At 47.7% G+C, this 115,343-nt stretch carries 108 protein-coding genes (1 of these 108 only partly in view); 54 read left to right on the plus strand and 54 right to left on the minus strand.

From position 1 onward, the window contains the following. The first annotated feature begins 360 nt into the window (after nucleotides 1–360). Complete coding sequence (locus CWB99_RS14785) at nucleotides 361–1,992, plus strand: winged helix-turn-helix domain-containing protein (RefSeq protein ID WP_138549681.1); 1,632 nt, start codon at nucleotides 361–363, stop codon at nucleotides 1,990–1,992. Nucleotides 1,993–2,016: 24 nt separating this feature from the next. Here CWB99_RS14785 and CWB99_RS14790 read toward each other — a convergent pair whose 3' ends face one another. The 3 genes from CWB99_RS14790 to CWB99_RS14800 form a co-directional block, all read right to left on the minus strand. Further along, nucleotides 2,017–2,934: a glycoside hydrolase family 16 protein gene (locus CWB99_RS14790; protein ID WP_138549682.1), complete on the minus strand. Its 918-nt coding sequence runs from the start codon at nucleotides 2,932–2,934 to the stop codon at nucleotides 2,017–2,019. Between the two features lie 186 nt (nucleotides 2,935–3,120). Continuing rightward, nucleotides 3,121–4,209 (minus strand): efflux RND transporter periplasmic adaptor subunit, encoded by a 1,089-nt coding sequence (locus tag CWB99_RS14795; RefSeq protein WP_138549683.1) that lies wholly within the window; start codon nucleotides 4,207–4,209, stop codon nucleotides 3,121–3,123. A 9-nt stretch (nucleotides 4,210–4,218) separates the two neighbouring features. Beyond that, a complete protein-coding gene (locus tag CWB99_RS14800) occupies nucleotides 4,219–7,338 on the minus strand; it encodes an efflux RND transporter permease subunit (RefSeq protein WP_138549684.1) in 3,120 nt (1,039 codons plus the stop codon). 443 nt (nucleotides 7,339–7,781) lie between these two features. Here CWB99_RS14800 and CWB99_RS14805 point away from each other — a divergent pair, with 443 nt between their 5' ends. Further along, entirely contained in the window at nucleotides 7,782–8,240 is a 459-nt protein-coding gene (locus CWB99_RS14805; RefSeq protein ID WP_138549685.1) for a hypothetical protein, read from the plus strand. A 45-nt stretch (nucleotides 8,241–8,285) separates the two neighbouring features. Here CWB99_RS14805 and CWB99_RS14810 read toward each other — a convergent pair whose 3' ends face one another. From CWB99_RS14810 to dinG, 7 genes are all read right to left on the minus strand, one after another. Further along, entirely contained in the window at nucleotides 8,286–9,086 is an 801-nt protein-coding gene (locus tag CWB99_RS14810) for an NPP1 family protein (protein WP_138549686.1), read from the minus strand. A gap of 91 nt (nucleotides 9,087–9,177) precedes the next feature. Next, nucleotides 9,178–9,339 (minus strand): YbaM family protein, encoded by a 162-nt coding sequence (locus CWB99_RS14815; protein WP_082353107.1) that lies wholly within the window; start codon nucleotides 9,337–9,339, stop codon nucleotides 9,178–9,180. After that, a complete protein-coding gene (locus CWB99_RS14820; RefSeq protein ID WP_138549687.1) occupies nucleotides 9,336–9,608 on the minus strand; it encodes a late competence development ComFB family protein in 273 nt (90 codons plus the stop codon). The genes CWB99_RS14815 and CWB99_RS14820 overlap by 4 nt, the downstream gene beginning before the upstream one ends. Before the next feature lie 107 nt (nucleotides 9,609–9,715). Continuing rightward, nucleotides 9,716–10,639, minus strand: coding sequence for a histone deacetylase family protein (locus CWB99_RS14825; RefSeq protein ID WP_138549688.1), 924 nt, complete (start codon nucleotides 10,637–10,639; stop codon nucleotides 9,716–9,718). A 20-nt stretch (nucleotides 10,640–10,659) separates the two neighbouring features. After that, entirely contained in the window at nucleotides 10,660–11,259 is a 600-nt protein-coding gene (locus CWB99_RS14830; protein ID WP_138549689.1) for a primosomal replication protein, read from the minus strand. Then, on the minus strand, nucleotides 11,256–12,035 hold the full coding sequence (locus CWB99_RS14835) for a TSUP family transporter (protein WP_138549690.1): 780 nt from the start codon (nucleotides 12,033–12,035) through the stop codon (nucleotides 11,256–11,258). The genes CWB99_RS14830 and CWB99_RS14835 overlap by 4 nt, the downstream gene beginning before the upstream one ends. 3 nt (nucleotides 12,036–12,038) lie before the next feature. Beyond that, nucleotides 12,039–14,108: an ATP-dependent DNA helicase DinG gene (gene dinG / locus CWB99_RS14840; RefSeq protein ID WP_138549691.1), complete on the minus strand. Its 2,070-nt coding sequence runs from the start codon at nucleotides 14,106–14,108 to the stop codon at nucleotides 12,039–12,041. A 67-nt stretch (nucleotides 14,109–14,175) separates the two neighbouring features. Here dinG and CWB99_RS14845 point away from each other — a divergent pair, with 67 nt between their 5' ends. The 4 genes from CWB99_RS14845 (at nucleotide 14,176) to CWB99_RS14860 (ending at nucleotide 24,451) form a co-directional block, all read left to right on the plus strand. Continuing rightward, the gene (locus CWB99_RS14845; protein ID WP_138549692.1) at nucleotides 14,176–16,518 is read left to right on the plus strand and encodes a DNA polymerase II; all 2,343 of its coding nucleotides are present in this window, start codon (nucleotides 14,176–14,178) and stop codon (nucleotides 16,516–16,518) included. Between the two features lie 519 nt (nucleotides 16,519–17,037). Then, entirely contained in the window at nucleotides 17,038–19,686 is a 2,649-nt protein-coding gene (locus tag CWB99_RS14850) for a TonB-dependent receptor plug domain-containing protein (RefSeq protein ID WP_138549693.1), read from the plus strand. A gap of 1,040 nt (nucleotides 19,687–20,726) precedes the next feature. Continuing rightward, nucleotides 20,727–23,651, plus strand: a complete 2,925-nt coding sequence (locus tag CWB99_RS14855; protein WP_171045356.1) for a TonB-dependent receptor domain-containing protein — start codon at nucleotides 20,727–20,729, stop codon at nucleotides 23,649–23,651. 551 nt (nucleotides 23,652–24,202) lie between these two features. After that, a complete protein-coding gene (locus tag CWB99_RS14860) occupies nucleotides 24,203–24,451 on the plus strand; it encodes a hypothetical protein (protein ID WP_138549695.1) in 249 nt (82 codons plus the stop codon). Nucleotides 24,452–24,798: 347 nt separating this feature from the next. Here CWB99_RS14860 and CWB99_RS14865 read toward each other — a convergent pair whose 3' ends face one another. Beyond that, the gene (locus CWB99_RS14865) at nucleotides 24,799–27,129 is read right to left on the minus strand and encodes a helicase-related protein (RefSeq protein ID WP_138549696.1); all 2,331 of its coding nucleotides are present in this window, start codon (nucleotides 27,127–27,129) and stop codon (nucleotides 24,799–24,801) included. 114 nt (nucleotides 27,130–27,243) lie between these two features. Between CWB99_RS14865 and CWB99_RS14870 the strand changes: the two genes are divergently transcribed. Next, entirely contained in the window at nucleotides 27,244–28,071 is an 828-nt protein-coding gene (locus tag CWB99_RS14870; protein WP_138549697.1) for a M90 family metallopeptidase, read from the plus strand. A 103-nt stretch (nucleotides 28,072–28,174) separates the two neighbouring features. Here CWB99_RS14870 and CWB99_RS14875 read toward each other — a convergent pair whose 3' ends face one another. The 6 genes from CWB99_RS14875 to CWB99_RS14900 form a co-directional block, all read right to left on the minus strand. Next, nucleotides 28,175–30,007, minus strand: coding sequence for a DEAD/DEAH box helicase (locus CWB99_RS14875; protein ID WP_138549698.1), 1,833 nt, complete (start codon nucleotides 30,005–30,007; stop codon nucleotides 28,175–28,177). 224 nt (nucleotides 30,008–30,231) lie between these two features. Further along, complete coding sequence (locus tag CWB99_RS14880; RefSeq protein WP_130243864.1) at nucleotides 30,232–30,495, minus strand: GrxA family glutaredoxin; 264 nt, start codon at nucleotides 30,493–30,495, stop codon at nucleotides 30,232–30,234. 102 nt (nucleotides 30,496–30,597) lie between these two features. Beyond that, entirely contained in the window at nucleotides 30,598–30,876 is a 279-nt protein-coding gene (locus CWB99_RS14885) for a peptidylprolyl isomerase (RefSeq protein WP_138549699.1), read from the minus strand. A gap of 98 nt (nucleotides 30,877–30,974) precedes the next feature. Continuing rightward, nucleotides 30,975–33,044 carry a TonB-dependent receptor plug domain-containing protein gene (locus CWB99_RS14890; RefSeq protein ID WP_138549700.1) on the minus strand — a complete coding sequence of 690 codons (2,070 nt, stop codon included), beginning with the start codon at nucleotides 33,042–33,044 and terminating at the stop codon, nucleotides 30,975–30,977. Between the two features lie 135 nt (nucleotides 33,045–33,179). Then, nucleotides 33,180–33,665, minus strand: coding sequence for a TlpA family protein disulfide reductase (locus CWB99_RS14895; RefSeq protein WP_138549701.1), 486 nt, complete (start codon nucleotides 33,663–33,665; stop codon nucleotides 33,180–33,182). Between the two features lie 62 nt (nucleotides 33,666–33,727). Continuing rightward, nucleotides 33,728–35,449, minus strand: a complete 1,722-nt coding sequence (locus tag CWB99_RS14900; protein WP_138549702.1) for a GNAT family N-acyltransferase — start codon at nucleotides 35,447–35,449, stop codon at nucleotides 33,728–33,730. A gap of 164 nt (nucleotides 35,450–35,613) precedes the next feature. Between CWB99_RS14900 and CWB99_RS14905 the strand changes: the two genes are divergently transcribed. Together CWB99_RS14905 and CWB99_RS24085 are read left to right on the plus strand one after the other, a co-directional pair. Beyond that, nucleotides 35,614–36,534, plus strand: a complete 921-nt coding sequence (locus tag CWB99_RS14905) for a 2-hydroxyacid dehydrogenase (RefSeq protein WP_138549703.1) — start codon at nucleotides 35,614–35,616, stop codon at nucleotides 36,532–36,534. A 213-nt stretch (nucleotides 36,535–36,747) separates the two neighbouring features. Next, the gene (locus CWB99_RS24085; protein WP_171045357.1) at nucleotides 36,748–36,903 is read left to right on the plus strand and encodes a hypothetical protein; all 156 of its coding nucleotides are present in this window, start codon (nucleotides 36,748–36,750) and stop codon (nucleotides 36,901–36,903) included. 22 nt (nucleotides 36,904–36,925) lie between these two features. Here CWB99_RS24085 and smrA read toward each other — a convergent pair whose 3' ends face one another. The 3 genes from smrA to CWB99_RS14920 form a co-directional block, all read right to left on the minus strand. Beyond that, complete coding sequence (gene smrA, locus CWB99_RS14910; RefSeq protein ID WP_138549704.1) at nucleotides 36,926–37,507, minus strand: DNA endonuclease SmrA; 582 nt, start codon at nucleotides 37,505–37,507, stop codon at nucleotides 36,926–36,928. Nucleotides 37,508–37,639: 132 nt separating this feature from the next. Beyond that, a complete protein-coding gene (locus CWB99_RS14915) occupies nucleotides 37,640–37,879 on the minus strand; it encodes a hypothetical protein (RefSeq protein WP_054014125.1) in 240 nt (79 codons plus the stop codon). Between the two features lie 102 nt (nucleotides 37,880–37,981). Continuing rightward, entirely contained in the window at nucleotides 37,982–38,440 is a 459-nt protein-coding gene (locus tag CWB99_RS14920) for a hypothetical protein (RefSeq protein WP_138549705.1), read from the minus strand. 89 nt (nucleotides 38,441–38,529) lie between these two features. On the opposite strand from CWB99_RS14920, the gene CWB99_RS14925 reads away from it, so the two are divergent. Then, nucleotides 38,530–38,913, plus strand: a complete 384-nt coding sequence (locus CWB99_RS14925) for a response regulator (RefSeq protein WP_138549706.1) — start codon at nucleotides 38,530–38,532, stop codon at nucleotides 38,911–38,913. A 166-nt stretch (nucleotides 38,914–39,079) separates the two neighbouring features. Here CWB99_RS14925 and rpsT read toward each other — a convergent pair whose 3' ends face one another. Then, nucleotides 39,080–39,340, minus strand: a complete 261-nt coding sequence (gene rpsT / locus CWB99_RS14930; RefSeq protein WP_054014123.1) for a 30S ribosomal protein S20 — start codon at nucleotides 39,338–39,340, stop codon at nucleotides 39,080–39,082. 456 nt (nucleotides 39,341–39,796) lie between these two features. Between rpsT and murJ the strand changes: the two genes are divergently transcribed. The 13 genes from murJ to CWB99_RS14995 all read left to right on the plus strand — a co-directional run bounded on the left by murJ (nucleotide 39,797) and on the right by CWB99_RS14995 (nucleotide 54,491). Continuing rightward, complete coding sequence (gene murJ / locus CWB99_RS14935) at nucleotides 39,797–41,383, plus strand: murein biosynthesis integral membrane protein MurJ (RefSeq protein ID WP_283235350.1); 1,587 nt, start codon at nucleotides 39,797–39,799, stop codon at nucleotides 41,381–41,383. Between the two features lie 76 nt (nucleotides 41,384–41,459). Beyond that, the gene (ribF, locus tag CWB99_RS14940) at nucleotides 41,460–42,380 is read left to right on the plus strand and encodes a bifunctional riboflavin kinase/FAD synthetase (protein ID WP_138549707.1); all 921 of its coding nucleotides are present in this window, start codon (nucleotides 41,460–41,462) and stop codon (nucleotides 42,378–42,380) included. Between the two features lie 31 nt (nucleotides 42,381–42,411). Further along, nucleotides 42,412–45,240 (plus strand): isoleucine--tRNA ligase, encoded by a 2,829-nt coding sequence (ileS, locus tag CWB99_RS14945; RefSeq protein ID WP_138549708.1) that lies wholly within the window; start codon nucleotides 42,412–42,414, stop codon nucleotides 45,238–45,240. A 13-nt stretch (nucleotides 45,241–45,253) separates the two neighbouring features. Then, nucleotides 45,254–45,760, plus strand: coding sequence for a signal peptidase II (gene lspA / locus CWB99_RS14950; RefSeq protein WP_138549709.1), 507 nt, complete (start codon nucleotides 45,254–45,256; stop codon nucleotides 45,758–45,760). Then, nucleotides 45,757–46,197, plus strand: a complete 441-nt coding sequence (gene fkpB / locus CWB99_RS14955) for an FKBP-type peptidyl-prolyl cis-trans isomerase (RefSeq protein WP_138549710.1) — start codon at nucleotides 45,757–45,759, stop codon at nucleotides 46,195–46,197. Before lspA ends, fkpB begins: the two co-directional genes overlap by 4 nt. Then, nucleotides 46,197–47,126: a 4-hydroxy-3-methylbut-2-enyl diphosphate reductase gene (gene ispH, locus CWB99_RS14960; RefSeq protein WP_138544458.1), complete on the plus strand. Its 930-nt coding sequence runs from the start codon at nucleotides 46,197–46,199 to the stop codon at nucleotides 47,124–47,126. The genes fkpB and ispH overlap by 1 nt, the downstream gene beginning before the upstream one ends. Before the next feature lie 12 nt (nucleotides 47,127–47,138). After that, nucleotides 47,139–48,182: a sensor histidine kinase gene (locus CWB99_RS14965; protein ID WP_138549711.1), complete on the plus strand. Its 1,044-nt coding sequence runs from the start codon at nucleotides 47,139–47,141 to the stop codon at nucleotides 48,180–48,182. Next, nucleotides 48,160–48,834: a LytR/AlgR family response regulator transcription factor gene (locus CWB99_RS14970; protein ID WP_138549712.1), complete on the plus strand. Its 675-nt coding sequence runs from the start codon at nucleotides 48,160–48,162 to the stop codon at nucleotides 48,832–48,834. Before CWB99_RS14965 ends, CWB99_RS14970 begins: the two co-directional genes overlap by 23 nt. A gap of 95 nt (nucleotides 48,835–48,929) precedes the next feature. After that, a complete protein-coding gene (gene pilV, locus CWB99_RS14975; protein ID WP_138549713.1) occupies nucleotides 48,930–49,496 on the plus strand; it encodes a type IV pilus modification protein PilV in 567 nt (188 codons plus the stop codon). A 1-nt stretch (nucleotide 49,497) separates the two neighbouring features. Beyond that, the gene (locus CWB99_RS14980; RefSeq protein WP_138549714.1) at nucleotides 49,498–50,475 is read left to right on the plus strand and encodes a PilW family protein; all 978 of its coding nucleotides are present in this window, start codon (nucleotides 49,498–49,500) and stop codon (nucleotides 50,473–50,475) included. Beyond that, nucleotides 50,469–50,963 (plus strand): pilus assembly protein PilX, encoded by a 495-nt coding sequence (locus CWB99_RS14985; protein WP_138549715.1) that lies wholly within the window; start codon nucleotides 50,469–50,471, stop codon nucleotides 50,961–50,963. Before CWB99_RS14980 ends, CWB99_RS14985 begins: the two co-directional genes overlap by 7 nt. Continuing rightward, nucleotides 50,960–54,082, plus strand: coding sequence for a pilus assembly protein (locus CWB99_RS14990; protein WP_349304468.1), 3,123 nt, complete (start codon nucleotides 50,960–50,962; stop codon nucleotides 54,080–54,082). The genes CWB99_RS14985 and CWB99_RS14990 overlap by 4 nt, the downstream gene beginning before the upstream one ends. Further along, the gene (locus CWB99_RS14995; RefSeq protein WP_138549824.1) at nucleotides 54,069–54,491 is read left to right on the plus strand and encodes a type IV pilin protein; all 423 of its coding nucleotides are present in this window, start codon (nucleotides 54,069–54,071) and stop codon (nucleotides 54,489–54,491) included. The genes CWB99_RS14990 and CWB99_RS14995 overlap by 14 nt, the downstream gene beginning before the upstream one ends. Nucleotides 54,492–54,727: 236 nt before the next feature. On the opposite strand, the gene CWB99_RS15000 is transcribed toward CWB99_RS14995, so the two are convergent. Beyond that, complete coding sequence (locus tag CWB99_RS15000) at nucleotides 54,728–55,243, minus strand: GspH/FimT family pseudopilin (protein WP_171045358.1); 516 nt, start codon at nucleotides 55,241–55,243, stop codon at nucleotides 54,728–54,730. A 170-nt stretch (nucleotides 55,244–55,413) separates the two neighbouring features. Beyond that, nucleotides 55,414–55,956, minus strand: a complete 543-nt coding sequence (locus CWB99_RS15005; protein ID WP_138549717.1) for a GspH/FimT family pseudopilin — start codon at nucleotides 55,954–55,956, stop codon at nucleotides 55,414–55,416. A 135-nt stretch (nucleotides 55,957–56,091) separates the two neighbouring features. Here CWB99_RS15005 and glnB point away from each other — a divergent pair, with 135 nt between their 5' ends. After that, on the plus strand, nucleotides 56,092–56,430 hold the full coding sequence (gene glnB / locus CWB99_RS15010; RefSeq protein ID WP_010382451.1) for a nitrogen regulatory protein P-II: 339 nt from the start codon (nucleotides 56,092–56,094) through the stop codon (nucleotides 56,428–56,430). 125 nt (nucleotides 56,431–56,555) lie between these two features. On the opposite strand, the gene CWB99_RS15015 is transcribed toward glnB, so the two are convergent. Further along, nucleotides 56,556–57,317, minus strand: a complete 762-nt coding sequence (locus CWB99_RS15015) for an outer membrane protein assembly factor BamD (RefSeq protein ID WP_138549718.1) — start codon at nucleotides 57,315–57,317, stop codon at nucleotides 56,556–56,558. A gap of 121 nt (nucleotides 57,318–57,438) precedes the next feature. Between CWB99_RS15015 and rluD the strand changes: the two genes are divergently transcribed. The 6 genes from rluD to CWB99_RS15045 all read left to right on the plus strand — a co-directional run bounded on the left by rluD (nucleotide 57,439) and on the right by CWB99_RS15045 (nucleotide 65,236). Then, complete coding sequence (gene rluD, locus CWB99_RS15020; protein ID WP_138549719.1) at nucleotides 57,439–58,416, plus strand: 23S rRNA pseudouridine(1911/1915/1917) synthase RluD; 978 nt, start codon at nucleotides 57,439–57,441, stop codon at nucleotides 58,414–58,416. 1 nt (nucleotide 58,417) lies between these two features. Next, nucleotides 58,418–59,143, plus strand: a complete 726-nt coding sequence (gene pgeF / locus CWB99_RS15025; protein ID WP_138549720.1) for a peptidoglycan editing factor PgeF — start codon at nucleotides 58,418–58,420, stop codon at nucleotides 59,141–59,143. 90 nt (nucleotides 59,144–59,233) lie between these two features. Further along, nucleotides 59,234–61,807 (plus strand): ATP-dependent chaperone ClpB, encoded by a 2,574-nt coding sequence (clpB, locus tag CWB99_RS15030; protein WP_138549721.1) that lies wholly within the window; start codon nucleotides 59,234–59,236, stop codon nucleotides 61,805–61,807. 118 nt (nucleotides 61,808–61,925) lie between these two features. Next, nucleotides 61,926–62,861 (plus strand): NADP-dependent oxidoreductase, encoded by a 936-nt coding sequence (locus tag CWB99_RS15035; protein ID WP_138549722.1) that lies wholly within the window; start codon nucleotides 61,926–61,928, stop codon nucleotides 62,859–62,861. A 71-nt stretch (nucleotides 62,862–62,932) separates the two neighbouring features. Beyond that, nucleotides 62,933–64,510, plus strand: a complete 1,578-nt coding sequence (gene gshA, locus CWB99_RS15040) for a glutamate--cysteine ligase (protein ID WP_138549723.1) — start codon at nucleotides 62,933–62,935, stop codon at nucleotides 64,508–64,510. Nucleotides 64,511–64,627: 117 nt separating this feature from the next. After that, entirely contained in the window at nucleotides 64,628–65,236 is a 609-nt protein-coding gene (locus CWB99_RS15045; RefSeq protein ID WP_054014102.1) for a hypothetical protein, read from the plus strand. A 121-nt stretch (nucleotides 65,237–65,357) separates the two neighbouring features. On the opposite strand, the gene CWB99_RS15050 is transcribed toward CWB99_RS15045, so the two are convergent. From CWB99_RS15050 to CWB99_RS15065, 4 genes are all read right to left on the minus strand, one after another. Further along, nucleotides 65,358–65,606: a hypothetical protein gene (locus tag CWB99_RS15050; protein ID WP_138549724.1), complete on the minus strand. Its 249-nt coding sequence runs from the start codon at nucleotides 65,604–65,606 to the stop codon at nucleotides 65,358–65,360. 19 nt (nucleotides 65,607–65,625) lie between these two features. Then, nucleotides 65,626–65,874, minus strand: a complete 249-nt coding sequence (locus CWB99_RS15055; RefSeq protein WP_138549725.1) for a hypothetical protein — start codon at nucleotides 65,872–65,874, stop codon at nucleotides 65,626–65,628. A 156-nt stretch (nucleotides 65,875–66,030) separates the two neighbouring features. Next, entirely contained in the window at nucleotides 66,031–67,314 is a 1,284-nt protein-coding gene (locus CWB99_RS15060) for an HlyC/CorC family transporter (protein WP_138549726.1), read from the minus strand. A 93-nt stretch (nucleotides 67,315–67,407) separates the two neighbouring features. After that, the gene (locus CWB99_RS15065) at nucleotides 67,408–68,214 is read right to left on the minus strand and encodes a cytochrome C assembly family protein (RefSeq protein ID WP_138549727.1); all 807 of its coding nucleotides are present in this window, start codon (nucleotides 68,212–68,214) and stop codon (nucleotides 67,408–67,410) included. A gap of 162 nt (nucleotides 68,215–68,376) precedes the next feature. On the opposite strand from CWB99_RS15065, the gene ffh reads away from it, so the two are divergent. Continuing rightward, on the plus strand, nucleotides 68,377–69,756 hold the full coding sequence (gene ffh, locus CWB99_RS15070; protein WP_046006663.1) for a signal recognition particle protein: 1,380 nt from the start codon (nucleotides 68,377–68,379) through the stop codon (nucleotides 69,754–69,756). Nucleotides 69,757–69,820: 64 nt separating this feature from the next. Here the strand turns inward: ffh and CWB99_RS15075 are convergent, their stop codons facing one another. Genes CWB99_RS15075 through CWB99_RS15090 form a run of 4 tightly spaced genes read right to left on the minus strand, consistent with a single transcriptional unit; the run spans nucleotide 69,821 to nucleotide 73,205 of the window. Further along, the gene (locus tag CWB99_RS15075) at nucleotides 69,821–70,561 is read right to left on the minus strand and encodes a HugZ family protein (protein WP_138549728.1); all 741 of its coding nucleotides are present in this window, start codon (nucleotides 70,559–70,561) and stop codon (nucleotides 69,821–69,823) included. Next, nucleotides 70,554–71,351 carry a heme ABC transporter ATP-binding protein gene (locus CWB99_RS15080; RefSeq protein ID WP_138549729.1) on the minus strand — a complete coding sequence of 266 codons (798 nt, stop codon included), beginning with the start codon at nucleotides 71,349–71,351 and terminating at the stop codon, nucleotides 70,554–70,556. Before CWB99_RS15080 ends, CWB99_RS15075 begins: the two co-directional genes overlap by 8 nt. After that, nucleotides 71,344–72,390: a FecCD family ABC transporter permease gene (locus CWB99_RS15085; protein ID WP_138549730.1), complete on the minus strand. Its 1,047-nt coding sequence runs from the start codon at nucleotides 72,388–72,390 to the stop codon at nucleotides 71,344–71,346. Before CWB99_RS15085 ends, CWB99_RS15080 begins: the two co-directional genes overlap by 8 nt. Beyond that, nucleotides 72,387–73,205: a heme/hemin ABC transporter substrate-binding protein gene (locus CWB99_RS15090; RefSeq protein ID WP_138549731.1), complete on the minus strand. Its 819-nt coding sequence runs from the start codon at nucleotides 73,203–73,205 to the stop codon at nucleotides 72,387–72,389. Before CWB99_RS15090 ends, CWB99_RS15085 begins: the two co-directional genes overlap by 4 nt. Nucleotides 73,206–73,445: 240 nt before the next feature. Between CWB99_RS15090 and CWB99_RS15095 the strand changes: the two genes are divergently transcribed. The 6 genes from CWB99_RS15095 to tyrA all read left to right on the plus strand — a co-directional run bounded on the left by CWB99_RS15095 (nucleotide 73,446) and on the right by tyrA (nucleotide 79,171). Further along, nucleotides 73,446–75,536, plus strand: a complete 2,091-nt coding sequence (locus CWB99_RS15095; RefSeq protein WP_171045359.1) for a TonB-dependent hemoglobin/transferrin/lactoferrin family receptor — start codon at nucleotides 73,446–73,448, stop codon at nucleotides 75,534–75,536. 276 nt (nucleotides 75,537–75,812) lie between these two features. Then, entirely contained in the window at nucleotides 75,813–76,061 is a 249-nt protein-coding gene (rpsP, locus tag CWB99_RS15100; protein WP_010382415.1) for a 30S ribosomal protein S16, read from the plus strand. 17 nt (nucleotides 76,062–76,078) lie between these two features. Beyond that, entirely contained in the window at nucleotides 76,079–76,612 is a 534-nt protein-coding gene (rimM, locus tag CWB99_RS15105) for a ribosome maturation factor RimM (protein ID WP_138549733.1), read from the plus strand. After that, on the plus strand, nucleotides 76,612–77,376 hold the full coding sequence (gene trmD, locus CWB99_RS15110; protein WP_054014093.1) for a tRNA (guanosine(37)-N1)-methyltransferase TrmD: 765 nt from the start codon (nucleotides 76,612–76,614) through the stop codon (nucleotides 77,374–77,376). Before rimM ends, trmD begins: the two co-directional genes overlap by 1 nt. A 33-nt stretch (nucleotides 77,377–77,409) precedes the next feature. Next, the gene (gene rplS / locus CWB99_RS15115) at nucleotides 77,410–77,769 is read left to right on the plus strand and encodes a 50S ribosomal protein L19 (RefSeq protein WP_054014092.1); all 360 of its coding nucleotides are present in this window, start codon (nucleotides 77,410–77,412) and stop codon (nucleotides 77,767–77,769) included. Nucleotides 77,770–78,037: 268 nt separating this feature from the next. After that, nucleotides 78,038–79,171 carry a bifunctional chorismate mutase/prephenate dehydrogenase gene (gene tyrA / locus CWB99_RS15120; RefSeq protein ID WP_138549734.1) on the plus strand — a complete coding sequence of 378 codons (1,134 nt, stop codon included), beginning with the start codon at nucleotides 78,038–78,040 and terminating at the stop codon, nucleotides 79,169–79,171. A gap of 41 nt (nucleotides 79,172–79,212) precedes the next feature. Here tyrA and CWB99_RS15125 read toward each other — a convergent pair whose 3' ends face one another. Further along, on the minus strand, nucleotides 79,213–80,367 hold the full coding sequence (locus tag CWB99_RS15125) for a chorismate mutase (protein WP_138549735.1): 1,155 nt from the start codon (nucleotides 80,365–80,367) through the stop codon (nucleotides 79,213–79,215). A 315-nt stretch (nucleotides 80,368–80,682) separates the two neighbouring features. Between CWB99_RS15125 and CWB99_RS15130 the strand changes: the two genes are divergently transcribed. Further along, the gene (locus tag CWB99_RS15130) at nucleotides 80,683–83,676 is read left to right on the plus strand and encodes a bifunctional diguanylate cyclase/phosphodiesterase (RefSeq protein ID WP_138549736.1); all 2,994 of its coding nucleotides are present in this window, start codon (nucleotides 80,683–80,685) and stop codon (nucleotides 83,674–83,676) included. Between the two features lie 47 nt (nucleotides 83,677–83,723). Here CWB99_RS15130 and CWB99_RS15135 read toward each other — a convergent pair whose 3' ends face one another. Then, nucleotides 83,724–84,053 (minus strand): stress response translation initiation inhibitor YciH, encoded by a 330-nt coding sequence (locus CWB99_RS15135; RefSeq protein ID WP_138549737.1) that lies wholly within the window; start codon nucleotides 84,051–84,053, stop codon nucleotides 83,724–83,726. 145 nt (nucleotides 84,054–84,198) lie between these two features. On the opposite strand from CWB99_RS15135, the gene CWB99_RS15140 reads away from it, so the two are divergent. From CWB99_RS15140 to CWB99_RS15155, 4 genes are all read left to right on the plus strand, one after another. Then, entirely contained in the window at nucleotides 84,199–84,504 is a 306-nt protein-coding gene (locus CWB99_RS15140) for an STAS domain-containing protein (protein ID WP_054014087.1), read from the plus strand. Nucleotides 84,505–84,522: 18 nt separating this feature from the next. Then, nucleotides 84,523–86,169 (plus strand): fused response regulator/phosphatase, encoded by a 1,647-nt coding sequence (locus tag CWB99_RS15145; protein ID WP_138549738.1) that lies wholly within the window; start codon nucleotides 84,523–84,525, stop codon nucleotides 86,167–86,169. Between the two features lie 114 nt (nucleotides 86,170–86,283). After that, the gene (locus CWB99_RS15150) at nucleotides 86,284–86,943 is read left to right on the plus strand and encodes a GAF domain-containing protein (protein WP_138549739.1); all 660 of its coding nucleotides are present in this window, start codon (nucleotides 86,284–86,286) and stop codon (nucleotides 86,941–86,943) included. 105 nt (nucleotides 86,944–87,048) lie between these two features. Beyond that, on the plus strand, nucleotides 87,049–88,242 hold the full coding sequence (locus CWB99_RS15155) for an amino acid aminotransferase (RefSeq protein WP_054014084.1): 1,194 nt from the start codon (nucleotides 87,049–87,051) through the stop codon (nucleotides 88,240–88,242). A 75-nt stretch (nucleotides 88,243–88,317) separates the two neighbouring features. On the opposite strand, the gene CWB99_RS15160 is transcribed toward CWB99_RS15155, so the two are convergent. Beyond that, the gene (locus CWB99_RS15160) at nucleotides 88,318–88,629 is read right to left on the minus strand and encodes a YebG family protein (RefSeq protein WP_138549740.1); all 312 of its coding nucleotides are present in this window, start codon (nucleotides 88,627–88,629) and stop codon (nucleotides 88,318–88,320) included. Between the two features lie 384 nt (nucleotides 88,630–89,013). Here CWB99_RS15160 and CWB99_RS15165 point away from each other — a divergent pair, with 384 nt between their 5' ends. Beyond that, a complete protein-coding gene (locus CWB99_RS15165) occupies nucleotides 89,014–89,307 on the plus strand; it encodes a ComEA family DNA-binding protein (protein WP_138549741.1) in 294 nt (97 codons plus the stop codon). A gap of 7 nt (nucleotides 89,308–89,314) precedes the next feature. On the opposite strand, the gene CWB99_RS15170 is transcribed toward CWB99_RS15165, so the two are convergent. Next, nucleotides 89,315–90,277 carry a hypothetical protein gene (locus CWB99_RS15170; RefSeq protein WP_138549742.1) on the minus strand — a complete coding sequence of 321 codons (963 nt, stop codon included), beginning with the start codon at nucleotides 90,275–90,277 and terminating at the stop codon, nucleotides 89,315–89,317. 9 nt (nucleotides 90,278–90,286) lie between these two features. Continuing rightward, entirely contained in the window at nucleotides 90,287–92,632 is a 2,346-nt protein-coding gene (locus tag CWB99_RS15175) for a TonB-dependent receptor (protein ID WP_138549743.1), read from the minus strand. Between the two features lie 281 nt (nucleotides 92,633–92,913). Here CWB99_RS15175 and CWB99_RS24090 point away from each other — a divergent pair, with 281 nt between their 5' ends. Next, entirely contained in the window at nucleotides 92,914–93,072 is a 159-nt protein-coding gene (locus tag CWB99_RS24090) for a hypothetical protein (RefSeq protein WP_171045360.1), read from the plus strand. A gap of 46 nt (nucleotides 93,073–93,118) precedes the next feature. On the opposite strand, the gene CWB99_RS15180 is transcribed toward CWB99_RS24090, so the two are convergent. Further along, entirely contained in the window at nucleotides 93,119–93,421 is a 303-nt protein-coding gene (locus CWB99_RS15180; RefSeq protein WP_138549744.1) for a hypothetical protein, read from the minus strand. A gap of 7 nt (nucleotides 93,422–93,428) precedes the next feature. Beyond that, a complete protein-coding gene (dsbB, locus tag CWB99_RS15185; protein WP_138549745.1) occupies nucleotides 93,429–93,941 on the minus strand; it encodes a disulfide bond formation protein DsbB in 513 nt (170 codons plus the stop codon). Nucleotides 93,942–94,112: 171 nt separating this feature from the next. Between dsbB and CWB99_RS15190 the strand changes: the two genes are divergently transcribed. After that, a complete protein-coding gene (locus CWB99_RS15190; protein WP_138549746.1) occupies nucleotides 94,113–94,526 on the plus strand; it encodes a nucleotide triphosphate diphosphatase NUDT15 in 414 nt (137 codons plus the stop codon). Between the two features lie 140 nt (nucleotides 94,527–94,666). Next, complete coding sequence (locus CWB99_RS24415; protein WP_171047608.1) at nucleotides 94,667–94,837, plus strand: hypothetical protein; 171 nt, start codon at nucleotides 94,667–94,669, stop codon at nucleotides 94,835–94,837. Between the two features lie 90 nt (nucleotides 94,838–94,927). Here the strand turns inward: CWB99_RS24415 and CWB99_RS15195 are convergent, their stop codons facing one another. Continuing rightward, nucleotides 94,928–95,332, minus strand: a complete 405-nt coding sequence (locus CWB99_RS15195) for a helix-turn-helix domain-containing protein (RefSeq protein WP_138549747.1) — start codon at nucleotides 95,330–95,332, stop codon at nucleotides 94,928–94,930. A 101-nt stretch (nucleotides 95,333–95,433) separates the two neighbouring features. On the opposite strand from CWB99_RS15195, the gene CWB99_RS15200 reads away from it, so the two are divergent. Then, nucleotides 95,434–96,042 carry an SAM-dependent methyltransferase gene (locus CWB99_RS15200; RefSeq protein WP_212748524.1) on the plus strand — a complete coding sequence of 203 codons (609 nt, stop codon included), beginning with the start codon at nucleotides 95,434–95,436 and terminating at the stop codon, nucleotides 96,040–96,042. Nucleotides 96,043–96,107: 65 nt separating this feature from the next. Here the strand turns inward: CWB99_RS15200 and CWB99_RS15205 are convergent, their stop codons facing one another. Further along, entirely contained in the window at nucleotides 96,108–97,868 is a 1,761-nt protein-coding gene (locus CWB99_RS15205) for a S41 family peptidase (protein ID WP_138549748.1), read from the minus strand. A gap of 303 nt (nucleotides 97,869–98,171) precedes the next feature. Between CWB99_RS15205 and fadR the strand changes: the two genes are divergently transcribed. Both fadR and CWB99_RS15215 read left to right on the plus strand, forming a co-directional pair. Then, nucleotides 98,172–98,885, plus strand: a complete 714-nt coding sequence (gene fadR / locus CWB99_RS15210) for a fatty acid metabolism transcriptional regulator FadR (RefSeq protein ID WP_138544417.1) — start codon at nucleotides 98,172–98,174, stop codon at nucleotides 98,883–98,885. Between the two features lie 310 nt (nucleotides 98,886–99,195). Then, nucleotides 99,196–99,801 (plus strand): peroxiredoxin C, encoded by a 606-nt coding sequence (locus CWB99_RS15215; protein WP_010382361.1) that lies wholly within the window; start codon nucleotides 99,196–99,198, stop codon nucleotides 99,799–99,801. Nucleotides 99,802–100,155: 354 nt separating this feature from the next. On the opposite strand, the gene CWB99_RS15220 is transcribed toward CWB99_RS15215, so the two are convergent. The 3 genes from CWB99_RS15220 to smrB form a co-directional block, all read right to left on the minus strand. After that, nucleotides 100,156–100,467, minus strand: a complete 312-nt coding sequence (locus CWB99_RS15220) for a hypothetical protein (RefSeq protein ID WP_138549749.1) — start codon at nucleotides 100,465–100,467, stop codon at nucleotides 100,156–100,158. A gap of 191 nt (nucleotides 100,468–100,658) precedes the next feature. Then, complete coding sequence (locus CWB99_RS15225) at nucleotides 100,659–101,459, minus strand: response regulator (RefSeq protein ID WP_054014072.1); 801 nt, start codon at nucleotides 101,457–101,459, stop codon at nucleotides 100,659–100,661. A 254-nt stretch (nucleotides 101,460–101,713) separates the two neighbouring features. Beyond that, entirely contained in the window at nucleotides 101,714–102,268 is a 555-nt protein-coding gene (gene smrB / locus CWB99_RS15230) for an endonuclease SmrB (protein ID WP_138549750.1), read from the minus strand. Nucleotides 102,269–102,353: 85 nt separating this feature from the next. Between smrB and prmB the strand changes: the two genes are divergently transcribed. Then, nucleotides 102,354–103,289 (plus strand): 50S ribosomal protein L3 N(5)-glutamine methyltransferase, encoded by a 936-nt coding sequence (gene prmB, locus CWB99_RS15235; protein WP_138549751.1) that lies wholly within the window; start codon nucleotides 102,354–102,356, stop codon nucleotides 103,287–103,289. A 56-nt stretch (nucleotides 103,290–103,345) separates the two neighbouring features. Next, nucleotides 103,346–104,446: a chorismate synthase gene (gene aroC, locus CWB99_RS15240; protein ID WP_138549752.1), complete on the plus strand. Its 1,101-nt coding sequence runs from the start codon at nucleotides 103,346–103,348 to the stop codon at nucleotides 104,444–104,446. A 47-nt stretch (nucleotides 104,447–104,493) separates the two neighbouring features. On the opposite strand, the gene CWB99_RS15245 is transcribed toward aroC, so the two are convergent. The 8 genes from CWB99_RS15245 to CWB99_RS15280 form a co-directional block, all read right to left on the minus strand. Continuing rightward, nucleotides 104,494–105,105 (minus strand): superoxide dismutase, encoded by a 612-nt coding sequence (locus CWB99_RS15245; RefSeq protein ID WP_138549753.1) that lies wholly within the window; start codon nucleotides 105,103–105,105, stop codon nucleotides 104,494–104,496. A 16-nt stretch (nucleotides 105,106–105,121) separates the two neighbouring features. Continuing rightward, the gene (locus tag CWB99_RS15250) at nucleotides 105,122–105,625 is read right to left on the minus strand and encodes a hypothetical protein (protein ID WP_138549754.1); all 504 of its coding nucleotides are present in this window, start codon (nucleotides 105,623–105,625) and stop codon (nucleotides 105,122–105,124) included. A 238-nt stretch (nucleotides 105,626–105,863) separates the two neighbouring features. Continuing rightward, complete coding sequence (gene yghU / locus CWB99_RS15255) at nucleotides 105,864–106,718, minus strand: glutathione-dependent disulfide-bond oxidoreductase (protein ID WP_138549755.1); 855 nt, start codon at nucleotides 106,716–106,718, stop codon at nucleotides 105,864–105,866. 140 nt (nucleotides 106,719–106,858) lie between these two features. Then, on the minus strand, nucleotides 106,859–109,423 hold the full coding sequence (locus CWB99_RS15260) for an Ig-like domain-containing protein (RefSeq protein ID WP_249331938.1): 2,565 nt from the start codon (nucleotides 109,421–109,423) through the stop codon (nucleotides 106,859–106,861). A gap of 73 nt (nucleotides 109,424–109,496) precedes the next feature. Further along, nucleotides 109,497–110,336 carry a mechanosensitive ion channel family protein gene (locus tag CWB99_RS15265; protein WP_138549756.1) on the minus strand — a complete coding sequence of 280 codons (840 nt, stop codon included), beginning with the start codon at nucleotides 110,334–110,336 and terminating at the stop codon, nucleotides 109,497–109,499. A gap of 73 nt (nucleotides 110,337–110,409) precedes the next feature. Then, complete coding sequence (locus CWB99_RS15270; RefSeq protein ID WP_138549757.1) at nucleotides 110,410–111,102, minus strand: LrgB family protein; 693 nt, start codon at nucleotides 111,100–111,102, stop codon at nucleotides 110,410–110,412. Beyond that, entirely contained in the window at nucleotides 111,095–111,451 is a 357-nt protein-coding gene (locus tag CWB99_RS15275) for a CidA/LrgA family protein (protein WP_138549758.1), read from the minus strand. The genes CWB99_RS15270 and CWB99_RS15275 overlap by 8 nt, the downstream gene beginning before the upstream one ends. Before the next feature lie 70 nt (nucleotides 111,452–111,521). Beyond that, nucleotides 111,522–112,316, minus strand: coding sequence for a crotonase/enoyl-CoA hydratase family protein (locus tag CWB99_RS15280; RefSeq protein WP_138549759.1), 795 nt, complete (start codon nucleotides 112,314–112,316; stop codon nucleotides 111,522–111,524). A gap of 226 nt (nucleotides 112,317–112,542) precedes the next feature. Here CWB99_RS15280 and CWB99_RS15285 point away from each other — a divergent pair, with 226 nt between their 5' ends. From CWB99_RS15285 to CWB99_RS15295, 3 genes are read left to right on the plus strand one after another with little or no spacing between them, the layout of a single operon-like run. Beyond that, the gene (locus tag CWB99_RS15285; RefSeq protein ID WP_138549760.1) at nucleotides 112,543–112,860 is read left to right on the plus strand and encodes a DUF440 family protein; all 318 of its coding nucleotides are present in this window, start codon (nucleotides 112,543–112,545) and stop codon (nucleotides 112,858–112,860) included. Between the two features lie 14 nt (nucleotides 112,861–112,874). Then, nucleotides 112,875–113,702 (plus strand): DUF481 domain-containing protein, encoded by an 828-nt coding sequence (locus tag CWB99_RS15290; protein ID WP_349304469.1) that lies wholly within the window; start codon nucleotides 112,875–112,877, stop codon nucleotides 113,700–113,702. A gap of 13 nt (nucleotides 113,703–113,715) precedes the next feature. Then, nucleotides 113,716–114,156 (plus strand): hypothetical protein, encoded by a 441-nt coding sequence (locus CWB99_RS15295; RefSeq protein ID WP_138549762.1) that lies wholly within the window; start codon nucleotides 113,716–113,718, stop codon nucleotides 114,154–114,156. 95 nt (nucleotides 114,157–114,251) lie between these two features. Here CWB99_RS15295 and CWB99_RS15300 read toward each other — a convergent pair whose 3' ends face one another. After that, entirely contained in the window at nucleotides 114,252–114,737 is a 486-nt protein-coding gene (locus CWB99_RS15300; protein WP_138549763.1) for an FKBP-type peptidyl-prolyl cis-trans isomerase, read from the minus strand. An 11-nt stretch (nucleotides 114,738–114,748) separates the two neighbouring features. Further along, nucleotides 114,749–115,343, minus strand: the 3' portion of a protein-coding gene (locus tag CWB99_RS15305) for a YgfZ/GcvT domain-containing protein (protein WP_138549764.1). The gene runs 323 nt beyond the window's last position; 595 of the gene's 918 nt are visible here — the last part of the coding sequence; its start codon lies beyond the right edge, outside the window — the gene reads right to left on this strand; the stop codon is at nucleotides 114,749–114,751.

Genomic DNA, 115,343 nt, shown 5'->3' on the forward strand with positions numbered 1-115,343 from the left:
CAATCTGTACGACGACTTCTGTTCAATTGTGCGGACTTGTTTTATTTGCCTTTCACTGAGTAGGGGTGAAAGCATGAGGCGGGCGAAAAATATTCCAGCCTTATTACAATGCAGACACCAAAAAGACACAACCCATATCAAATGTAGCACAAGAGTTAATTTTTATGCGGTTTGTATTCAATAAATCACATTAAATACGCTATATCATTGAATCATTAGAGGTTAAATTTATTCTTTAACCTCGTCTTCTGTCGTAAGTCTGTTTTTCAGGGACTTGAGCCAGGCGAGGAAATATTGCACACTCATGGCGGGAGCACCGGCCTGCACGGTGTGTGTACAGTGAATCTGAGAGATGGATCTATGCGTTATCTGCTCAACAATGTCGAGGTAGACCTGGTGAAAGGCACTGCCACGACCCTAGACGGGCCACAAGATATCAGAGCCAAGACGCTGGCGGTCTTGCAGGTACTGATCCAATATTCCGGTGAGGTTGTGACCAAGACACTGCTGCTGGATACGGTGTGGCGAGGTGTTGTTGTTCAGGAGCAGGTACTGGTGCAGTCTGTTCGCGAGCTGCGGGAGATCCTCGGGGCAGACGCCATTAAAACACATCCACGTATTGGTTATCAGCTGACCTTACAACCTGTGCCGATAAGTATTTCAAAACAAGCTCAAAAATACTCTGTCACGGGGTTATTGAGTGTCTTGGTATTGACGATGGCCGGGGTACTGCTGAGTCAATGGCGGGAAGCGGATTTATCACCTGAACGTTACCCTACCGTGGCATTTTTGCCCGTCGATAACGCGATACTTGACGATGTTCATGTTGCGGTCCCCCTCACAGGGCTGACATACCTGAGTGAGCATACCCGGCAAGAGTCTGCGTTGCCTGTTGTTACAGCGGAGCATGTACTGACCACTATATCTCATAGTCCCTGGTATTCTGACGATACGGTACAGATCAGACTATCGCGGCGACAAGACGTTCTGCAACTACTGGAACGACTGGGCGCTGATTTACTGGTCGAAACACGCCTGAGTGGCTTTCCGCAAGACATGCAATTGCAATATACCTTGCATTTCATGCACAGTGAAGAGCAGGGAGTGGTGTTTGCTGCCAGCCCGGAGCTTGCTTATCAGACCCTGATAACACGATTGACGGCTCGTTATGGTGAACACACACAGACACTACATACGCAGCGAAATCTGGATTTTAGCAATGAGGCATTCGCCAGAGGGGTGCAGTTATATCTGTCGCGCAACTACCAGGAGGCGATTGCTTTGTTGCGCTCTGCGCTCAATCATACTGATGACCCTTTAACCGTCAGGCGTTACCTTGCAGCAAGTCTGGCAAATCAGGGAGACGTTTCGGCGGCTCTGGCGTTGTTACGGCAAAATATCGTTGAAAAAGGCACCGATCCAGTCACACGCCGTGAACGTATGCGAGCCAATCTGATGACCGGTTATTTGTTGGTAAACTGGCCACAGGCAGACGAGCGTGCCCAAGAGCTTGAACGTGCGCAGCAATACATTGCAACCGCTCACGAGCAGGCCACGGATATTGCAGACCAGTTGTTTATCGCGTATGCACTTGAAGAGCTCGGTAAGATCAAGCGTATTCAGGGCCGATATAGCGAGGCGTCTCGCTTGCTGCATTCGGCGTTAGGCTACCATCAGCGTTTCGATGCTATCTATGGTCAGACTAATGCACTCATAGAGTTAGCTCGAATTGCAACTGAGCAGGGAGAACAGAAAGAGGCTGCACGGCTGTTTGAACAGGCGCATCAGGTGGCAAAGGCGAGTAATGCCATCCCCAATCAAATCTGGATTTGGCTGGCCCAGGCTGATCTGCTACGTCAGTCACAGCAGGTTGAGCAGGCGCATCGGCTGGCATCACGTGCCAGAGCATTGGCACGTGATGCCGATGACCCTGTGTTGATCGAGCGGGTTGAAGCCTGGTTTGCCCGGGCGCCTATATACACAGTTAATTGATAGCTTATGCCTCAGATAACGTGCTCACAGGCTGCAATAGTTTTCATACTCAGACGGGGCTACGGTGTCTTTTTGTGTGATATTCTGGCTTCGTAATTGTTGAACCTGTTTGCTGACTTCATTGACCGCAACAATGCTGTCTTTAACAAAATAGACCCAGTCAACATCTTGATAGTACTGACGCATCTCGCTGGAGTTAATGATTTTATTCGGGTCAAACCACTGATTAAAGTTAATCGACATTGCGACTTCCGGATAAACATCGCTACCATGTTCAGCATACAACTTACCGTTGATATAGTATTTTAAGGTCTCATTACCCACTTGCAGAACCAGCGTATTCCACCCCTCCAGTGGAGATATGTCGTAATCGTATGCATTCACTTTGGTCCAGGGCGTAAGCTGAAAGGTTTCCCAGGAGGTAGCAAACAGGGCGTGTCTGTCGGTACCCCAGCCACCATTGGGCAAGTATTCAAAGTCCATTTCACTGTAGTTTTTATCCATAGGTGCGGCCAAAGGACTGATAGCATAAAAAGTCTGGATCACACCATCTCCATCGGGCCCGTACTGTGGCTTGTCAGTAAAATACACCCGGGCAGCATAGGTGCCTTCCAGATATTTCCGCTGGTGGCACACTTGTACATGACGGGTATTTGCTGCGCTACCATCCGTTTTAGATGTTAAGCGCATGACCCGATTGTCTGGGTTGTGTGGGTCGACATGAAAGCTCACACCTTCGTGCCACCAGATGGCGTTTTTGATCCCCGGGTGGCCGATGTCAGAGCGAAGCTGCCAGCCATGCTTTTGTGCCTCAGCAAAGCGTGTATAACTGAAGTCATCAAACATGATCTGGGTAGGTTGCGCGCCCAGCGGTTGACTGGTACAGGCGATTAACATACTGGCACCTAAGGTGGCCATAGAAAAAAAGACAGGGTTTTTCATCGCGTATTCCTTATTGTTATTGGACAGGAACAGCGTTGACTGCAGGGAGAAAATAAACCAGTTAAAAATGCTTAAATTGACCGATCTGGCTTATTAAAAAATATTAAATTGTTGATTTTAATGAATTGATTATAAAAAATGAGCCTTAGCTCTTCCTTAAGCAGGCTCATTGGGCTAGTAAGCTTTTTAATTTTGCACGTCGACTTCCTGGCCATTGGTCAATCGCTCAGCGCCGCGTACCGCGACTCTATCTCCTGCCAGCAACTGGTGGTCGGGTTTAGGTGCAATAGCCACCAGTTTGCCCTGACCTTTACCAACCGTCACAGGCACCTGAGTGGCGGTGTTATTGTCTTCAATTTTGACTACATGAACTCCCTGCTTACGCAGGATCAGGGCATCGCGATTTACCAATAATGCTTGCTCACTGGCGGCGAGTGGTACTTTGACATCGACAAGTTGTCCGACGGCCCAGTGGTGCTTGTTAGCTGGGATATGTTGTTGCTCTAGCATGGCACGCACTTCAAAGGTCTGGGAACGAGGGTCGGTTGCTGGGATCACGGCACTGATACGCGCAGATGTGGTCTGCGGGGCATCCAGGTTGCCTGCGCTGACGGGAAGCGTCTGCCCAACACTCAGATAACGGAGGTACTTGACCGGCACATAAAGGCGGGCTTCGAGCTGATGTATATCCACCAGATTAAGTAATTCATCAGCCCGGCTCACATCGCGACCTGCACGGTGGTAGCGTTTGCTAACCGTCCCTGCAAACGGGGCTTTAACAGTGGCTCGGTCGAGTTTGTCTTCTATCACTCTGAGCTCAACCTGTGCCAGTGCAATGTCAGAGCGCACCAGGTCGTGTGCATTTTGAACCTTGTCCACCTGACTGGCCGCCGCACTACTGGTTTTGGCCAGTTCTTTGAGGCGTGCCAGTTCCTGTTGCTGAAAGCGCAAATTGATTCGAGCACGCTGGAGCATTTCTTGCTGGCGCGCTTTTTCAAGTTCCAGAGGCAGCGTATCTATGCGCACGAGTACATCGCCCTCAGCAACTTCAAGGCCAGGCTCGGCAACATAGTGCAATCTGCCTGTTACCCCTGCGGTGATCACCATATCGCGTTTGCCATGTAAGGTACCATTTACCGCCAGTTCACTGGTGAGTTGACCCTGAGAGACAGGTTCCACAGCGACGGGTTGTGCTGCATCAGCCGGCTGGCTGAAGGTTGCTGCACTGGCGACAATAAGGGTGACCAGTGCGCACTTAAATTGATTTGCAAACATAAGGGTCTCCTATTGATTCGCGACCAGATTTAACTGAGGTTTAGTATTGTTATTAGCTTTAGGGGTTGGCTTTTTATCACTGCCAAGCTGCAGCAGACTGGGCATGAGCACCAATGTAAACAAGGCACTGATCGCCATGCCGCCGACGATAACGGTCGCCAGACCACGATAGATTTCAGATCCCACGCCAGGCATCAGCATCAGCGGCAGCATGCCAAAGAGGCTGGTCAGCGTACTCAAATAAACTGGACGCGCACGCATCAACACTGCCTGTTCAACGGCGTCGCGACGGTCCATTCCCTGAGCCTGAGCATGACGCGTCTGGTCGACAAGCAAAATGGCATTATTAACGACCAGGCCCAGCAAGATGATAAAGCCTATCATGGTCAGTAGATCTAACGACTGAAAGGTAAACAGGTTCAGGACATAGAGCGCCAGCACACCACCGGCAATGGCCAATGGCATAACCAGCAATACCAAAGCACTGTCGCGGACCGATTTAAATAATGCCGTCATCAGTAAGAACAAGATAAACAGTGCGAGGAAGAAGTTGAGAGTCATTTCCTCGATAGCACTATTCATTTTCTGAGCATTGCCGCCAAGAATGACGCCAGCTGTTTCGGGCAGCTGACCTTTGATCTTGGGCATTACCTGCTCAGCGAGAATTGCCTGCGCCTGTTGCAGGCTCATTTCGGCAGGCGGGGTCACTATGATGCTAACTGTACGACGGCCATTGATCCTTTGTAACTGACTGGGTCCGACTGTGCGCGTTACCTCTGCAAGCTCTCCTAAAGTCTGGATCCCGGCATCTGGTGTGAATAAAGGTAATGCTTTGAGCTCTTCAGGTGTCTGCCAGGCTTGTGCACGCAGAATCACGTTCATCCGCTCGTTGCCGTTAAAATATTCGTTAATAAACAGGCCTCCGGTAAAGGCCTGAACAGCCTGTGAGACATCCTGACGGGTCAGCCCTGCTTGGGTAATTCGCCGGTCGTTGGGCTGCAACCTGAGTTCGGGCTCCGCCATATCCAGACGTGGCTGTGGGCGGGCTGTGGCCTCAGGCATGGCAGTTTGCACTGCCTGCAGTGCCACCTCAGCGCCAGCAATTAGGTCGTCCATATTCGGCCCGGTAAGCTCGATATTGATGTCGCGACCGTCACCGCCATTGGCAATGTTGATCATCGACCCGCGGAAAAAGAACACCTGAGTATCAGGCAGGTCGACAAAAATCTCTTCTCTGGCAACCTGCATAAGTTCTTCAACGCGTTGTGGATCGGCTGAGTAAATAAAGCCACCAGCGTTCGCACCAAAAATATAAAAATTGAAGTCCTTAATGCTCGGTTGCTTTTCGCCGTGATAATAGGGCATCAGGCGTGCACGGACTCGTTTGAGTAATTCATCCTCCATATAGGCCATGTTCCCACCTGGCGGCGTGATCAGGTTGAAGAAGAAGCCGTCGGTAGGCGCGCGAGGCATGAAATCGGTTTTTGGTAACATAGTGAGGGTTACCAATGCAGATCCACCCAGCAGCGCGCAGATCCAGCCCAGTTGTTTGATCTTGCTGTTAGTCAGGCGCATGATCAGGGTTGTCAGCTTGTGCCAGTAATGTTTATACGGGTCGGCTTGTGTTTTGCTATCCGGCAGGAAACGATTAGCAACCGGGATAATGGTTAAGGCACAGATCATGGAAGCGACAACCGCTATGGAGAGCGTCAGAGCCAGATCAGAAAACAATTGTCCCTCAATGCCTGCCATAAAGAGAATGGGCAGGAAGATAGCAACACTGGTCGCAGTAGAGGCAAACAAGGCGCCAGCTACTTGCCCCGCACCACGTAACGCCGCTTTGTAATCGTCAAACCCATTGGATTTTAATCGGGTAATGTTTTCCTGCACTATGATTGCGGCATCTAATACCAGGCCAACGGCGAATGCCAGGCCGGCCAGTGAAATTACGTTAAGACTGCGATCGAAGGCGCTCAGTGCCAAAAACGCGACCATCAGAGAGACGGGGATAGTCGCAGCAATAATCAGCGTGGTTTTTATGCCCCTGAAGAATAACCACAAAATGGCCAGCGACAGCAGTACGCCGAGTCCGAGGTTACTTTTGACCAGTAGTAATGCATTGCGGATATGGACGGACGCATCGTAGCTCAGTTCAATCGAAATGCCTGCTTCTGGCAGTGGTCCAGCATTTAAGTCATTGATGGCCTGGTTGATGCCGTCGAGCAGCGCAACCGTATTCGCCCCGTTTGCTCTGGACACAGTAATGTAATAGGCCGGTTTGCCATTTCGGCCGCTCATTGCTCGTCGATCTGAGTAGGTTTCGGCAACCGTAGCGACATCGCCCAGGTAGATTGGTCTCTCCTGGGAATAGCCAATGCGCATTTGTAGCATATCTTGCAGGTCATATTGGCCGGTAAAACGCACGGTATACTGGCGTCGGCCAACGTCCGCAAGACCTCCTGAGGTATCTCTGGAGCTGGCAAGCGTTTGTCTGATCTGCCCCAGCGAAATACCTAATGCGGCGGCTTTATGAGGGTCAAAGGTTATCCGTAATTCTTTTGGTCTCTCACTGGCCAAATTGACTCGGGCCACGCCGGGAATACTGGCCAGACGAGGTTCAATCAGCTCCTCTATGGTTTTTTGAAACTGAGCCATGTCCAGATCTAAGTCATTTCCCTCAACGTTAAGTGGGGTTACCAGCAAGGAGGCGGCATTGGGGCCGGCTGGACCACCATTGCCGCCTGCACTGACAACTGGGTCAATGGCATCCAGCGGTAGCGGAGGCGCCTGGTTCAGGTTGGTCAGGACATCCAGCATGGCTTGCTGCATATCGGTTCCGACGGCAAAAGTTAACGAAATAAAGCCATTGCCTCGATTTATGGTGGTGTTAACTTCCAGCGCGCCTGGGGTATTTTTAACTGCGTTTTCGAGTGGTTCAATGATCACCGACTCTATCTCTTCGGGTGCCGCTTCCCGCCAGCCAGAAAATATGGTTATTTGTGGTTGTTCTATATCTGGTGTCAGCTGGATTGGTAACTTAAAAATACTGAGAATGCCAAACAGTATTATCAGCACCAGGATCACCACGACAGCAGCAGGGTTTTTCAATGAATTGCGTGTCAGGTTCATAACAACGTCCAAGTGTTGAGCTTCACTGTGCAGTTTAATGAAATGACAAAAAACTGCTAGCGGCAGGTAAGTCTGTGTTTTTGAAAATCACGACAAATAGCAACATATTAGCGGTGATTTACCATGCTGTAATACCTTGTAACGATTTTGCAGAGTCAGACACAGTTAGAATGCCTAATTGAAGTCACTGTCTGGCTGTTTTTAGGCATCAAGCTGATCATTGACCGTGATTTGATTACCGAGCTAGCTGTAAACCGGGCTCAAGGTGTATGGGTCATTCTTTTCTCAATTTACATCAAAAAATGTCATGAAAAAATTCATTAATTGACTACTTTTTGACAACAATTTCCGGTAAGCTGCGCGCGCATTCTGGAGGATGCCCGCATTTGCCATGCAGGGTTTCGATCTAACCGAGATAAATTGAGCTTAGAAGGAGAGTTGAGATGTTTGTTGCGTTGAAGTGGGATCATCAGATTGGTGCCCATTTTGTTTCCTGGATTGTGGTTGAATGTTCGGCCGTAAGAGAAAAGTTTGGTCTGCCGCAGGCCTTACCTCCACGACGTGATGTCGCCTATTTTGTTGATCCAGCCACTGCTGAGGAAGACGCAAAAGCCTTTGCTGATTATAAAAATGGTATTGCCAGCATTGAGAGTTGTGCAGATTATGCCCCTTATTTGTCTGATCACCATGGGTTTTGCCACTATAGCTGGGACCATACTTATCTGGAAGAGCTGGTGAAGCACGCCGTGTTGTATTGGGAAGATGGTCAACATCAGCGGCCTGAGCCGGTGCGCGACGATGTCGCTTATTTCGCCTGCCCGAGAGACTCCGAATCGGATAGCCGATTTTTTGCTCAGTATAAGTTGTACACATCCACTGAGGCATTCTCGAAGTCTGCTTAAGGTTGAGCTGAGTAGGCCCGCACTATAGCGGGCTCACAGGAAGGGTTACTGAGCCGCTAACACGTCTGCAGTAGTGAAAGTGGGGTAACCCGCTGGCTTGAAGCGATTGAGATTAGTCAAAAAGCGACTGTCTTTTACTGGTAAGGTCGCGGAGCCATAATCATATTGATTTAGCTTGTCGCGCAACCCTTGATTATCTATGCCATCTCCGGACATTTCGTACCAGCTGATAATTGCAGGTGTGACAAAGCGATTATATCCATTTTCTGCCGCTTCATTCGATTTTGCAAAACGAAATGCGTGGGTGAGAATACCGTCTTTGTGGTAGACAATTTTCAGGTGACCATTTTCAAAAGGTAATTCATTAGCTGGTTTGGTATACAAATCACCATGGGCACTGTAACTGCCATGAGTGACCTGGCCGTCCTTGGTCCATACTGCGGCATATTCCCAGTCATGACGATGTCCACCTCCAAAATAAGGGAACACCTGATCCTTTTTGAAATACATTGCATAAAAGTGGCCACAGTAACGGCCCTGTCCTGTTTCTGCGCAGGCATAACGGTGCACGGTATTCGAGGTAGCTAAAAACTGGCTGTCTCTGCAACTGCCACCTAAACTACCCGACGTTTTAAGCCCTGCATTTTGTTGCCCGCTCCGGCTGATCCCAGCGCTCGGCAGGCAGCCATCTCCGTCAAAGTCGAATACGGGCTCTGTACCATTGATCACATACCCACCAGGCACAGCTTGATCGAGTGCAGCAAAATCATTAGCCAAAGCACCACCGCTTAGCAGGGTGGTGGCGACGAATGAGAAGGTAATAGCACGTGGATGATTTGTTGTCATAATTGTTCCTTACATCATAGGGGGTTGTCATTGTGAGGCGACAATATGACATAGGGGTAAATGATATGTGAAGTTTTTTGTTCTTTTAAAGTTAACTTACTTCCGTATCCAGTTTTTTTGTGAAATCGGCCTGAACTATCTCAAGTGCCGCCAGCACTTGCTCTGCGGGTACTTCGTTTTGCTCGAGTAACATGATCAGGTCTACGGCGAGCTTGATGTGTTCAGGTGCGCTTTCGAGTGTTTTTTGGGTCATGGTTGAAATTGTTTCTTTTTCGCAATTTGTGCCAGTGCGTAATCCACGGCTTCTTTGACTTTGGCTTCCATCTCAGTTCTTTCGTCGGTGGGCAGGTAAAACTCCATGTCTACGTCATAACGAATGTAACGAGCTGGCAAACGGTTTAATGCGGTACAACACAGGTCTGCCATAACATCTTCGTCGTATCTATGGTCAAGACCCCGTTCTTCAATGTTTTCGAGCACAATTTTCTCGTAATAATTGTGCAAATCATCATGAAGTTTCATTGTGGTGCTCCATTTTGAAGTTATTGTAATTGTACAACATAAACCACCTCAGTGGTTAATGCTACCAGCAATTTAAAACCAGCAAAGTGTCACTTTATGTGGATTGATTACTGTGGCCTGGGTGTATTAAAGCGCTCGGGCCAGACATGCTGCAGAGCGACAAAGAGTTGTTGGTGTACTTCTACCAGTCGACTGATATTACGCTGATAACCACCCCCAAGTGCGGCCATCAGGGGAATTTGATGCTGCTTTGCATGGTGCAACACTTGAATATCCCGTGCCAGCACGCCTTCCAAACTAATGTCTAAATGTCCGAGCTCGTCACGGTGATAAATGTCCGCGCCTGCGTTGTACAGTATGATGTCGGGCTGATGAAGACGAGTACACAGATTCAGGGCGTCATCTAGTGTCGCGAGGTAAGTGTCATCTGAACAGCCTGTGGGTAAGGCAAAGTCGTAGTCGGACGTTTGCTTCAACTTGGGAAAGTTTTGCTCACAATGGAGTGAGCAGGTGATTATCTGCGTGTCTGATTTTAGGATCTCAGCACTACCATCACCCTGGTGTACGTCACAGTCCAGTAGTAATACTGTGTCGGCCTGTCCGTTTTTGATAAGGGTTCTGGCGGCAATGGCGAGATCGTTGAAAATGCAAAAGCCAGCAGCTCTGTCGCTGAAGGCATGATGATAGCCACCACTGAGGTTGGCTGCAAAGCCGTTATTCAGCGCAAGTTCCGTGGCTTCGAGTGTCGAACCGATGGAGCGCAGTGTTCGTTCGACCAATTGCGGCGACCAGGGAAAACCCATGCGTTTAATAGCTCCAGCCGATAAAGTACCATCGAGAAACTGTGCAACATAATGCGCATCATGACACACAGTGAGTTGCTCAGGTGTGGCAATACGTTGTGATTGCGTGAGCCATTGTGCACACGATGAATGTGTTAGCTGCTGATAAAGCAGACGATATTTATTAATCGGAAACCTGTGCCTTGGTGGTAAAGAGAGGTCACTATAGCAGGGGTGATAAAACAACATAAAGGAGGCTATTCTCCACGTCAGAAGCGGGTTTGCTTTTCTTTTTGCTGGATTTTGTCCTCGGTTGCACTGATGGCTTTGCGGCAGCGCCCGAGCCGACCATGTAGCGCGAGGATTTCTTTATTAAGCTGACTGGCCTGCTCTGGCGTCGCTTTTATCAGTTGATCCTGGCGCAGCGAGATCATTTCTTGCAGGCGCCTTTCAAACTCATGGTTTTGGGACAATTCCTGATAAAGTTCATGGGAAGGCTGCATGATCTTTTTGACGGCCTGACGATAAACCTTTGCCTTTTTGTGGGGCTGAAAACGGTTTTCTTTCGCCCACACTGGGGTTGATTTCAGCACTTTAATGATGGCTTCAATCTGTTCACCGATGTGTTCTACGGCATATTGCAGCGCATGACGTTGTGACTGCGGAGGTAAATGTGCCAGCGCCTCTTTGACTTCATCTACATAGTCGCTGAGTTTGAGACTTTTACTACGAAACACATGACTGTCAAACAGGCTGGGTTGTGACTGAATATAGCGGTTTTTATCAAACCATTTTGCGTTATCAAACTGCTGGGCGTGATGTTGCAACTCTTCAACGCGCTGCCTGAGTTTATCCAGTGGCTGACTCATACCATATAGGCCTCAAAAATAAGTTTTGCTGTCAGGATAATCACCACAGTATTAAACAGGGGTTTGATCAGCCGACTACCAAACTTTATCGCTGAATGCGCCCCAAGCCAAGCTCCCAGCATCAAAAACGCGCCCATAGCCAGGCCCAGCAGATAATTTACATGACCCAGTGCAACGAAAGTGATCAGGGAAATAAAGTTCGAAACAAAATTCATCGAGCGTGCAAGACCGCAATTAAGCAGCAGGCTCATCTTATAAAGCATATCATTGGATGCGGTCCAGAAAGTACCGGTCCCTGGGCCTGCGAGGCCATCGAAAAATCCCAGAGCCAGGCCTTGCAGCCACTGTTTGACCTTGAGTGCAGCGTTTTTTTTGGGCAAGTCTATGGAATCACTGTGGCTCATTCTGCCAAACAGGCTATACAGAGCAACCAGCAAAATAATGACAGGAATAAGCTTATTCAGAAACTCAATACTGAGTGAGTCGACCAATAAAGTGCCCAGTGCCGCTCCTATGGCGGTGGCAAGCACGGAAGCTGCCCAAAACCTCGGGTTAAAGAGGTTTTTTTTGTAATAAGTAAAACTGGCTGTTAAAGAACCAAAGCTGGCTGCAAGCTTATTGGTGCCCAGTGCCATGTGTGGAGGCAGGCCCGCAGTGAGCAGGGCGGGTACAGTGAGCATACCACCTCCACCGGCGATCGCATCAATGAATCCTGCGGCAAGTGCAACTGTACATAACAACGCCAAGGTGGCTGGGTCTAAAGCAAATTCGAGCATGGATCAGTCTATTTGTTTCGCAAAGGGTGGCAGCGTGTCCAGCATCGCCTTGCCATATCGTTTGGTGACCAGGCGTCTGTCGAGTATGGTGATGCGGCCAGAATCCGTTTCTTTGCGCAGCAGTCTACCACAGCTTTGGACTAATTTCTTCGCAGCATCTGGCACCGTAATCGATAAAAATGGATTTCCTCCTTTAGACTGAATGAATTCAGCCTGTGCCTCTTCAACTGGTGACGTAGGAACCGCAAAGGGGATCTTAGTGATCACCAGGTTTTCCAGGTACTTGCCTGGCAAGTCTAACCCCTCAGACAAACTCTGTGTACCAAATAAGATACTACCGGCGCCCAAATCAATGGCGGCGCGGTGACGCTTAAGTAACTCTTCTCGGGACAGTTCGCCCTGCACCAGGATCTGCCAGTTTTGTTTGCGCAGTTTGGCAACCACGTGGTCCATTTGCCAGTAGGAGGCAAACAGCACCAGGTTGGCCTTTTTCTTGTCCAGATAGTCGGGCAACGCGTTTGCCAGGTAGTCACTGAATGCCTTGTCTGTAGGTTCCGTTTTGGTTTGTGGAATATGCAGCTTGGCTTGCTTGGCATAATCAAAAGGAGAGTCGGCTTTGATATATTTGACACCCGGTTCGTTGCTGAGTCCGCTTTCTCGCGCAAAGTGGTCGAAGTTGCCCATGGCACTTAGCGTGGCTGAACATAACACGGCACCGGCACATTCGCGCCAAAGGTTATCTTTTAGATAAAACCCCACTTCAATGGGACAGTCACACAATAGGTAGTCATGATGGTGCTTGTAGTCCAGACGTTTTATCCAGCGTGCATGCGGCGTGCCTTCCCCTTTTGTGGCGTAACTGAACCATAATTTATTGAGCTGCTCGAGGCGATTAATATACTGACCGCTTTCTGCCAGTATGGGGTCGGCAATAAAGCCCTGGACGTCACCATCGTTGACATCCAGGGTCAACGCATCATGCATTTTGCTCAGTGCACGCAGCGCATCCTGAGTGGCATCGGCGATGTCTTTGGCGCGCTCTTTAAGCTGTTCCGGCACTTCACCGTGCAAAAAACGATGGGTATCATCCTCGTTGTAGTTATAGTCAGATTGATCCAGCATGTCTCTGACCTGTCGGAGTACTTTGCCCGCATCATTGGCTGCGTCATTGAGCTTGAAATTTTGCCCGATGGCTTTTTGTGACACCACAACATTGGCCATTTTACCGCTGAACTTGAGTAGTTTGTCCAGCCACTCTATCGTGCCTTTGATCGTTGCTGCTGCGGATGAGAAGTCCCGGGTAATGTGTGGCAAATGGTGGGCCTCGTCGATAACGTAAAAGGTCTCTTCCGGGTCACTTAAAATGGTGCCGCCACCGAGTTCCAGATCGGCAAGTAAAAGGGCATGGTTGATCACCAGTACATCCATTTGTGCGATTTTCTGCCTGGCCAGGTGAAAAGGACATAAGTTGTGAGATTTCAGCTGTCGTTGGCAAGCATGTTTATCGCAGGCGATGAGGTTCCAGACTTTGTCTGGGATGGTATCGGCCCAACTGTCTCTGTCACCTTGCCAGCGCTTATCCTGATAGGCTTTTGCTAGTTCCTGTAAGCAGCGCTGCTCCATTGCCGACAAAGGTGAGCTGGTTGTCGGCATCAAAGACATTTGCGTTTCTTCACCGCTCACTGCAGCCATTAGCTTTTGCACACAGATATAACGCTGGCGACCTTTCACGAGATCAAATTTAAAATCGAGGCCAGAGTGCTCTTTAAAAAAGGGCAGTTCTTTATTGAGTAATTGTTCCTGTAGCGCAACGGTGGCAGTTGAGATGATCAGTTTTTTCTTTTTTGCCAGCGCCATGGGCAGAGCACCCAGGCAGTATGCCAGCGACTTACCCGTACCGGTCCCTGCCTCAATCACACAGATACGTTGAGATTTGTGATAGTCACCACCGAGTGTTTTGGCGATTTCTGCAACCAGATAGTTTTGTCCGGCACGAGGGCGGAAGCCTTCGAGTTGTTCGGCAATGTTAGTGTGCGCCTGACGTATGGTTTTTTTTAGAGAATCTGACAGCATGTAGGATCGCTTAAGCAAAAAAGTATGGATATAATTACAGGTATTCTATTCTAGGCGGGGATCCCCTTTGGCACAAGCGGTATATCAGGGCTTTATCCTTTCACGGCAACAGATCCATCTAAACAACAGATTGCACCTATGTTACTGGTTGAAATCTGCGCAAGGCTTGCTAAAAGTGATTACTGAGTCGCAGCAGGCGGTCTTGTTTATCCGTACTGCAGATGCTGAAAAAGCCCGTTCCCGTTTGGCCGGAGTCACCTCAGGTGTTGAATTTAAGCCGCTAACGCTCAAACACCTTGACCAGTCACCGGTTACCGGTTTGTACTGCTCTACTTTGAGTGATTTCTATCACTGTAAAGAGAGTCTGACTGATCACGTTACTCTCTATGAGGCGGATATTCGTCATGCCGACAGGTACCTGATGGAGCGGTTTATTCGCGGAGGAGCCTGGATATCCGGTCATGCTGTAAAAAAAGCAGGATACACAGAAATCCGACAAACACGGCTAAAACCATCGCCGCAATTTGTCCCTAAGTTGTCTATGTTGTCGCTGGACATCGAGTGTAGTGGGGAAGGTGTGTTGTTCTCTGTTGGGCTGGTCACGGAGTCACAACGACTTGTAATTATGATAGGCGAGCCGGAAGCCGCCGAAGTCAATGTGCGCTGGGTAGCCGATGAATTGTCATTATTACAGGCTCTGGTTGAGGAAGTTAACCGCATGGATCCGGATGTGATCATCGGTTGGAACGTGATTGAGTTTGACTGTGCGGTATTAAATGAAAGAGCAGAAGCGTTGGGTGTTTCGCTGAGTATTGGGCGAGATGGTACCCCCATGCAAGTGTCGAAAGGGAACTTTACCCGGGTACTCATAGCGGGTCGGGTCGTACTGGATGGTATAGATACCATGAAAAATGCCACCTACCATTTTGAAACCTTTAAGCTGGCTTATGTCGCTCAGCAAGTGCTGGGGACAAGTAAATTAATTGAACAGGACGACAGGCTCGACGCGATCATACGCCTGTTTCATAAAGATAAGCCAGCACTGGCGAGTTATAACTTGCAGGACTGTGTGCTGGTCTGGGATATATTTACTAAGCTGTCTTTGCTGGAATTTGCTATCGCCCGGACACAATTAACGGGCTTGGAGCTGGAGCGTATGGGTGGATCAGTGGCTGCATTCACCAATTTATATCTGCCCTTGTTGCACCGTAGTGGCTATATTGCGCCTAATCTGGGCGAGCATGGCCTGACATTTGACAGCCCTGGGGGCTATGTGATGGATTCGAGGCCCGGGTTGTATCAAAATGTACTGGTACTCGATTTCAAAAGCCTCTATCCCTCCATTATACGCACCTTTCATATCGACCCTATGGGTTTGATAGAAGGACTCAAGTCGCCTCAGGATGCTATCCCCGGTTTTAATAAGGGGGCTTTTTCCCGTACTCGACACCATCTACCTAAGCTAGTCGCGCAGCTGGCGCAGGCACGGCAGGAGGCTAAAGACCGGGGTGAGAAAATGCTGCAGCAGGCCATCAAGATTATTATGAATAGCCTGTATGGTGTTCTGGGGTCACGGGGCTGCCGGTTTTATGATCCCCGATTGTCCAGTTCTATTACCCTGCGTGGGCACGAGATTATGCAAACTACACGGGGCTGGATTGAAGAGATGGGATATGAGGTCATTTATGGTGATACGGATTCCACCTTTGTATGCGTGCCTGACTCTTTGTCTGCCGCTCAATGTCAGCAACTAGGTAAAAGTCTGATGAGGGAAATCAATCTGCGCTGGGCTAAACACATTGAGTGTCATTTCAATTTGCCAAATTATCTGGAAATTGAGTTTGAAACACATTATAGCCCCTTCTTTATGCCTACTATCCGGGGTCAGGAAACAGGGTCTAAAAAACGCTATGTTGGTCAAATCCAAACAGAACAGGGCAGTGAGCTGGTGTTTAAAGGACTGGAAACGGTGCGCAGTGACTGGACTGAAATTGCGAAAGAGTACCAACAGGCGGTCATCAGAGCCCTGTTTGATGGCCTGGATGTGGTTTCAGTGACGGAGCAGTATATTGCCTTGATCAACAGTGGCCAGGCAGATAACAAGCTCATCTATAAGAAACGTCTGGGTAAGCCTCTTAATGCCTACGTTAAGAATATTCCGCCACATGTCAGGGCGGCAAAAGAGGCACATAGTCAGGGTATCAACAGGGCACTCTCAAAAGGAAGCCAGGTTGCTTACTATATTAGTAGGTCTGGCCCTAAACTGGTAAGCGGAGCGTTAGTCAATCCGGATTACAGTCATTATATAGAAAAACAGATCTTGCCTATTTATCAAATGCTACCGGATATCGATCTGGAGGCCATCACGTTACATGGCCAGCGGACGCTGGATCTGTCCTCAGATTTGTAATTGCGTGCAAGCGGTTCTTTAGCCGCTTGTAAGCAAATCTTTTTTTCAGTCTATTTGCCACTCACCGTTAGAATCCCACCATCGGTAAAGCTTTATTTGAATGTAAATACATACTAACTTTTTTGAAAATGGATTGTTTGGTTGAATTTTTTTTGCATAAAAAAACAGCGAACAGACTGAATTTTAAAATATTTTTATTAACCAAAATGCGACTTGCATTTATTTCCTGATATTGCTCCTTGCATTTTTTGTGAACAACCCTTTTGTGAATTCAATTAAAAAATGCATTTATTTTGAAGTGAGTGGTAATTAACTTTAAAGGGCTGTTAAATCCTTGGGTTTTGATTGTGTTTTTGGTGTGCCTGTCTGTTAAGTCGTGGTGGTTTGACGCTTAACACAGGTCGCGATTAGTATCCGTCGCGAAAATTCAGAGCCTGCTGAAATTAGACTCAGCAAGCTCGTTATAAATACCAACAATACTCATGCTTACCGCCACGAGTAAGCCCAGGGAGAAAACACATGTTGAACACTAAAGTAACTAAGGCCGTGCGTTTAGCACTGGCATTTGGTGCTGCGTCTACGGCTGTGATTGCACAGTCAGCCACTGCACAAGACGGTGTCGAAAAAGTAGAACGCATTGAAATCACAGGCTCGCGTATCAAGCGTGTCGACATGGAAGGTGCAAGCCCGGTTGAAGTTATCTCTACCGCTGAATTCGAAGGTCAGGGCCGAGTCTCTGTTGCCGAAGCACTGCAAAGCGTGACTTCTAACAGCTTTGGTTCTGTTATCCCAAGTTCTGGTAGCAGCGGTCAGTCACAGTCAACAGTAAGCCTGCTGGGTGCCGGTGCAGGTCGTACATTAGTGCTGATCGACGGTAAGCGTATGGGTAGCTCTCCTTCACTAAACGGCGGCGGTGCTAACCTAAGCTCAATCCCAATGGCGGCGGTAGAGCGCATTGAAATTCTTAAAGATGGCGCTTCTGCAATCTATGGCTCTGATGCGATTGCCGGCGTTATCAACGTTATCCTGAAAAAAGATTTCGAAGGTGTGTCTTTCGATATCCAGGTTGGCCGTCCTGAAGCTGAAGGCGCAGACACTAAGCAAATGTCAATGGCATTTGGCGTAAGCTCTGACAAAGGTAATATAACTTTTGTATACGATCACCAGCAGCGTAACCCAATTTTTGACCGTGACCGTAGCTACACGGCAGCGTCTATGGAAGACAAAAATGGTGATGGCCTGATCTCCATTTATGATGAGACAGTGGGAATTAGCTATTCTGGTGCCACTATTAAAGGCCCTAATGGCATGCTTGCATCACCTAAGTGTGATGAGCTGACTAAAAATGTCGATGGGTTTGTCGGTGTACTTGACCAAGGTAGCGCATTAGGTGGTGTTGGCGGCGGCCAGGTTTGTGGTTATGCATTTGCTAACGTTTCTGCCAACATGGCATCGACAAAGCGTGATTCTGCGATGGCGAGCATTACATATGAACTAACTGATGACCTTGAGCTTTTTGGTCGTGCTATGTTCAGCCGTAATGATTCATTTGGCCGCTATGCACCAGCTGCTGCAAACTGGAATGACATGGCTGCTGACAATGAGCACAATCCGACTGGCGAAGTTACAAAAGGTTACTTCCGTTGGTATCAGCTGGGTAACCGTGACGGTGAAGTCACTGATTATCAGCAAGATTACACGTTGGGCCTGAAAGGTTCTTTCGGTGACACTGCTGAGTGGGAAGTGTCTTATCACAAGGCTAAGCTTGACTATCGTGATGTCGGTCGTTACTACCTGAGTAAATCAGGTTTGTCTCATAACACGTTAAACAATATTCCACTTGATTCTGAGGAAGGCATTGCAAATATGCGTGCCACTACTTACACAGAGAACCAAAGTGAGCTGGACCACCTGTTTGCCGGTATCGGTTTCGAATTTGGTGAGCTGGAAGGCGGCGCAATTGCTCACTATTTTGGTGGTGAGTTCTTCGATATGACGTTGAATTCTCGTTACGATGCACAAAACGAAGCTGGTCTTATCGGTGGTAGTGCTGGTGGCTCAGGTGCCGGTGAGCGAGACGTTGCAGCGGTTTTCTATGAAGTGGCATTTCCAATCTTGGATAACTTAACCCTGAGCGCAGCATATCGCTACGATGATTACAGCGATTTTGGCGGCGAGGGTAACCCAAGTGTGAAGCTGGACTACCGTCCAATTGATGATCTTTTACTTCGAGCTTCTTACTCAGAAGGCTTCCGTGCCCCTTCTTTGAAAGAGATCAACGCAGCAGACTCTGTTGGTTACCCAAGTGCGATTGACTATGTACTCTGTGAAAAGCTGAAAGCCGAAAAGAAAATTAAGCCTGATGCTAAATGTACTGCAGCTGCCTATGAAGAGCTGCGCCAGGGTAATAAGGACTTGGGCCCTGAAGAGTCTAGTTACCTGAACTTGGGAGTTGTTTACTCTGGATTTGAAGATGTATCGATTAAGGTTGATTACTTCGAGCTTGAAGTTGAGAACGTGATTGCGTTAATTACAGTTCAGGATCTTGTCTATGCACAATCCTCAGGCCAATATGATGAGCTGGTAGCACAGAACCCAGCAGTCAGTTTGATCCGAAATGCAGACGTTTCAATCGATAAGGGGTATACACAATATGCCAATGGCGCCTTTATGTCTCGTAAAGGATTCGATATTGATCTGTCATACAAGCTGGAAACCTCGTTTGGTGATTTCAAATTCAGAAATGTAACTACATTGCTGACAGAAGCTGGCGAAGATGTTTACTTTGGCGGCCCAACCGCAGACGAGAAGGGGGCACCAGAATCTCCAGAGTGGCGTTCTCAGTTTACGATTAACTACGCAGTAGACAATTACACTATTAACTGGACAACGGATATTATTGCCGATACTTATGAGACAAAGAGAGTCGTTCAAGAGAAGGGTAAGCAGCCTTACAATGTTTACGAAGGCTCGCTTCCGACTTATGTAACGCACAACTTGAACATGAAGTATTACAGCGATGGATACGGCACGTTCACACTGGGCGCACGTAATCTGTTTGATAAAGGTGTAGTATTTAACAGCAAAGGCTTCTACGAAGACTATGCAATTTACAACGCAGGCCACATTGGTCGCGAAATCTTTGCAGGATATAACATCAGCTTCTAATTTGCTGACTGGCAAGTTGAATCTGAGCGCGTTTTAAGCGCGCCTTAAAATATAAAAATCCGACTTCAGAAATGAGGTCGGATTTTTTGTTATCAACGTAATCCCTCTAACTAATCCTTCGCTGGATAACCTAAACACCCATGGTCGTATCATGTGATGCACCTACATGGTGACGTGTTACTGCCCGTTGGCAGATATCTACAGCTGTCAGAAATGCAGCAACAGACGAATGGCTCGAAATCAGAGCTACATTTGCTTGGCTTAAGTAGCGCGGCCTTGCTGTGAACTAAAGATCTCACATATCATTAACATGTAAAAGCCTTGTCAAAGGTGGCCGTCAAGTTTCTCCCGGTTGGTTCTGAGTGGGGCTCTGGGTATAGCTGGTTTTGTGTTTTGGAATAGTTTTTCTTGATTAAAATCAAAAAACTCGGGTTTGTTAGTCTGTGACAGAGCGGAAAACATGATTAAGGCAAGATGCCAGCGTCTATTAAAGCGACAATCATTTTCCTGTTTGCAAGAGTCATAAAGACTGACAATCAGAGACTGTTTTATTCATGCGTACAGAGCAAACAGAGAGCGCATCTGATGAATGTGTACCTAAATTGTATTCATGTGAGGTGAACAGGGTTATCCGTTGTGTTTGAAAAGCAGTCTGCTCGTATTTTGATAGCAGGTGAAAGCGCAGAATTAGGTAGGTGGTGTGTTGTGTTTATAACAATAATTTAACCGTCAAAAAGATGTGAGTGAGCGGTCAATTGTCCTTCACGCAAGGTTGCCGAACGCTAACTTGGCAAATGGCGTAAAACCTCATCCTGAATACGTCAAAAGGCAGGCAATATTGACATCCTGCCAGACGGTATTTGGCTGATTTTAGCTCAAAAAAAAGACAGCTTTTGTGTAAAATAAAGTGCAAGATAATTTTTCTCTCTTATCTCTATGTTATTAAAGGTTTTTTTTGCTTTTGTTGAGGCGTTTTTATTCCGATTTTGAAAAAGGTTGTTGACCTTTTGTTTTTCATGCGATTAGTATGTTTCACCAATATGGCTAAAAGTGTTGTCACTTGTTACCCATATAAAAGTAAGAAAATACATAAAAACAAAGCTTTAAAGAAATATTTAAAGCCAGGGAGAAAACAAATGTTAAATAGCAAGATCACGAAAGCGGTCCGCTTAGCGCTAATGTACGGCGCGGCTTCTGCTACAGCTTTTGCAGTAAACGCTGAAGAAGCAGAAGAGAATATCGAGAAAATCGAAGTAACAGGTTCAAGCATCAAGGGTACAGACCTTGCTGGTGCACTTCCTGTTGATATTATTTCTGCAGAAGACATTAAAAATACAGGTGTAACGTCAGTACCAGATCTGATCACTCAAATTCCTTCAATGCAAGGCTTTACTACGCCTACGTCATCAGTAGGTGGCGGTGGTGGCGGTACAGCTACAGCGTCTTTACGTGGTCTCGGTGACCAATACACCCTGGTACTACTGAATGGTCGCCGACTGGCTCCTTCTGGTTCAGGTGGTTCTATCGACTTGAACAGTATCCCTTTGGCAGCAGTTCAGCGTGTTGAAGTATTAACTGATGGTGCATCAGCACTATACGGTTCTGATGCAATCGCTGGTGTTATCAACTTTATATTGAAAGATTCAGTTGATATGTCTACAGTTTCTGTACGTACAGATCGTCCATCTGACGGTGGAGAATCACTCAACATTAGTTTCACTACTGGTTTTGGTGACATCTCAAGTGATGGCTACAATGTGATGTTCTCAGTATCCCATGATTCTCAAGACGCGCTAAAATCTCAAGATCGTGAATTTGCTAAAACGGGTCTGCTTGAGTTTGAACACAATTACCAACCTTACTTCTCTATCAATGGCTCACCAAACGCAATCCCAGCGAACGTAGAAGTTGAAATGGGTGAAGGTGATGATGTTGAATACAAGAACTTTAACCCGTACCTACTTAAACACAAAGGATGTGCTGATAATAACGCTAAGGACCCTGGTTCACAGAACTGTATGTTCGACTACACCAGCACGTTAGAAATCGTTCCAGAAAGTGAGCGTACCTCTGCAATGCTTCAAGCTGGTTTCACAGTAACTGAAGATATCGAAGCGTTCGCAACATTAGCCTACACTGACTTTTCTATGACACCTCGTATTGCACCAAATCCAACTGGTGGTATTGCTCTCGGTAAGGATAGTGTTCTATACGACAAGTATGTTCGTGAGCACTTGACTCAGGATGAGCAAGACGCAGTGACTGAAGTATATGCGACATGGCGTGCACTACCAGGCGGCAACCGTACCAACGTATGGGATACCGAAACAATCAACTCAATTGTTGGTTTGGAAGGCGTTGTTTTTGACAATATTGATTTCAATACTGCTCTAGTATATTCAACTTCGGAGCGTACTGAAACTTTCACAGATGGTCACTTCTTCAAAACTTGGCGTAACGATATCGCTGCGGGTAAAATCGATGTATTCGCACTACCTAGCGAGTTCACTCAAGAAAGCCTAGATGCGTTGGAAGCCGTTAAGTGGCGTGGCCTTAACGATACAACTACCACGGAGTCAATTTCTTGGGATATTCGTGCATCACAACCTTTGTTTGAATTGCCTGCTGGTGAAGTATACATTGGTTACGGTGTTGACTACCGCATCAATTCCTACGAGAACATCCGTTCTGAAGAAAACAAAAAGGATACGCGTTGGTTAGATGGTGGTGGTGACCGCGATTATAAACTAGAGCGTGAAACTTATGGTGCTTTCACCGAATTCCAGGTACCTGTACTTGAAAACCTGACTCTATCTGCAGCTATTCGTTACGATATGATTGGTGGTGTAGAAGATTCTCTATATGAGGACGAGAACGGTAACGTTTCTACACAGAAAGTAAATGACAATGAGAACGATACAACTTATAAGGTAAGTGTACGTTACACTGTGAACGATGATTTGGTAATCCGTGGTTCCGTAGGTACGGGCTTCCGTGCTGCGACTATGCGTCAGATTGCTGAACCTCGAGTACGCTTTGGTGTAACTGGTGCGGCTTACCCTTGTCCAATCACAGACCCAAGTGATCCTCGTTCAGCGGGTTGTCGCCCAACCGATATTCAGTACAATATCCTGCGTCAAGGTAACGTTACTCTGTCACCAGAAACTTCAGATCAGCTATCTGTAGGTTTCGTATATGCGCCTAGTAATGAGTTCTCGTTCGAAATGGACTTCTGGCAAGTATACATCAACGATATGGTACAGAGTCCTTCTCAGCCTTACCTATTCGCAAATGCTTCGAAGTTTAACGACAGCTTCATTCTGCATCCGGATCCGAATAACCCAAATCGTGACCTGATCCACATGGTCTCTGAGCCTGTAAACATCGGTGTTAGCCGTAACGCGGGTGTTGACTGGAAAGTTAACCTATTGAATGAACTAAGCTTTGGCACATTGAAGACATCAGTTCAGGGCACATACTTCCAGAAAAGTGACTACACACTGGCAGGTACTGACGATGTATGGCGTTCAAGTTTAGGTCGTTACGGTGCTGACGAAGAAATTGTATTCCGTAATGTCATCAATGCTCAGTCTACACTGACACATGGTGACTTCTCACATACTCTGCGCATGAACTACCGTTCAGGTTGGAGAGATGCTCCGGTAACTGCTCAGCGCGGTACCATCGAAAATCCAGAGTATGTTTTAGATAGTGAAGGAAATCCTACTACAGCTGTTCAGAGCGACTTGGTTCAATTGAAGGTTCCATCACACGCTACGTTTAGCTATAAATTCGATTATCTTGGTTTCGAGAACACAGTTATCTCAGCGGGTGTTAAGAACATTTTTGATAAAGCGCCTCCAATGTCGCTCGGTGACGCAGAAGGTCACTTAGTTGGCTACGAAGGTCGTTACTATGATCAGTTCCTTCGCACTTACTACCTGAGTGTTGACTATAGCTTCTAATTTTAGCTATTGTTAAAAAAGAGCCGTTACAGGCTCTTTAAATTATTTTGAAAGGGCTGGATATTGAACCAGCCCTTTTTTATTGAGTACAACAGGCTAGTGTTGTTTACCATGTATAATATGATAGCCGTCATTTGAGTTTAAATAGTCGCTATCTATCAAGGCAATTATACTACGCTTCGCAGGCTCTAAAATCTCGATTGAGCTTATGTGACATGAAGTTGAATAATGCCGCCCAGCAGTTGCGCCTTTCTAATGCTAGTATTTTTAATTAAATATTTTATTTTGAAGTAAGGAAACGTTTTTGCCATAAGTTAAAAGAGTCTGATTCTAATTTAATACATAGATTGCTTTTCTTTGAGCTTGGTAATAGCTAGCTAGTGGCATAAAGCGCTTTTGGTATCTGATTTCTCTGTGATACATCATAGGTTATCAACTATAGCTATATTGACTGGCTTAATTAATTATCGACAGTAATATCTGAGGTTGTTTTATCATTTTTGTAGGTGTATTGTAGACATTGGAATATAGCAATAAATAAAGGAAGAAAGATGAAAAAAAATATTGGCTTAACAGTTGCTTCTCTTGCTCTTACTGTATTAGTGGGATGTAAATCAACAGACTCGGGACAGACCGCGCGTACAGAGGGCTACAAGTGCGAGCAAATTAGAACATTGGGTTCAAATATTCCTAAAAAGCGTTGTACTACAAAAAGGCAAAGGGATGAAATCCGTCGAAATGGTCAGGAATCGTTAAGAAACTCTCAGCGTTCAGGTGTACTATCTGGTGATGATAGCTGATAAAATTTAACTGTGATTGCGAGCATGCTCGCAATCACATAACTCTCTTTAATTTCTCTTCATTCATAGTCGAAGTTTGTCTTACTGAGAAAGTTAAAGCTCACAGTTTGTTGTCGTACCTGCTAAGCTTATAACTAAATCTTATACTACTTGCGAAGTATTATTTATGACAAGGCCTAGCAGATAAAAGTGCTAATTGATATCGGCTTAATTTAATATGTGGGACTGACGCTAACTGTGTTAAATTTTTTAGTTTAGAACTTTTCTTTTAGATATAAAGTTGCGAGTTATTTCTTTTTATCTATAGTTTTTCCCCTTGCAATAGGGAGCTAAATGATTAATGTTAACTATTTAATACAGACCACTTTACTTGCCTTTTTATATCGTATTTTAAATCCCGGCCAGGCAGGCAATTCCCAGCGTTTCGGCGCATCTTTTCGGTTTCCACCGATGTATTCTAATAAAACACGCTTGGCACTAAAGCTGTAAGTAACCAGCATGGCCAGTTCAGGTAATTCGACCTGTAGCGGATACTTTTCCATAAAAGGAGTGATGACCCAGTCCTCAATGGGTTGATATGACAGATCCTCAATATCTATCAGCGTAAGGTCCTCTGGTGTCTCTACGCCGAGATCTGTCAAAGTCTGTGCAATCCATTCGGTCGCTTTCGGTTGTTGCGGTGGATCTGCTTGCTCATGCTGATGATAGAGGGCCTCATACGCCAGCATGGTGCTTACTTGCTTATGAACTCCCTGGAAAAGAAGGTTTTGTTCAATCAGGCTAACACAGGCTGGAATGAGCATGGCACCTTCAGCACGTAGGGTCTGCTTTTGCACAGATGTGCCGGCGTAGGTTTTTACCTGTTCAACCCACACTTCGTGTTCGAGTATATAAGCGCGCTCCAGAACGGTTTCTGTGCGTGCATATTGAGCCAGCAAGGACAGAGCCACGGGAGCAGACAAGGTAGCTAATGTCGTTGCCTGTTTGACACCTTTCCCCGCCAGAGCGTATGTGTCCAGTACTATCATAGCGTCACAGTCATCGGCGACCCGCGATTCTTTGGCCGGTACGACTTCGCTGACGCCATTGCCAAATGCGCCGCGACGATTATGTCTTTTAATATATAACCAGTCCGGGCGAACAGAGGCGATTGCTGTGAGTAGTGCATCACGATCATAACTGGCGGCTTTATCGAGAGGTGGCAGGGAAAAGGTCTCTCTCAGTTGCGCGCTGAATTGTCGGGCTTCACGGATGGCTTCTTCCTCGATACGCAGGGAAGGGGCCTTGCCGCGTATCAGTGCAATCACCAGCTCCAGATCACAGTTGTTTGGCAGCGCTTTGCAGAGTTGCTCCATGTGTTCTGCATCATTCGGCAGCTGGTAGACGCGGGCAGGGACCGACATCACGGCCACAGCATCTATCATCGCTTGGCGCAGACGGTTGTCGGGCATACGAGTGATCAGGTGACCCAGTTCGACATCGACAGGCAATGGGTAGAGCTGCTTGCCAAGCTCAGTGGCACGACTTTGCGCATCAAGGGCACCGATCCTTTTGAGCAGATCAAGTGCTTTTTGTCCTGAGCTCGCTGGCAAGGGGTCGATAAAGCTCAGCGAGTCAATACCATCCGTGGCACAGCCGGCAGCCAACACCAGCTCGGTGAGCGCCTCTCTTTGTACTTCGGGTGGGGTTCTCTCTATCAGTGGTGCGTATTGTCCATACAGGCGTAAACAGAGCCCTTTCTGAGTCCGTCCAGCCCGACCCAGACGTTGCTTTGCCGAATCTCTGCCGATTGCATCCAGGCCCAGTACCGTTTTGCCATTTCTTAAGTGTGTGCGCCGCTCCAGGCCCGAGTCAATAACACAGGTAATATTGGGGATGGTCAGCGAGGTTTCTGCGACATTGGTAGCCAGAATAATCCGTTGTTGTGCTTGTTGTTGCAGTGCTTTTTGCTGATCTATCGATGCACAGCCACTAAACAAGGGGACCACTAATGCTTTAAGCGTTTTTACCTGAGCGGCACATTGCATGATTTCGCCCTTACCGGGCAGGAATACCAGAATATCTCCCGAAGTGTGTTGCAGTGCATAGTCACAGGCAGCCTTTACGCGTTCGCTTAGGTTATCCCGGCTTGGCATGGCGCGCATGTCTTTGGCCAGGAAACGTTCTTCAACGGCAAACATTTTTCCTTCAGAGGTCAGTAAAGGGGCACCCAGATAACTCACGAGTCTGTCGGCTGACAAAGTTGCAGAGGTGACAATAAGCCGATGAGTTGCTTGCTGCTTTAACATCGCCAGTAGCAAGTCCATATCCCAACGTCGTTCATGGAATTCATCCAACATGACAACAGCAAAATCACTCAGGCGACTTTCAAAGTACCAGCGCAGCGCCACGCCGGGCGTTACGAATACTATCTCAGTGTTGTCTCTAAACTGACCTTCAAAACGGATAGCATAGCCTACTTGCTCTCCAAGTGGGCTGCCTTGCTGTTGCGCGACATATTCTGCCAACGAGGTACAGGCGATCCGCCGGGGCTGGATCACCAGGACCCGACCTTGTTGCGCAGCCCAGACAGGAAGTTGCGTGGATTTTCCTGAGCCGGTGGCGGCGGCCACAATGACGTTACCAGAGGATAACAGGTGACAAAAATCGGCTTTGATCTGTTCGATGGGCAGAGACATAGGGACTTGATACTGTTAGAAATTTTTTTAAGTATTGATGATTTTAACAAATCCTGCTTGAAAAGGCTGCCTGCAAGGCGCATCTCAAAGTAAAATATCAACGTGTAAAACCTAATGACAGAAATCAGTTTACTCCTTGCCCTGGTGGTGTTCTGTGCCATCTACTGGCGGCTTGATGATATCAAGCGCGCTTACTGGCAATATAAATATAAAACGCAATCACTCAGTGAGTTAGACAGGCAGGTTTTGCTGCGTTATATGCCCATCTATCGTAATATGACGGATGCAGACAGAGCGCGCCTTGAGCGCCATATTCTGTGGTTTTTGGGTGAGAAGCGGTTACTTGGCCGTGACGGCCTGAAAACCAATCGGGCTATGGCACTGATCATCGCGGCAGATGCCTGCCTGCTGGTACTCAATCAGCAGTGGCCACTGTATCCCAATGTCAAAGAGATCTTACTCTACCCCAGCAGCTATTATGCCGGGCAAAATAGCCTTGACAGTGCAGGGCTGGTGAGCTTTCATACTGTGGTGCGTCAGGGCGAGTCCTGGCCCGGCGGCACGCTGGTGCTGAGCTGGCATGATGTGCTGGAGGGCAACCGGCTACCAGAAGACGGACATAATCTGGTATTTCACGAATTTGCCCATCAACTGGATCAGCAAACCGGGCAAACCAATGGCACGCCTCAGTTGCCAAAAGGCATGAGTTACAAAAAATGGGGGGAGGTGTTGTCTCGGGCCTATCAGCAGTTAAAAACTCAGCTGGCGTATCATATGCCGCACGTGGTGCATGAATATGGCGCGACCAATGAAGCAGAGTTTTTTGCGGTGATCACCGAAACCTTTATTGAAAAGCCACTGCAACTGAAACAGGAAAACCCCGAATTATTTAATCTGTTGAGTGAATACTATCGATTCGATCCGCGCGACTGGATAAAGTAGCCATTGCGATGAGTGCTTGACGTTGCATTTAGGATTTAGCCTGCGGTTAAGGCAGGCGTAAAAAAACCGCTTCATGTGAAGCGGTTTTTTCGTTTAAATCAGATTATGAAAAGCTGATCTCGCCGCGCTCTTTGCGTCTGCCGTCACGCTTGTCACCGCGTGGATCTTTGAAGCTGCGCTTGCGGTCACCACGGCCTTCGCCACGACCTTCAAAGCGACGCTCATCACGGCCGCCTGAACGACGTTCACCGCCGCGACGCTCACCACCATTGCCTTGATCGGCAGGGTGCGTGCTCTTGGTCATCTTCATTGGGCGCTGACAAATGTAAACGCTCTGGAAGTGTGACAGCGTATCTGCTGGCATATCCTGAGGCAGCTGAACGGTGCTGTGCTCATCAAATAAACGGATTTCACCGATAAACTTGCTGGAGATATCAGCTTCGTTTGCAATTGCACCAACGATGTTCTTGACCTGTACGCCGTGCTCACGACCCACTTCGATACGGTAGGTATCCATAGGGCCCGTGTTGCGACGTGCATTGCCTTTGCGTTCACCACGCTCGCCACGTTCACCACGACGCTCGCGGTTACCATCGCGTTCGCGACGTTCACGTTGCACCTGAATTTCCTGAACCTTCAGCGGCGACTGTTGCTGTGCCATGCACAGAAGTGCAGCGGCCAGCTCAGTTTGGCTTAGTTCCAGCTTTTCAGCCATGCCTTGTGCGACTTCACTAAAGAACTCAATGTCTTTGTGATCCAGCGCCAGGCTTAGTTTGCTTTGTAGTGCTTCAATACGTTTCTGCTCAACCACTTTCGCGTTAGGCAGCTCAACCTGCTCGATGTCAGAGCGGGTATGACGCATGATGTTACGTAGCAGGTAACGTTCATTACCTTTCACGAACAGGATAGCTTTACCTTTACGACCAGCACGACCTGTACGGCCGATACGGTGTACATAGGCTTCGCTGTCTTGCGGGATATCATAGTTGATAACCAGGCTCAGACGATCTACGTCCAGACCACGCGCCGCAACGTCAGTTGCGATAACGATGTCTAACAGACCGCTCTTCAGACGTTCTACCGTGCGCTCACGGGCTTGCTGGTTCATGTCACCATTAAGTGGTGCCGCAGAGAAGCCTTCACGCTCAAGTAGCTCAGCCAGCTGAACAGTATCGTTACGAGTACGCACAAACACGATAGACGCATCGTAATCTTCCGCTTCTAAGAAGCGCACGATGGCTTTGTTTTTATGCGTCGTTGCACGCCAGTAAACTTGCTCAATTGTGTCAACAGTCGAGTTACGTGGTGTGATTTTTACTTGCTCAGCGTTATCTAAATACTTAGAACAAATAGATTGGATCTGCTTTGGCATGGTTGCAGAGAACAAACAGGTTTGCTTCTCTACCGGTGTTTTTTCCATGATGCTTTCAACATCATCGATAAAGCCCATACGTAGCATCTCATCGGCTTCGTCCAGCACTAAGGCTTTCAGATCCGACAAATCAATGGTCTTACGGTTAATATGGTCAATCAAACGACCCGGTGTTGCCACAATGATCTGTGCGCCACGGCGCAGTGCACTTAGCTGCACGCCATAGCTTTGTCCGCCGTACAGAGCCAATACTTCAACACCTTTGGTGTATTTAGCGTATTGGTTGAAGGCTTCCGCGACCTGTAAAGCCAGTTCGCGTGTTGGAGTCAATACTAATATCTGTGGTTGCTTAACGGATGCGTCAACATTGTTTAATAGCGGCAACGCGAACGCCGCCGTTTTGCCCGTACCCGTCTGCGCTAGTCCCAGCACGTCCTTTCTTTCTAGCAATAACGGTATACATTGAGCCTGGATCTCAGAAGGTGATTGATATCCCAGCTCTTCGACTGCCTTCAAAATTGCAGGAGAAAGATCTAAAGATTCAAACGTGACTGGTTCTGACATTAATGCGCCTCAACAAGTTAAAAGAGGCGGCATTGTACAGCAAAGAAAAAACAATTGCTTGCATAAATTGGCACTAATTTTGTAGGTATTTGATATTGGTCAAAAAATAAACTTATTTATTTTTCTTGATTGTTAGATTTGCGGATAAGTGGCTATTTTAAAGGGAAAATCATGCCTGAATTGCAGCTTAATGGCGACTCAGGCAAGGAGGATGAAGCACTGTGTTACTGATACAGGCCCAGATTTTCTTTGGCGTAGGCTTCAAACTCGGTAAAGCCGCCAATGTGGTCCTGGTCGACGAAAATTTGCGGTACAGTTGGACAGGGCTTACCGGCGGATTTTTCCAAATCGGCTTTGCTGACACCTTCTTTATTGATATCAATGTAGCGAAATTTAAAATCGTCGCGTTCATTGGTGAGGCGCTCAGCCAGGTCTTTTGCACGGACACAGTAAGGGCAGCCTTCACGGCCAAAAATCACAGTAAACATAGGGTTCTCCAAATCATTGCGCTTGATACTCAGTATATCGGCCTACAGACAAAATGAAACCGCCAAAAATCGATGGTCATGATTGAGAAAACCGATGATACCTTATGAGCGATACACGGTTTTGATAAGGTGGTAACCAAACTTGGTTTTGACCGGACCGTGGACTTCATATAGTGGCTTTTTGAACACCACATCATCGAATGCTTTAACCATATCACCTTTATTAAACTCGCCAAGATCGCCGCCACGCTTTTTCGACGGACACAAAGAATGCTGTTTGGCCAGTTTGTTGAAGTCGCCGCCCTTGGTAAGCTTGGCTTTAATGGCAAGGCACTCTTTTTCGGTTTTAACTAGAATGTGGTAGGCACAGGCTTTTGGCATGATTCAGATCTCCGGACTATCAAAGGCGCCGATCATGCAAGGAGAAGGCCGAAAACGCAAGTCTCAATTGCCTGCGTTCGGCCTTTTCAAGGGAAGTGTTAGAAGGTGACGCTAAACCCAATCGACGGGCGGATAGAGAAATCATCTTCCTCTTCTTCAATATACAGGTCGTTAACTGATTTAACTCTGTCGTAGTCCAAATCAATATAGGCAATATTTTCCTGGCCATAAGCGTTCATTAGCTCGAAAATTAGTTTGCCATCGTTACCGAATAGTTCGGTTTTACGCTCAAAGCGAATATCCAGACGGTGATACACTTTGAATCGTTCTGAGAAGGGCTCGCCATAAACAGGTAAAAAGCGACCATCGTGGTCGGGGTTTTCTCTGACGCCGACAATGGGGGTATAAGCCTGACCGCTGCGCGCGGTAAAGTTAAAACCACCTTGCCACTTTTCATTGATCTCGTAGTGGAATACGGCATTAAACACCAGTGGCGTATCGGCGTAATAATCGCGGGTCACATTGCGGCTCACATCAGTACGTTCACTCTTTGAATAACTCAATGCGACCCAGCCATACCAGTTATCTGTCTTGTTTTTGTTGATCAGCAGGTCTATACCATAGGCGCGTCCTTCAACGTCGTTGCTATACAGGTCAGCCGCATTGGGGCCGTCATCGATGGCAAGCGGCAGATCATCCATAGTTTTATAATATCCCTCAATTGACCAGCTCCACTCATTCTCAAGTTGCTGACTGAAGCCCAGCGTATAGTGATCCGACACCTGAGATTTTAGTTTTGGGTTTCCTATCTCTGGCAGTATGTGTTCGACATTCTGCATACGATTGTAACGGCCTGCTTTGGCAGTAAGGGTACTGTTTTCTGTTACGTAGTAGCTGACTGCTAAACGTGGTGAGGTAAAGGTTTCATCCGTATATTTGTTGTGCTGACTTTGTACTCCCAGCTCGCTCTGCCAGTCATCGCTCAGTTGCCAGATATGCGCCAGGCCAGCAAAGCCACTGTCGATATCTATGCTGCGCTTGCCGTTGATCCGCTCACCTTTTTTCAGATCGCAGTCTGGGTCCAGTTCAGTACACAAGTACTGAAAGGTGTCGTAGCTATATTCTGTTTCGTTATCAAAGTAAGCAGCATCTAAAACCAGCTGATGAGCTGGGTTGATACGGTAGTTCAGGCGTGCCTTGTAGGTATACTGTTTTTCCGACTCTTCTTCAAAATAGCCGGCAGAAACTGTGGCGCGGCGGCCATATTCCAGTCGCCCTGAATGGTCCAGCGCACCAATCCCTACACGCAGATGTAACTTATCATTATAATGGTCCCACAACACGTTTTGGCTATTAAACTCCCTGATAAACCGCGCGTCCCCCTGAAACTCCGGGGTTTTTTGCGCCAACTCGGAGCGTTCGTTAAACCCGGCTGCTGCGGAGTCTTCTGCGCCGGTAAAGTTGAAGGTCAGGGTGTTGTTGGCGTTAATATCCCACAAGAACTTACCCTGATAGTCATGATCGTCCGGCGCGTCATTGATGATCACACCGGTTGGCTCTCCGTCGTCATCTTCGAGCTCTTCACCCTCTTCAAAGAACAAGGGGAGGGTACTTTTTCGGCCCGAGACATAGAAAGCCGTGCTGTCGCTAAGCTGACCTTCCACAAACACACCGGCATTGAACATGGTTAGATCGAGTGTGGTGGTGACTGGCTGATATTTGGGGTTGCGCAAGGTGACGTCAAACACTGCGCCCGTTGCGTTACTGTAATTGCTGCCGTAGCCTGCTGAGTAAAGCTGAAAATCCTGAATGATATAGCGGTTAAATATCGAGCTGCCAAAATCATGGAAAATATAGCCCGCAGGCATAAAGTCCACTTCGAACATGTTATCACTGGGACTTGAGCCACGTACGGCGGGTTCACTCATTGAGCCACCGGCAGCAACCACACCGGGTAAGGCATACACAGCCCGCAGCGGGTCGCCCATAGCTCCCGGCATTTCGATGAGCTTTTCTGTATCTTCGGTGATTTCTGAGGTGATTGAGCTGCGCTTATAATGCACTTCGATGTGTTCTATATCTGCGGTGGTATTTGCCTGAGCCTGTAGCACCATACATAACATGATGGGCGACAGAGCAAAGGGTTTATTGAGCGAGCAGAGTGTCATGGTAGTCCCTTGTTGAATCTAAGCTGAATAAGAATGGGGACTAGTGTATGAGAATAAATCGTACCTTTGTTTTACCTTAGGGTAAGAAATTGTCGATTACTCGAACACTTTCTTACACTTAGCTTCTTTGGTGAGTCAGAGTCTGGCGCGTATCCCCAGTTCGCTGGAGTAGCCAACTGAGCGCTCGACCACTTTCAGGTCATCGGATAATACATAATATGTGGGATAGGCTTTGACTTTATAATCGGAGGCGGTACTGCTATTGCCGAGTAATACAGGCATGCTCAGTGATAAATCGTCTACAAAGGCGCTGACAGCCTCTGTGTTGTCAAAGTCCAGCGCAATGGCAACGGCATTCACTTTGCCCGCCTCATGCAGCTTGTTAAGATTTGGCATGCTGTACCGGCAAATGCTGCACCAGGGGGCGAAGAAGTAAACCACAGACTTTTGCCCTTGCAGAGACTTAATGGACACTCGTTGTGTGGGTTGCTCGAGGACCGGCAGAGAAAAATAGGGGGCCGAGGCTTTGCCATCGTCTGCCAGCATCCCAAGTTCCTGATAGGCAGTCACCGCCAGAAAAACAATAGCAAAAATAATGAGTTGTAAAACTGTTTTTAACATTCGCGCTCGCAAATAAGGGCTTCCGAGCGCGAGTATAAATAAAAAAACCGCAACAACACAAATCAGTCGTAAATATTTTCTCCCAGATACCGCTTGGCCTTTTGGGGTTTGATCCGAGTCAGATCAACCAAAACTAAGCCGTCGATACAGTTATTAAAATCTGGGTCTATGCTGAAACTCAGGAAATTGACACCATCGGGCTCGCATAATTCGGTATATTGCTTAAACAGGGTCGGGACCTGCGCACCCATGTTCGCCATGATGTGTTTGAGTTCAGCAAAATCCTCTTTAATATCATGACCACAAAATAACTGCGCAAAGGCTTGCTGCTGGGAAGGCGTAAATTTAAACTCGTTTTTCGGAGTCGCGAGGGAAGCCAGATTTGAGAAATAATGCTGGTAGTGGTAAATCAGCATAGCTTTGGCTTTATCTGGCAGCGCGTTAGATAAACTGACTGCGCCAAACAGATAACGGTGGTGCGGATAACGTTTGACAAAGGCACCTATACCATACCAGAGATAATCCAGGCTTTTGCGTCCCCAGTATTTTGGCTGTACAAAGCTTCTGCCCAATTCAAGGCCTTGCTCAAAAAAGGGTTGCATATGCTCAGAGTAATTAAACAAGCTGGTCGTGTACAGACCTTCCGTACCCTGTTCATTGATGACGGTTTGCGCGCTGGCCAGCCGATACGCGCCAACCAGCTCCAATTGTTTAGCATCCCACAATACCAGGTGCTGATAATACATGTCGTATTTGTCGATATCACGGCGTTTGCCGCTGCCTTCTCCGACCGCGCGAAAGGCAATTTCTCTTAACCGACCCAGCTCACGGAAAATCGGCGAACTACCTTGATACTGATACAGATATATCTGCATACCATCCTGGGTTTCTCCCAAACGTTCACAAGTTTCAATGGCCTGTTTGAGCTCCTTTTTACACTCCGGAACCGCGATTGGAGACTGGGTCTTAAGAGGCAAAGACTTTTTGGAGGTTAGTCGGTAAAGCTGCTTGCGGATCAGGGCGACAACTTCTTTGTCTTTAAGGTTTTCCAGCAGATACGAGGCGGGTGGAATACTGGCGCCAATCTCGAACTCCAGAGATTTTTGGCGCTGTTTAAACATTTCCTTGACCAGAAGCAAGCTGGCTAAAGGTTTGTAAATCATTGAAGTGCCGTAAAATAAAGGGCTATTTTTGGCTTTGATATAGATGGGCAAAATAGGACAGTTGGCTTTTTTAGCCATACGCAAAAAACCGGAGTTCCACTTGCAATCTTTAATGCCTGTCGGTCCGAGGCGAGACACTTCTCCGGCTGGAAAAATAAGTAACGCACCATCTTGTTTTAGGTGGTGCTGAATATTGGCCAGCTCCTGCTTACGGCTTGCACCGGATAGATTGTCCACCGGCAACAACAGCGAATGCATTGGAGTAATGGACATGAGCATTCTGTTGGCCACGACTTTCAAATCAGGGCGTACCTGAGCCAGCACTTTGATCAGTGCCAGTGCATCTAATGAACCAATAGGGTGATTGGCGACAATCACCACGCTCCCTTCACTGGGTATATGCTCGATTTGTTTGGGTTTAAAGCGTGCATCAAAGTCCAGCTCTTCTAAGACTTGTTCTACGAATTCAAGCCCCTGCAGGTGAGGGTAGGTATCAGCAAAGGCGACAAACTCCTGTTCATGAAGTAAGTAACCCAGACCCTTTTTGACTAACCCTTTTACTTTAGGTGAATTTTCCAATTGAGGCAGGTTTGCTTCAATGACCTTATCTACACTGATCATATTTCAATTCTCATGTTCTATAACCGCTTTTCGTCAAGATTAAGAACTCTCCATGACAAACAAGTTGCAGCTGTATGTCAGTTTGATGGCCGTCGTGTAAGTACAACTTCAGGTTGGATTTTTTGATACAGTAGTGACGATTGAAAAAGAACAAAGGAAAGAGCATGGCATTATTAGTCTGTGTAACAGGCAGAGACAACAGCAAACTGATGGCGGGACTGCGGGAGCACCTGCCTGGGGTAGACATCAGAGAGTGGCCCGAGGGGGGCAACCTGGCTGAGATTGAATTTGTTTTGGCCTGGAATGCACCTGAATCTTTATGGCAACAGTTGCCTAATCTCAAAGTGGTTCAGTCCTTTGGGGCTGGTATCGACGGTATTCCATTGTCTGAGTTGCCGACAGAGGTCAAGGTGTGTCGGATTGTGGATCCGGCGCTTGCAGATGATATGGCGGAATATGTGCTGGGACATGTGTTGGCGCATAAACTCCGGATACCATTGTATTATCAACAACAGCAACAACAGCTTTGGCGCCCTAAGCGGGCAAGTGGTGGTAACCGGGTAGGCATTATGGGACTGGGGCAGCTTGGTCAGGTGGTTGCCAAAAAGATGCAGCAAAACAACTTTGAAGTCATAGGCTGGTCCAGAAGTGAAAAAGCATTATCAGGCATTTCACAGTTTTGGGGATCAGAACAGCTTCATTTGTTTGCGGCACAGTGTGATTACCTTGTGTGCCTATTGCCATTAACATCCCAAACCAGAGGGATTTTGGATAACACGTTATTTCGGTCTATGCCATCGCATGGCGTCATCATTAACGTAGCCCGAGGCGCGCATGTTAATGAAGCGGACCTGCTTCATGCATTGAACACAGAGCAGCTTGCTGCTGCTACGCTGGATGTTTTTGCTCAGGAGCCGGTTGCAGCCGACCATCCGTTCTGGTGCCATCCAAAAATCACAATGACACCTCATGTAGCGGCGCTGACAAGTCTGAAAACGGCAACCGCACAGATTGTTGCGAATATGCAAGCGATGCAAAGGAACGAACCTTTGTCTCATTGTGTTGATACCGTCTTAGGTTATTAGTCGGCACGGATACTTGCTGAAGTCAGCAAACAGGAAACACAGCCAGCACCAACAAGGGGCTTAAGTGGCTGGAGAGTAACTATGGTTACTCTCTAAGAAGGCTGACGGCCCAGGGAAATTCCTGGTACAAAACACTGTATAAAAAAACATCTTGTGACATCTTATTACATTCAGTAAGTTATCAAAAAAACAATAATAAATGAGTCGCTCGTTATGAATAGTAACCAAGGTGGCGTGAAGCTATCCGTCGTGCTCTTGTCGGTCATTGTATTGGGTGTCATGGCTTGGTTTAACCAAGCCAATGCTGAAGCAGTGCCTGCGGCCCAGGTGACCGAAGAGGAAGGTAACCTAATCGTTGAGGTTGAATAAGTGATAGCTGCTCACGCTGCTATCATCTTTTTGCATGCCGTTCTCGATTTTCTACTTTTTTCTCTTCGCTTTTCTTGAGCAAAACATAGGTTGAGCCGTTTCCGCCATGGCAACTCAAGGCGGAATGAAAGGCCAATGTCTGCGGCATCTCTTGCAACCACTTATTACAGTAGCTTTTCAGAATGGCTGGGAAAGGCTTACTCTTTAAACCAATACCATGGCGTATTAGCAATACTCGGATGCTGCGTTGGTGGCAGTCAGTTATAAAATCAAAGAGTGATTTTCTGGCTTCGCGGAAAGGTTTACCATGTAAGTCCAGCGTTGCATCAATCTGATATTTACCAAGCCTGAGATTTTTAAATACCCCTTGCTGCACACCATCCTTTTTATAGCTGAGCAAATCATGAGGATCGAGTAAGTCGACATACTCGGTTGAAAGAAAATTGGGATCGAAGTCCTGCTCTTGCTCAGCGGCTTCTCTGCGTGCAAGTTGTGCCAGAGTCGGTTCGTTTTGTTGACGTTTTAGTTGAGCTTGATTGTCTTGTGCCAGGGGGACAACGTCCCCCATTGAGGCGAGAAAAAGTTCTTCATCTGTCATGGCCATACTGCGTCTCCAAAACCAATGGGTGTGGCCAGATTGTAGCGCAGGCTAAGACATTAGAAAATATCTTTAAGGGCCCTAAAGAGCTTTTATGGCCTGCGATGCAAAGTATGTGATTACGCAGGTTAGTTAAAACTAAGGTGTATTGTACTGCTCGTGGGTAAAAAGCTTGAACAGATAAAATGAATTAATCAGAATTAAACCTAAGTTCGAGATCACTGAAGTATTCATCAGATCCAGGCTGAACAAGAGAAACAGGATGCTGCAGGTTGCCAATGCTGCGCCGCGCAGCAGGGTTTTGTGATTAATAAAAAAGGCACCAAATCCTAGCACTAGCAGTAATAAATTAAGTAGCCAGTCAAATTCGTTCGGCATGATCGTCAAAGTACTCCAGGTTGTTCAATAAAGGGGCGCCATTATGCGCCCCAACCTCAGTCTCTTCAAACGAGTATTTTTATAATTTTCAGATTAGTTTTTCTAATCTAATATTAGTTTTATGAGCGCGGAAATAAACCCTTGTTGCTCGATAATTTGATACTTCTGGCAGGAGTCAGGATCGCGTTCATCCTGGCACAGATAGAGTGTATTTCGCTCCAAAGCTGGCCTGATATGCAAATTTGAATCGAACAAAATGGGCTGAACCCCGGGTAACCCTGGCCAATACACACTTTGTGCGACCAGACCGAGTTTTTCGTAGGTGATGAGCTTAGGCTTGGGAAAAATGATAATCAGAAGCAGTAAAATGGCTGCGGCAATCCAACGGTTTTTATTTGGTTTTACTTCTGCTTGTTGTGCAGCTGCAAGTTGTGCCTGTTGCTGCTGTTGTAATGCTCGTTGTTGTTGAGGAGATAAGCGTTTTTTTTGTGTCGGTCGTTTTTTCTTGGACCTGGCATCTACCTGATTGAGTAGTGTCTGTTTTTTTGGTCTTTGTGCCATGCTTTGCTATAGCCTTTTGTTTGCAGGACTCTATAATAGTTCTATGCTAATAATAGCGCATTTCAATTGACTAGCCCACGGGAAAGGATATGGAACAACAAATCTCTATACTAATTGTTGATGACGTAGGCACTGTTCGCAGTTTCTTGCATCAAACCCTGATGCATCTTGGGATCGATAATGTTAAAGAAGCATCGACAGCGAAACAATGCATTACCGCCTGTGAGGAGCGTCACTTCGATATCGTTTTTCTGGACATCGAGCTGCCCGATGGGAATGGAAAAGAGCTTATTGCGGAGCTTGCCGAGATAAATCCGGACATCAATGTCGTGATGGTGTCGGCGCACTCAACGGTTGACAATGTGAAAGATGCGATTGAGCGGGGGGCGAAAGGGTTCGTTGTTAAGCCTTTTTCACCAAAGAAAATTGCGGCGATGCTAAAGAAGTTTTATCCAAAGCTAGAGTTGGCCTGAGTACTGACTCGCAGTGGAGGGGGAGAGCCATGTTCGGCTTTTCCATATACTGCCGGCACACTTTCACACACGGACTTGTGTCTACTGCCTGAGTTAGCAGCGCAATGGCTTTTTTCAGGCATAAAAAAACCGACTTACGTCGGCTTTTTCATATCCAATACCACAATTATAGCGCTTTGATCTTAGCAGCTAGGCGGCTCTTATGACGAGCAGCTTTGTTTTTGTGGATAAGACCTTTAGTTGCGTAACGGTCCAGGATAGGTGTAGCAACAGCGAAAGCTTGCTGTGCAGCTTCTTTGTCACCAGCTTCAATAGCAGCTACTACTTTTTTGAAGTAAGTACGCATCATTGAACGACGGCTTGCGTTGTGCTGACGACGTTTTTCGCTAGTGATAGCGCGTTTTTTTGCAGACTTGATGTTAGCCAAGGTATGCTCCTAACAATCTTAAAATAAGCTTAGTTTAAAGGCCGAGGAATATGCCCTTTTTATTCTTTAAAGTCAATAAAAATTCCCCTCGGCTGGTCAATTTGTTTGCTTATCGTGCTTGTCCCTAGCCCCTCGCAGCCATAAGTGGCTAGTTGGGTTGCACGATAGCTTGTCTGAAACGATTGGGTGCAATCAAATTCTCAGATCATATACCAAGTTAGCACCTGTAACAGCACACGGCTTGGCAGTCTGGGCGCATTGTAACAAATCCATAATCGCTCTACTAGAGTGTTTATGATGATCCTCAAAAACGAGGGCAGGTATGCGGAGCGTTCTCACGCCAAGTGACCGCCAATTTGTCAGGCGGATTATCACAAAAGCCCTCGCTTTAGCGAGTATTTATCTTGATCTGGTTGTGGCATAATTCCGCGCAAAAATTTATCAGAGGAAATACAGTTGGCAAAGGGGCTGTTTAAATCAGGCATGATTGTAAGTGCCATGACTATGATATCCAGAGTAATGGGACTAGTCCGAGACGCTGTGGTGGCAAATCTGCTGGGAGCAGGCCTTGCCGCTGATGTTTTCCTGTTTGCAAACCGTATTCCGAATTTTATGCGCCGCTTATTTGCAGAAGGGGCGTTTGCACAGGCATTTGTTCCGGTTCTGGCCGAAATCAAGGAGCAGCATGGAGATGACAATGTCAGGGTCTTTGTTGCGCAGGCCGCAGGTACTTTAGGTACTATCCTAATGCTGGTCACCTTAATTGGCGTCGTAGGATCGCCGGTGATTGCTGGTTTGTTTGGCACCAGTTGGTTCATTGATTGGTGGCAGGGCGGTGAAAATGCTGAGAAGTTTGTACTGGCGAGCGCTCTGCTTAAATTTACCTTTCCTTATCTGTTCTTTATCTCATTGGTCGCACTCAGTGGGGCTGTGCTTAATGTGTATAATCGCTTTTCTGTCGCGGCGTTTACACCGGTATTGCTAAATATCAGTATTATCAGCTGTGCGCTGTTGCTGCATGACCGATTTGAGCAGGGCGCTTATGCGCTAGCAATAGGCGTATTTCTCGGTGGCCTGATCCAATTCCTGTTTCAATTGCCGTTTTTGGCCCACTTGGGCATGCTGTCACGGCCAAGGTTTGCCTGGCGATCACCTGAAGTGACGAAGGTGCGCAAGCTGATGTTGCCCGCCATGTTTGGTGTATCTGTTAGCCAGATTAACCTGTTACTGGATACGATAATTGCAGCTGCATTGGCAACCAGTTCAATTGCCTGGTTATATTATGCTGACAGGCTGATTGAATTTCCATTGGGCTTGTTTGGGATTGGGATTGCGACGGTGATTCTGCCTGCTCTGTCTAAATTGCACGCCAAGGACAGTATCGAGGAATTTCAGCAAACGCTCGACTGGGGCGTGCGGTTTGTTTTATTTTTGGGGATCCCTGCGATGGCCGGGTTGGTGCTGGTTAGTCCGTTAATTATCTCTGTTTTGTTCGGACATGGTGAATTTAACCAGGGAGAGCATGACAATGTTGCTGCCGTGAGTGGTGCTGTTACCGCGTATTCGGTCGGTTTGGTGAGCTTTATGCTAATAAAAGTGTTGGCTCCTGGCTTTTTTGCCCGGCAGGACACAAAGACCCCAGTGAAAATTGGCATTATTGCCATGTCATTGAACATGCTATTTAACCTGATGCTTGCCCCATTTATTGGTTATCTGGGACTCGCGTTGGCAACTGCATTATCTGCAACCTGCAATGCAGCCTTACTATACAAGCAGCTCAATCAACAAGGTGTCTACCGTGTATCCGGATTTACCCTGGCATTTACCGCCAAATGTGTCCTCTCCAGTGTCGTTATGTCGGGTGTATTAATATGGTTGAATTGTCAGTTGTCGTGGCAGGGCAGTGAACTGATAACACAAATTGGCATACTGAGCCTCCAGCTGGTCGCTGCGATACTGGTTTATTTTAGTATGATGTACCTGATGGGGGTTCGTTTGAGTACACTTAAAGACAGTTCAGCAGCGCCTGTAAAGACTGCGTAGGCTTTATTCGCATTTGCTGGCAACTTGGGTATAATCGGGCTTTTATACTGCTTTAGTAATCACAGGTGTTAGTTGTATGCAATTGATCCGAGGGATCCACAATATTCGACCCCACCACTATGGCTGCGTGTTGACGATAGGAAACTTTGATGGCGTACACTTGGGACATACTGAGGTACTGAAAGGGTTAGTTGCAGATGCACACGCACACAAATTGCCAAGCACTGTCATGCTATTTGAGCCGCAGCCGCAGGAGTTTTTTGCCAGACAGCAGGCGCCTGCCAGGTTGACCCGGCTAAGAGACAAACTGGCGTTACTGGCAGATATTGGCATTGATCGTGTTATTTGTGTGAGTTTTAATGCACGATTTGCTAATTTCCAGGCAGAAGACTTTGTACGTGATGTACTGTACACCAAACTTGGTGTCCGTGCTTTGACTGTGGGTGACGATTTTCGCTTTGGTAAAGGGCGCGTCGGCGATTTCGCAATGCTGCAGCGGCTTGGCCCTGAACTCAATATGGATGTCAAAGATACGCAGAGTTTTAGGCAGCAAAATAGCCGCGTCAGCAGCACATTGATCCGTGTGGCACTGGCCGAGGGCGATGTTGCGCGCGCACACGCAATGCTGGGTCACACCTATGCGATTTCGGGCAGAGTCATTCATGGCTGGAAAAAAGGGCGTGAGCTAGGCTTTAAGACCGCCAATGTTGCACTTAAGCGTCAGGTTAGCCCGGTACAGGGGGTATTTGCAGTGCGCGTAAAAGTCGGCAATACACTGTACAAAGGTGTTGCTAATGTGGGCACTAAGCCAACCCTAAATGGCAAGCGGGCCTTGCTCGAGGTACATATATTTGAATTTGACCAGGAAATATATGGTCAGTTTATAAAGGTGGAGCTTCTTCATAAGCTTCGTGATGAACAAAAATTTGAGTCATTGCAGCACCTGACTGAGCAGATTGCTCAAGATGTCACTGCTGCAAAACACTTTTTTCAATAATTTTAAGTAGCCGATACGGAAAGTAAAGTAAATGAGCGACTACAAGCATACGTTAAATCTACCGGAAACCGAGTTTCCAATGCGTGGCAATTTGGCACAACGCGAGCCCAAAATGCTTAAAACATGGTACGAGCAGGATCTGTATGGTCAGATCCGTAATGCCAAAAAAGGTAAAAAGCCGTTCATTTTGCACGATGGTCCTCCCTACGCCAATGGCAATATTCACTTAGGTCACTCAGTTAATAAGATCCTTAAAGATATTATTATTAAATCAAAGACACTTTCCGACTTTGACGCGCCTTATGTGCCGGGCTGGGATTGTCATGGCCTGCCAATTGAACTGCAGGTTGAGAAGAAAGTTGGTAAACCTGGCAAAAAAGTATCAGTTGCTGAATTCCGTGAGAAATGCCGAGAGTACGCTCGCAAGCAGGTCGAAGGGCAAAAGACTGATTTTAAACGCCTGGGTGTATTAGGCGATTGGGATCGTCCATACCTGACAATGAATTTCGACTTTGAAGCCAATGCGTTGCGCGTGTTAGGGCGCATTATTAAAAATGGCCACCTGCACAAAGGAGCCAAGCCTGTTCACTGGTGTACAGACTGTGGTTCAGCTTTGGCAGAAGCGGAAGTTGAGTATCAGGATAAGCAGTCACCGGCGATTGATGTTAAATTCGATTTTGTTGACGAGCAGGCACTGCTTGGCGCGTTTGAACTCGCAGACGGACATCAGGGTACAGGCCCGGCAAGCACTGTGATCTGGACAACTACTCCCTGGACTATGCCCGCCAACCGTGCTGTCGCTGTACATGGTGCGCTGGAATACGCCCTGGTGCAGGTTGAAGATGAAGGCAAAGAGCAGCGTATGGTGCTGGGTTCTGAGCTAGTAAAAGATGCAATGGACAGATTTGGCTTCCATCGTTATCACGTGCTGGGTTACAGCAAAGGTGCTGCGCTGGAAAACCTCCGTGTTGCGCACCCTATCTATGACTACGATGTGCCAGTTATCCTGGGCGACCACGTAACAACGGACTCTGGTACTGGTATTGTTCATACCGCTCCCGGCCATGGTCCTGAGGATTTCGCGGCAGGTCAAGCATATGGTCTGGAAGTGGCAAACCCTGTTGGTGCAAATGGTGTCTTTTTACCGGACACACCACTTTTTGCCGGGCAGCATGTATTTAAAGCCAATGAAGCCATCATTGAGAAACTAAAAGAGAATGGCGCGTTGGTACATCATCATGCCATGACTCACAGTTACCCGCACTGTTGGCGACACAAGACGCCTATTATCTTCCGCGCCACACCGCAGTGGTTTGTGAGCATGGATCAGGCCAACTTGCGTCAAGACTCAATGGCAGAGATTGGCAAAACCCAGTGGATCCCAGAGTGGGGTGAAAACCGCATTGCGAACATGGTTGAAGGTCGCCCGGACTGGTGTATTTCTCGCCAGCGTACCTGGGGTGTGCCAATTGCTTTGTTTGTTGACAAAGATACCGGCGCATTGCATCCGAAAACGGAAACCTTGATTGAAGAAGTTGCTAAGCTGGTTGAACAAAAAGGCATTCAGGCTTGGTATGACCTTGAGCCCGCAACTTTGCTTGATGAGGCAGATGCACAGCAGTATGTGAAAGTGCAAGATACGCTGGATGTTTGGTTCGATTCAGGTGTGACCCACGCATGTGTGGTGGATGCGCGTGAAGAGCTGACAGGACCTGCGGATCTGTATCTGGAAGGCTCGGATCAGCACCGTGGCTGGTTTATGTCTTCTATGATGACGTCTGTGGCAATCAATGGTCATGCCCCTTATCGCCAGGTTCTGACTCACGGCTTCACTGTGGATGAAAAAGGCCACAAGATGTCTAAATCTCTGGGCAATGTTATTTCGCCTCAGGACATTATGAATAAGCTGGGTGCGGATATTTTACGTCTGTGGGTCGCTTCAACTGATTACACGGCTGAAATGACTGTGTCAGATCAGATCTTTAAGCGTGCGGCAGACCGCTACCGTCGGATCCGCAACACCAGCCGCTACCTGCTGTCGAACCTGAGTGGTTTTAACCCCGCAACGGATCTGGTCGCGGTGGAAGATATGATCGAGCTGGATCGCTGGATTGTTAGCCGAGCAGCTCAGCTACAGCAGGAAATTGTTGAAGCTTATGATAATTACCAGATGCTGGTAGTAACGCAAAAGCTAATGAACTTCTGTACCGGAGAGCTGGGTTCTTTCTATCTGGACGTGATCAAAGACCGCCAGTATACCGCGAAGAGCGACAGTCATGCGCGTCGCTCATGTCAAAGCGCGCTTTACCATATTGCGGAAGCGATGACTCGCTGGATGGCGCCTATCATGAGCTTCACTGCTCAGGAAATCTGGGAAGTGTTACCAGGTGAGCGTGGTGAATTCGTATTCACAGACGTTTGGTACGATGGCCTGACTCAAGTGAGCGAAGGACAACTGAGTAATGACTTCTGGCAAGAGTTGCTGTCAGTGCGTGATGAAGTAAACAAAGTACTGGAAAGCGCACGTAAAGAAGAAGTTATTGGTGCAACTTTGCAGGCCGAAGTCACGTTGTACACAGGCGGTGATTTAGCAGAGAAGCTGATGACGCTCAAAGACGAGCTACGGTTCGTATTATTGACATCGAAAGCGCAAGTCGAAGTGGTTAATACGAAACCAGAAGCTGCCGTTGCGACAGAAATTGACGGGCTGTTTATCGCCGTTAAAGCCACGCAAGCTCCGAAATGTGATCGTTGCTGGCACCACAGCGAAGATGTTGGTCAGCACGCAGAGCATCCTGAGTTATGTGGTCGCTGTGTGACGAATGTCGATGGCGCTGGTGAACAGCGTCAGTTTGCTTAATTAGGAGTATTACATGACCAAATCGACCGAACGTAGTGGTCTGGTGTGGTTGTGGCTGAGTCTACTGCTGTTTGCAGTAGACTTCGGCACGAAAGCACTGGTGGTAGAAAATATGCGGCTGTATGAGTCGATTGAGTTGCTACCCTTTTTTAATTTTACTTATATGCATAACTATGGCGCTGCGTTTAGTTTTCTCAGCGAAGCCGGAGGCTGGCAACGCTGGTTCTTAAGTGGCATAGCCGTGGCTATCAGTGCCTTATTGGTTTATTGGCTTAAAAAGTTACCTGCCAAAAACTGGTTGTTGTGCAGTGCTTACGCTTTGGTACTGTCTGGCGCATTAGGCAACTTATATGATCGGGTTACCTTAGGCTATGTCGTCGACTTTTTGCATTTTTACTACCAGGACTGGCATTATCCAGCATTTAATGTCGCGGATATGGCTATCGTTGGTGGCGCAGGCTTATTGTTATTTGACGCCATTTTTGGTGATAACGCGGATACGCAGGAGAATAAGGCATGAGTGAGCAGATAATAGGCCCACAATCTGAAGTTTTATTTCACTTTTCGATAAAACTGGCTGACGGTTCTGCAGCGGACTCAACGAAAGTACATGATAAGCCGGCAAAGCTCTTTATGGGTGACGGTAGTCTGACAGAAAATTTTGAAAAATGTCTGCTTGGGCTAAAGTCTGGCGACAGTAAATCGTTTGAGCTTGAGCCGCAGGATGCTTTTGGCATGCCAAACCCGGACAACATTTATTATGTTGACCGTAGTAAGTTTGGTTCAGAGACGCCTGCGGAAGTCGGCAGCATTATTGCCTTTACTCAGCCTGACGGAACTGAGCTGCCTGGTCTGATCCGTGAGGTTGCCGGAGATTCTGTGACCGTAGATTTTAATCACCCTCTGGCCGGACAAAAGGTGACCTTTGAAGTGGATATTTTAGAGGTGAAAAACTAATGGAAATCTTGCTTGCAAATCCACGTGGTTTTTGTGCCGGGGTAGACCGAGCAATCAGTATTGTAGAGCGTGCTCTTGATATCTTCGAAAAGCCCATTTATGTGCGCCATGAAGTGGTACACAACAAATATGTGGTAGATGGCCTGCGCGCCCGTGGTGCGGTGTTTGTTGAAGAGCTGGATCAGGTGCCAGACGATAGCATTGTAATATTCAGTGCGCACGGGGTATCACAGCAAGTGCGTCAGGAAGCAAAACGTCGAGAGCTGAAAGTTTTCGATGCGACTTGCCCTTTGGTCACCAAAGTACATATGGAAGTTACACGTGCCAGTCGAAAAGGCACGGAGTGTATCCTGATTGGGCACCATGGACATCCGGAAGTAGAAGGCACCATGGGCCAATATAATAATCCAGCGGGTGGTATTTATCTGGTTGAAACACCTGAGGATGTCAGCACGCTGGAAGTGAAAGATCCTAGCAACCTCTTCTATTGCAGCCAGACGACTTTGTCGGTAGATGATACTTCGGATGTGATAGAAGCGCTGCGGGAAAAGTTTCCACAGATCCATGGTCCACGTAAGGATGATATCTGTTACGCGACGCAAAACCGTCAGGACGCGGTTAGAGATCTGGCTAATAAGGTAGACTTACTGTTAGTGGTTGGCGCGAAGAATAGTTCTAATTCAAATCGGCTGCGTGAGCTTGCAGATAAAATGGGCACTCGTGCATTTCTAATTGATGATGATCAGTGCCTGAATGCAAGCTGGTTTGAAGGCGTAAACAAAGTGGGTGTAACAGCCGGTGCTTCAGCACCTGAGGTGTTGGTGCAGCAAGTGATTGCCCGACTCAAAGCGCTTGGTGGACAAACCGTTGTAGAAAACCCAGGTCAGGAAGAAAATGTGGTTTTTGCTGTGCCTGTCGAACTCCGGTAGGTGCGATAGACCATGGACAAGTCAGAGGCGATAGGCCTGGGACTGCTAAAAGCCATGGTATCTGAGCGGGGCGTACTGGCTATGCTGATCGCCTCGCAATCTCTCTCCTTTATTTATACGCTCGCTGATTATGACGACTTCTGGCTGACTTTAGGGCTGGTGAGTTTATTCACCCACGGCAATGCTCTATTGTCTTTAGGTGTGATTGCACTGGTCAGCATCTTTAAAGTGTCCAAATCGGCTCACAATGGTGTGCTGGAACTGAGCATCGTATTCGTTGTTTTTATTAGTGTGTGTATTGGCCTGAGTATTGGGATCCAGTTTACGCCTTTGTCTTCTCATGTGCCGGTTGATTGGGGTCCCGTATTTAGCAATAGCGCCATATGCTGTTTTGTCGTGGTGATCCTGCTATATTTTATGTCGATCTACATTGACAATGTGAATGCCCTTGAGTTGGCTGCCCGAGCGGAAATTGATGCCTTGCAGGCACGAATACGGCCGCATTTTTTACACAATACGTTAAACACACTGGCTGAACTGACGCATGAGAATGCGGCTGATGCGGAACAAGCGGCTTTATTGTTGGCGCGCTTAATGCGGGTGTCTTTTGCTGAAAAAAAATGGCATACCATAGCAGACGAAGTGGCGTTGACAAAAGACTACCTTTGCCTGGAACGTTTTCGCTTTGAGCAAAGGTTACAAGTACAGTGGCAAATAGACGAGGCTCTGCTGAGTGTACCTATCCCGACACTGACGCTGCAACCTCTGGTCGAGAATGCTGTATTACACGGCATAGAAAAGCGTGCTCAGGGCGGCACCATCACCATTCATATTGAAAAACGTGACAATACAATCACGCTGAGTGTGACCAACCCCGTGCCACATGTAATGCATCACTCCGGTGGCAATGGGATTGCGACAAAAAACATCGATAAACGGTTGTCCCTCTATTACCAGCGCCGGGCTAGTTTGAGGATTGAGCGAGATAGTGATAAATTCTTAGCTACCATCACTTTACCTGACACTGGAGCTTATGAATTATCTGATTTTAGATGATGAGCCTATCGCCAGACGGCGGTTACGGCGCTTGATGTCGGAGTTTGAGCATTTCACTTGTGTGGCTGAAGCATCAGACGGCGAGCTGGCGCTGCAATTGTGTGAGGACAATTCACCTGAGCTGGTGTTTCTCGATATTGCTATGCCTGGCATTGATGGACTCGAAGTGGCGGAAATGCTCAGGCAAAAAATGCCGGAATGCAAAATAGTTTTTGTGACAGCATTTGCCGAACATGCCCTGCGCGCATTCGACCTGCTGGCAGAAGGGTACTTAGTCAAACCCATAGATAAGGACCGCCTCGGTGCCTTACTTGAACATATCTATGGCGAAAAAATGCAACGTCTGCAATACCAGGTAGGCCATGATACACGCTGGGTTGCGGTATCCGATATTCTGGTAGCCAGAAGTGACGAGCGATATACCCACATTTATTTTACCGGTGGTGAGGCACTGGTAGATATTCCCTTAAAAAAGTTGCTGGCAACCTATCCACGACACTTTGTGCAGGTACACAGAAATACACTGGTAAAAAAGCAGGCTGTGTTGAGCCTGGAGTCCGTGGAAGGGAATCACCGAGTGCGGTTGGATGGCTTTGCCGAGCCCATTACAGTGAGTCGCCGGGCGGCGGCTAATTTCAAGTCGCTATTCTGACCATTAAACCCGACTGATTGACCGTTGAGCCCACGATCAGGTTCATGACGAAGTGATTCATTATATTATGTAGTGGAGCAAACTGACTTTGAAAAATGATGGCAAAAACTGTGTGTAGTAACGCAAATCGCGGATTTACCCTCTTAGAAACGCTGATCGCTTTTATGGTGTTAAGCTTTGGCTTGCTTGGTGCTGTGGCACTGCAAGCGAAGGCAAAGCAAGCCAGTTTTGACTCTATGCAACGTGCAGCAGCAGTCGCACTGGCCGGTGATATTATGCAGCGGATCCGCAGTAACGACACCCTCAATATTGATACACAGTATCAGCAAGTATTCAGCAGTACGGCGACTATAAACGGTAATAATAGCTGCTTCAGTAACACTTGTACCAATGCCGAAATTGCAGCCATGGATCTGGAGCAATGGGTTATGGCCATTCAAGCCAAAGAGAATACCGGCTCGCTTGACGATACTACGGTATGTATTAGTACAACGCCGGTGGCCAATACTCAGGGGCGGGGCTTCAACGTGACCGTCAGTGTTGCATGGGCAGGTCGTCAGGCATTTGTCATGAATGCTGCCAATCAGGCGATTAACTGTGGCGACGACAATGACTATCGACGAGTAGTGAGCATTAATAGTTATTTACTGGTGAGGGACTGAAATGGGACGCTCAGGGTTTACGCTGGTAGAGTTACTGATCTCCATGTTTATTGGCGCTTTGTTATTGGGTGGCGTAGTCACAGCTTACGTCAGTATGAAAGTAACAACACGAGATACGATGGCGATTGGCGAGCTTCAGGAGGTTGGCAGGCTGACGCTGACCTTGTTACGCCGAGACCTCGAACAGGTTGGTTTCTGGGGTACCTTTTATGACAAAGGCCTGACGACGGTTAATTCAACCAGCCCTGCGAATCCGACTAACGATTGTTTTGGCGGTCTTAATAATGGTAGTTTTCCTAATGCGGTACAGACTAACTTCCGCTCAATCTACGCGGAGCAAACAAGCGGTGCGGCGTTAGATTGCATCTCAGGGGCCCGTAACAATACAGAGGTGTTACAGCTTAAGTTTCTGGAAGGCAGGCAAATCACAAATATCAGCGATGTTGAAAACAATCGTTACTATTTCATTGCACAGCAAGAACAGGGCACTTTTGTTGCCGGGGATAGCTTTGCAGGCATGCCGACTAACAACTCTACGTTGTGGCCCTACAGTCACCATGTTTACTATATCGCAGAGCAGCAAATTCAGATCAACAGTAAAACCATCACCACACCCATCCTGATGCGCAGAAGACTGACCGTGAGTGGCGGCATGACCACAGAAGCCGTGATTGAAGGGGTCGAAGACATTCGCTACCTGTTTGGATTGGACACCAATGGAGACAGCCGGGTAGATACCTATCGCAGTACACAAGATATGACCGCTGGAGACTGGGAGCGCTCAGGAGGGATTTTAACCGTGCAGATCATCGCATTAGTCAGAGTACTTGAGGCTGATGTGGGTCTGGAATTGAAAAGCCAGACTTATACCCTGGGCAATGATCCAGACAGACGGACTCTGACCTTTAATGACAGTTATCGTCGGACGGTATTTTCGACCACAATTCAACTCTATAATATGGGAATTTCAACATGGTAATGGCGCATAAACAGCAGGGCATGGTGCTGATTGTTTCTATGGTCCTTATTGTGGCCGTATTGAGTGTCGCTGTGACCCTGATGAGTAGTAGCACTATAGATATTAAGGTAACCAATGCTGCGCAGGAGCGCGAAGCCGCTGAAGCGCTGTTGATGGGAGAAGTACAACGCATTATCTCACAAGAAAAAGTACTGTTTGACGCCAGTGTTTTTCATGCTCGTAACGGTCAGTTTGAAAACGAGGCAGGAGAGATGGTTGAACGGGTGATCCGCAATGATGAAGAAATGGAGCTGAAAAGCCTGCAAGCCAACCTCAACAGCGGTCAGCTGCTGCTGGAATGCCCGCGTGTCTTTAATTTTACAGCAGCTGTCGGATGCGTCATTACTGAAGTAGAAAGCACAGTGCAATATGGTGACCAAGCTCAGCATCAGGTGACTGTTGTGATCGGCATAGCGCAGGAAGCGCTCAACATAAAGGGGAATCAATGATGTGGCATAGATTGTTGGGATTGCTGAGTTGTATTTGTATGTTCAGCGTCCAGGCCGAGGATATCGAGTTATTTGTTAAACATGACATCTCAAACTCTGAAAAGTCACGTGTGCTGGTTGTCTTTGATACCTCGGGGAGTATGGCGTGGGACGTGAAGGACGGTCAGCGATGCTATGAATATCGTAGTGGGCGGTTTCGCAGCATTGATTGCTTTGATTCTTCTCAAACCAGCAAACGTTGTTATAAGGTACGCAATGGCTGGTATCAGCAGTCAAATTGTGGCGACAGCCGCTTAAAGGTGGCGCAGGATGCGATTACGACATTGGTAGATGATAACCCGGATTTTGATATTGGCTTAATGCGACTTTATTCCAGTTCAGGCGGGTATGTACTGAATGGCCTGGGTGCCAGTACAACAACACTAAAAAACAAAATAGCCAACTTGCCTGCCAGTGGCAGTACACCTTTGTCAGAAACCCTCTGGGAAGCGTATCTTTACCTGACAGGTAAACGTGTGCTTTACGGGCAGAATAAAAGTGACCGTGATCGCAGCGTTGAAAGTAATGGTTATTATATTTCGCCCTTTAAGCCAGATCCGCTGGCGCCGAAACGTTGCGACACGTCCACCAATATCATTCTGATGACAGATGGCGATCCGACCAGCGACTCAGCACGCAATACGGACATTTACAATAAATATGTGTCTACATTTGGTTCAGTGCCTAGCAGAGTATCCAATAACTACCTGAATTCACTTGCCAAAGTAATGAGAGGAACGCCTGAAACTCAGGTCGATCTGTACCCCAGTACGCCGGAAGAGCTGGACTTTGCCCGTACCTATACCATAGGTTTTGGTACTGGGATGTCTAATGCGGGCAAAACGTTACTTGAGCAAACTGCACTTGATGGCGGCGGAGAATATAAACATGCGAATACGGCGTCTGAGCTGTCCGAAGCATTAAAGGCGACAATCACCAACATTCGCGAAAAGAGTGACAGCTTTTCATCGCCTTCTGTATCAACCAGTAGCTCTGATTTGAGTCGTAGTGGAGACTCTATCTATTACACTATGTTTTATCCTGAAACCCATACCCGGTGGCGGGGCAACCTGAAAAAGCTCAAGGTGAAAGGGGCCGTAATCCATGGTATGGGCAGCAATAGCCACGCCATTAATGAAGAGGGGGTTATTGCGGATAACGTGACCACTTACTGGTCTCAGGCCGGCTCTAAAGATGGTTCCAAAGTTGGGGTCGGTGGCGTTAACTACCAGCTATCACGACAAACAACGCGTAAACTGTATTCAGATTATGGAAAAGGCACCTTAATGTCTTTCGACTACGCCACCGCACTGATCGCTGCGGGCGGTAACTTGTCAAAATTGAGTACCATGTTTTCGGTAGATAACGCCGCTCAGGTACCTGATGTGATTAACTGGTCCAGAGGGATTGACGTTAATGATGAAAACAATAACGGCTCAACCAATGACCGACGCGACACCATTTTTGGTGACCCCTTGCACTCAAGGCCCGTGACGCTGGATTATGGTAATGGCGATTTGCGAGTGATTGTGGGTACCAATGCCGGGTTCCTTCATATGTTCAAGGATAACGGTGAGACTGTGAAGGAAAGCTGGGCATTTGTTCCCGGGTCCTTACTAGACATACTCAGACCTCAAATGGTGCGTCAGGATGATACCAAGCTGTACGGCATGGACGGTCCGATTACGGTTTACTTCTGGGACAAGAATGACGATGGTAAGGTCGGCAGCGGAGAGCGCGTTTGGCTCATTGCTGGCATGCGCCGCGGTGGTAACGAATACTATGGATTCGATATTACGTCTCCTGATAACCCAAGGTTGTTGTGGGGAGGCCCTATCAAAGGCGGGTCTGCACCCTATGAACAACTGGCACAAACCTGGTCTAAACCTCTGGTCACCTTTATTAAATCTAAACCTGATACGCCGGTTGTTATCTTTGGCGCCGGGTATGATACCAATAAAGACAATGCGCTTTTTTCTAACGATAGCATCGGCCGGGGTATTTATATTGTTGACATAGAAACGGGTAAGCCATACTGGAGCCTGACTGCGGCCAATGGTTTTACCGGTCAGCACAGTATTGCCGCAGATCTCAGTACCGTAGACTCTGACTATGATGGCTATACTGATCGTATCTATGCAACGGATACTGGTGGGGGCATTTGGCGTTTTGATATGCCCGGGACCAATCCATCGGACAGTGAAACCCCCTGGACTCATTTTAAACTGGCGAGTTTAAGTGGTGGAACAGATAATAATAAGCGTCGCTTTTTTTACCGCCCGGTTGTGGCTCGTACCTACTTTTCTAAGGTATCAACTGAAACGGTAAATGGTCAGACGATCACGATCCGCAGAGATATTCCCTATGAAGGACTGCTGATTGGCAGTGGTAACCGAGCCAAGCCGACGTCTACCGCTGTGCAGGACTTTCTCTATATGGTCCGGGATGAAAACACCAAAACACAATCATTCATAGGGGACAATGTACCGGCAACCATCAAATCATCAAATCTTTTGAATGTCACTAATGATCCCTTCTACTCTCGGCTAGACGACTTTGACCAGTTTGTAGAAAAAGAGGTTGAACTGGGTTTGGCAAGCGGCTGGAAACTGAAACTTGCTGAAGGCGAAAAAGCGATGGCGGCAGCGACCATTGTTGCAGGCGTAGCCTATTACACAACCTTTACCCCGGCCAGTGTTGAGATAAATGAGTGCTCAATTACAGCGGGCAGGGGAAGGTTATATGCGTTACATTTGAACTATGGTATGCAGATGCTGGATCTGAGGAGTTTTCAGACTACCGCAGAAGTGCCGGACACACCCAGAGTACACTTTAGTGAACATACCAATGAGGATGGCAGTACCACCATAAAAGCACAGTTGATCAGTCCTATTGTGACTGAAAGCAGTGACGATGTTATAGATGGCAAGATCCGGCTGGTCGAACCTGAAGCTGCCGCACCATACCGAAAATCAGACGGAACCGTTGGCGGTCCAATCGGCATAAATGACGTACAAATCGAAATGCAAACGCGGTTATTGTACATTTACAAAAAAGAAGAGCATGATGAAAAGAACTAATCGTACAGTATTGGGATTCACCCTGATTGAGCTGATGATCACCATCGCAATCCTGGGTATTTTAGCCAGCATTGCCTACCCCAGTTACTCACAGTATGTAAAGCGTGCAGCCAGGGCTGAAGCGGCATCCACTTTACTTGATGCAGTCAATAAACAAGAGCAGTATTTTGTGGATAACCGACAATATGCCAGCACATTAGCTGAGCTGGGACTGCAAACCACAACGGAGAACGGTTACTTTACTCTGACCATAGCACTGGGTGCCAATCTGAATACCTTTACAATTACAGCCACGGCATCGGGGGGGCCGCTTGAGGACGATCCTGATTGTACCACCCTAACCATCGATAACTTAAATATTCGCGGGAGTACAGGTAATTTCACCGCCGATCAATGCTGGGGGCGATGATCATTACAGCGATGCAGATAAGGTGAGAGTCCTGTTTTTACTTCAACAGTGACGCCGTTCAACACTGCGTTCACTGCGCCTGAATGAACCGTTTTGTGCAAAGGTACACATTACTAACCATTTCTAATCACTGGCCAACGAGGGGGTGCGTAACTGGATTGTTAAACCGCGCCACTACCGACTTCCCCTAACTGGGCACATCAAGGGCACCTATGCTGCAAGCTGGGTGCTCATGGTTAACGGCATTTTGTCGTTTCTCTGAGTCTGCTTCGGCCAACCACACTGACAGATAAAGCGAGTCCGATAGGCTCTCCGCGAAGGCGTCTGGCACAGTACACAAAGGTACCATTACCAAACCCCCTCAAAGTACCTGTATGTTTAAACGTAATCGCTTTTCTGGGATAGTCTAACGTGTCGCTGGCCGTGATCCCCGACAGTACCAGTAGCTTGATATCTCCACTATCGAACCGAGCGCGATCCTGATAATCGGTGAATACAGTGAGCTCCTTTTGCCACTGGGTGGTACATTGACCATTAACCAGCGGGCAAATAGTGACAGGCGCATTGTGTGTGATAGCCAGCAGTCGCGACAAGGTCAGGTGTCGGTCAATATTCAGCAGCGCATTTTTGGGTCTGTCCAGTTCCGTCAGCGTATGGATGGCAGGGACAGAGAGTAGTACCATCACGCCAAACAGCGCCATGCAAATGATCAATTCAAACAGGGTAAACCCTAAGCAGTTCCTTAAAGTCATGAGTATGCATCCGTGCATGAGTCATCTTTTCAGCTTAGATGGAGCGCGCCATATCACAAGGGGTATGAAGAATTATCACGGAGGGAGCTATTGAATAATGGCTTTTAAACCAATTCCACGATCATGCATCGAGTTTGCTCATGACAATTCTAATAAAAACCAGAGCGAAGCTATTGATTGCAGGTGAGCTGGGTATCGCCGCGATAGAGCGCAGAACCTACAACGCTGATCTCTAACTGTTGATTAGCGAAATTGGTTGCTGAAGGACAATAGATAAAGCTGCTGGCTTGTTGCATTGCTGTACGGCCACTTGAATCGAAGCGTAAACTGGCGCTTGGGAATGTAAGGGCGTCGTTTTCTGGTACTCGCTCCATCACACGCAATAGATCATCGGCATCGGCGTTATACGAACCGTTGTTGTTGCGGTCTAAAAATACGGTGATTCGGTTGCTTTGCCAGTCAGTCAGGCAGATAAAATCGCTATTGGTTTCAACCAGCGTTTGGCTTGCCGGGCAAATGACAATGATTTCATCTGTTGCGGTAGCATGGGCTCTGGCAAATGTCACAGTACGTTTGAGTTCCTGCAGGTAGGCTTCAGAACGGGTGGAACTCGAAATATTTGCCCCAAACGACAACACTATGGCAGACAACAAGCCCAAAATAGCAATTGTGACAATGAGTTCAATAAGTGTAAATCCAGCGAGTTTTTTCATCGTACACAACCAAAAATAGGAATAACTACTGATTATTATAGTGCGTCTTTTCGTTTATTAATTCAATCGCTTTGTTTGCCTTGTTTTGTTGGATTGTCTAAAATCGACGCATTACCAAAGGGATAAAAATCAATCATGAAAAAGATAGAAGCCATCATAAAACCATTTAAGCTAGATGACGTGCGTGAAGCCTTGTCTGACATCGGTATTACCGGTATGACCGTATGTGAAGTAAAAGGCTTTGGCCGACAAAAAGGACACACCGAGTTATATCGTGGCGCAGAATATATGGTCGACTTTCTGCCAAAGGTGAAACTGGATATCGTGCTGGCCGAAGAAGATGTGGATCGGGCTATTGATGTCATTTTAAAAACAGCACAAACCGGCAAAATTGGCGATGGTAAAATCTTTGTCACAGAGGTGGAGCGTGTTGTTCGTATCCGTACGGGTGAAGAGGATGAAGAAGCAATCTAATATCAATTGCGATTAATTAAGCAATTGGTATAGCTGGCCACTGAGTTATCAAGAAAAGATATAAAAATGCCGGGTACTGTTTACAGTCCCGGCGTTTTTATTTGCTCATTGAAGTACTGTTATTGCTAACGCTGTTGGTTTTGCTCTTTGGCTTTACGGGCGTTGTCGCTAAGCTCTTCAAGGCCCAACATTGCGTAGCTCTTTTCCATCATCTCAAGGGCAGGCACCAGATAGCTGCTTTGTGAGAAGTGTTCTACAACATACTTACCCCGATTGGCTGCGGCAAGATAGGCTTCACGCTCAAAGTAGTAGTTGGCGACCTTCAGCTCATAACGTGCCATTTTATTTAGCAACCAGGCAAGGCGCTTTTTGGCTTCCGGCACATAAGCGCTGTCAGGATAATTCTTTACCAGAGTCGACAAATCCTGAAAAGCAACGCGTGTCCGGCTTGGGTCGCGGTCTGCGCGGTCAATACCAAAGTACTCCTGGAAGCCGTTTTCATCGGCCTTAATGTTGATCAGGCCCCGCATGTAGTACATGTAGTCGAGGTTTTTATGGTTGGGGTTAAGGCGTAAAAAGCGATCTACCGTCGCTAAAGCCTGTTCTGTGTTCCCAGTTTGATAAAAGGCATATACCAAGTCCATTTGTACCTGATGAGAGTAAGGACCAAATGGATAACGTGAGTTGATGGCACTCAATAGTTCAATCGCACGGGCATACAGGCCAGAGTCGAGTGTTTGTTTGGCGTCTTCGTACAATGCCTGCACAGATTTATTTGGTACGCGTTCGATTTCTTCTTGTTCTGGGGCGGATGAGCAGGCTGCTAATCCCAATACAGATGCGCTCAATACGATTGCAAAAGCGCGTTTTCCCAACGTCTTTATCATTTTATTTTACTACCTTCGTTATCAGGCTAGGCCAAGTCGGCAAAACCGAGTAAACTATGCATTTATGCGATTCTAACCCAGTCGAGCATGGCTTGCACTGGTATTTTAGGTAAAGTTACACATGTCTGAGCAAATTTCTCTACAAGCCGATGTGCCAGTGGAACTGGGCGGTAAACGTCTAGACCAGATTTTGGCGCAATTGTTCCCCGATTTTTCACGTTCCAGAATAAAAACTTGGATCCTTGACGAAAAAGTCACCGTCAACGGTGATGTACTGGCGATCCCTAAGGAAAAGTTGCTGGGTGGTGAAGTGGTTGCGGTGGAAACGCAAATTGAGGCGGAGCGGGAATACGAAGCGCAGGACATCGCGTTAGATATTGTTTATGAGGATGATGACATCCTGGTGATCAATAAGCCAATGGGTCTGGTTGTACATCCCGGAGCTGGCAACCCCAATGGCACCGTGCTGAATGCATTGTTACACCACCACCCTGAAATCATCAATGTCCCACGTGCGGGCATAGTGCACCGCCTTGACAAAGACACCACGGGATTGATGGTGGTGGCCAAGACCATAGTTGCGCAAACACATCTAGTGAAAAACCTTCAGGCACGTGAAAACTTTACCCGTGAGTATGAAGCCATCTGTAATGGCACCATGACTGCGGGTGGTGTGGTTGAAAAGCCCATTGGTCGCCATGCCACTAAACGTACCCACATGGCAATCCATGAAATGGGTAAACCGGCGATTACGCATTACCGGGTTGCGGAAAAATTCCGCGCACACACACGCCTGCGTTTGCGTCTTGAAACGGGCCGTACCCACCAGATCCGTGTGCATATGGCTTATCTCAAGCACCCTTTGGTGGGGGATCAGCTTTATGGTGGTCGTCCTTGCCCGCCGCGTAATGCATCGCCAGAGTTTCTCGATACCTTGCGTGGCTTTAAGCGTCAGGCACTTCACGCCGTCAAGTTGCGTATAGCACACCCGGTGAGCGGCGAAATCATGACCTGGGAAGCACCGATCCCGGAAGACATGCAGCAACTGACAGCCGCATTGCGTGAAGACTTTAAGCTTAATCCACAGATAGATTACTAATATGATCTATCCAGATTGGCCGTTACAGGGGGTCGTTGGCACCCTGTCTACAACAAGACAGGGCGGCGTTTCGGCAGCCCCTTTTGATGGTTTCAATCTGGCCTGTCATGTTGGAGACAATCCGCAAGCCGTTGCTGACAACAGGGCTCAGTTGCAGGCTCAGGTCCCGGTCCCTATCGTTTGGCTTGAGCAGGTACACGGCAATACCGTGATCCTGGCAGAAGATCAGTACGATATCACTCATACGCCTCCGGCCGATGCAATCTTTACCCGCTCTTCTCAATTTGCTTTAGCAATCATGACTGCCGACTGTTTACCTGTGCTGATTGCCAGTCAAGACGGTCAGGAAATAGCGGCGGTTCATTGTGGCTGGCGGCCATTGGTGGCAGGTATTCTCGCTAAGACCCTGGCGCATTTTAAAACGCCTGCAAGTCAATTACATGCCTGGTTAGGTCCTGCAATTGGCCCTCAGGCTTTTGAAGTAGGCAAAGAGGTCGTTGATCAATTTGTCGCACTCAGCCGGGTACACAGCCAAGCGTTTGTGCGGCAGGAAAACGGTCAGTATCTGGCTGATATTTACCTTCTTGCCAGACAGCAACTGAGTGAGTTGGGTGTCACAGCTGTGTCTGAACACGCGCAGTGTACTGTGTCCAACCCTGAGCATTTCTTCTCTTATCGTCGCGATGGCCGCTGCGGTCGAATGGCCAGTTTGATTTGGCGCAAATAAATCTCGCTCTTTTGCTTTACACACCTTGATCAAACTCGCTCTGATACCCATTTTATAGGTAACTAAGTTATTTATAAGGTTATTTAGGGTATGCGAATAGATAGGTTTACCAGTAAATTTCAAGCTGCGTTGTCCGATGCGCAGTCACTCGCATTAGGGCGGGATCACCAGTTTATTGAACCTGTGCATTTAATGTACTCTTTGTTGCAGCAAAGTGGCTCCAGCGTCCGTGCTTTGTTCGCTCAGGCCGGGGTCAGTGCCGATGAGCTGAACACGAAACTCTCTCAGGCCATAGAAAAGCTGTTCAAGGTTGAAGGGGTCGGCGGTGATGTACAACTGTCAAATAACCTCATCTCACTAATCAATTTATGTGACAAGTATGCTCAGAAACGCAAAGACAAATACATCTCCAGTGAGCTGTTTGTGTTTGCGGCATGCGAAGATAAAGGCCCGCTGGGCGATATCTTCCGCTCATTAAATATCACTCAGGACAAAATTGAAAAAGCCATTAAAGCCATTCGCGGTGGCCAAAAGGTGGATGACCCGAATGCTGAAGATACCCGTCAGGCACTGGAGAAATACACGATAGATCTGACTGAGCGTGCCGAGCAGGGCAAGCTGGATCCGGTGATTGGTCGTGACGATGAAATTCGCCGAACCGTGCAGGTTTTGCAGCGTCGAACCAAGAATAACCCGGTGCTGATTGGTGAGCCTGGCGTTGGTAAAACGGCCATTGTAGAGGGCCTGGCACAGCGTATCATCAATGGTGAAGTGCCTGAGGGTCTTAAAGATAAGCGTGTACTATCGCTTGACCTTGGTGCGCTCGTAGCGGGTGCAAAATATCGCGGAGAATTTGAGGAACGCCTCAAGTCTGTACTGAATGAATTGGCTAAAGAAGAAGGCCGGGTGATCCTCTTTATTGATGAGATCCATACCATGGTGGGCGCTGGCAAGACCGATGGCGCCATGGATGCGGGCAACATGCTCAAGCCGGCGCTGGCACGCGGCGAGTTGCATTGTGTGGGGGCAACAACCCTGGATGAGTATCGCCAGTACATTGAAAAAGACGCTGCGTTAGAGCGACGTTTTCAGAAAGTCTTTGTGGCAGAGCCGAGTGTCGAAGACACCATTGCGATTTTGCGAGGACTAAAAGAGCGCTATGAATTACATCACTCTGTTGATATTACCGATCCGGCCATTGTGGCTGCGGCACACTTGTCACATCGTTATATCAGCGACAGGCAGTTGCCGGATAAGGCCATTGACCTAATTGATGAGGCCGGCTCGTCCATTCGTTTACAGATAGACTCTAAGCCGGAACAACTGGACAAGCTGGAACGTCGTATCATTCAGCTAAAACTGGAAGATAATGCACTGGCGAAGGAAAAAGATGAAGCCAGTCAGAAGCGCCGCACTGAAATGCAGACTCTGATCCAGCAGCTGGAAACAGAGTATCGTGAACTCGATGAGGTGTGGAATGCAGAGAAGGCCTCATTGCAGGGCACACAGGTCATCAAGGCGGAGCTGGAACAGGCCCGTCTGGATCTGGATGTGGCGCGCCGGGCAAGCGACTTGCAGCGTATGTCAGAGCTGCAATATGGCCGCATCCCGGAGTTGGAGCGCAAACTGGATTTGGCCTCTCAGGCTGAGATGCAGGAAATGAGCTTACTGAAAAACCAGGTTGGTGAAGATGAAATCGCTGAGATTTTGTCGCGCTGGACAGGTATCCCGGTAGCAAAAATGCTGCAGGGCGAGCGAGACAAACTGTTACAGATGGAAGAAGAGTTGCACAGAAAGGTCATTGGTCAGGATGAGGCCGTCAGTGCGGTGGCCAATGCCATTCGTCGCTCGCGCGCTGGCCTGGCCGATCCTAACCGGCCGATTGGCTCATTCTTGTTTTTAGGTCCAACTGGGGTAGGTAAAACCGAGCTGACCAAAGCGCTGGCTGGATTTATGTTTGACACGGAAGATGCCATGGTGCGCATTGATATGTCGGAGTTTATGGAAAAGCACTCGGTGGCGCGTCTGGTTGGTGCACCCCCAGGGTATGTCGGATATGAAGAGGGCGGCTACCTGACCGAAGCGGTCCGCCGCCGTCCTTACTCCGTGATTTTGCTCGATGAAGTAGAGAAGGCACACCCGGATGTGTTTAATATTTTACTTCAGGTGCTTGATGATGGCCGTTTGACCGACGGTCAGGGTCGTACCGTAGACTTTAAAAATGCGGTGATCATTATGACCTCGAATCTGGGCTCAGATGTTATTCAGGAGCAGGCAGGCAGCAATGATTATGCTGTCCTGAAGCAACGTGTCATGGATGTATTGGTGACGCAATTCAGACCTGAGTTTATCAACCGTATCGACGAAACGGTTGTCTTCCATCCGCTGATCAATGAGCACATTAAGCAAATTGCGGGCATTCAGCTGTCTAAGCTGCGCCAGCGTTTGCATGACAAAGGATTTGGCTTTGAACTTACTGAAAGAGCGCTGGATAAGATTGCGGCCAGTGGTTTCGATCCTGTCTATGGTGCGCGACCACTCAAACGTGCTGTCCAGCACCATATTGAGAACCCGCTGGCACAGCAGCTGCTGCAAGGGGATTTTGATGTTGGGGACGTGATTAAGGTGGATGTGGCTGAGGACGACATCGTTTTCACGCGTTAGCTTCCCCATCGCGGGCGGTAATATGCCGCCCGGACCTATTTAAATTCAATGTGCTGAGGTTGGGGGTTTTGTTGTGATATGTTAAAGTTCCTTATCGCCACATAAACACGCATCTTCCATGGAAAAGCTCTTTCGCCAGTATGGCATTTTTCGATTTGGTGGCAGCACTGAACTGTGTGCTCAGGACTTGCCACTGACATCACCTAGCGATCAGCAGGTGCTGATCAAAGTTATTTCAACGTCAGTCAATCCCATCGATATTAAAACACGCAGCGGCCTTGGCTATGTCGCTCAAGGTAAAGCGCCCGATGCGTTTTTACCTCTGGGCTATGACGTATTGGGCGAAGTCGTACAAACCGGTAACCATGTTACCGGGTTTGAACCGGGAGATAAGGTGATTGGCATGGCTGGCTTTGCCAGTCACCCCGGGAGTTATGCCAGCCATGTTTATGGCAACGCTGATGAATTTATTAAAGTCGAGCAGAATGCAGAAGCCTGTTTGGCCGGTCTGTGTCTGGCAGGGTTGACTGCATGGCAGGCGCTGGCCGATTTTGACCCTGAGCACGCGCCCGTGTATGTCAATGCAGCAACCGGAGGGGTTGGTCACTTGTTACTGCAAATCGCCAGGTTACGTGGTTTTGATGTGATCCCTGTCAGTCGGCGCACTGAGCATCAGGTATTCAGCACATTGGACTTTGAGGCCATCACATTGGACGCGTATTTGTCACAGCCTCGTAAGGGCCTCTTGATTGATTTAGTCGGAGGAAAGCTTGGGCAAAGTATGACGCAAAACCTGCTTGCTGGCTCTGAGATTGTCACTGTTCCCACGGTAACAAAAGATCAGGTATTAGCAGTTGCTCACCAACAAGGTGTGACGGGACGTGGACTATTGGTTGAAGCAAACCAGGCACATTTGGCATGTTTGTATGAAGCCGTATGTGCAGGCCAATTGCAGGTATTGGTTGATCAGCAATTTAAATTAAGCGACATTCAGCGGGCGCACGAGTATGTTGAACAAGGTGCGCATTTTGGCAAAGTGATCATTACCGCTTGAGTATTCGTAATTTGCCCCAATTGACAGTAGCATTGTGTATTACTGAGCACCGGGCCTCGAGGTATTAGTTTTTGAAACAGTTAAATTTACAAGGCAAGTTAGAAGCGCTTGCAACATCGGCACATCGTAGCGCCTTGCGTGGTATTAAACGCGGGATTGAACGAGAAGCGCTGAGAATTAAGTCATCCGGAGAGATAGCAAAAACCCCTCATCCTCAAGGGGCTGGTCATGCGTTGACACATGGTGCAATCACAACTGATTTCTCCGAATCTCTCCTGGAGTTTATTACCCCAGTCAGCGAATCACCTGAGGAAACGCTCTCTCAGCTGAGGGACCTACAAAAATATACCCTGAGCCATATGGGCGATGAACTATTGTGGCCAATGAGTATGCCGTGTTTTATTCAACATGAAGACGACATTACGCTGGCGCAGTTTGGTCAGTCAAATATTGGCCAAATGAAAACCTTATATCGGGAAGGCTTAAAAAACCGCTATGGCAGTATGATGCAGGCCATTGCGGGGGTACACTTTAACATTTCCTTCCCTGATTCTTTATGGCAGAGCCTGCAGGCACTGACTGAGAATACACAACCTTCACAAGCCTTTATTTCGGACCAGTATTTGGGTCTCATCAGAAACTTTAAACGTGAATTGTGGCTGATCAGTTACCTGTTTGGCGCTTCTCCTGCTCTGTGTCATTCTTTTTTGCAAGGCAAGAGCAGTGAATTACCGTTCAAACAGCTGGGACAGGGGACACTCTACCTGGAGTATGGCACCGCATTACGACTGGGAGATCTGGGTTATACCAACAGTGCTCAGTCATCACTGCGTGTCACGTACAACAGCCTGGACGAGTATGTCGCGGGGCTGCAAAAGGCTATTCGTAGTCAATCTGATCTGTATCAACATATTCCGGACTATCAGCACGATGTGCCAAAACAGCTCAATAAGAACATTCTGCAGATAGAAAACGAATTCTATTCGCCTATCCGGCCTAAGCGAAATGGTCGCTCGGGAGAAACCCCAACTCAGGCCCTAAGCCGAGGTGGCATCGAATATGTTGAGATCCGGGCTCTTGATGTTAATCCATTCAGTGAGACAGGGATTGATCTTGAACAAATCCTGTTCTTGGATGTATTCCTTACTTACTGCTTATTGAAAGAGTCTCCAGCGCTAAGCTGGGAAGAGCAAAAAGTCTGCGACCTAAATTTACAACAAGTCATCAACGAGGGGCGCAATCCTGATGTGACTCTGCAACGAGAAACAGAAGCTTGCTCTTTACAACATTGGGGCCAGGACATTTTTGAGCAATTGCATCACGTTGCAGCTGTACTGGATGAAGCGTATGGTGCTGAGCGCTATATGCCTGTGATAACTAAGCTCAGTGAGTGGGTAAGTCGGCCTGAATTAACTATATCCGGACGTATTATTGAACAACTAACCATCAAGGCCCAGGACAGCGGTAAACTGGCTTTGTCGCTGGCACAGCAGTACAAGCAGCATCATGTGTCAGATGACTATCATGTATTTCAGCAAGCCGATCTGGACACCATGAGTGAGCGGTCATTTTCGGACGAACAAGACGTGGTTGCTAAAGACAGTGCTACGTTTAACGAGTTTTTGCGGGACTACTTTTCTCGGGCATAAAAAAAGCGCAGCCAGTTGGCTGCGCAAATAAATATCAGGGATGAAACAATGCTAAACTGCTGCATTCAGAGAGTAAGACCGGCACAATTTAGAAAAGTTCAACGAGTTCATAAAAAAATGAGAAAAAAAATAATTTTATTACCTTTGTTGGCTGCATTGACTGGCTGTGCTACTGCACCTCCGAAGCAACCTAATGATATTTGTAAGATTTTTGAAGAAAAAGACGATTGGTATTTTGATGCAAAAGATGCTCAAGAAAAGTGGGGTTCACCTAAGCACGTATTAATGAGCATGATGTATCAGGAAAGTTCGTTCAGGCATGATGCCGCGCCTCCCATGGAGTACTTTTTATGGGTCATCCCCATTGGTCGTGCCAGCAGTGCCTATGGCTACTCACAGGCAAAAACACCAACGTGGAGCGATTACATCCGCGAAACGGGTAACTCTGGTGCAGACAGAGATGATTTCGAAGATGCCATAGATTTTATGGGGTGGTTTGTCTACAAGACCCATAAAATTAACGGTGTCTCCAAATGGGATGCCTATGCACAATACCTCAACTATCACGAAGGTTGGGGTGGCTATCGGCGGGGTACCTATAAGAAGAAGCAGTGGCTGATGAAAGTGGCCAATAAAGTGAAGCATCGCGCCTCGCGTTATGGTGCTCAGCTTAAGCGATGTGAGGCCGATCTGGATAAGAACTGGTTTGAGCGATTATTCTCCTAACGTTACGCTATTTAAGCCCCTTCCTTAAAAATGTGCAGCAGATAACTCACCTGCTGCACCGTGCTCAATGTTTAGCAATAGCATTGGGCACAATTGCAATACCTGTTATTTCCCTGTCGAATCAGCAGGTGGTGTTGCGTGAGAATCGACAATCCCAGGTGTCACACTCATTATGAATAGAGGGCAGGCAGTTGTAGGATTGGGCGCAGTTCAGTGTTGTACAGGTGTAGCTGGTACGTGTATCCCAGTCACTTGGACAATTTGAAGTGGGTGGTACACCGCCTGCGATTTTACCAGTCATTTTGACTGGTAATACTGAGTTGTCGGCTGAGAGTGTTTTTACTTTTTTCTTATTGAGCTTAAGTTTCATAGTAATTCCTTTATTGATATTAGCATCCGTTTTTGGAGAAACGGCAATCCCAAGACACAGGGCAATCACCGACAACAGTGTGCGGTGGTGGACAAGTGTAGGTTTCGCATTTAGTTGATATACAGCCGCCGCTGGTCCAGCGATCCCAGTCACTTGGACATTCTAGTGTCACTAAACCTCCGGCAACCTGAGGTGTCATTTTCCCGGGTAGCACTGCGCTGTCAGTAGACAAGGCTTTCACGTTTTTCTTGTTCAATTTTAACTTCATTTGTATTTCCTTGTTTATTTGAATATGCCCAAAAGGTGGGCTGAATCAGTTAACAATAATGAAACCAACTTGTACAGAATGTGGTCAGAATTTTAAGGGGGAATTGGTGAGTTTTTTGTAACTAAAAATAAAAAGCCGCGGTACGCGGCTTTTTTACTAGTGTGATTTGGCAGGCTTTTTCTTTTTGTTGGGGTAAACTTTGACCACCTTGATCATGTTTTCCTTTATTTCGACCACTTCCATGGGGTAGCCCGCTATTTTCAGGCCCAACTGTGTCTGTGGAATATCCTCAAGATATTCCACAATCAGTCCGCTGAGGGTTTTTGGACCTTCTGTAGGCAGGTGCCAACGCATTTCTTTGTTCAGGTCGCGTACGTTCGCGCCACCATCAACCATAACTGAGCCATCATTTTGAATGTCTACCTCGTCGCTCGGGGCTGGTGTTTTGGTTGTGGTAAAGTCGCCGACGACTTCTTCAAGGATGTCTTCCAGTGTCACCAGGCCCTGGATATCCCCATATTCGTCGACCACCAGACCGATACGCTCTTTGTTTTGCTGGAACTTTAAAAGTTGCGTGTTCAGTGAAGTGCTTTCCGGAATATAGTAAATTTCTCGCACTGCTCGCAGCAGTGAAGGCTTGTCAAACTGTTCTTTGGTCAACAGACGCAAAGCATCGCGTGAATGGATAAAGCCAACGGCGTCATCTATCTGGTCACGATATAGCAGTACCCGGGTGTGCTGAGCATTGGTGAGCTGTTTAGAGATCACTTTCCAGTCGTCGTTGATATCTATCGCATTGATCTCACTGCGTGGGATCATAATGTCTTCAACCGTCACATGATCCAAATCCAAAATGGAGGTCATCATGTCCTGGTGGTTGGTTGGCAACATAGCGCCTGATTCATTGAGGACAGTTTTGAGCTCTTCTTTACTCAGGCTGTGCTCTTCTATCTGCTCCGGTGATACGCCAATCAGTTTCAACATGCCGTTGGTGATCCAGTTTACGGTCACAACCACAGGGAAGAGTATTTTTAGCAGGAGTTTCAGAATCACAGAGCTGGGAAACGCGATTTTTTCGGGGTACAGTGCCGCCAGTGTTTTCGGTGTAACTTCTGCAAAGATCAAGATGACCAAGGTCAGAGCAAAGGTGGCAACCACAATACCTGCATCACCCAGTAAGCGCATACCCAAAACGGTAGCAACCGCTGAAGCGGCAATGTTAACCAGGTTATTTCCGATTAAGATCAGACCAATTAAACGGTCCGGGCGTTTTAAAAGTTCGTCTACGCGCTGTGCCGACTTGTGTTTTTCTTTAACCAAGTGGCGCAATCGGTAGCGATTGATAGACATGATCCCGGTTTCCGAACTGGAAAAATAGCCCGAGAGCAGAACAAGCACGCCAAGAATAATAAACAAGGCGCTGGTTGATATGTCGTCCAACAGAGGATCCCTTTTTTGCTTACGAAGGAGTATTAAGCGTTAGCCAGAATTCAGAGTCAAGTCAAAAAGCATGAACTTAAGTTAAAACTTAGATTAAAACTTTCCTAAGATCACTTCTTGAACAAATCGACTGCCGAAATAAGCCAATGTCACAATGCCTGAGGCGCCCAATACCGCGAATACCACAGATTTACCGCGCCAGCCAAACTGGTGGTGGCCAATGGTCACTGCGGTAAAGATACACCAGGCAAGCAGCGACAGTACTGTCTTGTGTAAGAACTCTTTGGCAAACATGCCCTCGAGGAACACAAAACCAGACAACAGCGCCAGAGTTAACAGTCCGGTGCCGACGGTCAATAACTGATACAACTGGGACTCAACCTGCATCAATGGCGGAAGGTGACTGTGCATGATGGCCAAATCTTTTTCTTTTAACCTGCGATCAATAAAATAAAACTGTACCGCGTAAAGCGTGGCAATGATAAGCACGCAGTAAGCCAGTAAAGACAGGGAAATATGTACCACCAAGCCAATATCTACGTCCAGCGATTTCATCACTATGTGGTGAGGGACAAACAGGCTGGCGACCAGAAGTATCGAGGCGAAGCCATAGACAACCGGCAATAACAAAGTGGCCGGAAACTTTAAAGAAACCGTGGTCACCGACACCACAATGACCCAACAGGTAAGCAACGCCACATTAATGGTACTGAGATCTTGGCCATCCTGCGTAAACACGGAGTTTACCAGTACCAGCATATGGCTGAGTATCGCCACGGTGCTGAAAATAATGGTCAGCTTTTGACTAGGGCCTTCCTTATGGAATAGGCGCGATAGTACGTGCCCGGTGGCAAGTACATAAAACAGACTGGCAAACAAAGATAAACTGATGATCAACATGAATGGCTTTCTACTTACATGCTCCTTTTGTAGGCTATTGTATTTTAAGCACGGGTTCTTGCATAGGGGCAGGGAAAAAGTTTCTTAACTGACTTGAATACTGTATTAGTGACGCGCATATCAGTATAATGCTGGGCAATTACGACATACTGGAAGCGATAAATGTTTGAGAACCTCCAAGAACGCTTAGGAAAAACGCTTAAAAACATCAGCGGCCGCGGCCGACTAACCGAAGACAATATTAAAGAAACGCTCCGTGAAGTGCGTATGGCGCTGCTCGAAGCGGATGTGGCTTTACCTGTCGTCAGAGACTTTGTGAAGCAGGTTAAAGAGCGGGCGGTTGGTGTTGAAGTGACTAAGAGCCTGAGCCCAGGTCAGGTTTTCATCAAGATCGTACGTGAAGAACTCGAAAAAGCCATGGGTGAGGCCAACGAGGAGCTCAACCTGGCTGCGCAGCCCCCTGCGGTTGTAATGATGGCAGGTCTGCAAGGTGCGGGTAAAACCACCAGTGTGGGTAAACTGGCCAAGTTCTTAAAAGAGCGCAAGAAAAAATCAGTGCTGGTAGTCAGTGCCGACGTATACCGTCCTGCGGCAATTAAACAGCTGGAAACGTTGGCCACAGAAGTAGACGTTGAATTTTTCCCCAGTGATATTTCGCAAAAGCCGGTGGACATTGCTACCAATGCGATTTCACACGCGAAGAAAAAGTTCATTGATGTAGTGCTGGTGGATACTGCCGGTCGTTTGCACGTCGATAATGAGATGATGGGCGAGATAAAAGATCTCCATGCGGCCATCTCACCGATTGAAACCCTGTTTGTGGTGGACTCTATGACGGGTCAGGATGCGGCAAATACGGCGAAGGCATTCGACGAAGCTTTGCCGCTAACAGGTGTGATCCTGACCAAGACTGACGGTGATGCACGTGGTGGTGCGGCGTTATCTATTCGTCACATTACTGGTAAACCCATTAAGTTCATCGGTGTGGGTGAACGCACTGATGCGCTGGAACCATTCCACCCGGATCGTGTCGCGTCACGTATTCTTGGCATGGGTGACGTACTGTCCTTGATCGAAGAAGTAGAGTCTAAGGTTGATAAAGACAAAGCGGCTAAAGTGGCAGAGAAAGTCTTTAAAGGCGATGGCTTTACGTTGGAAGATTTTGCTGAACAACTGCGCCAGATGAAAAACATGGGCGGTATGATGTCAATGCTGGATAAGTTGCCTGGTATGTCGAATCTGCCGGATGCCGTTAAAGGTCAGGTAAACGACAAGACCTTTAACCAGATGGAAGCCATCATTAACTCTATGACACCGCATGAGCGCGCGCGTCCGGAAGTCATTAAAGGCTCGCGTAAGAAGCGGATTGCAGCCGGTTCCGGTACTCAGGTTCAGGATATCAATAAGCTGCTCAAGCAGTTTACCCAGATGCAGAAAATGATGAAAAAGATGAAGGGTAAAGGCGGCATGATGAAAATGATGAAGAACATGAAAGGCATGATGCCACCGGGCATGTTCGGTGGTGGCGGTCCTAAGTTTTAATTCAGGGCCAGGCCAGACTAAAAAAGGACAAACTGATGCAAATCACTTTGTCCTTTTTTAATGGTTAGCTTTCTACGGCTTCATCAAATTGTGCGCGGGCCGCTTTAGTAAGGCGCACCAGTTCTTTGCGCACTGCCGTTGCGTCTTCACAGCGCTTATCAAATGGCACGTAGTATGACTTGTCACTGGCTCTGAAATAGCAGCCTTCATTGAGTAGCGTGGTCATAGTCACCTCTGCGGCATCAACATTATGCACTAGCTTGAGGATCAACTGATTGGCATCCTGGTGATCGTCATTCATATGTGCCACCATGTGCGCTTCACTGGCCAGGTCCCAATTTGCACCGGGCTGTGCCCATTCTTCTGCTTCCAGCCAGAAAATCTGTCCAAAACCAGCAATATAGCGTACCCGCTTAATTTCCATACGCCATAGTTTGAAGTCATGGGCTTGCCGATAGCTCACTGCTTCTGGAAAGTGGCGCTCGTAGCGTAATAACAGGTCGCTTGCTTCTTGTTCTGGCACCGGGGTGGCGTCGCCGACGATGGTGACGCGGGCATGCTCGTTCTGATCTCCGCTTTGTGCAGCATCAAATATGGTTGCGCACACTCTGCTGTCTTCCGTCAGATTTCGAGAATGCTGCGCAATGCCAGCAATGTAAAAAATCAGCCGACCCTGATCGTCACTCATAAATGGCGTGACTGAGCCAAACGGGTAGCCTGCCAGATTTTTAGACAGTGTGGACATCACACAGACAGTCGAATGTCTGAGTAGCTGGCGCGCTTCAAAAACAGCTTGTTCACGCATGGGGAGCTCCTGTTAGCGGTTCTGAGAATATCATAGGTATATTATATCCGGGATGCAGATTAATCTGCATGCCTGTTTGGTAAATGGGTTGCAATACATCGCGCCTGAGGACATCCTGCGGCGGGCCATCGCTGCGGATCTGGCCCTGATCCAGCAAGAGGATCCGGTCGGCATAAAGCGACGCGAGATTTAAATCATGCAATACGGCGACAACCGTATTACCCTGACGGGCAAAGCGTTGCGCGGCACTGAGCACACGATGCTGGTGGTGCAAATCAAGTGCTGAGGTAGGTTCATCCAGCAACATCAGCTTGTTTTGGGTGTCGGGGTCATGGGCGTTAAGCTGAGCAAGACAACGGGCAAACTGAGCGCGCTGAAATTCCCCCCCCGACAACTGGGTAACTTCCCGCCTTGCGAGTTTTTCAAGTGCCAGTAGTGTGATGAGTTTATCAACCACTACCGCCTGTTCTGCGCTGCTTTCCTGGTATGGGTAGCGACCCATAGCGATTAACTCGGCGGTATTGAAAGCAAAATTGACCCGGTTGTGCTGTAAAAGCACAGCCCGTTGAGTTGCCAGAGTCAGCGGATCGAGTGTATCTAATGCATGTCCGTGCCACAGGATCTGGCCACTGTAGGGGATATCATCACAAATCGCGCTCAGCAGGGTCGACTTTCCGGCGCCATTCTCACCCAGCAGGACAATAAACTGACCTGCTTCTAGCGTGAGTGACACTTTGTTCAGTACCTGCTTGCCTGCCCGGAAGACAGTCAGGTTGTGACATTCAAGCATGTGCGCCTCGCTTTTGTTGTATCAGTAAATAAACGAAAAAGGGACTGCCAAATAATGCGGTGATCACGCCAATAGGTAGCTCTGATGGCGCGACCACGAGGCGCGCCAGCCAATCTGCGCTTAGAAGTACCACACAACCAAGTAGCATGCTCAAAGGCAGCATGCGCCGAAGGTCGGGCCCCACCAACAACCTTGCCAGATGAGGGACCAGCAGGCCGACAAAGCCAATCATACCCGACATGGCAACGGCGCCACCTACGCCCAGCGCTATCAAAAATATGACTTCATTTTTCAGTCGCCTGACATTAACACCCAAATGTCTGGCATCGCGCTCTCCGAGCATCAAAGCGTTGATCTGTTTACGACGCATAACCAGCATCACGACACAAATGAGAATGAGGGGCGCGCCATATTGCATAGCTGACCAGCTGGCGCCGGCCAGTGCGCCCATCTGCCAGTAGGTCATCAGGCGCAAAGAAGTATCATCGGCGAAAAAGCTGAACAGTCCGATCAGCGCCATGGCCACGGCATTGATCGCCACTCCGGCAAGCAGCAATATAGTGATCTGGATCTGACCATTGTGGCTGGCAATACGATACAGCAAGGAAGTGATGGCCAGCGCGCCTAAAAAGGCAGCTGGCGCTACCATAGCTTCGTTAATAAAGGCCACTTTCGGGGAAAGTGCTATCACCGCAATGGCTGCGACGGCCGCACCACCGGTGACCCCCATCAGGCTGGGATCGGCCAATGGGTTGCGACACAGTGCCTGACTGGCAGCGCCACTGCAGGCAAGCACACACCCAACCAACAGGGCCAGTAACAGTCTTGGCAGACGGATCTGAGTGACCACGGTTATATGCAGTTCGGTAATATCTTGTGTTAGCTGATCTGGGAGCAGGGCTACCAGAGGCATACGCGAGTCCCAGCCTACCGGGCCGCTACTTAGAGACAACCAGGCCAGTGCAAGCAGTACAGTACTGCTTAACCATAACCAGATTGTGTGATGACGTGCTGTTAAAATGGAGTGTGTCGGTGTCATAGTGCGGACTGTTCCCGGTACGCGGCAAGCTGAGCTATAGCTTCAGGTAATCGGGTTGTCATCCCCATCGACATTAAAGAATCCATCACCAATAGTCTGCATTGCTGAGCAGCAGGTAGCAAAGCGAGGGCACTTTGCTGGCAAAACTGCTCCGGGCCACCGAGGCTGTACACGACATGACTTGGGGCAACCAGAAAGTCGGGTGAGCTGACTAGCATAGCTTCGCGATTGAAGGGCTTATAGCCGGGCTCTGTTGCCAGATTGCGCACACCTGTGTAGCCGAAGAGCAGATCAGGCACGGTTTCAGGGCCAGCTACGGTGACACCTCGATCGCCGGCAGACAGAATAAACAGCGCGCTGAGGGATGACGGTGGTGCTTTAAGTGGTAAGGCTTGCTTCAATCTGTTTATAAGCCGCTGTGCCTGACTTGGCTGGCTCAGATCCCTGCCAAGCTGAGCGATGAGGGTAAATAGCTCATTGATATTAGTCGGCTTATCATACAGGTTAAGTTGTACCCCGGTGCTGCGCAGCTGAGTTAAGACTTCGGGCCTGCCGCTGCCTTCTAATGCCAGGATCAGTTCAGGCTGTTGCGATAGCACACCTTCAGCGGCCAGATCTCGATAGTAGCCCACCTTGGGCAATTTAGTTGCAGCCGCAGGAGAAGTGCTGGAGGTATCTACTGCCACGACTTTTTCTCCTGCCCCCATAGCAAATACTATGTCAGTTATAGAACCTCCCGCGACAACTATCCGCTGTGCGGCGACCCCCTGGAGACTGAGCATTGATATCAACATCAGAAATATAAGTTTACGCATGATTTATCTCGTTTAACACAATGGTTTTTAGTTCCCCTGTACCTTTCGTCACAATTTTTTAATTCATCTGCCACGCAGAAATAGAGGGGGATTGCCTTGTCAGATGCCGATTCTACTGAATAAAACCACTTAAATCTACATAAATATAAAAATGAAAACCATTATCATTTGCAAATACGTTTAAGGGACATTATAGTGCACAGCAAAATAGTTCTGTTTAATTCCTGAATGAGGTTTCAAATGACTCTTAAGCACAGCAGTATTGCGCTTGGCGTAGTGACGGCACTCCTTGGTACGACCGATTTAAAGGCCGATGAATTCGAAAAGTCGGCAGAGGTCCTTGTGGTCAGTGGTTCGCGGGTTGAACAAAAGTTGTCGGATGTGACTGGGAGCGTCAGTGTTGTGACTGAGCAAGCGCTGGAGGAGGAAGTCAGTATCGACCTGGCTTCGGCGTTTCGCTATCAAACGGGTATTACCGCACAGGGCAGTGCAGGAAATGCGCAGGCCATCACAGTGCGCGGAATTGGTGGTAACCGGGTGGTCTATATCAAAGATGGTAAACGTTTAAACGATGCCTATGAAGGTGGACAGGGCCTGTTAATTGGCCGTGGCTATTTGGATATTGAAGGCATCAGGCAAATTGAAATAGCCAAAGGTGCCGCTTCTTCACTCTATGGCTCTGATGCGCTCGGCGGTATCGTCGTGATATCCACAAAATCACCTTCTGATTACCTGGCGGATGCCCCCAGCTATGCACATCTCAGTGCTGGTTATCATGGTGCCAGTGACGAGCAAAGTCTCAGTGGCGTGTTTGCAAAGCGTCTTGGCGAACATGCTGCGTCGATCCAGTTAACTCGCCGAGAGGGGAGCCAGACACAGAATTTCGACGAAACTTTACCAGAATATGACTATACCTCCACAGCTGCAGTGCTTAAAGGTGAGCTGACTCTGGATGCGCAGTCCAGCCTGGTAGCCAGTTTGGATTATTATACCCAAAAAACAGATCAGGTGCTGGTCGCTCAGAGTCACGAGACTGATGAAGTGAACGATAGCTTGTCTGTATCTGTTCTATATAAAAGCAGTGCAGTAACCGCGCTATACGATAGCCTGGAAGCACAGGTATACTTCAGTGATTACGAGCAGCAAAGCAATCAGATCCGCACGGGGGCTGACCGCTCAGGATCCTACGTAGACAACAATGATTATCGCTTTGAGCAGCAAATTGTCGGTACTCGTTTGGTACTCGACAAGCAGTTAAATGTCGGAGATGTCGCACACCAACTCGTGTATGGGGTTGATTTCGACATGTATGACACCGAGCGGCCACGTTATAAATCACGACGTGACCTGCAGGGCAGTTTGGTCAAAGACAATGAGGCACAAAAAGCGTTCCCCGGGGCGGATACAACGCTGATCGGACTATTTGTCCAGGATAATGTAACGCTGCTGCCCAATATTTTGACTGTGAATGCGGGTTTGCGACTGGACAGCTATCAGATGGACCCGAAGCGGGATGCACTGTATACCAGTGATGCAATTGAGAAAATTGATGAAACAGCGCTGTCACCTAAACTGGGTGTGGTGTACAGAATTTCGGATGGCCTGAGCCTGGTTGGTCAGTATGCGCGTGGTTTTAAGATCCCGCCCCACGATCAGGCTTATCAGAGCCACGGTGTTGAGCCTTTCTACCAGATCATCCCCAATTCAGATCTTGATCCGGAATACAGTGACAGCATTGAGCTCGGCTTAAAAGGCAGTTTTGATAGTAGTCAGTTCTCCCTTGCCGTATTCCATTCGACCTTTGATGACTTTATTGCTAATCAACTGGTTCGCACTGAACCGACCTTCATACCCAATGTCAGTAAACAGGTCTATCAATATCACAACCTTGAGGAAGTCAAGATCAAAGGGGTTGAAGCCAATATGACCCTGTGGTTCAACGATCAGATTGCCTTAGATAGTGGCCTGACCTACCTGCATGGTAAGAATTCACAGACCGATGACTACATAGAGTCGCTGAGCCCGCTCAATGGCTTTATCAAAGCGCGCTATGAGTCTGAGCATTGGTCGGTCACAACGGCTTTACGCGCAGCCAGTAGAATGGACAAAGTGCCTGCTGAGACAGCGATAGAAACCGCGGGGTGGGCCACGGTCGATGTATTCGCGGATTATCAGTGGCAAGACTGGCAACTCAATATGGGTATCTTCAACCTGCTGGATAAGGAATACGTCAACTATGAACGGGTTGCGGGCAACGCTGCCGATATCAGCTTATCTCAGTATACGATGCCCGGGCGCTACCTGGCAGCCAAGGTAAAGTTCACCTTTTAGTGAGTATTGTTTAGGCTTCGGTATTCATATAGAAGGGGGTCTGTTTTGAGGCCCTTCTATATATAAACTTGGTGGTCAGAGGGATCTGACCCAAATCAGCTATGGCACTCACTCAATTCAGGTGTCACCACCGGCAATTACCCTGCGTCTTCATCATTTGGTAATAAAATGGATTTCCCACTTGCAATGCGTGAAAAAAGACGTACAATTCCCCAGCTTCCCAAAGTGGGAAGCAAATCTTATTAATGAAAACAGTCAATCTATGTAGAGGACGGTATGGTAACTATTCGTTTGCAACGTGGCGGCGCTAAAAAGCGTCCATTCTATCAAATCGTGGTTGCGGATAGCCGTTTCTCGCGTGACGGTCGTTTCATCGAGAAAGTAGGTTTCTTTAACCCAATCGCTGCTGGTCAAGAAGAAAAGCTTCGTCTGGACCTTGCCCGTGTTGATCACTGGGTAGGTCAAGGCGCTGGTCTTTCTGATCGCGTAGCTAAACTGGTTAAAGACGCTCGTAAAGCGGCTTAATAGGCGTAAGTGTAACCATGAGTCAAGAAAAAACCTCGACAATCGTTGTTGGTAAACTTGGTGCTCCTTATGGCATCAAAGGTTGGCTTAAGGTGCATTCATTTACTGATGATCCCCAAGGGATCTTCGATTTCAGCCCATGGTTGATAGGTCAACAAGGTAAATGGCAAACCTTTGAAGTGAGCGACTGGCGTCGTCACAGCAAAGGCTTTATCGCTAAGTTTGCGAACATCAACGACAGAGACGAAGCAATGGCACTGACCAACGCGGAAATCTCGGTAGATGTAGAGCAGCTCCCTGAATTACCAGAAGGGGAGTTTTATTGGCGAGATCTCATCGGTATGACAGTCGTTACGACAAAAGGGTATAACCTGGGTCATGTTGATGACTTGATGGAGACAGGATCAAATGACGTTTTGGTTGTGAAAGCAAACAAAAAAGATGCATTTGGCCAGTCTGAACGTTTAATCCCCTTCCTGACAGACTCTGTTGTGATTGAGGTTAAACACGAAGAACGAGAAATTACTGTAGACTGGGATCCGGCGTTTTAATGAGTGAACAGCAAAAACTATGGGTTGGGGTGATCTCACTCTTTCCTGAAATGTTTGACGCGGTAACTCAGCAAGGTGTGACCGGTCGGGCCGTGAAAAACGGTTTGATCGACTTTCACTGCTGGAATCCGAGAGACTATGCACTGGATAAGCACAGAACCGTTGATGATCGTCCTTATGGCGGTGGTCCGGGCATGCTGATGATGGTCGAGCCTCTTAAACAAGCCATCCTTGATGCCAAACAGGCAGCAGGTGAAGGCGCTAAAGTAATTTACATGTCTCCACAAGGGCGGAAGTTAGATCAACAAGGTGCAGCCGAACTGGCTCAATCCGAAAAGTTGATTTTAGTCGCTGGTCGCTACGAAGGTATAGACGAGCGGATCATCGAGTCGTATGTCGACGAAGAGTGGTCCATCGGGGATTTTATTTTAAGTGGGGGTGAACTGCCCGCCATGACATTGATCGACGCAGTCGCGCGATTGGTGCCTGGTGTGTTAGGACACAACCAGTCTGCAGAGCAAGATTCGTTCTCAGACGGCTTGTTAGATTGTCCACACTATACTCGGCCAGAAACGTTGGATGGAAAACAGGTGCCTGCTGTATTACTCAGCGGAAACCACCAAGCGATAGCCGAGTGGCGCTTAAAGCAGTCACTGGGAAGAACTTGGTTACGCCGTCCAGACTTGTTGCGTAACCTAGCTCTGACTGAGGAGCAAGCACGTTTGCTTGCTGAATTTCAGCAAGAACATGAAGCTTGTGGCTAGAAGACAGTTACTCCTAGGAATGTGAGAAATAAAATGGCAAAAGTAAACCAAAATATTATTAAAGAGCTTGAAGCTGAACAGCTTAAGCAAGACGTACCTGCTTTCGGCGCTGGTGACACAGTAGTTGTTCAGGTTCGCGTTAAAGAAGGCGAGAAAGAGCGTCTACAGGCCTTTGAAGGTGTTGTAATCGCTAAGCGTAATCGTGGTCTTCACTCTGCATTCACAGTTCGTAAAATCTCGAACGGTGAAGGTGTAGAGCGTGTATTCCAAACGCACAGCCCTCTTGTTAGCAGCATTGCAGTGAAGCGTCGTGGTGCAGTTCGCCGCGCGAAACTTTACTATCTGCGTGAGCGTTCTGGTAAGTCTGCACGTATTAAAGAAAAACTTAACTAATACGTCGTATTTACCAATGCTTAAAAACGGGCCACTCTTTGAGTGGCCCGTTTTGGTTTTAGGCCACAATTACCTGACTTCTTCAATTGCCTACCTAGATGTCTACGGCTTTTAATATTGATCCGCTTTAATTCAATGATGAACCTGCTTTTGTGTGAACTATGATGAGATTTAATCGCGGTAAAAGAGCTTGCTAATCTAAGCGAGTTGGCATTAGACTGGTGTACCTTTTGGTTTACTAAAGTAAATGATAGTTTACAGTATGGGAATGAGTCAAACATCTGAACTAACTTTGCTCCGGGAGAAAATTGACGCCTGCGACAGTGCGTTGGTTGACCTGCTGGCACAACGTCGAGATCTCACTGAGCAGGTTGGAAAAATCAAGCAAGTCACCGGGGCACCGCTGCACGTACCGCAAAGGGAGGCGGACCTGATTGAGGCAAGGCGAGCGCAAGCAGATCGAAAGGGAGTCAACCCGGACCTCGTTGAAGATATATTACGCCGAATGATGCGCGAAGCCTATGAGAATCAGCAAAGTGAGCTGGCTTGCGCGGCTCCTCAGTTGTCACCCGTGGTGATTGTTGGTGGCGCAGGCGCCATGGGCCAATTGTTTACCCGCCAGTTGGAGCGCTCAGGGTATGAAGTGCGTATTTTGGATAAAGCACAGCAAGCAGATCAGGCCGCGATCCTCTCGGATGCAAAATTGGTGCTGTTGAGTGTGCCCATTAATGCGCTGGAGCAAGTGATCAGTGAGTTACCACCCCTTCCTGACGATTGCGTACTGGCAGATATTACCTCCGTTAAACAAGCGCCCCTGCAAGCGATGATGAAAAAGCATCCCGGACCTGTGGTGGGGTTGCACCCAATGTTTGGGCCAGATATTTCGCATTGGGTAAAGCAGACTGTGGTGGTGTGTGACGGGCGCAACAGTGAGGCGTATCAGGGGTTGCTTGAGCAGCTCAAGATCTGGGGGTGTCATTTGGCCAATATGGCTGCTAAAAAGCACGACCAGGCTATGCAGATCATTCAGGTTATGCGCCACCTCACGACATTTGTTTATGGCCAGTTTCTGGCCCGTCAGTGCCACACGCTGGAAGAGCTAAAAGGGTGTTCATCACCGATTTATCAGCTTGAGCTAATGATGGTTGGTCGTCTGTTTGCGCAGTCTGGTGAGCTTTACACTGATATTATGCTGGCACAGTTTGAAGAAGTGGAAGGGTTGCTGGCAAGCTACCAGGATACCTTTGAACAGACGCTGGGTCGTTTGCAGTCGGGCGACAAAGCGGCACTGATGGCCGCCTTTGATGAAGCAAAGAATTACTTCTCGGACAGTGCACAAACCTTTTTACGTCAAAGCCGGGGTCTGCTCAATAAGGCCAACGACGCTAAGGTCATTTCCTAGTTTATACTGAAGCTGAGCGAGGTTATCCTCGCTCCCTGTGCTTACACGACTTCTACTGCCTGCAGAGATTCACTTTGGTAGCAGCCCAGGATACGCACATACTGGGTATGCTCCTTCAGGGATTCGAGGGCGCTTTGTACTTGTTTATCCGCGACATTAGCCTGCAGGTCAACATAAAACACTTCTTCCCAGGGGTTACCTGGCACCGGGCGCGATTCCAGTTTGGTCATATTAATATTGTGCTCTTTGAACACCATCAGGGCGTCGGCAAGAGATCCGACCTTTTGCTTCGTTGCCATGATCAGGCTGGTTTTGGTTGGGATCTGGGTCGACACTTGCAGTGGCTGGCGCGCAACGACAATAAAGCGACTGTGATTTTCTGCTTGATTAGCCAGACCATTTTTAAGTACTTCCAGGCCGAACCCTTTGCCAGCTTGTGCGGAGCCAATTGCGGCACTGTTTGGCGTGTCTGCGGCCAGTTTCAGTGCGCTGGACGTAGAGTCGCAAGTTTCTTGTATCAGGTCGCCCAGTCCTTCCAGGAAGCGGCTGCACTGTGCGAAGGGTTGGTGATGGGCGAAAATTTTATTGATGTCTTTGAGAGTGGTGCCTTCTTGTGCCAGCAAACAGTGTTCAACACTGTGTGTTACCTCACCAATAATTGAAACCTGGGCATGCTGAAGTAAATCAAAGACTTCATTGATACTTCCTGAGCTGGTATTTTCAATCGGCAGTATACCGTAGTCAGCCTGGCCTTTTTCAACAGACTGGGTAATGTCCGAGAACGTCTGACATCCCAGCTCAACCAGTGTACCGGGGCGACGGCTGAAATACTTGTGACAGGCAAGCTGACTATAAGAGCCTTGTCCACCCAGATAAGCAACTTTATGAGTATCACTCAGAGACTCCGGGTTCAGGCTCTTCTGAAGGAGTGCTTGCTGATTCAATACAGAGTCTTCCAGGATCACCTGAAAAACATTGTTGATATAAAATGGGTCCAGCCCCAGCGATTTGCCGTAACTGATGAGTTTTTCCAGCAGTGCCAGCTCGCGGGCTTCATCCCTGATAGGTTTGTTGTTGGTGATCTTGTATTCCAGTACGCTGTGGCTCAGTCTGCGACGTTTTGCCAGCAGGATCAATAGCTCAGAATCAATTTCGTTGATGTCCTTACGCAGCGCATCCAAAGTATCTTGTGTCATAGGTCCTCACTCCCATTTTGCCAAAAAAAAACCTCCCGGTGTGGGAGGCTTAGCTATCTGATTTTTACACGCAAACAGTTAAGCCTCTTCACCTAAAGAAGCTAAAAAAGAAAAAGTAGTTGCGTGTCGTTAATGTCATAAATCTGTCTAAAATGTGGTTCTTAATCTAATTACCCCTATTATTAGCACAGATCATTTTAACTATACAAGCCTGAATTAAGACATATCTGGCAAAGTGTTTGGCGAGGTTCTCCGTGATCTGGTATATTCTGCCCATATACTCTTGAAAAACGACAACTCGCTAAAAGGTTTATCGTGGGCTATCGACGACCTGTGTCTCGCTTTGGTTTTAACTCACTCAGTGTCAAACTCCCGGTGTTAACGGCAGCCGTTTGTTTGATTGCCGGCGTCATCGCCGCCGCTTTGATGTTGAAAACCGAAGAAAAGCAACTTGTGTATGAAGAATTTCATGAGTTAAAGCAAAAAAGTGAGCAAACGCTAACACATTTTTCCGAATTCTTAACGCTGAAGAAAAAATTGGCCCAGCAAGCCAATATGGTTGTCGGCAGAACACTCTTTTCGGGTCAGCATGAACAGCACGAATCAAATCCTCAGGTTCAAGTAAATCGAACTGACGATCGGATTAACAGTATTGCAGCTAACGGTATTTCGGCGGCTTACCTGCCAGCGAAAAATTTGAACGCACAAAGTCAGGCATTGCTCAGCGAATCTGAGTATGTCTGGAATTCACTATCTCCTTTACTCCTGCAGGACTTTTTTAACTTTTACCTCTATACCACCGACGACTTTGTTCGGATATCGCCGCCAAACTCTTTGTTGGTTGATGGTAAAGGAGGCAATCATTTTAGCATCCATGCTTTACCACTGTTGAGAGAAGAGCTGAACCCGACTCGTCAGGCACTTTGGTCTGGGATCCACTTCGATGAAGTCTGGAGCAAGTGGGTGGTCAGCGTGCTCGTTCCTCTGTATGTGGATGACATATATCAGGGCTATACTGGCAGCGATTTGGAGCTAGATGTGCTGCTAAGACGCCTTCCTGAGGCATCTGACACCCTCAGTTATATTGTGTTTGATAAGCAGGGAAGAGTTTTATCCGCACCTAATATGGGGATTGTTGCGCATAATAATGAACTAGCTGATAAATCGTCATTACCGCCAGCGTTTCAGGAGATGATAGACAGCACGCTACGGGTCAACTTACCTAGCCTGCAAAGCGAGTTTGGCTATAAACAGGAATCTTATCTCGCCAATGTGGTCCATCTGACGGAGCTGGACTGGTATGTTGGCTATTACAAAAAACGTGATACTGTCCTGTTTGCACTCAATAATCTTAAATGGAAATTCTCTGGTCTGTTTATTCTGTACGGGCTTTTTGTTTCCTTACTGCTCCATCAGGTTATCTATCACCTGATTTTAAAACGTATCAATCAATCAGTGAATGCGCTGGTTTCGTTTGGGAAAGGCCAACTTGATCACCCAGAATTGCCGGATGCCAGCGATGAGTTAGGCGTGCTGAACGCGTCTATTAATGATATGAGCGGCGAAACCCGCAAGCTTATCCAGGGACTGAATACTCGGGTATCAGAGCGAGAGTCTGCCCAGAAACAAGCGAATCGCCTGGGTAAAGCCGTGGAGTTTTCTGGTACTGGAGTACTGATCACCAATGACAGGTTTAAGATAGAGTACGTTAATCCCAAAATGCTAGAGATGACCGGCTTTAATGAAGCGCATTTTATCGGCGCGCCCTTGCTTGGAATAGTCTCTAACGAAATGGCGATTATCGTTGACGACATCGATTTTGACCTGCGTAGCCGCAATTATTGGCGCGGGGACACGCTGTTACAAGGTGTCTCTGATGCGCAGATCTGGGTGAGCCTGAGCATATCTCCTATCCGCGAGGAAAGCGGCAGAATATCCAGCTATGTGGCATCGGCGCAAGATATCTCGTTTGTTAAAGAAAGCCAGCGCAAGATGGAAGAGCTGGCCTATTTTGACACCCTGACTGGGCTGGCAAACCGTACTTTTTTCCGTATGCAATTACGCAAGTCGATGGCACTGGCTGAGCGCGGGCACTATGCTTTTGCATTGTTTTATTTCGACCTCGATGAGTTTAAGCGTATCAATGATACTTTGGGTCACGATGCCGGGGACCGATTGTTGGTTGAGGTGGCCGATCGCTTGAAACAGCGGCTGCGTGCTGAAGATACGATAGCACGCCTTGGCGGTGATGAGTTTGCTGTGCTCCTCAGTGGCATAGAAAGTCGAGAAAATGCCATGGATGTGGCCCACACCATTCAACGGACACTGGCTAAGCCAATCCGACTTGGCAACAATGAGGTTATTGTTAGTGCCAGTATTGGTATCACACTGGCCCCTTTCGACAGTAAAGAAGAAGAGCAGCTACTTAAACATGCTGACCTTGCCATGTACGAAGCAAAAGCAAAGGGAAGAAATACTTTCCACTTTTATTCTCAGGAGTTAGACGCGGCAGCCAACGAACGTTTATATATTGAGAATGAGCTCCGCCAGGCAATCAAAGAGGGCCAGTTCAGTTTACGTTATCAGCCCCAGATCGACAGCATTACTGAGCAAGTGGTGGGATATGAGGCACTGGTTCGCTGGTATCACCCTGAAAAAGGGTTTATTGCGCCAACCAAATTTATTCCTATCGCAGAAGCGACCGGCATGATCGTTGAACTAGGTGCCTGGGTATTGCGAGAAGCCTGTCAATTCTCTGCAAGATTACGCCGCAGTGGCCGTACTGCGGATATTTCTATCAACCTGTCGGCACGGCAATTCAAAGATGCAGAGCTGATAGAGTATATCTCAACCACGTTGAAAGAAACCGGCCTGTCTCCCGATATGCTACATCTTGAGCTCACAGAAAGTATGTTGATGGGGGATGTTGAGGCGGCAATAGAGCAGCTGCTGGAAATGAAAAAGTTAGGTGTGTCTTTGTCTATTGATGACTTTGGCACGGGTTATTCTTCGCTTAGCTACCTGAAGCGTTTTCCAGTCGATGTGCTAAAAGTGGACCGCTCATTTGTCAAAGATATTCCACAAGACTCGAATGACATGGAAATCACGGCCGCCATCATAGCGATGGCACAGAAGTTAAGTATGAAAGTGATTGCTGAAGGCGTGGAAACGCAGGAGCAGGTGGCGTTTTTACAAAGAAATAACTGCTTTATCGTGCAGGGGTACTATTACAGTGCGCCTTTAACTGAACACGAAATTCTGATGCAAAGCCAACACCCCGGTATAGGGCAGGGCAATCAGGCACATTAAGCCAGTTTGGCGAGCTAGAAGGTGTCAGGCTCGCCCCCATGCTGAAATCAGCCTCCAGCGATTTTAACTTTGAAACCTTGTGCTTCGAGCAGGGTTTTGAGTTTATTTCTGTCATCTCCCTGAATTTCTATTACATTATCTTTGAGTGCGCCGCCCTGGCCCATTTTACTTTTTAAGGTTTTCGCCAGTTTTTTCATATCGTGCTCTGCCGGGTCAATGCCAACAACCAACATGACGCCCTTACCCTTGCGACCTTTGGTTTGGCGCTCGATACGTACCGCGCCATCTTTAAACAATTTTGCTTGCGGTTCTGGCTTGGATTCAGTGTGCTTTATGCGGCCAGACTCGGTTGAGTACACTAAACGACTCTCTGACATTTTGACTCTCCTGTTTGAGGCTGAATGTCGTCATGGTAACAAAAAGCGTTTTGAAGAGAGATAATTTTTTGGCTAATTTCACTTATCGGTTTATATTTAAAACAGCATCATGGATACCAAAATTCAACCAAAGTAGGAGCTTGCGATGAGCCTGAGCAAAAATGCTTCAGCGGACGGAAAAACTTTAACGATACAAATCAAAGGAAAGTTTGATTTTAACTTGGTCCAATCTTTTCGTCAGGCCTATGCAGAAGTAGGCAATCAAACTGAGAAAGTCGTCGTTGATTTGCGTGACACAGACTATATGGATAGTTCAGCGTTAGGTATGTTGCTCAATATGAAGAAAACCTTAGGTGATTCGGTATCGAGCATACAGATCAGCAATTGCAGACCTCAGCTGAAAAAGATTTTACAGATTTCACGATTCGATAAAAAATTTGATATTGATTGAACCACTAGGGATTAGTGCATGCTAATTTTGGTTGTAGACGATCAGCCACTCAACTGTCGATTACTGCAAACTATGCTCGAACACCAGCATTACGAGGTGTTAGTTGCTAATGACGGGCAGGAAGCTTTGGACTTGTTGCAAGACCATGATGTTGATATCGTTTTGTTGGACGTCATGATGCCCGTGATGGATGGTTTTGAAACTGCACCCAAAATCAAAGAACATGCAGGCGATGTCTACTTACCCGTCATCTTTATTACCGCTTTAGAAGATCAAGCCAGCTTTGAAAAGTGCCTCCATGTTGGGGGCGATGACTTCATTCATAAACCCTTTGACCGGATCATATTATCCGCCAAGATCCGGGCGCACGCTCGAACAAGAAAGTTGAGTAAAGAGGCTTATGAACAAAAAAAACAGCTTGAGTATCATTACAACCAGATTGAACGTGAGCACGAGATTGTAGAACATATATTTCGTAATGCGTTGTCGGGTCAGGAGGATTTTGCTGACCTGTGTGATTACCATCTGTCACCCGCGTCCATGTTTAACGGCGACATGTTCTTAATGGCCAAAAGCCCCATAGGCGGCTTTTATTGCCTGCTTGGGGACTTTACGGGACATGGTTTGGCGGCTGCGGTGGGCGCATTACCCGCATCAAAAATATTTTACACTATGGTGCAAAAAGGCATGGCGGTGAATGACATTGCAGCCGAACTTAACAGCTCACTGAACACCTTATTGCCCGGGCATATGTTCTGTGCAGCAGCCATCGTTGAAATTAGCAGTTCAGGCAGAAACGTGTCTGCCTGGCTTGGCGGGTTTCCGGATATTTATCTGATAGACAGTGACGGGCAGATGCTCAAGACCATAGAGTCTCAGCACATGTCACTGGGGATCCTGGACGAGGACGAGTTTGAGCGTAACACCTTGCACTTTGAAGTTGATGTGGGTACCCGCATTGTCATGGCAACGGATGGCATCATTGAAAGCGAGGCGCCAGATGGGACGTTATTTGGTGAGCAACGGCTGATCGATGTATTGAGCTGCAAGGTGGATATTTCAACCAAGGATATTATCCAGCAGGTAAGAGAGTACAGTGGTCATAAAGAGCAACAAGATGATTTAAGCATTGCTATTATAAACTGTCTGCCTGACCGCTCAACAGAAGCATTACCACCAGAATACTCCACTTTGCCCTTTAATATCAGCATTTCACTCAATGCAGAGCAAATGCGATACACTGACCCTGTACTGGAGTTGGTTGACATCCTGTCTAAAGTGGAAGGGCTTCATGCCCACAGATCGAATGTTTTTTTACTGTTGTCGGAAGCCTATAACAATTCGCTTGACCATGGTGTGCTGGGGCTAGAATCTGATTTAAAGAATCAGGATGATGGTTTTATAGAGTATTATCACCAAAGGGCGCATGCACTGGAAAACCTAAAAGATGCCTTGATCATTATTAATGTGCGTTTTAGCCCGGAAGAGTATTGTCTAATTTTTAATATCTGTGACTCTGGCAATGGATTTGATCAAAATACGACCGCACAGCACCAGTCTCAACAGGAACATGGCAGGGGCGTTGAACTCCTGTCTGAAATTGCGCAAAGTGTGACATATAATCAAGTCGGTAACGAGGTTGAACTGGTTTACTCACTTCGTTAAAAACATACTCGTCTGCGATGTGCCTTTCTTAAAATAAAATATTCCGACAACACACTGGCATAGCACAGCCTTCCGTGTTAAATTCAATGGATATTTAGATGTTTGGATGGCCAAATGATTTCTGCTTATCTATCTCATAGTAATTTATCCATTAGTGAAAGCACTGTCGCGGGTCAGCTTGCGGAGCTGGACGCGTATATTGAAAACCAAAACAGTGATGCAATATGGTCGTATCAGATCCCTGAACTGGGTGAGGGAGGCAGTTGTAGTCTCTTTGGCCATTTACAGGAAGCGCCCTTTTTACTTGCGCAATATATCAGCCAAAATAACGAAAGTGAGCACAATTTATCCCGGTTACAGGCTATTGCTGAGTACGTTAAAACTACGACTGGAGTCGACTGGTTTGGCATTTATCAAGCCAGGGAGGCCGATGGTTTACAGCAGCTACTGAAGCTGGCTTACTATGGTGCACCAAGTCGACCTTTGTTTCCGATTACAGACGCTTTTGCAGCAACGTCAAATAATATTCAAACCTTCTTGTCTGAAAAAGCGAGAGTGATCAATAACATTCCAGATTATGTCGCCAATGGAGGAGAGTATTATACCTGTGATCCAAAAGTGCAGGCTGAGGTGTGTTTGCCTTTATTAGACGCGCAAGGTCGGTGCCTTGGGATCATAGATGCTGAAGCTTTTGAGCAAGAGTGCTTTGATGAATACAAGCTGGCAGTTTTAGTTGCCGCTTGTCTTCGGGCGATTGAGTATCTACCACGTTAAGCAGGCTCGTCTTCATTACAACTTATGTTAATATGAGCCCAGAGTTAACCCCGTGACAAACGAGCCAGAAAACCTCGTTTACGTTAATTAGGAAAAGAGAGAACCATGTTTTCAGAACTAAAACCACTTCCGACGGATCCAATCCTGGGCCTGATGGCCGCCTATAAAAAAGATACTAACCCAAATAAGATTGACCTAGGGGTTGGGGTGTACAAAGATGAGCAGGGTCATACCCCGGTTCTGAAGGCGGTAAAAAAGGCTGAGGCGTTTCGTCTGGAAAATGAAACAACTAAATCTTACATTGGTTTAGCGGGTAACCTGGATTACTGCGACAAAATGGAAAAGTTGCTACTGGGTAATGATCACCCTGCATTGCTGGCAAATCGTGTCAGAACAGCACAGGCGCCGGGCGGCACAGGTGCTTTGCGCGTTGCGGCTGAATTTATCAAGCGTTGTAATACCAATGCTACGGTATGGGTGACAACTCCTACCTGGGCAAACCATATTAGCTTGTTTGAGGCAGCCGGCCTACAAGTTAAAGAGTATCCATATTATGACTATGAGAACAAAGGGCTATTGTTCGATGAAATGATAGACGCACTGAAGCAAGTACCGAAAGGTGATGTAGTACTGCTTCACGCATGTTGTCATAACCCAAGTGGTATGGATTTAAATGCAGAGCAATGGAAAACAGTTGCAGAGCTGGCCAAAGAAGTGGGCTTCACACCACTGATTGATATCGCCTACCAAGGTTTTGGTAGCGGCCTGGAAGAAGATGCACAGGGACTCCGTCTGTTGGCTGCAACCGTTGATGAGCTGTTGATCTGTTCTTCCTGTTCTAAGAACTTTGGATTGTACCGTGAGCGTATTGGAGCCTGTTCGTTTATCGCTAAAGATGCTGCGGTTGCGGATGTGTCTAACTCAGTGTTACTGAGTGTTGTACGTAGTATTTACTCTATGCCACCGGCACATGGTGCAGACATTGTGAATACCATCCTGGGCAGTGAGGAGTTGACTCAGGAATGGCACCAGGAACTGGCTGAAATGCGTGATCGAATTAACGGTCTGCGCAGCTTGATCAAAGACAACCTGAATGCAAAAGGCACAGCGCAGGATTTCTCTTTCATTGAGCGCCAAAATGGTATGTTCTCATTCCTTGGTATAGATAAAGCACAAATTGACAGACTACGCGAAGAGTATTCAATTTACATTGTCGGTTCGAGCCGCGTAAACGTTGCTGGTGTGAGCAAAGACAACATCGATTACTTTGCAGATGCCGTGGCGACCGTGCTTAAATAAATTCAACTGAATTTAAAAAGCCAGTATTCCGTAAGGGTACTGGCTTTTTTTGTGACCTAATTAAATCATTTGGTATCAGGCTTGTTTGATTGCCGTGACCTTATCGTCGTCGCCTTTTTTATTGGCTGGCTTTTCTTCGTTGTCTTTCTTTGACGGCACCTTAGTGCCTTTTAGAATAGCCATAAAGTCGTCTTTTTGTTTGGCAATTTCAAGTGCCAGCGATTCAACTTGCTGCTCACTAAGCGGAACGTCCACTTTCTCTAACATGCCTTCAAGCGCTTCTGCAACATCCAGCATTTTATCATAAGCATCAGCCTCTTTTTTGCTGGTAAATGTCATACGCTCTACTCCATTTCTTTCTACCACATACTTTACGATAACCGCCATGATCACTCTCCACGAACACTGTTTTTATATACAGTAACTTGTCTCGTTAATAATTACAACTGATAAAGCACTATTATGCATGAGTATTGCCCATCTGTACCTAGGCATTCTTCAATTACATGCTTTAGCTGTCGGTATCAATACCAGAGCTCGAAGAACGTGGGCTGATCAACTTTTATAGCCATATTACGACCAGGCCGCTGGCAAAAGGTTCGCGTTTGTCCAATAACTGAGTTTCTATTTTTGGTTCTGTATGAAAAAAAAGCAACTGAAAAATGCAGACATAATTTTGACATAATTACTGAAATTTACTTTATTTTAACTGTGCATATACATTGATGTGCATGCACAAAGAAATGGAATCTGAATTTGAGGGATCTAATTATGAATATCAAAACACTTTTAGCTACATTGGCATTGTCCGCTGCACTTCCCGTTATTGCTCAACCAGAGCAAGCACCTGCACAGACGCAGCAAGTTGCTGATGCTGTGGTGAATGTCAACCGTGCCACCGTTGAGGAGTTGATACGCTTACCAGGCATTGGCCAGAAAAAGGCTGAAGCCATTGTTCGCTCACGTGAAGAAGCGGGTGATTTTCAGGATATGGACGCGCTTTTACGGGTTAACGGGATCGGTGTAAACATGCTCGCGAAGTTAAAAGGAAAGGTTGCATTTTAGCACGGGATCAATATTGTTTGTTCATCTCCAGGAGCGGCTCAGGCTGCTCTTTTTTAATGTCGATATTATTTTGTGTCATCTGATAATTACCCAGCGCTTTGGCTATCTGCTGTTCGATTTGCTTCCTGAAATAAGCTCTTTCCGCGTTTGGTAAGTAACGCAGGTGCAGCGCTAAAAAGTCCTCTTGCTGGTACAAATGACTCAGTGCTTCATTGACGGTTTTAAGGAACTGCCTGGACTCTGGGGTGTCTGAGCATGCAATGTGGCCGAGTACAAACGGCGGGTTGTTGGCGATTTCCAGACTATGCACCTGATTGAGTGTCAACTGGCTGGCATAGCGTTGCATCGTGGTTGGATAGGTAAGAATAAAACTGGCTCTGCCTCTTTCGAACATAGTGACAGTGGCTTTGTAACTGTCTCCGCCTGGGCGCCGGATCAATTGTGCTTTGTCTATATAGCCCAGTTGCACATCAAGATAATCTCCATAAGAGCGTTGAGCTTCTGTCAGTAAAGTGGTTCTCGGGTGGGCTTTTAATAACGCATTGAGGTCGGTCAGCTGCCCCTGAGCATTGAGAAAAGGGGATAATTCAATGTTTAAAGGCAAAAAATATAGCCGATGACTGGGATATAGGTGTATCGGTAAGCTGAACAGATACTGTTTTGCTCTGCGTTGTGTTTTGATCCGGTTTAGTGCACAAAAAGGCAAGGTACTTTGCAGTAACTGATCAATACGAGTGCCCGGTGCCAGCAACAGAGACGGACGAATAAATCCCGGTGAATTTTGCGCAATGTAATCGAAAACCAGGTTATTGGAGTCGGTTGATATATCCAGCGGCTGATCAGAAAACACCATCTTGATATCTAATGGATCATCACTGAGCAACTGAAGTTGAGCCGCTGCTGTAGAGCACAGGCTGATGTTTAGGAGCATCACTGTGATAAACAGAAGGGGGTTAGTATTTGTCATCATATTCGGTCTTTAAAACTGGTATCTCAGGGACAGACCCCACTCTCTGGGCGGGGCCAGGTAATGCTCTGCGACACCAAATACTTCAGTGAAGTCATTCCCGCCAATGAGTATGCGCTTATCCATAAGGTTGCGAACAAACAGGGCAACCTCCATCTGCTCAGTGACTGCATGGCTGATACGTGCATTGACTAAAGCAAAGCTACCCTGTGCACCAAGCTCTGTGTTAAAGACATCGTTATAGGTTTTACTACGAAATGCCCAGTCCAGACCAATTTTAATCGGAGCACTAAGACTGGCATTCGACCACTGGTAACGCATTCCCACTGCCGCAGTCCAGCGAGGCGAACGCATGAGTTTACTGTCAGTGGTAACTTGTGTGGCGGTGCCGACAGAGTCAAATTGTGCATCGGTGTAAGACAGATTACCTGAAAAATGCCAGTCGCGAGCAGGGAGTGCCTCGAAACTGGCTTCAATGCCCTGAATACTGGTTTCGCCCACGTTGTCGATGAAGATCTCAAGCCCAGCGTCGGTAGACTGACCACCTCGCAGCTGCATGGCTTTATGTTGCATATCAAATGCGGCCAGGCTGAGCTGCAAAGTGTCATCAAACAGTGTGGCTTTATATCCCAGTTCATACGCTGTGAGGTATTCTGGGTCAAAGGGCTGAGCTGAGGTAGGCGAGTTCGGAATGCCGTTAAAGCCACCAGATTTAAATCCCCGGGAGGCACTCAGATAAACGAATTGTCTGTCATCGAAATGATATTCTACTCCGCCTTGTGGCGAAAATACCCGCCAGCTGCGAGTGATGGGACCGCCATTTTTTTGTCCCTGGGTTTGGTATGTTCTGTCGATTAAGATTACACCGGCATTATCGGCGTCACTTTGGACCTGTTGCATTTTGTCTTCAAATGTCAGTCTGCCACCAAGGTGGAAAGCCCAGTGTTGTGTTAAGGCGTATTTAGCATGAGTAAAAATCGCTGTGCTTTGGATCTCGACCTGGTTGTCGAAGCCACTGTCAATATCCAGTCCAATGTTAAGTGGATTGCCCCGCCCACCTATGCTGGTGGGGTTACTGAGTGGTGAGCCATCCAGCGGGCCCGGTACACTTTCCAGCGCCTGATAAAGACCTCCGATGAATATCAGATCAGTCAGGTGTTTAATGGATTCATCAAAATGGAACAAGCCCACTAACCATTGCATCCGGTCGTCTAAGGTACTGCCGCTGATATGCAACTCCTGACTAAATTGAAACTGACGCTGAAAATCCTGAGTATCGCCTATTACTGCGGGATTGTTATCGAAGTCTCGACCATATGTCGCATAGAACTCTCGATAGGCTGTCAGAGATTTAAGCTGCCAGTTTTGCGGTGTTTGCCACTCGACAGAAAGCTGTGCGCCTGATTGATCCAGGGTATTAAAGTTTGTGCCTAAAGAGGCGCTTTGGTGTGCACCGTCAAATATCTGCAACGCTGGGTAGGGCTCAGTGATACCACTTTGGGTAACCAAATCATTGTATAGCACCAGCAAGTCGGCCTGATCGTTTTTGGCAGCGAGTATCGAAGGCGCTGACCCTGAATTGATCCGACGTTGATCCAAAGACAACTGGGCGGTTAACTTAGGGCTGATTTGGTAGCGAAACTTGGCGGTGGCTGCCCACTCGTCTTGCCCTCCTTCAAATTCGCCATTGGCACGTTTGACAAAACCATCCCGGTTGAGGTGGGTAAAGGTGAAGCGACTGGTCAGCGACTCGTTCAATGCGACGTTGGCACGCAAACGCACATCCCGGCGCTGAAACGCGCCAAAAGTGACCTCTCCATCAGCAAATGTGTCAGGAGCGGGGTCGTGGGTGTAAATTGTGATGGCACCACCTATGGTGTTTTTGCCGAAAATTGCGCCCTGTGGTCCTCTTAATACTTCTATCTGACGGACATCATACAGATCAAATATCCCGCCAGGTGAACGAGCGTAATAGACACCATCGAGATAGAGGCCGACACTGGGGTCGACCGTGGGTAAAGGGTCCACCTGGCCGATCCCCCGGATTGTAATGTTCGCGCAGTGTGTGCAGCCGGAGTTTTCGCCCACAGTGGTGACATCTATATTAGGAATAAAATAAGCGGCCTCAAGCAGGGTATTAAGATTGCGCTCACGCAAAAATTGCTCCGACATCACAGAAATCGAAACCGGAATGGTCAGTGCGTTTTCTTTAACTTTACGTGCCTCAACGGTCACTTCCATTAGCTCGTCAATAGACAGCGCGAATACATCATTGTCACTGTCTGATGCCGTGTGAGCACCCGGGGCGGCGCTAATCAGTGCACAGAAGCTTACGATATAAGGGAGTCTGTTTTTCATTGAGTACCCAAACGATGGCGTTTATTCCAACTCCCTGGAGGAACAAGCAGCTCTGGTGACCCAAACGTGTGGGTCATTGCACTTGATTATAGCAGTAATAAACCGGCTCGTTTGATTGTTTGCTGACTTCAAGGTCCAAGGGGGTCAGTAAATCGCAATAATGTGAAAGGGATATGTCAGCAGCATCATCTTGTAACATTTGTCTGTTTTTTGAGCTTGCAGCAAACGAAAGCTTTGTGATTTTATGGTGTTGAAACAATAACCAAGAAGGAAGCGAAGTAATGAAACTACAATTAAAAACCAACAAACTAAAACGCCTTAGTGAACAACACCAACAACTGGCGCTGGCCAACACCCCGCAGGTGGGCGGCGGCTATACAACTAAACCCTGGACGGTCTGGTGTGAAGAGTTAAGCAAAGGGCCGGATTGCCGCGCTTAATCTGTATGACTGACGAGTAGAGAAGTGGTGCTGTGCACCACTTTTTTTATGCCTGACCTTTGTTAAACTCTGCAATTGCCTGACGCAGATAGGGCTTGGCAAACTGGATCTCCAGCGGCACGGTCAGTAGTGGATAAGCCAGCCCACACAGGAGTAAAACGGGTAACAATAACCAGCCGTGTATAAACGCGAGCGCCATAAACAGCGGAGTGAGCAACATCAGCTTGGCAATGTTGAGCAGGACCTTTTGCGAAGAGGGTAACTGCGCCAGTGCCAACGCCTTAATACGTTGCTTGTCGCGCAGTGCAAAGCCATCTAATTCGGTTAGTTTACTCAGTCTGAAAACCATTTATTTCTCATCTTTTAACAACAAATACGGCGGCAAACGCGATAAAGCTGATACTGTAAAGTGCAAAAATCACTTCCATCCAGCCTGGCATCGACAGACCCGCAAAAAACCAGTCAATATTACCACAATCTCCGGTTGCCGCGAAGAAGGCTGGCAGCCACTCATGTAAGGGCATAAAGCTTGGGAAGTTAGGTACAAAGTCACAGGTAAACGCAAACGGATCTGTGGTGGTCTGCATAGCGATATGTTCTTTTGCTAACAGCCAGCCCCAAATGGCCGATACGCCCCAACAGCTCATGGCCAGGAGCCTCACAGGCAGGCTAGTCGGTGATGTCAGACCGATCAGGCCAGCTGCAACAATGCCCAGTACCGCAGTGCGCTGGTAAATACACATAATGCAAGGCTCCAGCCCCATCGCATATTGGAAATACAAAGCGATTACTTCAAGCACGAATGCCGAGAAAAACAGTGCACCCCAGGCAAGGCGGGTGCGGGAAAAGTCAGCAAGTTTATTTAACATAGGTGCTCCTTTTTTTGCCCACTATTATGGCTGTGTCGATGCGTCCGGGCAACTGGTTTCAGTTTAGTCGTGCGGTTTGACTGCTGAACAGAATATAAGTTTCCGCAACCAACGCGTTTTGGGCACAAAGTGTGGTATCTTCACGCCAACCGAAAAGTGAGAGAGAAAGTAATGCAGTCAGTTGTACGTGTCGGTGTCGCCGTGGTGATTAAGCGCCACGGAAAAATTTTACTGGGTGAGCGTATTGGGTCGCACGGGGCTCATACCTGGGCAACACCGGGTGGTCACCTTGAAATGGGCGAAAGCATAGAGCAGTGTGCGCGCCGCGAAGTATTAGAAGAAACCGGCCTGGCGCTGACTCAGGTGACCAGGCTTGACTATACCAATGATGTATTTGAGTCTGATGGCAAACACTACATTACCTTGTTTGTGACGGGCGAGTGCGTGAATGGAGAACCGCAGTTGCTGGAGCCGAACAAATGCCTTCAGTGGCGCTGGTTTTCTCCGGATGCACTGCCTGAGCCGCTGTTTTTGTCATTGCAGAATCTGTTACGTGATAATCCAGACAGCTTAGAGCGTGCATAGAGTATGTAAGAATGCAGGCCAACAGCGCAAAGGTTTATGTCTGTAATCATGGTAAATATCACTAGCCTGGTTATTGCTTTTCTCTGTTCCCAGGCTGTGGTTGCTTTGTCTAAGCTCCTTAGTCTGAGCAGCGTTGCGCATTGTGTGATATTCATCAGCAATATGCCGAGCAAGGCGGTGCCTCTGATAATGTCGAGCAAAGTGTGTCTGGGTTGTGTCATGGTGACATCTTTTATGAGCCAGCAATGTCACAACGCTACCATGGTATATTTTGTCAGCTGCCTAATCTGACCGGAATTGACAATTTTTAATGCCAGCTTACTGCGTGTTATTAGGCTAACCTATTGATAGTAAATGCGAGAAAACCTTTTTCTTGGCATTTTGACTCCTCTGCAAAGGTGTTACAGCTTACTCTGTTGTGGTTTCAGGCGTTTACCTGCCAGCTTAAGCAGGCGCTGAAAGGTTGGGCAGGCAAGGTGGTTAGGGGCCGGGCAATTCGCTGCATGGTGAAGACCTTCTCTGATGGCTTGCATCGTCGCGATTTGCTTATCCAGCTCTGCGGTTTTTTGGCGCAGCAGCGCCCGGTCTACGTCTACACCGTTTGGCAGTAGCATTTGGCTAATTTCATCCAGCGAAAGACCAACATAGCGTCCAAGGTTGATCAGCGCTAACCTCTCCAGCACTGTGGTGTCGTAGTAACGGCGCAGCCCATGGCGTCCGGCACTGCGGATCAATCCTTTTTGTTCATAGTATCTGAGGGTGGAAGGTTTGAGCCCGGAGGCCCTGGCAACATCTGCGATATCCATGTGTTTCTCTTTTATGTGAACTCATTTGAATATTGAGTCTTGACCTAAAGTCGACTTTAAGTTGTAGCATGGTTTGTATCACTTGACGAGAGGAGACTGTGATGAATTTTGATCCTATGTGGGACACGCGTTTTGCTGAATCTGATTACGCTTATGGCACAGAGCCAAACGACTTTCTAAAGGCACAGGTAAAACAACTGAAAGGCAAGCGGGTGCTGAGCCTGGCCGAAGGAGAAGGTCGCAATGCGGTTTATCTGGCAAAACTGGGGTTTGAAGTAACGGCGGTGGATGCTTCGATTAAAGGCATAGAAAAAGCGCAACAATTGGCTCAGGCTTGGGGCGTATCTATTGAGTTTATTCACGCTGATCTGGCACATTTTGCTCTCGGTCACGAACAATGGGACAGCATCGTCGCTATTTTTGCGCCGTTTGGTCAGGGATTGCGTGCGAAACTGCACCAGCGAGTAGTACAGGCTCTGGTACCGGGTGGGGTGTTTTTGACAGAAGCTTACTCACCAGAGCAAATTCAATTTGGTACGGGTGGTGGAAAGGATGTTGATACCATGCTCACTGCGGCTCAGTTGGCCCAAGAGTTAAGGGGAGTAAAGTGGACTCACATTGAGCAACTGGAACGTTCGGTAGTGGAAGGTCGCTACCACACGGGAATGGCCGCTGTTGTTCAGGGAGTGGGAGTTAAACCGAACTTCTGATACAAATCTCACATGGCTTAAGCAGGGGCATACTATACAAGTACGACCCTGCAAACAGAGCATTGTTACAGTTGCTCGAGTACTTCAAGCGCCTTGCGAAGAATGATATCGTCTTTTTGCGCAATGGATGCCTGTGTTTGACTGACTTTGACATCGGGTTGGATCCCTACGCCAATGAGCTTATCGCCATTCAGCTGATCCGCCCGAAGGCCTGTGTATTTATATGAGATCCCGCCATTCTGAAAGCCACCAAAAACTGATCCCGTCATGATATCTCCGTTAATTCCCATGGTAACTTCCCCTACAATAGGGATATTCATTGCCTGGATCCACTGGAGTACATGCTCACCGGCACTGATGTTGGTTCTATCGGAAAGTGCCACGACAGGTGCGTCAATTAGTTTCGGTGTGTCCTCAAGTGTTAGGGGGATATCTTCCTGATAAGGCAGTGCCCGATTAGGTAATCGTTGTGTTTCGATCACAAACGGGCCTGTACGTGTATAACGGTCAGTAAATAGAGACAATGCACTGCGCGTAAACCACAGGTTACTCGGATAGCCGCGCATATCCAGTACGATGGCTTGCGCATTTTGTAAAACGTCACGTGCTTGTTGCAGTTGTTCCTGGGTTGTCACATCCACGGCTCGAAAAACGACGACACCATTGTCCAAATGCCTCAACAGTGGACCATATGTATCATCACGATCGTATGGGCCCATGACGTCTCTGTGAATTGACGCTGTCGTAGTATTAATTACCCTTCCTTGTGTAGTTCTGAATGTAAGATCGATTAACTTAGGTTCACCGTACATAAACGGCAAACTGCGCGCAGCGGCACTGTTGGCGATGTGCTCACTGGTGAATGTTATATCCTTGAGGCTATTGACCAATTGACGCGCATCTGTACCTTCGATTGCAAGCAACTCATCCCCGATATTGACTTGCAGTGTAAGGTAAGGGGTTCTGTTGGTTACAATGACTTTGTCATCGATATAGTCAAGTGAAATTGGCAAGCTGTAACCCTGAACATCGCGATATTGCTTTGGCTGTCCAATCCAGAGATGATTGTCCTGTAGCTTGGTGAATGTTTGTCTCATAATGTGGGTTCTTCGCTGGCTGTCTTTGAGACAAGCGCCGAGCAGGCGTGGATGGCTGTTAGCCCAGTCAACATCAACTTGCTCGAAATAAGGCCAGAAGTGTGTTAGCTCGGCCCAAATTGAACTGAGTGCTGCCATACATGTTGCAGGGTCTTCAAGCGATACTTGTTCTTCTTGCTGAGTATAAGCACTGCCAGAGTTCGCCTGCTCCCGGGGGAGGTATAGCGGCCAGTACAGGGGGATGCCGTCATAGCGATCGGTATAAACAGGTGTAGGGGGGAAAAAGCCCTCATTACTGAGTGTCTGATAGTCGCCACTTATTAGGCGACGGGTATAGAAGCGATAATCCCGGGCACCGAAATTATACCAGGTGTTCACAGAGTCTGTTACCCCCGGCACTGGCAAGCTCGATTGGTTGGTGGTTAAAAGCGGTGTTACTGTTTTTAGCTGTTGCAGGGCAAAACTGAGTTGAAGTGCCTCAGGCTGTTTAACCATCTCACGGATACTATGTCGTAAGAAATAGTCCCATTGTGTTTCGCTATTTGCTGCATTTGGGTAAAAGTAGCGTACCCTATGCACAAGCTCCGAAAACTCTTGTATATTTGGCAGTGCTTGCTGATAGCGTTCTTTGAGAAGAGTTGTTTCATCATTTGCTTTTGCCTGAGGGGCTGAAAGTACACTGAGTAGAAGTGCCGCAGGCAACATTTTCTCTTGGATGTTGTATGTCATGCTTATTCCTTAGCGCTTTATTATTTGTATTTATAATTGGTCCATACAGATTGTTATGTCAATATGTTACATAATATTATTAATGGATTAATAAAGTCGTGAAGAATTTAGTGTTTACGACGGCTAAAATACCGGGGTTGCGCCTATTATTGGGAAGCACTTAGCTCGCTTTCAGATATGCCTTGTTAGTTGCAAATCATCTGGTACAATCAGTGGATTATTGAGTTGCAGAAGCCTGTTGGTGTGCTACGCACTGAAGTACAGGCTTGTCGACGTACCTTATGTTGTCAAAAGTGGTGCTAAATGAGAATCTTTAAAGCCAAGAGCCCAGCAGGTTTTGCTGAGGAGTACATTGTAGAGTCGATTTGGAATGGCGAATTTCCTCCGGGCTCCATTTTACCAGCTGAGCGCGAGCTGTCAGAGCTTATTGGTGTCACTCGCACCACATTGCGAGAAGTTTTACAACGCCTGGCGCGTGATGGTTGGTTGACCATCCAGCATGGCAAACCAACCCGGGTTAATAACTTTTGGGAAACGTCTGGTCTGAATATTCTAGAGACCCTGGCGCGACTGGACGAAGACAAAGTACCCGAATTAACGGACCAGTTGCTGTCTGCACGTACTAACATCAGTGCAATCTATACCCGTGCTGCGATTAAGTTCAACCCGCAGTCTGTGATAGATATTCTGTCTAAGCACGCGGAAGTGGCTGATACGGCAGAAGCTTTTGCTGAATATGACTATCGGGTTCATCACCAGCTTGCTAGTGCCGGCAATAACAAAATCTATGTCTTGATACTTAATGGATTTAAAGGTTTGTACTCTAAGATAGGTTGCCACTATTTCTCAGATCCGCGCACCCGTGAACTGGCGCGTGAATTCTACGCTGAACTTACCGCGCTGGCTGAAAAAGGTGAGCACGATGGTGCTATTGCACTGATGCGCCGTTACGGTCATCGCTCTGGTGAGATCTGGCAACAACTGCGCGGTGATATGCCAGACGATATTATGGACTAATTTTGAATGTCCGATGATAAAAAGCACCTCAGGGTGCTTTTTTTGTGTCTGCAAGGGCGGTATATCGGCTATTTACTGCGCCATCAATTTATTAGATGGCTGCTATCGGATAATTCGATTGTATCCTTTTGAAGGAACAGCATACACTGAGCGCCAAATAATACCATCTGGTATAGGGGTTGTTTTTTTATAAAACGCCTCAATAATAAGTGACAATTCGCAGTGATACAGAAAAGCATAACCTGACAGGGGACGTGGCTTTGTGTGATTGTGAGACTTTGGAACTCAAACTAACTATTTGGAGATAACAATGGGTGTATTAGTAGGCCGCAAGGCACCTGACTTTACAGCAGCTGCAGTTTTAGGTAACGGTGAAATCGTAGATGGTTACAATCTACATGAGCGTATCAAAGGTAAGAAAGCGGTTATTTTCTTCTACCCACTAGACTTCACTTTCGTTTGTCCTTCTGAGCTAATCGCATTTGACAAGCGTTACGAAGAATTCCAAAAGCGTGGTGTTGAAGTGATCGGTGTATCTATCGATTCTCAGTTCTCTCACAACGCATGGCGTAACACACCAGTAAACGAAGGTGGTATCGGTCCGGTTAAGTATGACCTGGTTGCTGACGTGAAGCACGAAATCTGTCAGGCATATGACGTTGAGCACCCAGAAGCAGGTGTTGCTTTCCGTGGTTCTTTCCTGATTGACTCTGAAGGTAACGTACGTCACCAGGTAGTAAACGATCTACCTCTTGGCCGTAACATCGATGAAATGCTGCGCATGGTTGACGCGCTGGCGTTCCACGAAGAGCACGGTGAAGTATGTCCAGCTGGTTGGACTGAAGGTAAAAAAGGTATGGACGCAAGCCCTGAAGGTGTTGCTAAGTTCCTGTCTGAAAACGAAGGCGACCTGTAAGTCCAGCGTTGTTTAGTTAAAAAACCCGCCTTGTGCGGGTTTTTTTATATCACTCCGCTTATTCATGCCGCCCGTGTAGAGGCCAGATAATGTCGTGGATAGAAAAGCAAAGTATTTGCTATTGCACAGTGCTGAGCGAGTGACCTTCAAAATCGTTGGTGGTTGTGTCAATCCACAAGCCAGGTCATGAGTTACTGTAGGTTGATACAATACCCAATCTCGCTCAATCATGATGCACGCCCTATCGACCACTTGTGGTTGATCAGTCTAATCAATTCAACCGAACCATATGCCAGTACTAAACTAATAACGGGTGTAACCAGCAAGCTCAACAGTGTCATTTCATTCAGCATCTTATTGTCCCTTATCTTTTTCTTGACGTGTTTCTTTGTGCTCTGGCGTGAAAGACTTTATCAGTGTGGCTTTGGTGCTTTCTTTAAGCTCAATCAGGTTTGCCTTAATCGCTTTGCTGACATGAGATTTAATGTCGCTGAGTACTTCCTGAGTGACTGAGCCACTGTCTGTGCTTACAGTCGTCATAGAACTTAGGCTGGCTGCAGTACTGGCGTTGACACTTGCTGTGACGCTGGTGTTGCCCGCTGCAAATGAACTGGTGCTCATGCCAAGGGTAAAAACTAGGATGCTAAGTTGGGTGGCAGTTTTCATGGCCTGGTTCCTTTTGGGTTAGTAACGATACTTTAATGAGTTAGTCGTTCTAACTATTACAAAGGTTGTGCCAGCTTCGGAAATAATTTTATGGTGTTGAATATTAAGTGTTTTTATTTTCCTGTGGTGTACTGGTCAAAATACAAATTGTAATTTTGACCAGTGCTGTGGTTATCTTAACTAACTTTTGGTTAATTTTGTTCAAGCAACTGATAGATCAATTGTTTCACGACCTGGGGTTCGAACGGCTTGTCGCATAATGCATTCACTCCGGACTGCGCGATATTGGCCAGGTGGGTTTCGTTTGCTTCTGAAGATACCATCAGGATGGGCACATGATTATGCTCATTGGAGTTTCGAATGGCTTCAGCAAGCTCCTGACCATTCACCTCTGGCATATTGTAGTCCGTGATGATCAAGTCAAACATAGTATCCTCAAGGATGGACAGAGCTTCTGCGCCATGTTCCGCTTCGCTGATCCGCGTAGCGCCCAGATTATTGAGTACCCGGCGAATGTGATTACGTGCCAGGCGAGAATCATCCACGACCAGGATCCGTAACTCCTGAATGTCATACAAGTCCAGCTCAAGTTCTTCCGGAGACAAAATATCCAAAGTGGCATTGATGGCTTTACCCAGGTGGGTTTTGTTAAATGGCTTAGGCAGAATCGCAACTACCCCGGACTGCTTGAACGCTTCCAATTGCAGCCTGCGGGTTTCACTGGATACCAGCATAAAGGGCAAATGGTGGTCAGACAGGGTTGTTTGGATATGTTGCAATAACGTCAGAGCTTCGCCATCAGGCAGATACAAAGCACTGATCACCAAATCAGGTTTACTGTTATTCAGGCTTTCCATGGCGGCTGCAAGTGTATCAACACACTCGATATTTTGGATCCCTTCTTCCTGAAGTTCGTTACTGATGATCCGCCTTTGTGTCTGGGACGGCTCCAGGAGTAGGATGCTCAAATCTGAGCTTAAAAGTTCATTCATGGTATGAGAGTAAATGTTGCAATATAAATAGTCAGATTAACTGGCAATATAACGTATTTGTTACCGTGTCGCTAGCTTGGTGAGCAGGGTGTTAAAACAAACTATCGGTAGTGCATTTTGTCGAATGGGTAATGCAGCTGGAGGAAGGGCGCGCTCAGAACACGGATGGTGCAGGGGAATGCCAATACCGCTATCAGCGGTAGATTTAGTGTAATGGGCAGTGGCGTGTCTGTGGCCTGCTGCCCTTATTGCGATTAACGGCGAAACTCCATACTTTGTGGCAGGTCCACCAGTATCAGCACTGCGCCTTTGCCGCCATACTCAAGCGGGGCCTGATGCATAGCCAGTATATCCGGGTGCTGGACCAGGTACTGAGGTACTTTGTGTTTTAGCACACGCTCACCGATACCATGTACCACGCAGGCGCAGGCAACATGCTGTTTTTTACAGGCATGGATCAAGGCTGCCAGCTCGTCTTTCGCCGTTTCTTTGTTCATGCCATGCATATCAAGAATAAGCTCAGGCGCATAATCACCGCGACGCAATTGTTTGGCGAGGTACTTGTCGGCGCCCAGGCGCACGTAATTAACCGTACCATGGGTGTCTATGTCTGGGACATATTCGTCCGAAAAGTAGAATTCGGCCTGATGTTGCTTCTTCTGCTCGGCGATCACTTCACCCTTAAAGCGTGTCTGGCGTCGTGCCTGTTGCACTGTATCTTGCTTGAACTGACTGGTGCCTGATATCGCTTCTCGAAACAGAGCGAAATCGTCATCTGGCAGTTGTGAGTTTGGTTTATCTGTGTTCATGGCGACATTTTAAAGAAAAAAAGCGTAAAAACCTAGCGTAAAAACCGTTACAATGCCGCCATGCAATTAGTAGTGAGAACAACTCATGAGTGACTCTGTTATTTCTCAGGCGATGGCTGAAGAAGCCTATCAGGATTTAGTAACCATTCAGGATTGGTTACGCTGGACGGCCAGTCAATTTGCTGGCAATGGTGTATTTTTTGGCCATGGTACCGACAACCCGTGGGATGAAGCGGTGAGTTTGGTATTACCTTTGCTCAATTTGCCCGTTGACGCGCCTAAAGAGCTCACCAGTGCACGGCTCACGCACAGCGAAAAAGTCAGGCTGGTAGAGTACCTTCGACTGCGTATCGATGAGCGGGTCCCCGTTGCTTACCTGACTAATCAGGCTTGGTTTTCCGGGCTGCCTTTTTACGTCGACGAGCGCGTACTGGTACCACGTTCGCCTTTTGCTGAACTGATCGAAGCTCAGTTCCGGCCCTGGCTCGCGTCGCCGGAAAAAGTCACGCGTATTTTGGACATGTGTACTGGCTCCGGGTGTATTGCAATTACACTTGCAAAAGCATTTGAGCAGGCTCAGGTTGACGCGGTGGACATTTCTTTTGATGCTCTGGCCGTTGCAGAAATAAACATTAATGATCATCAGGTTCAGGAGCAGGTATTTGCTATCCAGTCTGATGTGTTTAGTGGTGTGCCAGGCCAACAGTATGACCTGATTGTTGCGAACCCGCCTTATGTCGATGCCGAAGATATGGCCGACCTGCCAGAAGAGTTTCATCATGAGCCAGAGTTGGGTCTGGCATCTGGAGAAGATGGTCTGGATGTGACACGTACCTTGTTGCAAGAGGCGGCTGCACACCTAACCGAAGACGGTCTGTTATTTGTCGAGGTGGGTAATTCTATGGTACATATGGAAGCGCTCTATCCCGGCGCGCCGTTTACCTGGCTGGAATTCGAACGTGGCGGACTGGGCGTGTTTGTGATCAGTAAAAAACAGTTACTGGATTACTTCAACGACTAAGCGTTTTCCTGTGAGCAGGGAAACGCAATGGTGTTTTTTTGGAATGAGGAAAATCAATGGCAGGCAATAGCATAGGCCAATTATTCAGGGTAACGACCTTTGGAGAAAGCCACGGTGTCGCACTGGGTGGCGTTGTGGATGGTGTCCCGGCAGGGCTTGAACTGGACGAAGCGGACTTACAGGTTGATCTGGACAGACGCAAACCCGGACAGAGCCGTTATACGACTCAACGCCGCGAGGGAGATGAAATCAAAATACTCTCTGGGGTGTTTGAAGGGAAAACAACCGGAACCAGTATTGGTTTGTTGATTGAGAATACCGATCAACGTTCCAAAGATTACAGTAAAATCAAAGATGTTTTCCGCCCTGGTCATGGTGACTATAGCTACTGGCATAAATATGGCCATCGTGATTATCGCGGTGGCGGACGTTCTTCAGCCAGAGAGACTGCGATCCGCGTTGCGGCAGGGGGTATTGCCAAAAAATACCTGAAGCAAGTGCATGGTGTTGAGATCCATGCCTGTCTTTCTCAATTGGGGCCAATCAAAGCTGAGCAATTTGACTGGCAGCAAGTTGAGCAAAACCCGTTCTTTTTCCCCGATGCTTCTAAGCTGGACGCGCTGGATGACTATATGCGCGATCTTAAAAAGCAAGGAGACTCTGTGGGGGCGAAAGTGAAAGTGGTTGCCAAAGGCGTCCCTGTCGGTCTGGGCGAACCGGTTTTCGACCGGCTGGATGCGGAGCTTGCACATTCTCTGATGAGTATCAATGCTGTAAAAGGCGTGGAGATTGGTGATGGGTTTGATGTGGTTGAGCAGAAGGGCTCAGAGCACCGTGATGAGCTTACCCCTGAAGGGTTTACCAGCAATCACGCTGGGGGGGTACTGGCGGGGATATCAACCGGGCAGGATATCATAGCCTCTATCGCACTCAAGCCGACCTCAAGTATTACTATACCTGGTCAGAGTATTAATACCCAGAATGAGTCGGTAGAAATGATCACCAAAGGCCGTCACGATCCGTGTGTCGGGATCCGCGCCATTCCTATTGCAGAAGCTATGATGGCAATCACCTTAATGGATCATCTGCTCAGGCAGCGCGGGCAGAACCCGCATGTTGATTTGCCACACGGGCCTATTCCTGCACAACGCTCCTAACTCTCTTATGAGGCCAGCTCAAGTTAGCTGGCCTTATCGCTGTCGGCTCAGTCGACAGCAGCCTGGAAACGGCGTTCCACTTCCTGCCAGTGGATCACGTTATAAAATGCTTCAATATACTCAGGTCTGCGGTTTTGATATTTCAGATAATAAGCGTGTTCCCAGACATCCAAGCCTAAAATAGGCGTCAGCCCATCCATGAACGGACTATCCTGATTCAATGAACTGGTTACCTCCAGGCACTTCTGATCGTTTACCACCAGCCAGGCCCAGCCACTGCCAAAGCGGCTTACAGCGGCTTGTGTAAACTGGGCTTTAAAGGTCTCAAAGTCACCAAATGCACGGTTAATCGCTTCGGATAGCGTGCCCTGATGCAAGTGCCCGCCCTGTGGAGACATGATCTCCCAGAATAGAGAGTGGTTATTGTGGCCGCCGACGTGGTCACGCACGGCGCCGCGCAGGGCTTCGGGCAGATCGCGAATATGGGTGAGCAATTCGATGCTTGATTGACCCTCAAACTCGCTCCCTGCGAGTGCAGCATTGGCTTTGTTGACATACGTCTGGTGATGCAAGGTATGATGAATCTCCATTGTCTTGCTATCTATATGCGGTTCGAGTGCCTCATAGGCATAAGGTAATGCAGGCAGAGTAAACGCCATACTTCTCTCCTTTTGGTTAATGATAATGAGTCGTTGAATGTGGTGCATCCAGCACCTGAGTAGCCCGGCTAACTAAGGTGGTGTGTGCCTCATGGGAAGAAATAAATCGCATCAGCTCCGCGCGCGTTCTCAGACTATGACGCATCGCAGTCAGCGCTATCTGAGGATTGGCATGATCACACAGCTGGGTGAGGCTGAGGTGCACATTGATAAGTTGTTCACAAGCTTTGTGTGGTTCTGAGAGGGCGAGATAGCAGTCAGCCAGATTATGCGCAGCGACGACAAAAGCTGGGCAGCAGTGTGCAAATGCTTCTTCCTGAAGTTGACTATCGTACTGGTGAGCAAAATACTCGATTAAATTGCTAACCAGGTAGAGGGCACTGTGATACTGATCTCGTGCTAAATAAAATGACTGGCTGTCAAAAGCCTGGTTGCCTTTGGTGATTGCTTGTTGCCAGGGGGCGAGTGCATTTTCAAGCAAGCTGGTGGTGTCATTCAATGCTGGATAAGATTGCAGCATAAAAAGGGCTCCTCGTCAGTAACGTATGGTACGGCCACAGGCATCGATGTTCTATTTTATATATAAAAACATAAATAATAATGATTGTCATTTATATTTGATGTGGCAAGTTGTTATGTATGCTGAAAGGTTGCACTTGTTGCGCTGAGTGTGAGGAGTTGGAGCGCCCGGAAACGGGATGACAAGGCATTAAAAAGGCAAGGGCACGGGGCCGCGCGCTCACCCTGAAAATACTTGTTTACTGGTTCAGTACTGCGTCAATATCTGCTGCACTGTGGCGCTTGGGGAGTTGCTCTTGTGGTTCGCCAAAGGTCCGGTTGACTATCCTGCCACGTTGTACGGCCGGGCGAGATTCAATCTGTTTAGCCCAGCGTACTACATTGGTATACTGCTCAACCTGTAAAAACTCGCCGGCATCATAGAGTTTGCCCAGGGCCAGATTGCCATACCAGGGCCAGATAGCCATGTCGGCAATACTGTAGTGTTCGCCTGCAACATATTGGCTGTGTGCCAGCTGTTTGTCTAATACATCCAACTGGCGCTTAGCTTCCATAGCAAAGCGGTTGATGGGGTATTCCTGTTTGTCGTCTGCATAGGCATAAAAGTGGCCAAACCCGCCTCCTAAAAATGGGGCTGAGCCTTGTGCCCAGAATAACCAGTTCAGGGTGTCTGTTCTTTGTACTCCAGCAGACGGGAGAAACTGGCCAAACTTTTCGGCCAAGTAAACGAGAATAGAGGCAGATTCGAAGACCTTGACTTCTGTTTCACCTGATTTATCGACCAGGGCAGGAATTTTTGAGTTTGGATTGACTGCAACAAAACCAGACGAGAATTGTTCAGCCTCTCCAATATTGATCAGGTGTGCATCGTATTCGGCTTCGGCTACCCCAAGGGCCAGCAATTCTTCCAGCAAAATAGTCACCTTTTGACCGTTTGGTGTACCAAGTGAGTAAAGCTGCAAAGGGTGGGTGCCGACAGGCAGTGCCTGCTCATATCTGGCACCTGATTCAGGGCTATTAATATTGGCCCATTTATTATCGCTACTGGGCTGGTGTGTCCACACTTTGGGAGGCGTATAGGCGTTGTTACTCATGTGATCTCCTTGACTAAAATGGGTGCTAATCGGATAACCCTCACCTTAGCGTTAATTATGCCACTCTGCCAGCAGCAAACTGTCAAGAAAAACAAAGAGGGTAACGGGCAGGAGGTCGCCGTTACCCCGTGGTCAGGTGCTTATCGAGCCTGATTCATTTCAGTGAGCTTGTTACCAACAGGCACAGAGAAGTTGTAGCCATCGAATTTATCCCAGTTGATGGACCAGGTCATGACGCCCCCAAAAGCAGGGTAGTTATGACTGGGCACTATGGTACCGCATTGGGTGCCTTTGGTCAGACAGTCCAACGCCGCTATGATATTGGCAATGGGAGCCTGGCCAGAATTGGCGGATTGCGGGCCGGATGGCAGGCCAATGGCAACCTGATCATCCCTAAGCGGCATAAAGCGGCTACCATCGGCCAGGTCGAACCCTTCAATCAGCATTTTTGCATGGGCGACCATCATATTGACAGATCCTTCCGGCGCGCTGCCAGGTTCGTAGGGGTTTGGAAGTCCTCCGTTGTTGTAAAGCTGTACATGCAGTAAGTCCAGCGTGTCTCTGAGTTCATTGATAAGCGGTATATATGCCCCCCAGATCCCAGAGTAGGCAATCATCCCGCCATGAACATAGGGGTGCTCAGGTGCCATAGTTAGCACCATATCGCCTCCGATATTCTGCTCTATCTGCTTAATTGCTCTGGGCAGGCGGGCTTGTATTTGTGAGCCATGCAACAAATTAGAGCCACTTTCCAGGTCAATATCCAGGCCATCAAATCCCCACTCCTGAATGATTGCAGTAAGACTGCTGACAAAGTTGGCTTCATCGGCGTCTGTGTTTAATGTGATAGTCCCTTCGGCACCACCCAGGCTAAGGACAAACACTTTACCCTGCGCCTGTAATGCTTGCATATCGGTTTTAAATTTAACCGGATCAATAGGGGGGCAGTTGGAGCGAATGTCTTTTTCAAATGGTTTGAAGTGCACTGTACCGTTAGAAGAGCGATCGTTCTCAGCAAAGGCAATGTCAATGATGTCCCAGGCGCCGGAGATTTGATCCAGTGGAATAGGGCAGCCAGCCGGATTAACAAAGTTATGCCAGTAGCCTATGAGTTTATGGGTCTTCCCAATCGGTGGGGCAATAACAGTGACAGTAGCGGCCGGGCTGCTAGTGGTATCTCCCGATGTGCTGGTCGCCGTTGCATAGATACTGTGTTGTCCAACTGTTGCTGGCGCGTAGTTAAACTCATAAGGTGCCAGGGTATCACTGCCAACTTTTACCCCGTTGGCATAAAAATCGACCGTCGAGATCTGACCGCTGAGCGCCTGCGCATTGGCTTTGATAGTAATCGCATTGCCCAGTACATATTGGGTACCCGAAGTTGGGGCGGTTAAATCAACGACCAGTGGCTGATCGGTAACCGTGACCTGGATAGTTTGTTGGCTCTGATTGCTCTCGTTGTCGGTTGCAACAGCACTGAGTGTAACTGGCCCGGTGTTGCCTGGCGTCCACTCAACCGCCAGTGCATTTTGCGCGGTACTGCCAAGTAAGGTTTGATTAGCAAATAACTCTAACTGTGAGATAGTCCCGTCTGCATCGGTGGCACTGACAGCAATCTGTGTGGGCTGGTTGCGCAGCAAAGTGGCATTATCGTTAGGCTGACTAAAGCTAATTACTGGCGCGATCGCACAGATCCCCAAATCGCTCCAGGCGTCCTGCCAGTGTTGACCTGTACCGGGCTCGTAGGCCCATGCAGCATTGGAGCTGCACCAGCCAGCGATGTCGCAGCGATATTTGCGATTATTGTGTGCTACCAGCTCACCACTTTGATAGCTTTGACCAGCTCGATAAGTGCTCAGACCTGCGCAGCCACCTGAGCTTGCAGCGCTCACCTCAATGCTAACACTGGCTTCAGCGGTTGCGCCTTTGTCGTCTTGTGCAATGACTCTGAGCTGCTTGCTGCCCGGGCTCACGGTCACAAAATCATGGCGAAAAGGTGGGGTACTGAGTGTTGTCAGACGCTGAACATCTCGCCACATTTCGACCTGCACAACCTGGCCATCGGTGTCTGTGGCCTGCACAGCAAGGCTAACGGTATCGCCAACTTTAAATGCTTGGTTGTTTGTCGGTGTATCAATGGTGAGAGCGGGTGGTACATTGCCGTTGTCATCTCGTACCGTAATGCCAGCTGTTGCAGGTGTACTGAGGTTGCCTTTGGCGTCTACTGCCACTGCGCTCACTGTGTGCATGCCCAACTGTGCAGACCAGGTAAGCTGATAAGGAGGCTGGCTGAGTATACCGACGCTGATGTCGTTGACAAAAAACTCAACCTGGGCGAGATCGCCATCCTGATCACCGGCATTTGCAGCAAAAACAGCGCTGTCATTTTTGTTCAGCACAGCACCATCCTGGGGACTTACCAGGGTAACCACCGGGGCGTTGCCGCTGATGCACTGGCCAAGTTGTCGCCATACGTCAAAGGTATCGGAATTATTCGCAGGCAGTTCATTTTGGTTGAACCATTTTGCCTCATAAGCTTGAGCCTGAGCACGCACCTGATCCCCTTTGCGGTACACCGTTGAACTGGACCAGTCGGCGAGCGCGCTGCAGTCATAGTTGGCGGTATCGGCCTGAGCCCAGCTATGTACTGCAATGAGTTGCAGGCCGGCGGCACAGCATAGTGTCACTAATTTTCTTGTGTTCATAAATCACTCCGTTTTACATGTTGTATGTTTTGTAAACAAAACATTGACAGCATAGAGTGAAAAACAACCAGGATCAATCTGCAGAAGCAGGTCGCTCTTTGAGCGTGACAACCCGTTGTGGGAATGGAATTTCTATGTTAGCAGCCTGGATCGCAGCATAGATAGCGCCATTGATGGCCAGTTTATGTTCGATTATCTGAGTAGTGGGTACCCAGTAGCGGTAACTAATGATGACGGCGCTGTCGCCAAATGCTTCAATGCCAACCTGAGCTTGTGGGGTGTCGGCCACAGCGTCGTTATCCGACAAAATTTCATTAATGATGGCGATAGCTCTGTCTGCGCTGGCGCTGTAAGCGATGCCTATTTCTCCCTTAACCAGCGAGTGAGCAAAGGAGTTTTGCATAATTTCGCCAATTATATGCTTGTTGGGAATGGTGATCTCGACCTTTTCCTCGTTGACCAGGATTGTGTGGCCCAGTTCGATACTTTTCACCTGGCCACAGACCCCTTTGACGGCGATGGTATCACCGACCACAAACGGGCGGGTAGCAATAATCGCTAATCCAGATCCATAGTTAGATAACATCCCCTGAACGGCCAAGCCAGCACCCAGTGAAGCGGCACCGATTGCCGCAACAAAGGGGGTAACACTGATGCCAATTTTACCCAGCGCAATGATTGTGAACATAATGATCATCAGGACTTTGACCACATTGCTGACGAAATTTGTCAGGGTAACGTCGATATTATGTCTGAGCATCAGGCTCTCTGTGCCTTTAGCCAGCTTCTTCGCAAGCCATAAACCGAGGATTAGGATCACTAAGGCGCCTAATAATTGCATGCTATAAGTCACCAGATAATCCCGGATCAGCACGTAGTAGTGTTCGATTTGTGCTATTTCTTGTTCTATCATGCCGTGCTCCTGGGTTGCTGAAACGGGGCGAGCATTTCAGCTTATTTGTTGATGATTGTTATCACTTTTTAGTTTAGCTGATTATGCCTTGCATTAGCGCAAAAAGCACAGGCACCCAGCTTGCGGTGATGACCGCACTGATGATCATCGCGGCAGAAGCAAAGGCGCCTGCTGCCGGGTGATGTTCCATGGCCGCGGCGGTGCCAATTGCATGGCAGGCCACACCCAGTGCGACTCCTTTAGCCTGAGGTTTAGTCACGCCAGCAAGGGTGAGCAAGGACAAGCCAAAAACGCCTCCCAGTACACCTATCAGGATCACCATGATGGCGGCGACCCCGGGAAAACCACCGAGTGAATCAGTCACAATGAGCGTGATTGGCGTGGTCACTGACAGGGCCATCAAAGACGCTGTGAGTGTACTGGGTACACTAAATGACTGACAGAGCCAAAAGGCAATCAGTGTTGCACAGGTGATCCCAATAAAGCTACTGAGACTAATGAGCAACAGATATGGCCGTATGGCGTGGAGCTGTTGATAAAGGGGCAGAGCAAGTGCAACCACTGCGACTTCGAGAAAGAAGCTGACAGGCTTTGTGGCGTTGCGGTAGTCAATGTAGTCAATATCGCTAAGTAGCAGCGCAGTGCTAATCGTTACAATGCATAATAGTACCGGATTAAGCAGGGGCGAATGCCACCTTTGGTTTACCCGTCGCATAAGGGCAAATAACACCAGAGTGAAGGTGCAACCCAACACTAGATTAATCATGGTACCTGCCCAGACTTGCCAGTTTACCTGTCACTACGAGGCCCAATACGGGTACCAGAAGCAGAATACTCACCAACAGCCAGGCATTGTGACTAAACACCTCCAGATAGCTGATTAATCCGACCCCGGCTGGTATGAAAAATAGCGCCATGTATTTTAATATTGGGCCACAAGAAGGAAGTAAGTATTTACTTTTAAGTATACCTGATTGCAGTAAACCAAATAGCAGTAACATACCTAACAGTGGGGCAGGCAAGCTCAAAGCCAGGGCCGCAGTGATTAGCCTGGCAGCCCAGAGGCACCCGATAAGAATGCTAAGGGATGCGATAAATCGCAGAGTTATCATCATAATGGACACTCAAGAGATCAAATCTGATGCTATTCTCGATGGCAACTGGATTGCCCACAATGCGACTTTCTTACCATTTTTTACGTGGACCAAAAGGCTTAGGTTGTTCCATATGGCGACCGTTGTGCATAGCAATTCGTGTGTTTTTTGACAGCAGCAACTTAATCTGGAACCAGGTCTCCTGCCACAGTAGTTTTCGGCGCCGGGGGTGATAGGCGGTGTTATATAAGTGTTTGATGGCGGCCAGGGCATCCGGAGAAATAGCGGTTACCTCAGTGAGACGTTGTTGGATGGCGAGCAACGGGTCGTCGCTGACTTGTGTGATTAACCCCAGCTCACAGGCCTGTTGAGCATTAATGCGTTGTGGGTTTGAAGCCAGCCAAAGCGCCTGATCATGTTTTAATATACCCGGCAGCAGTATGCTGGTACTCATATCAGGACACAGCCCCCAGCGTGATTCCATAATGGCAAACTGGGCGTCTGGTGTTGCAATGCGATAATCGGCGCCGAGCGCAATATGTAAGCCCCCGCCCAGGCAATTCCCCCGTACCAGCGCAAACACAGGCACAGGCAGTGCACGCCAGCCCAGTGCGACCCGTTGCACAAGATTGGCATTGCCCGGTAACCATTTAAACAACAGCGATATGATGTTAGCTGGCTTTTTCATGACTGTGCCGACATCCAGGCCAGAACAAAAATGCGGTCCCTGACCCTGCAAGACCACCGCACGTAACTGGCGATTGCGTTTGAGTGTGTGGATGACGTTATCCAACTGCCTAAACATGTCGTAAGATAACGCATTTTGTTTTTCGGGTCTGTCGAGGGTAACCCAGGCGATACCATCAATTGTCTCTAACTGGACCATGTGTTTTTCCTTCTTTGGCACATCATTATTATTCTGATAGTTTGCAGGGCAAGCATAGAGTAATTACTTTAACGGTGCCAGTAGTAATTGGTGTACAGACTGGCTGGCAAATTGGCTATTTTCATGTAACTGAGCGGTATTTTTGTTAAAACTAACTAAAAGCCGTAGCTTTGCAAATTTGCAATTTGTTACTATACCACTCAATTTTGACAGACGAGGTGATGTAATGTCTGCACGTTTAAGTTCCATCGAAGAAGTAAGCCAGCAAGCCTATGATATTTTCTTAGAGCTTGCCCCTGATAATCTTACAATCGAGGACATTGAGCTATTCAATGCTCACAGTGAAGAGCTGGGATATATTGAAGACAGTGTTCCTGACGAGAGTTGGGCGTCGCTGGTGGCGTATGAACAGGAGACGGAAGCCGAACATTTTGTTCAGGTGACCGTAGGCCTGGAAACGGATCAAGGTGATGTAATGTTTGCCAAAATACTGATCAGCCGTGATTTAGATGCCCCATTTTGCCACATAGTCTGGAAGCAGTAAGAGAATTCAGCTCAGTGAAGTACACCCTTTTATTTCTATGTTGCGCTGGACTCTTGTTCAGCGTGAAGGCACTTGCTGTTGATCCTTTCGAAGATTTTCATAAATATGGTGAGCTGTCAGATGAAGAGATCCACGCTCTGCACGAAGGTGAGTTTTTATATGGTGATGTAGAGTTTGGTGTGTTGCTCAATCGTGGTAATACCAGTAATACCGCGTTTAAACTTAAAAGCAACCTGTATCAGGACTTTAAATACTGGCGTAACCAGTTTAAGTTTGACGGTGCTTATCGCCGTGAAGTTGACCCGGATACCAATGTTGAAGATGAAACGGCTTCTCGCTACTTTTTGTCTGCGCAGGGTAACTATAAAATAGGGCAGAAGAACACATCGCTATTTGTCTATGGGGATTACGAGGTAGACAAGTTTAATGGCCGAGAATACACCACAACATTTGCAGTTGGTTACGGTAATCGTGTCTTTGAAGGGCGAAAGAACACGGTCGATTTAGATATTGGACCGGGATTGTCTATGTATCGACGTGAAGATGAGACCGATTTGGAGCCGGGTCAAGAGCGGGTCGAAAGAGGTCACTTGTTGCGCGCTGCATTGCAGTGGGAGCGAACGGTATCTAAGCGCACTCGGTTTAACCAGGATGTCAGTTATGAAAGATCACTGTCGGGCCTTGGCGCACGTATTTTATCTGAAACCGCGCTGATCAGTCAGGTTATGGGTGGTGTTTCTCTTAAGGTGGCCTATACCTATCGATATCACTCTCAGCCAGAGGAAAACAAAGAGAAAGTTGATAGCGAGATTGGTGTCACACTTGTTTATAGTTTTAATTAAGGTAGTTTAACTGATGTACAAAAAGACCCAATGGTCCTGGATAATTTGGATGTTTCTGACGTGGTTCGCCACTTTTGTTGCACTCGCCATATTTTTGTTAGGCCATAACGCACTGCTGTATGGTTTCATCGGTATACTGGCCCTGATTGGCTACTTGTTCTATGGACTAACGCTTGAAGTGGATAAAGATAAGCGGGTGGTAAGTTGGTGGTTTGGTCCTGGGGTCCTGAAAAAATCGGTCAAAGTGGATGAGCTGCAATCATATTGCGCGGTAACCAATTCATTTCGTCACGGGATTGGCGTTAAGATCACCCATGATGGCTGGGTATACGCTGCACATGGTTTCAAAGCCATTGAGTTTGTACTTGCCGATGGGTCTAAATACCGTATTGGTACCAATGACCAAAGCGGTGTACTTGCAGCCCTGGAGGAAATTGAAAAAAGCGCCAAATAGGCGCTTTTTTCATGTGCGATACCCCAATTCTCTTAATTAGGTGTTCCTTCAAATTGAACAAGTATTAATACGCATTAGTATAGGTAAAACGGGTATTAATGCTGATGGCCGCAGCCTTCCTCGCTGTGAACATGGCCATGGGCCAGCTCTGCTGATGTCGCCTCGCGTACTTCCAGAATTTCAACATCAAAGTTCAATGTGATACCTGCAAGCGGATGATTGCCATCAACGATGACGTCGTCACCTTCAACACCAATTACAATGACTGTTTGCTCGCCTTCGTCTGTGGTGGCGCGAAACTGCATGCCTACTTCAACTTCCATATCCTCAAACATGCTTTTTGGAACCGCCTGCATCAGGTTGTCGTGGCGCTCACCGTAACCATTTTGTGGCTCAACGGTAACACTTAATTTGTCACCCGCTTGTTTGTTGATCAGGGCATCTTCCAACCCTGAGATTAAGTAACCTGTGCCAACGATAAACTCGAGGGGTTCATCATCAAAGGTGTTGTCTATGCTGTTGTCATCGTTGTCCAGCACCGCATAATGCATTTTTACAACGGTATTTGGGGCAATTTTCATAATCTATCCGCTTAATTGTCTTCTAAAGAGTAGGGAAGTGGCTGTAATGTCAGCTGGACTTCCGGGTGCGTTTTAGCACGTAAAACTGAGGATTCAGTTAAATCATTGGCCATCACTGCCAGTGCATAATAGTCCTGGCTTGCACTGTCGTAGGCCTGATGAAGCACTTTGCCTGCACGGCGCCAGTTATCTCCATCTAATTGTATTTCCAACTCAGATTCTTGTGGGTGAGCTGCAGCCTGGCCTTTGACAATGTACAAAGCACGCTTGTTTTTGCCCAAATAACGCATTCGGGCAACTGTCTCCTGCCCAGTATAGCAGCCTTTTTTGAAGCTGATTGCGCCCAGTGCCTGGAGGTTAACCATTTGCGGTACATATTCATCAATACTGGTCTCGCTCAGTTGAGGCTCACCGGCCAGAATTGAGGCTGCCTCAAATGGAGTGGGATCTGTGTGCAGGGCAACACCTTGTGGCAGTGCATAGCCGTGCTCAACGATCAGGAGTAAACGTTGGTCGTCCAGTTTCAGTGCCTTATTTTTGCCACCGAACGTACAAGCATTCGCCTGCTGTGCAAACGTCAGTCCTAATAGTTCACAGGTTTGGGTC

This window comes from Pseudoalteromonas rubra (genome assembly GCF_005887095.1).
Classification (GTDB): domain Bacteria; phylum Pseudomonadota; class Gammaproteobacteria; order Enterobacterales; family Alteromonadaceae; genus Pseudoalteromonas; species Pseudoalteromonas rubra_E.

Excerpts from the sequence above, each read along its gene's own strand:
- CWB99_RS14785 (WP_138549681.1), top strand. The coding sequence starts at position 361 with ATGCGTTATCTGCTCAACAATGTCGAGGTAGACCTGGTGAAAGGCACT.
- CWB99_RS14790 (WP_138549682.1), bottom strand. The coding sequence starts at position 2,934 with ATGAAAAACCCTGTCTTTTTTTCTATGGCCACCTTAGGTGCCAGTATG.
- CWB99_RS14795 (WP_138549683.1), bottom strand. The coding sequence starts at position 4,209 with ATGTTTGCAAATCAATTTAAGTGCGCACTGGTCACCCTTATTGTCGCC.
- CWB99_RS14800 (WP_138549684.1), bottom strand. The coding sequence starts at position 7,338 with ATGAACCTGACACGCAATTCATTGAAAAACCCTGCTGCTGTCGTGGTG.
- CWB99_RS14805 (WP_138549685.1), top strand. The coding sequence starts at position 7,782 with ATGTTTGTTGCGTTGAAGTGGGATCATCAGATTGGTGCCCATTTTGTT.
- CWB99_RS14810 (WP_138549686.1), bottom strand. The coding sequence starts at position 9,086 with ATGACAACAAATCATCCACGTGCTATTACCTTCTCATTCGTCGCCACC.
- CWB99_RS14815 (WP_082353107.1), bottom strand. The coding sequence starts at position 9,339 with ATGACCCAAAAAACACTCGAAAGCGCACCTGAACACATCAAGCTCGCC.
- CWB99_RS14820 (WP_138549687.1), bottom strand. The coding sequence starts at position 9,608 with ATGAAACTTCATGATGATTTGCACAATTATTACGAGAAAATTGTGCTC.
- CWB99_RS14825 (WP_138549688.1), bottom strand. The coding sequence starts at position 10,639 with ATGTTGTTTTATCACCCCTGCTATAGTGACCTCTCTTTACCACCAAGG.
- CWB99_RS14830 (WP_138549689.1), bottom strand. The coding sequence starts at position 11,259 with ATGAGTCAGCCACTGGATAAACTCAGGCAGCGCGTTGAAGAGTTGCAA.
- CWB99_RS14835 (WP_138549690.1), bottom strand. The coding sequence starts at position 12,035 with ATGCTCGAATTTGCTTTAGACCCAGCCACCTTGGCGTTGTTATGTACA.
- dinG (WP_138549691.1), bottom strand. The coding sequence starts at position 14,108 with ATGCTGTCAGATTCTCTAAAAAAAACCATACGTCAGGCGCACACTAAC.
- CWB99_RS14850 (WP_138549693.1), top strand. The coding sequence starts at position 17,038 with ATGTTGAACACTAAAGTAACTAAGGCCGTGCGTTTAGCACTGGCATTT.
- CWB99_RS14855 (WP_171045356.1), top strand. The coding sequence starts at position 20,727 with ATGGCTAAAAGTGTTGTCACTTGTTACCCATATAAAAGTAAGAAAATA.
- CWB99_RS14860 (WP_138549695.1), top strand. The coding sequence starts at position 24,203 with ATGAAAAAAAATATTGGCTTAACAGTTGCTTCTCTTGCTCTTACTGTA.
- CWB99_RS14865 (WP_138549696.1), bottom strand. The coding sequence starts at position 27,129 with ATGTCTCTGCCCATCGAACAGATCAAAGCCGATTTTTGTCACCTGTTA.
- CWB99_RS14870 (WP_138549697.1), top strand. The coding sequence starts at position 27,244 with ATGACAGAAATCAGTTTACTCCTTGCCCTGGTGGTGTTCTGTGCCATC.
- CWB99_RS14875 (WP_138549698.1), bottom strand. The coding sequence starts at position 30,007 with ATGTCAGAACCAGTCACGTTTGAATCTTTAGATCTTTCTCCTGCAATT.
- CWB99_RS14880 (WP_130243864.1), bottom strand. The coding sequence starts at position 30,495 with ATGTTTACTGTGATTTTTGGCCGTGAAGGCTGCCCTTACTGTGTCCGT.
- CWB99_RS14885 (WP_138549699.1), bottom strand. The coding sequence starts at position 30,876 with ATGCCAAAAGCCTGTGCCTACCACATTCTAGTTAAAACCGAAAAAGAG.
- CWB99_RS14890 (WP_138549700.1), bottom strand. The coding sequence starts at position 33,044 with ATGACACTCTGCTCGCTCAATAAACCCTTTGCTCTGTCGCCCATCATG.
- CWB99_RS14895 (WP_138549701.1), bottom strand. The coding sequence starts at position 33,665 with ATGTTAAAAACAGTTTTACAACTCATTATTTTTGCTATTGTTTTTCTG.
- CWB99_RS14900 (WP_138549702.1), bottom strand. The coding sequence starts at position 35,449 with ATGATCAGTGTAGATAAGGTCATTGAAGCAAACCTGCCTCAATTGGAA.
- CWB99_RS14905 (WP_138549703.1), top strand. The coding sequence starts at position 35,614 with ATGGCATTATTAGTCTGTGTAACAGGCAGAGACAACAGCAAACTGATG.
- CWB99_RS24085 (WP_171045357.1), top strand. The coding sequence starts at position 36,748 with ATGAATAGTAACCAAGGTGGCGTGAAGCTATCCGTCGTGCTCTTGTCG.
- smrA (WP_138549704.1), bottom strand. The coding sequence starts at position 37,507 with ATGGCCATGACAGATGAAGAACTTTTTCTCGCCTCAATGGGGGACGTT.
- CWB99_RS14915 (WP_054014125.1), bottom strand. The coding sequence starts at position 37,879 with ATGCCGAACGAATTTGACTGGCTACTTAATTTATTACTGCTAGTGCTA.
- CWB99_RS14920 (WP_138549705.1), bottom strand. The coding sequence starts at position 38,440 with ATGGCACAAAGACCAAAAAAACAGACACTACTCAATCAGGTAGATGCC.
- CWB99_RS14925 (WP_138549706.1), top strand. The coding sequence starts at position 38,530 with ATGGAACAACAAATCTCTATACTAATTGTTGATGACGTAGGCACTGTT.
- ribF (WP_138549707.1), top strand. The coding sequence starts at position 41,460 with ATGCAATTGATCCGAGGGATCCACAATATTCGACCCCACCACTATGGC.
- ileS (WP_138549708.1), top strand. The coding sequence starts at position 42,412 with ATGAGCGACTACAAGCATACGTTAAATCTACCGGAAACCGAGTTTCCA.
- lspA (WP_138549709.1), top strand. The coding sequence starts at position 45,254 with ATGACCAAATCGACCGAACGTAGTGGTCTGGTGTGGTTGTGGCTGAGT.
- fkpB (WP_138549710.1), top strand. The coding sequence starts at position 45,757 with ATGAGTGAGCAGATAATAGGCCCACAATCTGAAGTTTTATTTCACTTT.
- ispH (WP_138544458.1), top strand. The coding sequence starts at position 46,197 with ATGGAAATCTTGCTTGCAAATCCACGTGGTTTTTGTGCCGGGGTAGAC.
- CWB99_RS14965 (WP_138549711.1), top strand. The coding sequence starts at position 47,139 with ATGGACAAGTCAGAGGCGATAGGCCTGGGACTGCTAAAAGCCATGGTA.
- CWB99_RS14970 (WP_138549712.1), top strand. The coding sequence starts at position 48,160 with ATGAATTATCTGATTTTAGATGATGAGCCTATCGCCAGACGGCGGTTA.
- pilV (WP_138549713.1), top strand. The coding sequence starts at position 48,930 with ATGATGGCAAAAACTGTGTGTAGTAACGCAAATCGCGGATTTACCCTC.
- CWB99_RS14980 (WP_138549714.1), top strand. The coding sequence starts at position 49,498 with ATGGGACGCTCAGGGTTTACGCTGGTAGAGTTACTGATCTCCATGTTT.
- CWB99_RS14985 (WP_138549715.1), top strand. The coding sequence starts at position 50,469 with ATGGTAATGGCGCATAAACAGCAGGGCATGGTGCTGATTGTTTCTATG.
- CWB99_RS14990 (WP_349304468.1), top strand. The coding sequence starts at position 50,960 with ATGATGTGGCATAGATTGTTGGGATTGCTGAGTTGTATTTGTATGTTC.
- CWB99_RS14995 (WP_138549824.1), top strand. The coding sequence starts at position 54,069 with ATGAAAAGAACTAATCGTACAGTATTGGGATTCACCCTGATTGAGCTG.
- CWB99_RS15000 (WP_171045358.1), bottom strand. The coding sequence starts at position 55,243 with ATGACTTTAAGGAACTGCTTAGGGTTTACCCTGTTTGAATTGATCATT.
- CWB99_RS15005 (WP_138549717.1), bottom strand. The coding sequence starts at position 55,956 with ATGAAAAAACTCGCTGGATTTACACTTATTGAACTCATTGTCACAATT.
- glnB (WP_010382451.1), top strand. The coding sequence starts at position 56,092 with ATGAAAAAGATAGAAGCCATCATAAAACCATTTAAGCTAGATGACGTG.
- CWB99_RS15015 (WP_138549718.1), bottom strand. The coding sequence starts at position 57,317 with ATGATAAAGACGTTGGGAAAACGCGCTTTTGCAATCGTATTGAGCGCA.
- rluD (WP_138549719.1), top strand. The coding sequence starts at position 57,439 with ATGTCTGAGCAAATTTCTCTACAAGCCGATGTGCCAGTGGAACTGGGC.
- pgeF (WP_138549720.1), top strand. The coding sequence starts at position 58,418 with ATGATCTATCCAGATTGGCCGTTACAGGGGGTCGTTGGCACCCTGTCT.
- clpB (WP_138549721.1), top strand. The coding sequence starts at position 59,234 with ATGCGAATAGATAGGTTTACCAGTAAATTTCAAGCTGCGTTGTCCGAT.
- CWB99_RS15035 (WP_138549722.1), top strand. The coding sequence starts at position 61,926 with ATGGAAAAGCTCTTTCGCCAGTATGGCATTTTTCGATTTGGTGGCAGC.
- CWB99_RS15045 (WP_054014102.1), top strand. The coding sequence starts at position 64,628 with ATGAGAAAAAAAATAATTTTATTACCTTTGTTGGCTGCATTGACTGGC.
- CWB99_RS15050 (WP_138549724.1), bottom strand. The coding sequence starts at position 65,606 with ATGAAACTTAAGCTCAATAAGAAAAAAGTAAAAACACTCTCAGCCGAC.
- CWB99_RS15055 (WP_138549725.1), bottom strand. The coding sequence starts at position 65,874 with ATGAAGTTAAAATTGAACAAGAAAAACGTGAAAGCCTTGTCTACTGAC.
- CWB99_RS15065 (WP_138549727.1), bottom strand. The coding sequence starts at position 68,214 with ATGTTGATCATCAGTTTATCTTTGTTTGCCAGTCTGTTTTATGTACTT.
- ffh (WP_046006663.1), top strand. The coding sequence starts at position 68,377 with ATGTTTGAGAACCTCCAAGAACGCTTAGGAAAAACGCTTAAAAACATC.
- CWB99_RS15075 (WP_138549728.1), bottom strand. The coding sequence starts at position 70,561 with ATGCGTGAACAAGCTGTTTTTGAAGCGCGCCAGCTACTCAGACATTCG.
- CWB99_RS15080 (WP_138549729.1), bottom strand. The coding sequence starts at position 71,351 with ATGCTTGAATGTCACAACCTGACTGTCTTCCGGGCAGGCAAGCAGGTA.
- CWB99_RS15085 (WP_138549730.1), bottom strand. The coding sequence starts at position 72,390 with ATGACACCGACACACTCCATTTTAACAGCACGTCATCACACAATCTGG.
- CWB99_RS15090 (WP_138549731.1), bottom strand. The coding sequence starts at position 73,205 with ATGCGTAAACTTATATTTCTGATGTTGATATCAATGCTCAGTCTCCAG.
- CWB99_RS15095 (WP_171045359.1), top strand. The coding sequence starts at position 73,446 with ATGACTCTTAAGCACAGCAGTATTGCGCTTGGCGTAGTGACGGCACTC.
- rpsP (WP_010382415.1), top strand. The coding sequence starts at position 75,813 with ATGGTAACTATTCGTTTGCAACGTGGCGGCGCTAAAAAGCGTCCATTC.
- rimM (WP_138549733.1), top strand. The coding sequence starts at position 76,079 with ATGAGTCAAGAAAAAACCTCGACAATCGTTGTTGGTAAACTTGGTGCT.
- trmD (WP_054014093.1), top strand. The coding sequence starts at position 76,612 with ATGAGTGAACAGCAAAAACTATGGGTTGGGGTGATCTCACTCTTTCCT.
- rplS (WP_054014092.1), top strand. The coding sequence starts at position 77,410 with ATGGCAAAAGTAAACCAAAATATTATTAAAGAGCTTGAAGCTGAACAG.
- tyrA (WP_138549734.1), top strand. The coding sequence starts at position 78,038 with ATGAGTCAAACATCTGAACTAACTTTGCTCCGGGAGAAAATTGACGCC.
- CWB99_RS15125 (WP_138549735.1), bottom strand. The coding sequence starts at position 80,367 with ATGACACAAGATACTTTGGATGCGCTGCGTAAGGACATCAACGAAATT.
- CWB99_RS15135 (WP_138549737.1), bottom strand. The coding sequence starts at position 84,053 with ATGTCAGAGAGTCGTTTAGTGTACTCAACCGAGTCTGGCCGCATAAAG.
- CWB99_RS15140 (WP_054014087.1), top strand. The coding sequence starts at position 84,199 with ATGAGCCTGAGCAAAAATGCTTCAGCGGACGGAAAAACTTTAACGATA.
- CWB99_RS15145 (WP_138549738.1), top strand. The coding sequence starts at position 84,523 with ATGCTAATTTTGGTTGTAGACGATCAGCCACTCAACTGTCGATTACTG.
- CWB99_RS15150 (WP_138549739.1), top strand. The coding sequence starts at position 86,284 with ATGATTTCTGCTTATCTATCTCATAGTAATTTATCCATTAGTGAAAGC.
- CWB99_RS15155 (WP_054014084.1), top strand. The coding sequence starts at position 87,049 with ATGTTTTCAGAACTAAAACCACTTCCGACGGATCCAATCCTGGGCCTG.
- CWB99_RS15160 (WP_138549740.1), bottom strand. The coding sequence starts at position 88,629 with ATGGCGGTTATCGTAAAGTATGTGGTAGAAAGAAATGGAGTAGAGCGT.
- CWB99_RS15165 (WP_138549741.1), top strand. The coding sequence starts at position 89,014 with ATGAATATCAAAACACTTTTAGCTACATTGGCATTGTCCGCTGCACTT.
- CWB99_RS15170 (WP_138549742.1), bottom strand. The coding sequence starts at position 90,277 with ATGATGACAAATACTAACCCCCTTCTGTTTATCACAGTGATGCTCCTA.
- CWB99_RS15175 (WP_138549743.1), bottom strand. The coding sequence starts at position 92,632 with ATGAAAAACAGACTCCCTTATATCGTAAGCTTCTGTGCACTGATTAGC.
- CWB99_RS24090 (WP_171045360.1), top strand. The coding sequence starts at position 92,914 with ATGAAACTACAATTAAAAACCAACAAACTAAAACGCCTTAGTGAACAA.
- CWB99_RS15180 (WP_138549744.1), bottom strand. The coding sequence starts at position 93,421 with ATGGTTTTCAGACTGAGTAAACTAACCGAATTAGATGGCTTTGCACTG.
- dsbB (WP_138549745.1), bottom strand. The coding sequence starts at position 93,941 with ATGTTAAATAAACTTGCTGACTTTTCCCGCACCCGCCTTGCCTGGGGT.
- CWB99_RS15190 (WP_138549746.1), top strand. The coding sequence starts at position 94,113 with ATGCAGTCAGTTGTACGTGTCGGTGTCGCCGTGGTGATTAAGCGCCAC.
- CWB99_RS15195 (WP_138549747.1), bottom strand. The coding sequence starts at position 95,332 with ATGGATATCGCAGATGTTGCCAGGGCCTCCGGGCTCAAACCTTCCACC.
- CWB99_RS15200 (WP_212748524.1), top strand. The coding sequence starts at position 95,434 with ATGAATTTTGATCCTATGTGGGACACGCGTTTTGCTGAATCTGATTAC.
- CWB99_RS15205 (WP_138549748.1), bottom strand. The coding sequence starts at position 97,868 with ATGACATACAACATCCAAGAGAAAATGTTGCCTGCGGCACTTCTACTC.
- fadR (WP_138544417.1), top strand. The coding sequence starts at position 98,172 with ATGAGAATCTTTAAAGCCAAGAGCCCAGCAGGTTTTGCTGAGGAGTAC.
- CWB99_RS15215 (WP_010382361.1), top strand. The coding sequence starts at position 99,196 with ATGGGTGTATTAGTAGGCCGCAAGGCACCTGACTTTACAGCAGCTGCA.
- CWB99_RS15220 (WP_138549749.1), bottom strand. The coding sequence starts at position 100,467 with ATGAAAACTGCCACCCAACTTAGCATCCTAGTTTTTACCCTTGGCATG.
- CWB99_RS15225 (WP_054014072.1), bottom strand. The coding sequence starts at position 101,459 with ATGAATGAACTTTTAAGCTCAGATTTGAGCATCCTACTCCTGGAGCCG.
- smrB (WP_138549750.1), bottom strand. The coding sequence starts at position 102,268 with ATGAACACAGATAAACCAAACTCACAACTGCCAGATGACGATTTCGCT.
- prmB (WP_138549751.1), top strand. The coding sequence starts at position 102,354 with ATGAGTGACTCTGTTATTTCTCAGGCGATGGCTGAAGAAGCCTATCAG.
- aroC (WP_138549752.1), top strand. The coding sequence starts at position 103,346 with ATGGCAGGCAATAGCATAGGCCAATTATTCAGGGTAACGACCTTTGGA.
- CWB99_RS15245 (WP_138549753.1), bottom strand. The coding sequence starts at position 105,105 with ATGGCGTTTACTCTGCCTGCATTACCTTATGCCTATGAGGCACTCGAA.
- CWB99_RS15250 (WP_138549754.1), bottom strand. The coding sequence starts at position 105,625 with ATGCTGCAATCTTATCCAGCATTGAATGACACCACCAGCTTGCTTGAA.
- yghU (WP_138549755.1), bottom strand. The coding sequence starts at position 106,718 with ATGAGTAACAACGCCTATACGCCTCCCAAAGTGTGGACACACCAGCCC.
- CWB99_RS15260 (WP_249331938.1), bottom strand. The coding sequence starts at position 109,423 with ATGAACACAAGAAAATTAGTGACACTATGCTGTGCCGCCGGCCTGCAA.
- CWB99_RS15265 (WP_138549756.1), bottom strand. The coding sequence starts at position 110,336 with ATGATAGAACAAGAAATAGCACAAATCGAACACTACTACGTGCTGATC.
- CWB99_RS15270 (WP_138549757.1), bottom strand. The coding sequence starts at position 111,102 with ATGATTAATCTAGTGTTGGGTTGCACCTTCACTCTGGTGTTATTTGCC.
- CWB99_RS15275 (WP_138549758.1), bottom strand. The coding sequence starts at position 111,451 with ATGATGATAACTCTGCGATTTATCGCATCCCTTAGCATTCTTATCGGG.
- CWB99_RS15280 (WP_138549759.1), bottom strand. The coding sequence starts at position 112,316 with ATGGTCCAGTTAGAGACAATTGATGGTATCGCCTGGGTTACCCTCGAC.
- CWB99_RS15285 (WP_138549760.1), top strand. The coding sequence starts at position 112,543 with ATGTCTGCACGTTTAAGTTCCATCGAAGAAGTAAGCCAGCAAGCCTAT.
- CWB99_RS15295 (WP_138549762.1), top strand. The coding sequence starts at position 113,716 with ATGTACAAAAAGACCCAATGGTCCTGGATAATTTGGATGTTTCTGACG.
- CWB99_RS15300 (WP_138549763.1), bottom strand. The coding sequence starts at position 114,737 with ATGAAAATTGCCCCAAATACCGTTGTAAAAATGCATTATGCGGTGCTG.